This is a genomic window from Corynebacterium sp. ACRQJ, from assembly GCF_022346045.1.
GTDB lineage: Bacteria > Actinomycetota > Actinomycetes > Mycobacteriales > Mycobacteriaceae > Corynebacterium > Corynebacterium evansiae.
In genome coordinates this window covers 1-115,343 of record NZ_JAKRMT010000001.1, presented here as the reverse complement: position 1 = coordinate 115,343, position 115,343 = coordinate 1, and the positions used below count along the sequence as shown (strand labels likewise).

102 protein-coding genes and 7 tRNA genes (1 of these 109 running past the window's edge) are annotated in these 115,343 nt (G+C 63.3%); 32 read left to right on the top strand and 77 right to left on the bottom strand.

Translation table 11 applies throughout. The annotated features are described in order from the left end of the window. From mltG to aspS, 6 genes are all read right to left on the bottom strand, one after another. On the bottom strand, positions 1-688 hold the 5' portion of the coding sequence (gene mltG / locus MHX52_RS00545) for an endolytic transglycosylase MltG (protein WP_239315984.1). The gene continues 467 nt to the left of window position 1, outside the view; only the first 688 of its 1,155 coding nucleotides appear in the window; the start codon lies at positions 686-688; its stop codon lies off the left edge, out of view. A 129-nt stretch (positions 689-817) separates the two neighbouring features. Further along, the gene (ruvX, locus tag MHX52_RS00540) at positions 818-1,285 is read right to left on the bottom strand and encodes a Holliday junction resolvase RuvX (RefSeq protein ID WP_239315983.1); all 468 of its coding nucleotides are present in this window, start codon (positions 1,283-1,285) and stop codon (positions 818-820) included. A 21-nt stretch (positions 1,286-1,306) separates the two neighbouring features. After that, a complete protein-coding gene (gene alaS / locus MHX52_RS00535) occupies positions 1,307-3,970 on the bottom strand; it encodes an alanine--tRNA ligase (protein WP_239315982.1) in 2,664 nt (887 codons plus the stop codon). Positions 3,971-4,023: 53 nt separating this feature from the next. Further along, positions 4,024-5,400, bottom strand: coding sequence for a replication-associated recombination protein A (locus tag MHX52_RS00530; protein ID WP_239315981.1), 1,377 nt, complete (start codon positions 5,398-5,400; stop codon positions 4,024-4,026). A 19-nt stretch (positions 5,401-5,419) separates the two neighbouring features. Beyond that, complete coding sequence (locus tag MHX52_RS00525; RefSeq protein WP_049049934.1) at positions 5,420-6,682, bottom strand: phosphotransferase; 1,263 nt, start codon at positions 6,680-6,682, stop codon at positions 5,420-5,422. 10 nt (positions 6,683-6,692) lie between these two features. Further along, positions 6,693-8,495 carry an aspartate--tRNA ligase gene (gene aspS, locus MHX52_RS00520; RefSeq protein WP_239315980.1) on the bottom strand — a complete coding sequence of 601 codons (1,803 nt, stop codon included), beginning with the start codon at positions 8,493-8,495 and terminating at the stop codon, positions 6,693-6,695. Positions 8,496-8,595: 100 nt separating this feature from the next. Here aspS and MHX52_RS00515 point away from each other — a divergent pair, with 100 nt between their 5' ends. Further along, entirely contained in the window at positions 8,596-9,555 is a 960-nt protein-coding gene (locus MHX52_RS00515; RefSeq protein WP_049049932.1) for a neutral zinc metallopeptidase, read from the top strand. A 42-nt stretch (positions 9,556-9,597) separates the two neighbouring features. On the opposite strand, the gene MHX52_RS00510 is transcribed toward MHX52_RS00515, so the two are convergent. The 4 genes from MHX52_RS00510 to MHX52_RS00495 form a co-directional block, all read right to left on the bottom strand. Continuing rightward, complete coding sequence (locus tag MHX52_RS00510) at positions 9,598-12,393, bottom strand: ExeM/NucH family extracellular endonuclease (protein WP_239315979.1); 2,796 nt, start codon at positions 12,391-12,393, stop codon at positions 9,598-9,600. Positions 12,394-12,478: 85 nt separating this feature from the next. Next, positions 12,479-14,641: a bifunctional UDP-sugar hydrolase/5'-nucleotidase gene (locus tag MHX52_RS00505; RefSeq protein WP_239315978.1), complete on the bottom strand. Its 2,163-nt coding sequence runs from the start codon at positions 14,639-14,641 to the stop codon at positions 12,479-12,481. Positions 14,642-14,891: 250 nt separating this feature from the next. Then, the gene (hisS, locus tag MHX52_RS00500; RefSeq protein WP_239315977.1) at positions 14,892-16,223 is read right to left on the bottom strand and encodes a histidine--tRNA ligase; all 1,332 of its coding nucleotides are present in this window, start codon (positions 16,221-16,223) and stop codon (positions 14,892-14,894) included. A 22-nt stretch (positions 16,224-16,245) separates the two neighbouring features. Next, positions 16,246-16,920: an MBL fold metallo-hydrolase gene (locus MHX52_RS00495; protein ID WP_070487558.1), complete on the bottom strand. Its 675-nt coding sequence runs from the start codon at positions 16,918-16,920 to the stop codon at positions 16,246-16,248. Positions 16,921-17,033: 113 nt separating this feature from the next. Between MHX52_RS00495 and MHX52_RS00490 the strand changes: the two genes are divergently transcribed. Then, positions 17,034-17,900, top strand: coding sequence for a peptidylprolyl isomerase (locus MHX52_RS00490; protein ID WP_239315976.1), 867 nt, complete (start codon positions 17,034-17,036; stop codon positions 17,898-17,900). Positions 17,901-17,921: 21 nt separating this feature from the next. On the opposite strand, the gene MHX52_RS00485 is transcribed toward MHX52_RS00490, so the two are convergent. The 24 genes from MHX52_RS00485 to MHX52_RS00370 form a co-directional block, all read right to left on the bottom strand. Beyond that, positions 17,922-20,189: a bifunctional (p)ppGpp synthetase/guanosine-3',5'-bis(diphosphate) 3'-pyrophosphohydrolase gene (locus MHX52_RS00485; RefSeq protein ID WP_070487562.1), complete on the bottom strand. Its 2,268-nt coding sequence runs from the start codon at positions 20,187-20,189 to the stop codon at positions 17,922-17,924. A gap of 73 nt (positions 20,190-20,262) precedes the next feature. Then, positions 20,263-20,862 carry an adenine phosphoribosyltransferase gene (locus tag MHX52_RS00480; RefSeq protein ID WP_035003816.1) on the bottom strand — a complete coding sequence of 200 codons (600 nt, stop codon included), beginning with the start codon at positions 20,860-20,862 and terminating at the stop codon, positions 20,263-20,265. Positions 20,863-20,957: 95 nt separating this feature from the next. Then, on the bottom strand, positions 20,958-22,643 hold the full coding sequence (locus MHX52_RS00475; RefSeq protein ID WP_239315975.1) for an ABC transporter substrate-binding protein: 1,686 nt from the start codon (positions 22,641-22,643) through the stop codon (positions 20,958-20,960). A gap of 58 nt (positions 22,644-22,701) precedes the next feature. Further along, positions 22,702-24,036: a protein translocase subunit SecF gene (secF, locus tag MHX52_RS00470; RefSeq protein WP_239315974.1), complete on the bottom strand. Its 1,335-nt coding sequence runs from the start codon at positions 24,034-24,036 to the stop codon at positions 22,702-22,704. Continuing rightward, entirely contained in the window at positions 24,037-25,953 is a 1,917-nt protein-coding gene (gene secD / locus MHX52_RS00465; protein WP_239315973.1) for a protein translocase subunit SecD, read from the bottom strand. A gap of 113 nt (positions 25,954-26,066) precedes the next feature. Beyond that, on the bottom strand, positions 26,067-26,381 hold the full coding sequence (yajC, locus tag MHX52_RS00460) for a preprotein translocase subunit YajC (protein ID WP_035003811.1): 315 nt from the start codon (positions 26,379-26,381) through the stop codon (positions 26,067-26,069). 45 nt (positions 26,382-26,426) lie between these two features. Continuing rightward, the gene (gene ruvB, locus MHX52_RS00455; RefSeq protein ID WP_049049269.1) at positions 26,427-27,518 is read right to left on the bottom strand and encodes a Holliday junction branch migration DNA helicase RuvB; all 1,092 of its coding nucleotides are present in this window, start codon (positions 27,516-27,518) and stop codon (positions 26,427-26,429) included. Between the two features lie 50 nt (positions 27,519-27,568). Then, positions 27,569-28,204 carry a Holliday junction branch migration protein RuvA gene (gene ruvA, locus MHX52_RS00450; protein WP_239315972.1) on the bottom strand — a complete coding sequence of 212 codons (636 nt, stop codon included), beginning with the start codon at positions 28,202-28,204 and terminating at the stop codon, positions 27,569-27,571. Further along, positions 28,201-28,764, bottom strand: a complete 564-nt coding sequence (ruvC, locus tag MHX52_RS00445; protein ID WP_239315971.1) for a crossover junction endodeoxyribonuclease RuvC — start codon at positions 28,762-28,764, stop codon at positions 28,201-28,203. The genes ruvA and ruvC overlap by 4 nt, the downstream gene beginning before the upstream one ends. Positions 28,765-28,795: 31 nt before the next feature. Beyond that, positions 28,796-29,551, bottom strand: coding sequence for a YebC/PmpR family DNA-binding transcriptional regulator (locus tag MHX52_RS00440; protein ID WP_035003805.1), 756 nt, complete (start codon positions 29,549-29,551; stop codon positions 28,796-28,798). A 129-nt stretch (positions 29,552-29,680) separates the two neighbouring features. Beyond that, positions 29,681-30,268 carry a pyridoxal 5'-phosphate synthase glutaminase subunit PdxT gene (gene pdxT / locus MHX52_RS00435; protein WP_239315970.1) on the bottom strand — a complete coding sequence of 196 codons (588 nt, stop codon included), beginning with the start codon at positions 30,266-30,268 and terminating at the stop codon, positions 29,681-29,683. Between the two features lie 4 nt (positions 30,269-30,272). Continuing rightward, positions 30,273-31,136: an acyl-CoA thioesterase II gene (locus MHX52_RS00430; protein WP_034987869.1), complete on the bottom strand. Its 864-nt coding sequence runs from the start codon at positions 31,134-31,136 to the stop codon at positions 30,273-30,275. Beyond that, positions 31,136-32,038 carry a pyridoxal 5'-phosphate synthase lyase subunit PdxS gene (gene pdxS / locus MHX52_RS00425; RefSeq protein WP_141741116.1) on the bottom strand — a complete coding sequence of 301 codons (903 nt, stop codon included), beginning with the start codon at positions 32,036-32,038 and terminating at the stop codon, positions 31,136-31,138. The genes MHX52_RS00430 and pdxS overlap by 1 nt, the downstream gene beginning before the upstream one ends. 90 nt (positions 32,039-32,128) lie before the next feature. Continuing rightward, positions 32,129-32,647: a hypothetical protein gene (locus MHX52_RS00420; RefSeq protein WP_035003799.1), complete on the bottom strand. Its 519-nt coding sequence runs from the start codon at positions 32,645-32,647 to the stop codon at positions 32,129-32,131. After that, positions 32,644-33,825, bottom strand: coding sequence for a glycosyltransferase family 4 protein (locus MHX52_RS00415; protein ID WP_239315969.1), 1,182 nt, complete (start codon positions 33,823-33,825; stop codon positions 32,644-32,646). The genes MHX52_RS00420 and MHX52_RS00415 overlap by 4 nt, the downstream gene beginning before the upstream one ends. After that, positions 33,822-34,790, bottom strand: coding sequence for a phosphatidylinositol mannoside acyltransferase (locus MHX52_RS00410; RefSeq protein WP_239315967.1), 969 nt, complete (start codon positions 34,788-34,790; stop codon positions 33,822-33,824). Before MHX52_RS00410 ends, MHX52_RS00415 begins: the two co-directional genes overlap by 4 nt. Beyond that, positions 34,790-35,455 (bottom strand): phosphatidylinositol phosphate synthase, encoded by a 666-nt coding sequence (gene pgsA / locus MHX52_RS00405; RefSeq protein WP_070487582.1) that lies wholly within the window; start codon positions 35,453-35,455, stop codon positions 34,790-34,792. The genes MHX52_RS00410 and pgsA (MHX52_RS00405) overlap by 1 nt, the downstream gene beginning before the upstream one ends. A 33-nt stretch (positions 35,456-35,488) precedes the next feature. After that, positions 35,489-36,067, bottom strand: a complete 579-nt coding sequence (locus MHX52_RS00400; RefSeq protein WP_035003789.1) for an HIT domain-containing protein — start codon at positions 36,065-36,067, stop codon at positions 35,489-35,491. A 7-nt stretch (positions 36,068-36,074) separates the two neighbouring features. Continuing rightward, a complete protein-coding gene (thrS, locus tag MHX52_RS00395) occupies positions 36,075-38,078 on the bottom strand; it encodes a threonine--tRNA ligase (RefSeq protein WP_237746271.1) in 2,004 nt (667 codons plus the stop codon). Positions 38,079-38,223: 145 nt separating this feature from the next. Continuing rightward, a complete protein-coding gene (locus MHX52_RS00390; RefSeq protein ID WP_239315965.1) occupies positions 38,224-39,477 on the bottom strand; it encodes a Dyp-type peroxidase in 1,254 nt (417 codons plus the stop codon). Positions 39,478-39,482: 5 nt separating this feature from the next. Continuing rightward, the gene (locus MHX52_RS00385) at positions 39,483-40,133 is read right to left on the bottom strand and encodes a copper chaperone PCu(A)C (protein WP_239315963.1); all 651 of its coding nucleotides are present in this window, start codon (positions 40,131-40,133) and stop codon (positions 39,483-39,485) included. 105 nt (positions 40,134-40,238) lie between these two features. Then, positions 40,239-40,559, bottom strand: a complete 321-nt coding sequence (locus MHX52_RS00380; protein ID WP_239315961.1) for a hypothetical protein — start codon at positions 40,557-40,559, stop codon at positions 40,239-40,241. A gap of 66 nt (positions 40,560-40,625) precedes the next feature. Further along, entirely contained in the window at positions 40,626-41,210 is a 585-nt protein-coding gene (locus MHX52_RS00375; protein ID WP_192816639.1) for a copper resistance CopC family protein, read from the bottom strand. Between the two features lie 195 nt (positions 41,211-41,405). Beyond that, positions 41,406-41,477, bottom strand: a tRNA-Val gene (locus MHX52_RS00370). A gap of 245 nt (positions 41,478-41,722) precedes the next feature. Here MHX52_RS00370 and MHX52_RS00365 point away from each other — a divergent pair. The 8 genes from MHX52_RS00365 to msrB all read left to right on the top strand — a co-directional run bounded on the left by MHX52_RS00365 (position 41,723) and on the right by msrB (position 44,164). Beyond that, positions 41,723-41,798 (top strand) — tRNA-Gly (locus MHX52_RS00365). Positions 41,799-41,847: 49 nt separating this feature from the next. Next, positions 41,848-41,919 (top strand) — tRNA-Val (locus tag MHX52_RS00360). 46 nt (positions 41,920-41,965) lie between these two features. Continuing rightward, a tRNA-Gly gene (locus MHX52_RS00355) sits at positions 41,966-42,041 on the top strand. Positions 42,042-42,082: 41 nt separating this feature from the next. Beyond that, positions 42,083-42,157, top strand: a tRNA-Cys gene (locus tag MHX52_RS00350). 27 nt (positions 42,158-42,184) lie between these two features. Beyond that, positions 42,185-42,256 (top strand) — tRNA-Val (locus MHX52_RS00345). A 44-nt stretch (positions 42,257-42,300) separates the two neighbouring features. Beyond that, positions 42,301-42,376: transfer RNA gene (locus MHX52_RS00340), tRNA-Gly, on the top strand. A 95-nt stretch (positions 42,377-42,471) separates the two neighbouring features. Then, complete coding sequence (locus MHX52_RS00335; protein ID WP_239315959.1) at positions 42,472-43,737, top strand: glycosyltransferase family 87 protein; 1,266 nt, start codon at positions 42,472-42,474, stop codon at positions 43,735-43,737. After that, a complete protein-coding gene (gene msrB, locus MHX52_RS00330; protein WP_035003782.1) occupies positions 43,730-44,164 on the top strand; it encodes a peptide-methionine (R)-S-oxide reductase MsrB in 435 nt (144 codons plus the stop codon). Before MHX52_RS00335 ends, msrB begins: the two co-directional genes overlap by 8 nt. A gap of 23 nt (positions 44,165-44,187) precedes the next feature. Here msrB and hemQ read toward each other — a convergent pair whose 3' ends face one another. From hemQ to hemE, 3 genes are all read right to left on the bottom strand, one after another. After that, complete coding sequence (gene hemQ, locus MHX52_RS00325) at positions 44,188-44,904, bottom strand: hydrogen peroxide-dependent heme synthase (RefSeq protein ID WP_035003773.1); 717 nt, start codon at positions 44,902-44,904, stop codon at positions 44,188-44,190. 121 nt (positions 44,905-45,025) lie between these two features. Then, positions 45,026-46,471, bottom strand: a complete 1,446-nt coding sequence (gene hemG, locus MHX52_RS00320) for a protoporphyrinogen oxidase (RefSeq protein ID WP_239315958.1) — start codon at positions 46,469-46,471, stop codon at positions 45,026-45,028. Continuing rightward, positions 46,468-47,625 (bottom strand): uroporphyrinogen decarboxylase, encoded by a 1,158-nt coding sequence (hemE, locus tag MHX52_RS00315; RefSeq protein ID WP_049050520.1) that lies wholly within the window; start codon positions 47,623-47,625, stop codon positions 46,468-46,470. Before hemE ends, hemG begins: the two co-directional genes overlap by 4 nt. Before the next feature lie 63 nt (positions 47,626-47,688). Here hemE and MHX52_RS00310 point away from each other — a divergent pair, with 63 nt between their 5' ends. Both MHX52_RS00310 and MHX52_RS00305 read left to right on the top strand, forming a co-directional pair. Next, on the top strand, positions 47,689-48,312 hold the full coding sequence (locus MHX52_RS00310) for a DUF3000 domain-containing protein (protein WP_035003765.1): 624 nt from the start codon (positions 47,689-47,691) through the stop codon (positions 48,310-48,312). Between the two features lie 71 nt (positions 48,313-48,383). Then, the gene (locus tag MHX52_RS00305; RefSeq protein WP_035003763.1) at positions 48,384-49,655 is read left to right on the top strand and encodes a ribonuclease D; all 1,272 of its coding nucleotides are present in this window, start codon (positions 48,384-48,386) and stop codon (positions 49,653-49,655) included. On the opposite strand, the gene dxs is transcribed toward MHX52_RS00305, so the two are convergent. From dxs to dut, 5 genes are all read right to left on the bottom strand, one after another. Next, positions 49,652-51,544, bottom strand: coding sequence for a 1-deoxy-D-xylulose-5-phosphate synthase (gene dxs, locus MHX52_RS00300; RefSeq protein WP_049050503.1), 1,893 nt, complete (start codon positions 51,542-51,544; stop codon positions 49,652-49,654). The genes MHX52_RS00305 and dxs overlap by 4 nt on opposite strands. 98 nt (positions 51,545-51,642) lie before the next feature. Further along, positions 51,643-52,965, bottom strand: a complete 1,323-nt coding sequence (locus tag MHX52_RS00295; protein WP_070487594.1) for a class I SAM-dependent RNA methyltransferase — start codon at positions 52,963-52,965, stop codon at positions 51,643-51,645. Next, entirely contained in the window at positions 52,952-53,683 is a 732-nt protein-coding gene (locus tag MHX52_RS00290; protein WP_049050501.1) for a DUF3159 domain-containing protein, read from the bottom strand. The genes MHX52_RS00295 and MHX52_RS00290 overlap by 14 nt, the downstream gene beginning before the upstream one ends. Further along, a complete protein-coding gene (locus MHX52_RS00285; protein WP_049050500.1) occupies positions 53,683-54,375 on the bottom strand; it encodes a DUF3710 domain-containing protein in 693 nt (230 codons plus the stop codon). The genes MHX52_RS00290 and MHX52_RS00285 overlap by 1 nt, the downstream gene beginning before the upstream one ends. 62 nt (positions 54,376-54,437) lie before the next feature. Further along, positions 54,438-54,914: a dUTP diphosphatase gene (dut, locus tag MHX52_RS00280; protein WP_049050519.1), complete on the bottom strand. Its 477-nt coding sequence runs from the start codon at positions 54,912-54,914 to the stop codon at positions 54,438-54,440. 108 nt (positions 54,915-55,022) lie between these two features. Here dut and MHX52_RS00275 point away from each other — a divergent pair, with 108 nt between their 5' ends. Then, positions 55,023-55,508 carry a DUF3093 domain-containing protein gene (locus tag MHX52_RS00275; RefSeq protein ID WP_049050499.1) on the top strand — a complete coding sequence of 162 codons (486 nt, stop codon included), beginning with the start codon at positions 55,023-55,025 and terminating at the stop codon, positions 55,506-55,508. Between the two features lie 6 nt (positions 55,509-55,514). On the opposite strand, the gene MHX52_RS00270 is transcribed toward MHX52_RS00275, so the two are convergent. Beyond that, positions 55,515-55,814, bottom strand: coding sequence for a DUF4193 domain-containing protein (locus tag MHX52_RS00270; RefSeq protein ID WP_005295036.1), 300 nt, complete (start codon positions 55,812-55,814; stop codon positions 55,515-55,517). Positions 55,815-55,992: 178 nt separating this feature from the next. Then, positions 55,993-56,988 (bottom strand): inositol monophosphatase family protein, encoded by a 996-nt coding sequence (locus tag MHX52_RS00265; RefSeq protein ID WP_239315957.1) that lies wholly within the window; start codon positions 56,986-56,988, stop codon positions 55,993-55,995. A 128-nt stretch (positions 56,989-57,116) separates the two neighbouring features. On the opposite strand from MHX52_RS00265, the gene ppgK reads away from it, so the two are divergent. Continuing rightward, on the top strand, positions 57,117-57,896 hold the full coding sequence (ppgK, locus tag MHX52_RS00260) for a polyphosphate--glucose phosphotransferase (protein ID WP_304504273.1): 780 nt from the start codon (positions 57,117-57,119) through the stop codon (positions 57,894-57,896). A 224-nt stretch (positions 57,897-58,120) separates the two neighbouring features. Further along, on the top strand, positions 58,121-59,773 hold the full coding sequence (locus MHX52_RS00255; RefSeq protein WP_239315955.1) for an RNA polymerase sigma factor: 1,653 nt from the start codon (positions 58,121-58,123) through the stop codon (positions 59,771-59,773). A gap of 18 nt (positions 59,774-59,791) precedes the next feature. On the opposite strand, the gene MHX52_RS00250 is transcribed toward MHX52_RS00255, so the two are convergent. The 3 genes from MHX52_RS00250 to MHX52_RS00240 all read right to left on the bottom strand — a co-directional run bounded on the left by MHX52_RS00250 (position 59,792) and on the right by MHX52_RS00240 (position 62,237). Further along, a complete protein-coding gene (locus MHX52_RS00250; RefSeq protein WP_049050497.1) occupies positions 59,792-60,166 on the bottom strand; it encodes a DUF308 domain-containing protein in 375 nt (124 codons plus the stop codon). Between the two features lie 113 nt (positions 60,167-60,279). Beyond that, the gene (locus MHX52_RS00245; protein WP_035003754.1) at positions 60,280-61,998 is read right to left on the bottom strand and encodes a DEAD/DEAH box helicase; all 1,719 of its coding nucleotides are present in this window, start codon (positions 61,996-61,998) and stop codon (positions 60,280-60,282) included. Beyond that, entirely contained in the window at positions 61,995-62,237 is a 243-nt protein-coding gene (locus tag MHX52_RS00240; RefSeq protein WP_005295046.1) for a DUF3039 domain-containing protein, read from the bottom strand. Before MHX52_RS00240 ends, MHX52_RS00245 begins: the two co-directional genes overlap by 4 nt. Before the next feature lie 119 nt (positions 62,238-62,356). On the opposite strand from MHX52_RS00240, the gene MHX52_RS00235 reads away from it, so the two are divergent. The 6 genes from MHX52_RS00235 (at position 62,357) to galE (ending at position 68,101) form a co-directional block, all read left to right on the top strand. Then, positions 62,357-62,734, top strand: a complete 378-nt coding sequence (locus MHX52_RS00235; RefSeq protein WP_239315953.1) for a DUF3099 domain-containing protein — start codon at positions 62,357-62,359, stop codon at positions 62,732-62,734. Between the two features lie 45 nt (positions 62,735-62,779). Beyond that, complete coding sequence (locus MHX52_RS00230; RefSeq protein WP_239315951.1) at positions 62,780-64,429, top strand: methyltransferase; 1,650 nt, start codon at positions 62,780-62,782, stop codon at positions 64,427-64,429. Between the two features lie 67 nt (positions 64,430-64,496). Beyond that, complete coding sequence (gene dtd, locus MHX52_RS00225; protein ID WP_239315949.1) at positions 64,497-64,967, top strand: D-aminoacyl-tRNA deacylase; 471 nt, start codon at positions 64,497-64,499, stop codon at positions 64,965-64,967. A 232-nt stretch (positions 64,968-65,199) separates the two neighbouring features. Next, positions 65,200-66,231 carry an RNA polymerase sigma factor SigB gene (locus MHX52_RS00220; RefSeq protein WP_035003751.1) on the top strand — a complete coding sequence of 344 codons (1,032 nt, stop codon included), beginning with the start codon at positions 65,200-65,202 and terminating at the stop codon, positions 66,229-66,231. A gap of 99 nt (positions 66,232-66,330) precedes the next feature. After that, entirely contained in the window at positions 66,331-67,053 is a 723-nt protein-coding gene (locus MHX52_RS00215) for a metal-dependent transcriptional regulator (RefSeq protein ID WP_035003749.1), read from the top strand. A 13-nt stretch (positions 67,054-67,066) separates the two neighbouring features. Further along, positions 67,067-68,101 (top strand): UDP-glucose 4-epimerase GalE, encoded by a 1,035-nt coding sequence (gene galE, locus MHX52_RS00210; protein WP_192816638.1) that lies wholly within the window; start codon positions 67,067-67,069, stop codon positions 68,099-68,101. Here galE and MHX52_RS00205 read toward each other — a convergent pair. Beyond that, positions 68,058-69,557 carry a DUF4192 domain-containing protein gene (locus tag MHX52_RS00205; protein ID WP_080971967.1) on the bottom strand — a complete coding sequence of 500 codons (1,500 nt, stop codon included), beginning with the start codon at positions 69,555-69,557 and terminating at the stop codon, positions 68,058-68,060. The two genes, galE and MHX52_RS00205, sit on opposite strands and share 44 nt — an antisense overlap. A 217-nt stretch (positions 69,558-69,774) precedes the next feature. Between MHX52_RS00205 and MHX52_RS00200 the strand changes: the two genes are divergently transcribed. Both MHX52_RS00200 and MHX52_RS00195 read left to right on the top strand, forming a co-directional pair. After that, a complete protein-coding gene (locus tag MHX52_RS00200; protein ID WP_070487600.1) occupies positions 69,775-70,794 on the top strand; it encodes a PAC2 family protein in 1,020 nt (339 codons plus the stop codon). Positions 70,795-70,800: 6 nt separating this feature from the next. After that, positions 70,801-73,359, top strand: a complete 2,559-nt coding sequence (locus tag MHX52_RS00195; RefSeq protein WP_239315947.1) for a DEAD/DEAH box helicase — start codon at positions 70,801-70,803, stop codon at positions 73,357-73,359. 32 nt (positions 73,360-73,391) lie between these two features. On the opposite strand, the gene MHX52_RS00190 is transcribed toward MHX52_RS00195, so the two are convergent. Next, positions 73,392-74,354, bottom strand: a complete 963-nt coding sequence (locus tag MHX52_RS00190) for a hydrogen peroxide-inducible genes activator (protein ID WP_239315940.1) — start codon at positions 74,352-74,354, stop codon at positions 73,392-73,394. Positions 74,355-74,425: 71 nt separating this feature from the next. Then, positions 74,426-76,504, bottom strand: coding sequence for a neutral/alkaline non-lysosomal ceramidase N-terminal domain-containing protein (locus MHX52_RS00185; protein ID WP_239315939.1), 2,079 nt, complete (start codon positions 76,502-76,504; stop codon positions 74,426-74,428). Positions 76,505-76,753: 249 nt separating this feature from the next. Here MHX52_RS00185 and hrpA point away from each other — a divergent pair, with 249 nt between their 5' ends. Next, a complete protein-coding gene (gene hrpA, locus MHX52_RS00180; RefSeq protein ID WP_239315938.1) occupies positions 76,754-80,755 on the top strand; it encodes an ATP-dependent RNA helicase HrpA in 4,002 nt (1,333 codons plus the stop codon). 13 nt (positions 80,756-80,768) lie between these two features. Here hrpA and nrdR read toward each other — a convergent pair whose 3' ends face one another. Both nrdR and MHX52_RS00170 read right to left on the bottom strand, forming a co-directional pair. After that, positions 80,769-81,260 (bottom strand): transcriptional regulator NrdR, encoded by a 492-nt coding sequence (nrdR, locus tag MHX52_RS00175; protein WP_035003731.1) that lies wholly within the window; start codon positions 81,258-81,260, stop codon positions 80,769-80,771. Between the two features lie 99 nt (positions 81,261-81,359). Continuing rightward, positions 81,360-81,743: a hypothetical protein gene (locus tag MHX52_RS00170; RefSeq protein ID WP_035003728.1), complete on the bottom strand. Its 384-nt coding sequence runs from the start codon at positions 81,741-81,743 to the stop codon at positions 81,360-81,362. Positions 81,744-82,076: 333 nt separating this feature from the next. On the opposite strand from MHX52_RS00170, the gene lexA reads away from it, so the two are divergent. Then, on the top strand, positions 82,077-82,877 hold the full coding sequence (gene lexA, locus MHX52_RS00165; protein WP_049050489.1) for a transcriptional repressor LexA: 801 nt from the start codon (positions 82,077-82,079) through the stop codon (positions 82,875-82,877). Between the two features lie 60 nt (positions 82,878-82,937). Beyond that, positions 82,938-83,735, top strand: a complete 798-nt coding sequence (locus tag MHX52_RS00160) for a DeoR/GlpR family DNA-binding transcription regulator (protein WP_239315937.1) — start codon at positions 82,938-82,940, stop codon at positions 83,733-83,735. 27 nt (positions 83,736-83,762) lie between these two features. On the opposite strand, the gene hflX is transcribed toward MHX52_RS00160, so the two are convergent. After that, the gene (hflX, locus tag MHX52_RS00155; protein WP_035003718.1) at positions 83,763-85,217 is read right to left on the bottom strand and encodes a GTPase HflX; all 1,455 of its coding nucleotides are present in this window, start codon (positions 85,215-85,217) and stop codon (positions 83,763-83,765) included. A 68-nt stretch (positions 85,218-85,285) separates the two neighbouring features. Here hflX and MHX52_RS00150 point away from each other — a divergent pair, with 68 nt between their 5' ends. Next, on the top strand, positions 85,286-86,065 hold the full coding sequence (locus MHX52_RS00150; RefSeq protein ID WP_049050514.1) for a hypothetical protein: 780 nt from the start codon (positions 85,286-85,288) through the stop codon (positions 86,063-86,065). A gap of 7 nt (positions 86,066-86,072) precedes the next feature. On the opposite strand, the gene dapF is transcribed toward MHX52_RS00150, so the two are convergent. After that, positions 86,073-86,939 (bottom strand): diaminopimelate epimerase, encoded by an 867-nt coding sequence (gene dapF, locus MHX52_RS00145; RefSeq protein WP_239315936.1) that lies wholly within the window; start codon positions 86,937-86,939, stop codon positions 86,073-86,075. Between the two features lie 34 nt (positions 86,940-86,973). Beyond that, complete coding sequence (gene miaA, locus MHX52_RS00140) at positions 86,974-87,906, bottom strand: tRNA (adenosine(37)-N6)-dimethylallyltransferase MiaA (protein WP_035003715.1); 933 nt, start codon at positions 87,904-87,906, stop codon at positions 86,974-86,976. Positions 87,907-88,035: 129 nt separating this feature from the next. On the opposite strand from miaA, the gene MHX52_RS00135 reads away from it, so the two are divergent. Further along, positions 88,036-89,379 (top strand): DUF349 domain-containing protein, encoded by a 1,344-nt coding sequence (locus tag MHX52_RS00135; RefSeq protein ID WP_239315934.1) that lies wholly within the window; start codon positions 88,036-88,038, stop codon positions 89,377-89,379. Here MHX52_RS00135 and MHX52_RS00130 read toward each other — a convergent pair. The 5 genes from MHX52_RS00130 to MHX52_RS00110 all read right to left on the bottom strand — a co-directional run bounded on the left by MHX52_RS00130 (position 89,376) and on the right by MHX52_RS00110 (position 93,892). Then, positions 89,376-90,119: a hypothetical protein gene (locus MHX52_RS00130; RefSeq protein ID WP_239315932.1), complete on the bottom strand. Its 744-nt coding sequence runs from the start codon at positions 90,117-90,119 to the stop codon at positions 89,376-89,378. The genes MHX52_RS00135 and MHX52_RS00130 overlap by 4 nt on opposite strands. Next, positions 90,112-91,650, bottom strand: a complete 1,539-nt coding sequence (gene miaB / locus MHX52_RS00125) for a tRNA (N6-isopentenyl adenosine(37)-C2)-methylthiotransferase MiaB (RefSeq protein WP_239315930.1) — start codon at positions 91,648-91,650, stop codon at positions 90,112-90,114. The genes MHX52_RS00130 and miaB overlap by 8 nt, the downstream gene beginning before the upstream one ends. 64 nt (positions 91,651-91,714) lie before the next feature. Continuing rightward, positions 91,715-92,311 carry a recombination regulator RecX gene (gene recX / locus MHX52_RS00120; RefSeq protein WP_239315928.1) on the bottom strand — a complete coding sequence of 199 codons (597 nt, stop codon included), beginning with the start codon at positions 92,309-92,311 and terminating at the stop codon, positions 91,715-91,717. A 2-nt stretch (positions 92,312-92,313) separates the two neighbouring features. Then, on the bottom strand, positions 92,314-93,441 hold the full coding sequence (gene recA / locus MHX52_RS00115) for a recombinase RecA (protein WP_070487618.1): 1,128 nt from the start codon (positions 93,439-93,441) through the stop codon (positions 92,314-92,316). Positions 93,442-93,685: 244 nt separating this feature from the next. Continuing rightward, positions 93,686-93,892 carry a DUF3046 domain-containing protein gene (locus MHX52_RS00110; protein WP_035003702.1) on the bottom strand — a complete coding sequence of 69 codons (207 nt, stop codon included), beginning with the start codon at positions 93,890-93,892 and terminating at the stop codon, positions 93,686-93,688. A gap of 83 nt (positions 93,893-93,975) precedes the next feature. On the opposite strand from MHX52_RS00110, the gene MHX52_RS00105 reads away from it, so the two are divergent. From MHX52_RS00105 to MHX52_RS00095, 3 genes are read left to right on the top strand one after another with little or no spacing between them, the layout of a single operon-like run. Beyond that, positions 93,976-94,557, top strand: a complete 582-nt coding sequence (locus tag MHX52_RS00105) for a biotin transporter BioY (RefSeq protein ID WP_206540416.1) — start codon at positions 93,976-93,978, stop codon at positions 94,555-94,557. A 3-nt stretch (positions 94,558-94,560) separates the two neighbouring features. After that, positions 94,561-95,256 (top strand): energy-coupling factor ABC transporter ATP-binding protein, encoded by a 696-nt coding sequence (locus tag MHX52_RS00100; RefSeq protein WP_239315926.1) that lies wholly within the window; start codon positions 94,561-94,563, stop codon positions 95,254-95,256. A 7-nt stretch (positions 95,257-95,263) separates the two neighbouring features. After that, positions 95,264-95,890 carry an energy-coupling factor transporter transmembrane protein EcfT gene (locus MHX52_RS00095; protein WP_239315924.1) on the top strand — a complete coding sequence of 209 codons (627 nt, stop codon included), beginning with the start codon at positions 95,264-95,266 and terminating at the stop codon, positions 95,888-95,890. A gap of 7 nt (positions 95,891-95,897) precedes the next feature. Here the strand turns inward: MHX52_RS00095 and MHX52_RS00090 are convergent, their stop codons facing one another. From MHX52_RS00090 to MHX52_RS00025, 14 genes are all read right to left on the bottom strand, one after another. Then, positions 95,898-96,740, bottom strand: coding sequence for a PspA/IM30 family protein (locus MHX52_RS00090; protein WP_239315922.1), 843 nt, complete (start codon positions 96,738-96,740; stop codon positions 95,898-95,900). A 95-nt stretch (positions 96,741-96,835) separates the two neighbouring features. After that, positions 96,836-97,192 (bottom strand): helix-turn-helix domain-containing protein, encoded by a 357-nt coding sequence (locus tag MHX52_RS00085; RefSeq protein WP_370642184.1) that lies wholly within the window; start codon positions 97,190-97,192, stop codon positions 96,836-96,838. Positions 97,193-97,235: 43 nt separating this feature from the next. Continuing rightward, positions 97,236-97,751: a CinA family protein gene (locus MHX52_RS00080; protein ID WP_239315921.1), complete on the bottom strand. Its 516-nt coding sequence runs from the start codon at positions 97,749-97,751 to the stop codon at positions 97,236-97,238. Further along, positions 97,752-98,354, bottom strand: a complete 603-nt coding sequence (gene pgsA / locus MHX52_RS00075; RefSeq protein WP_034987717.1) for a CDP-diacylglycerol--glycerol-3-phosphate 3-phosphatidyltransferase — start codon at positions 98,352-98,354, stop codon at positions 97,752-97,754. Between the two features lie 6 nt (positions 98,355-98,360). Next, positions 98,361-99,380, bottom strand: coding sequence for a TerC/Alx family metal homeostasis membrane protein (locus MHX52_RS00070; protein ID WP_239315919.1), 1,020 nt, complete (start codon positions 99,378-99,380; stop codon positions 98,361-98,363). Positions 99,381-99,604: 224 nt separating this feature from the next. Then, entirely contained in the window at positions 99,605-102,709 is a 3,105-nt protein-coding gene (locus MHX52_RS00065) for a DNA translocase FtsK (RefSeq protein ID WP_239315912.1), read from the bottom strand. Positions 102,710-102,799: 90 nt separating this feature from the next. Then, positions 102,800-103,444, bottom strand: coding sequence for a TIGR03085 family metal-binding protein (locus MHX52_RS00060; RefSeq protein WP_035003695.1), 645 nt, complete (start codon positions 103,442-103,444; stop codon positions 102,800-102,802). A gap of 27 nt (positions 103,445-103,471) precedes the next feature. Beyond that, on the bottom strand, positions 103,472-105,589 hold the full coding sequence (locus tag MHX52_RS00055) for a ribonuclease J (protein WP_304504272.1): 2,118 nt from the start codon (positions 105,587-105,589) through the stop codon (positions 103,472-103,474). Between the two features lie 7 nt (positions 105,590-105,596). Then, the gene (dapA, locus tag MHX52_RS00050) at positions 105,597-106,499 is read right to left on the bottom strand and encodes a 4-hydroxy-tetrahydrodipicolinate synthase (RefSeq protein WP_049050476.1); all 903 of its coding nucleotides are present in this window, start codon (positions 106,497-106,499) and stop codon (positions 105,597-105,599) included. Positions 106,500-106,591: 92 nt separating this feature from the next. Further along, positions 106,592-107,344, bottom strand: coding sequence for an FAD-dependent thymidylate synthase (gene thyX / locus MHX52_RS00045; protein ID WP_239315911.1), 753 nt, complete (start codon positions 107,342-107,344; stop codon positions 106,592-106,594). 3 nt (positions 107,345-107,347) lie between these two features. Next, positions 107,348-108,121 (bottom strand): 4-hydroxy-tetrahydrodipicolinate reductase, encoded by a 774-nt coding sequence (gene dapB, locus MHX52_RS00040; RefSeq protein WP_239315909.1) that lies wholly within the window; start codon positions 108,119-108,121, stop codon positions 107,348-107,350. Positions 108,122-108,167: 46 nt separating this feature from the next. Then, positions 108,168-110,462 (bottom strand): polyribonucleotide nucleotidyltransferase, encoded by a 2,295-nt coding sequence (locus MHX52_RS00035; protein WP_239315907.1) that lies wholly within the window; start codon positions 110,460-110,462, stop codon positions 108,168-108,170. A gap of 216 nt (positions 110,463-110,678) precedes the next feature. Next, positions 110,679-110,948: a 30S ribosomal protein S15 gene (gene rpsO / locus MHX52_RS00030; RefSeq protein ID WP_005295163.1), complete on the bottom strand. Its 270-nt coding sequence runs from the start codon at positions 110,946-110,948 to the stop codon at positions 110,679-110,681. 119 nt (positions 110,949-111,067) lie between these two features. After that, the gene (locus MHX52_RS00025; RefSeq protein ID WP_192816674.1) at positions 111,068-112,048 is read right to left on the bottom strand and encodes a bifunctional riboflavin kinase/FAD synthetase; all 981 of its coding nucleotides are present in this window, start codon (positions 112,046-112,048) and stop codon (positions 111,068-111,070) included. A 30-nt stretch (positions 112,049-112,078) separates the two neighbouring features. Between MHX52_RS00025 and truB the strand changes: the two genes are divergently transcribed. Next, positions 112,079-113,005: a tRNA pseudouridine(55) synthase TruB gene (truB, locus tag MHX52_RS00020; protein WP_053088987.1), complete on the top strand. Its 927-nt coding sequence runs from the start codon at positions 112,079-112,081 to the stop codon at positions 113,003-113,005. Here the strand turns inward: truB and MHX52_RS00015 are convergent. The 3 genes from MHX52_RS00015 to MHX52_RS00005 all read right to left on the bottom strand — a co-directional run. Then, positions 113,002-113,733: a 4'-phosphopantetheinyl transferase gene (locus MHX52_RS00015; RefSeq protein WP_239315905.1), complete on the bottom strand. Its 732-nt coding sequence runs from the start codon at positions 113,731-113,733 to the stop codon at positions 113,002-113,004. The genes truB and MHX52_RS00015 overlap by 4 nt on opposite strands. Then, positions 113,730-114,551, bottom strand: a complete 822-nt coding sequence (locus MHX52_RS00010) for a metallophosphoesterase (protein WP_035006000.1) — start codon at positions 114,549-114,551, stop codon at positions 113,730-113,732. Before MHX52_RS00010 ends, MHX52_RS00015 begins: the two co-directional genes overlap by 4 nt. Before the next feature lie 51 nt (positions 114,552-114,602). Next, a partial coding sequence (locus MHX52_RS00005) for an MATE family efflux transporter (RefSeq protein WP_255721180.1) occupies positions 114,603-115,343 on the bottom strand: 741 nt, incomplete at its 5' end.

Genomic DNA, 115,343 nt, shown 5'->3' with positions numbered 1-115,343 from the left:
AGGTCTTCAGCAGAGACTTCAGGATCTCCTCCGGACTACTGGTCGGGTCGAATAGGTGCACGCCCGGGGAAATCAGGCCCTCGATGCGCTTCGGGTCATCGCCGCGCGCGTTCACCTTGTCCAAAGCCCAGTCCGCGATCTCCAGCTGTTCCGGCGGGGTCTGGGCCGCGGCCTTCTGCAGGTCTTCGGTAGACACACAGGTGTGCTCGTCCTGGCAGGTCTGCTCGGAAACCAGAGTGAAGATACCCTTGCGGTTATCGCCGTCGACTACCTTCACGTCTTGGAGGGTCAGGCCGTTGGGAATATCGACTACACCCCGGCGGCGGTCATCGCTGGACAGCCACTCCAGAGCCTTGTCGGCAGACATCTGCTCTTGCAGTGGGTAGTAGCCCGCCTGCAGTTCGGGATCCTTGCGCTCCGCGGCTGACATCAGGGCGCGGCGGGAGCCCACCACGTCCTTTTCCACCAGCTGTTCGGCCAGGCTATCCACGGAGTCGCCCGGGCTCACGCGCACCATGACGACGTTGCCGTTGCCCTCCCCCTCGTAATCACGCACGGCCACAACGTCGCGCTGGTACCAGACGTAGGCGCAAGTGCCAACCAACAGAACGACCAGAGCGATAGCCAGCGCGGCCGCCATCTGACGGCGCCGTCTAAACTTCGGCTGCATGTTACGGGTCGATCCCATAGATCCGTGTGGCCTTTCGTACAGGGTTTAGTCTTGAGTGTGCTCTTGGGTTTGCTCTATAACGTCAAATACGAGCTGAGCCCAACGATGTTAAGCGTCGCCGGTCATTTTCTCACGAATTGGTAAATTTTAGGAAAGCGCGCGCCGCCGCGTGTCTAACCACCCCTGCAGAATATGTACTGCTGCTGCTTGGTCGATCTTCTTTCTGCCTTTTTTACTATTGACGCCAGAGGCGTGAAACGCATGCGTAGCGGCCATCGTAGACATTCTTTCGTCCACCATGCGCAGCGGAATATCCGGCAATTCTTCTTTAACTAAGCGGGCAAATTCCTCGGCATTAAGGGTGCTTTGTGTATGGTTCCCGCGCAGTGCGACCGGCAGACCAACTACGATCTCCACCACGAAATTCTCGCGGCAGATCTCTGCCACGCGCTGCACATCCGCGTCGTCTGCGGTGGCCTGGACGGTCTCCACCGGAGTGGCCAGGATGCAGTCCGGGTCCGAGATCGCCACCCCAATGCGCACGGTGCCCACGTCGAGGCCGAGCCTCCGGCCGCGGCCCGGGTCGGTGGCTGGGTCTGGTTTTTCGGTCTGCATCAGCGAAAACTCCCCGGCCGACTATCCGCGCAGCGCGCTCTTGACGGCCTCGATACCGGCGGAGATGCCGGCGGCGTCCGAACCAGAGCCCTGTGCCATGGCCGGCTTACCGCCACCGCGACCGGCAACCTTCTCCCCGAAGGCCTTGACGAGCTCGCCGGCCTTGATGCCCTTGTTCACAGCGGCATCGTTCGCAGCGGCGACGAAAGGAACCTTCTCGCCGTCCACGGAGGCGAAGACCACGACGGCGGGCTCGGAGCCCAGACGGTTCTTCGCATCCATGGCGAGGGTGCGCAGGTCGCCTGCGGCCACGCCTTCCGGCAGCTGCTCGGCCAGTACCTTGACCTCGCCGATAGTTTCGGCCTTCTCCACCAGCTGGCCTACCTGCCCCTGCAGCTGCTGCGCACGCAGCTGCTGGATCTGCTTCTCGGCGGCCTTCAACTTGGCAGTAAGCGCGTCGATGCGCTCCGGCAGTTCCTCGCTCGGGGTCTTCAGGCTGGTCGCCAGGCCGGCCACCAGAGACTTCTCGGTGCTGAGGAAGCGGAAGGAATCCATGCCGGTGTAGGCCTCGATGCGGCGCACGCCGGAGCCGACGGAGGACTCACCGAGCACGGAGATCGGGCCGACCTGGGAGGAGTGCTCCACGTGGATACCGCCACACAGCTCCATGGAGAACGGTCCGCCGATCTCCACGACGCGCACCTCGGAGCCGTAGTTCTCGCCGAACAGAGCCATGGCGCCCATCGCCTTGGCCTCCTCCAGGGAGGTCTCGATGGTGTTCACCTGGTAGTCGCTATCCACGGCGCCGTTGGCGATCTCCTCAATCTGGTTCAGCTGGTGCTCGGTCAGCTGCTCGCCGTAGTTGAAGTCGAAGCGCAGGTAGCCCGGCTTGTTCATGGAGCCCGCCTGGACGGCTGTCGGCCCCAGCACCTCGCGCAGGGCGGCGTGGATCAGGTGCGTGCCGGAGTGCGCCTGGCGTGCCTGGTGGCGCCACACCTTGTCCACCGTGGCCTGCACCTTCTGCCCCACGGCCAGCTCGCCGCCACTGACGGTCACGTGGTGTACCCAGACCTTCTTGCCGACCTTCTGTACGTCCTCCACGCGGGCGGCGCCCGAGGTGGTGGTCATCTCGCCGCGATCGGCCATCTGGCCGCCGGCCTCGGCGTAGAACGGGGTGCGGTCCAGGATCACCTGAGCGGCAGCGCCCTCCGGGACAGTCTCCACCAGCGCGCCGTCGCGGATGATGCCCAGCACGGAGGCCTCGTCAGCCAGGTTCTCGTAGCCGGTGAACACGGTCGGGTGGTTATCCACGAACGGGCGGTAGATCGTCTGATCCACGTGGCCCAGCTTCTTGGCGTTGTTATCGGCCTTTGCACGAGCCTTCTGCTCCGCCATCAGGTCGTGGAAGCCGTCAATGTCCACCTTCAGGCCGGCCTCGGCGGCCATCTCCTGGGTCAGGTCGATCGGGAAGCCGTGGGTGTCGTGCAGGGAGAAAGCAACGTCGCCCGGGACGGTGCCCTCGCCGCGCTCCTTGGCGCCGTGGGCCCAGTTGTCGAACATCTGGGAGCCGGATTCCAGGGTCTTCAGGAAGGACTTCTCCTCGGCCAGAGCCACGGCGCGAATGCGCTCGTAGTTCTCGGCGATTTCTGGGTAGGAGGGCGTCATGGTCTCCCGCACGGTGTCCATGAACTTCTCCAGGGTCTCCCCCGTTGCGCCCAGCAGGCGGGCGGAGCGGATGATGCGGCGCAGCAGGCGGCGCAGAATGTAGCCGCGTCCCTCGTTGCCGGGGGTCACGCCGTCCAACATCAGCATCAGACCGGTGCGGGAGTGGTCGGCGATCACGCGGAAGCGCACATCGTTGGCCTGGTCTGCGCCGTACTTGGCGCCGGTGACCTCCTGGGCCACGTCAATGACGGGGCGCAGCAGGTCGGTCTCGTACACGTTGTCCACGTCCTGCAGGATGCAGGCGACACGCTCGATGCCCAGGCCGGTATCGATGTTCTTCTTCGGCAGCTTGCCGACGATCTCGAAGTTGCCCTTGCCCAGGCCCTCACCGCGCTCGTTCTCCATGAACACGAGGTTCCAGATCTCGATGTAGCGGGTGTCGTCGACGATCGGACCACCCTCCTGGCCGTGCTCCGGGCCGCGGTCGTAGTAGATCTCCGAGCAGGGTCCACACGGGCCGGGAATGCCCATGGACCAGTAGTTATCCTCCATGCCGAGGCGCTGGATCTTGTGCTCGGGTACGCCGATCTTCTTGTTCCAGATCTCCGCCGCCTCATCGTCGTCGGTAAAGACGGTGACCCACAGGCGCTCCGGATCCAGGCCCAGGCCGCCTTCTTCCACCGGGTCGGTCAGCAGCGTCCAAGCGTGCGTGATCGCGCCTTCCTTGAAGTACGCACCAAAGGAGAAGTTGCCCGCCATCTGGAAGAACGTGTTGTGGCGGGTGGTGATGCCGACCTCGTCGATGTCCAGGGTGCGCACGCACTTCTGGATGGAGGTCGCCGTGCCGTTTTCAAACGGTGGGTTCTGCTGGCCCAGGAAGTAGGGCTTGAACGGAACCATGCCGGCGTTCACGAACAGAAGGTTCGGGTCGTCCAGGATCAGCGATGCGCTGGGTACCTCGGTGTGCCCGGCCTTGGTGAAGTGCTCGATGAAGCGCTGGCGGATCTCATGCGTTTGCACGGTGGCTTTACCTCGTAGAGTTCTATGTCGACTGTAAATGGAATGCGTACATTCTACCCCCGGGTCAGGAAGGAGCGAACGATAGCCCTAAGGCTACTCAAACGCGCGGCAATGGTCTTTTCGTGGCCGTGGGTTGTCGGCCGGTAGTACACCGCGTCCTTCAGATCGTCCGGCAGGTACTGCTGCGGCACCACGCCCTTGGGGTCATCGTGCGGATAGACGTATCCCACCGCGTTACCCAGCGCCTTCGCCCCTTGGTAGTGGCCGTCGCGCAGGTGAGCCGGCACTGCCCCGCCCTTGCCTGCCTGCACGTCCCCAATGGCGGAGTTGATCGCCGCGATCACCCCGTTGGACTTCGGCGCGGTCGCCAGGTGGATCGTGGCCTGCGCCAGGTTGAGCCGAGCCTCCGGCATGCCGATGAAGCTCACCGCGTGATACGCCGCCACCGCCACTTGCAGCGCCTGCGGGTCGGCCATGCCGATGTCCTCGCTGGCGTGGATCACCAGCCTGCGGGCGATGAAGCGCGGATCTTCGCCGCCTTCCAGCATGCGGGCTAGGTAGTGCAGCGCGGCGTCCGGATCCGAGCCGCGGATGGATTTAATGAAGGCACTGGTGATGTCGTAGTGCTGGTCGCCGTCGCGGTCGTATCGCGCCACTGCCTTGTTAAGGGACTTTTTTACTTGTGACGCCACCAGCTCCGCCACGCCGTCCTCCCCTTCCGGCTCGACTCCCTCGGCCGCGGCCTCCAGGTACGTCAGGCTACGGCGGGCGTCCCCTGCCGCCATGGCGACGAGCTGGTCCATGGCCTCGGGGGTCACCCGCAGTCGGCCGGCGTATCCGCGCTCATCGTCGAGAGCGCGCTGCAGTACGGTGCGGATGTCGGCGTCACTAAGAGAAGAAAGTTGGACAAGCAACGACCGCGACAAGAGCGGCGAGACCACAGAGAACGAGGGGTTCTCGGTGGTGGCGGCGACCAGCAGCACGGTGCGGTTTTCGACGGCGGAGAGCAGCGCGTCCTGCTGGGTTTTGGAGAATCGGTGCACCTCGTCGATGAACAGCACGGTGTGCTCGCCCATGACCAGGCGCTTGCGGGCCTGCTCGATGATCGCGCGGACTTCCTTGACGCCGGAGTTCAGGGCGCTCAAGGCCTCGAAGCGGCGGCCGGAAGCCTGGGAGATGAGGCTGGCGATGGTGGTTTTTCCGGTGCCGGGCGGGCCATAGAGGATGACGGAGGTATCTCCGTGGCCTTCGATCAGGCGGCGCAGCGGCGAGCCCGGGCCGAGAACCTTGCCCTGCCCCACCACCTCATCGAGGCTGCGGGGGCGCATGCGAACTGCCAGTGGGGCGTGGGAGCCGGGGTGAAAATAGGCCTCAGCCGAGTGCGCGTCGGCGCCGCTGCCCTGCTGACCTTGAGAAAACAGATCGTCCATCGGCTTTAGGCTGTGGGCGCTACTCGTCGCGCTCGTTCGGGAAGGCTCCCAGCTGCGACAGCACCTTCAAAAGGACTCGGGCGAAGCCACCAATCGCCTCGAAGTCTTGGGAGTCGCGGCGGCGGGAGAAGCGCTCGATGGCCTCCACCGTCGTGGCCAGGTCCTCGAGCTGCTCCTCCGACATGTGGCGGATCGAGCGCGAAACCTCCTGGTTGTCGGATTCTTCACCGAAGACGAACGAGGAGTGCTTGGCCACGGAAAGCCGGCCGTAGTACATCATGATCAACGACAGGAATGCCCAGCCGATGAGGGCAGACATGACCCAGTCGTGGAAGACCTCGTCGTCGGAGATTGCAGGCCAGATCTGCTGGGCCTCCGCCCGCCAGGCGGCGAGGAACTCCGTGGTCTCCGGCTCGTCCAAAGCCGGGGTGGAATTGTCCTGGGGGAACCCCGCCACCACGCAGGCGACGTCGAAGGCCGCGTCCCGGAAACCGGCCCACTCGTAGTCCAGCAGCACGATGTTGTCCGTGAGCATGACGTTGTCGGGCGCCAGGTCGAAGGGGGTGAAGACCAGAAACTCGGACTTGTTCTGGCGCTCGACGGCCTTGGTGGCGTAGCGCTGTACCACCGGGTCGATGGTCAGGCCGTTGGAAATCATGAGGTCCACGCCCGACTGGATGAGCTCGCCGACGTTGATGTCGGACTCTTCGATCGCCTCGGGGCTGATGTGGTGGCGCTGGCACTGGCGGCGCATCAGGGTGGAGTAAGACTGCGCGCCACCGAACGTGGCGGCGTGCATTTTGCCCAGCGAACGGCCGAGCTTACGCAGGGCTCCGATGCGGGACTTGGAATCCTGGAGCGTAAGCACGTCGGTAAAGCTCGTGCCGTCGCCCGCGTCCGACAGAATCAGCAGGCGCTGGTCGATGTCATAAGCCAGCAGTACAGGGCCGGGGCGTACCGTCTCCGCCAGAGTATTGGTGTACTGGTAGGCCACGACCTCGCGGAGCATGCCGAGGGCATCCGGACCGAACTCCCCTGCATCGCCGGCACCGTCGCTGCCATCAGCGTTCGCGGCGGCCGCGTCCCCTTCGCTTTCCGGCGGCAGCTGCTTGATAACCACCGTGCGTTCCTGCAGGAAGGGGTCGGCGGAAATCCGGCAGCGCAGAACCATCGAGGAGCCACTGCCACCCAGATCCTGCGGATCGCTGAGTTCGGGTGAACCTCCGAAGCGGTTCGCCAAAACCTGGGTTGCCGCCTCGACAGTGGACTCGACTGATTGCACTACTACTCGCCTACTTTTCCTTCTGGCCCTTCTGGCCCTTCTTCGGCTTGAAATCGATACCGGATTCCTTACGCTGCTCCGCGGAGATCTCGCCCGGGGCGTCGGTCAGCGGATCCACGCCGCCGCCGGACTTCGGGAAGGCGATGACGTCGCGGATGGAATCGAAGCCGCCCAGCAGGGAGACGATGCGGTCCCAACCGAACGCGATACCACCGTGCGGCGGGGCACCGAAGGCAAACGCATCCAGCAGGAAGCCGAACTTCTCGCGGGCCTCCTCCTCGGTGATGCCCATGACCTTGAACACGCGCTCCTGCACATCCGGCTGGTGGATACGAATAGAACCGCCGCCGATCTCGTTGCCGTTACACACGATGTCGTAGGCGTAGGCCAGCGCCTCGCCCGGGTTCTCGTCGAAGTTATCCAGGTACTCCGGCTTCGGGGAGGTAAAGGCGTGGTGCACGGCAGTCCACGCGGAGTGGCCCAGGGCCACGTCGCCAGACGCGGCGGCATCCGCAGCCGGCTCGAACAGTGGGGCGTCAACAACCCAGGTGAAGGCCCAGTCTCCTTCCTTGATCAGGCCCAGCTTGTTAGCGATCTCGCCGCGGGCAGCACCCAGCAGGGCGCGGGACGGCTTGGTCTCGCCTGCGGCGAAGAAGATGCAGTCGCCCGGCTTGGCGCCGACGTGCTCGGCAATGCCCGCGCGCTCTTCGTCAGTAATGTTCTTGGCAACCGGGCCGGACAGCTCGCCGTCCTCGCCCACCAGAATGTAGGCCAGGCCCTTCGCACCGCGCTGCTTGGCCCACTCCTGCCAGGCATCCAGCTGGCGGCGGGGCTGGTCAGCGCCACCGTCCATGACCACGGCACCGACGTACTCGTTCTGGAATACGCGGAAGGTGGTGTTCTTGAAGAAGTCGGTGCACTCGGTGATCTGGATGTCGAAGCGCAGATCCGGCTTGTCGGAGCCGTAGTACTTCATGGCATCGGCGTAGGTCATGCGCGGGATCGGGGTGGAGATCTCGTAGCCGATCTCCTTCCAGATGGCCACCAGGATCTCCTCTGCCAAGGAGATCACGTCTTCCTGGTCCACGAAGGACATTTCGACGTCCAGCTGGGTGAACTCAGGCTGGCGGTCGGCGCGGAAGTCCTCGTCGCGGTAGCAGCGGGCGATCTGGTAGTAGCGCTCCATGCCAGCCACCATCAGCAGCTGCTTGAACAGCTGCGGGGACTGCGGCAGGGCGTAGAACGTGCCCGGGCGCAGGCGTGCGGGCACCAGGAAGTCGCGGGCGCCCTCCGGGGTGGAGCGGGTCAGCGTCGGGGTTTCGATCTCCGTGAAGTCGTGCTCGGCCAGAACCCCGCGGGCAGCCTGGTTAACACGGGAGCGGAGGCGCAGCGCATCGCCCTGGGTCTTGCGGCGCAGATCCAGGTAGCGGTACTTCAGGCGGGTTTCCTCGCCCACCTCGCCGGAGGAGGACGGATCGTCGATCTGGAACGGCAGCGCCGCCGCCTCGTTCAGAACCTCCAGGGCGGACACGTTGACCTCGATGCCGCCAGAGGCCAGGTTCGGGTTCTCGGATCCCTCCGGGCGAGCCTCGACCACGCCGGTTACCTTCAGGCAGTACTCGCTGCGCAGGTCGTGCGCACGCTCCGCCACCTCGGACTCGCGGAAGACGACTTGTGCCACGCCGCTGCGGTCGCGCAGGTCGATGAAAATGACGCCACCGTGGTCGCGTCGACGACCAACCCAGCCGGTCAGGGTCACTTCATCACCAATATTCTCTGGGCGCAGTTCGCCCGCCAGGTGTGTGCGCAGCACGTTCCTATAGTCCTTCCTCGATTTTTAGCCTTTTCGGCCTTACAGCTTACCTTGTCCGCAATGGGGTGTGTACGTCGCCCGGGTATGGCACGATTCACTTGTGACTTTTAACAACAATCTCAACAATTATTCCGACCGTGGACAGCGCGGAGGCACCGGCTCCGGCGGGGGCGGATTCGGCTTCGGCGGCGGGGGTGGCAATCAGGGTGGAGGCGGCGGCCTCTTTACGGGGCTGCTCTTTGGCGCTCTCGCCCGCCGCTTTGGCATTCCCGGAATCATCGTTGCCGCCATTCTCGTGTTCTTCTTCAACGGTGGAATGGGGATGTTGGGCGGAAACAACGGCGCCGATCAACGTGCGGGCGTCAATAGCAGTCAGGGCGGCGAGGGCTTCGAGCACTGCCAGACGGCCGAGGACGCCAACAACAACGACGATTGCCGTGTGCTGGCCACGGCGAAGTCGGTCGACCAGTTCTGGAACTCGGCACTGCCGGACGAGGCTGGGACCGATTACAGGGAGCCGGGGCTGGTGCTTGCCGAGGGGCAGACCAGCACCCGCTGTGGCTCCGCGAACCTAGCTAGCACCGGGCCGTTCTACTGCCCCGGCGACGAGACGGTCTACATGTCCGTCCCGTTCTTCGACGAGCTGAAGCAGATGGGCGGATCCAACGGACCGTTCGCCCAGATGTACGTCACCGCCCACGAGTTCGGCCACCACATCCAGAACCTGGAAGGCAACCTGGGGTTGAGCGACTACGACAACCCGGGTGAGGATTCCAACGCGGTGAAGATGGAGGTCCAGGCCGATTGCTACGCCGGCGTATGGGCCCAGAACGCCGACAAGGGTGAGGACGCTCTGTTGGAGCCCCTAACCCAGGAGCAGGTCGAGCAGGCTATTGCGACTGCTCGTTCTATTGGCGATGACGCCATCCAGTCCAGCTCCGGACAGGAAGTAGATCCCGACAAGTGGACCCACGGGTCTTCCGAAATGCGCGTGGACTGGTTCATGCGCGGCTACCAGGGCGGCACCATGAAGTCCTGCCACCAGGACTTCCAGCGCTAAGCCCCGCGCAGGTAGCCCCGCGGTGCCCCGACTGCGGCGCTGTTAGCGCTGCGGCGGCAGGTACGGCCGCAGCCAGTTCGGCACTGCGCTGGCCGGGATCAGGTGGTTCACCCAACCCCACAGACCCGCACCAGCGGCACCCAGTCCGATGATGCCCAGGATGATCGTGGTGATGATGCCTGCCTTAGCGGAGCCGCTGAGCTCCGTCTTGGAACCACCCAGAGATCCGGTGGAACCAGTGGAACCCGAGGAGCCGCCCGGCTTGTCCGGATTGGTCGAGTCGTCCGGATCCGGTCCCGGCTGCGGGTCCGCGCCCGGGGCGTTGAAGCCCACCTTGATCGGGTCGTGGTCCGAGGCACGGAACACGCTCGGCTCGTAGAAATCAACCACGTTGTAGTTACGACGGGAGTACTCGAACGCAACCGACTCGTCGGCGTTAATGTCCCACACGTCCGCGCCAGTGGCCATCTCAGTAGCCTTCTCGTTGGCCAGGACGTGATCCAGGGAGCCCACACGGCCGCCGAACTGGTAGGAGTGGCCGGCGTCGAACTTGGTCTCGAGGTTGCTATAGCCAGCCTCCTCGATGATGCGGATGGCATCTTCCTTCGCGTAGGCATTGAAGTCGCCGAGGATGAATTGGGGCTTGTCCTTGAAGTCGGCGTCCTCGCTCAGCCACTTGACTAGCTGGCGGGACATCTCCGCGCGCAGCTTGGCGTTGTTACCCTGGCCGTCGCCCGTATCGGCGTCGTCACGAGCCACGCTGCCCTTGGACTTATAGTGGTTCACGACGGCGACGAAGGCCTGCTCGTCCTTCGCACCCTTGTTCTTGAACTGCTGCGCCAGCGGCTGGCGAGCGATCTTGTCGAAGGCCTCCTCGTCCAGGATCTTGGACTCTCCGACCGGCTCGACCTTGTCCGGCTGGTAGATGAAAGCAGTACGGATGACATCCTCGTCTTTCGCCACCGTAGCCGGGCTCTTTACGTACTCCCAGTTCCCACCGGCCGCGTTGAGCTCGTCGACCAGGTGCTTCAGCGCTGCGTCACGATCCTTGCCGAACTTGGCGGAGTTCTGGATCTCCTCCAGACCCAGCACCGAAACATCCAGGGTGTTGATCGCCTTGACGATCTTGGCCTGCTGGTCCTTGAACGCCTGCTCGCTGTAGGCACCGCGAACGTCGCAATTGTTGGCGGTGATCGGGTTGCCCTCGCGATCCTTGTAGGAACCGCAATTGGTCTGATCCTTGCCCAGGTCAGTGAAGTAGTTCAGGACGTTGAAGCTGGCGATGGAGTGGCTGCCGCCGACCTCTTCGGGGCCGTTCTCCTCGGCGGGGCGGGAGTCCTCCCAGCTAATCGGTAGATCCGCCTGCGCGGTATCGCCCGTGATCTGGGAGGTTGGCTGCAGGGACCACTTGTTGAAGCCATAGGACAGCACCGTCGGCTGGGAGAAGCTCACCTGGTCGCCGGTGCGAAGGGACTTGATGCCCTCGGCGGTCTTCAGGTAGGGCTGCGGGGTGTTCTGCGCATCCTTGCCGCGGAAGAAGTTCAGAGTAGCGCCGTCGTCGAGGGTGACGACTTGCTTGGCGTTCTCGGCCTCATAGTCCTGGGCTTCCTTCCCCGGTGCCACCTTGGAGGTTGCCTGGTACAGCGGCTCGTCTCCCTTCACCAGATCTGCGGAACCGTACTGGTTCAGCTCGTAGTTGTTGGTGACGGTGTAGGTAGCGGAAGGCTGGAACATCATGTGCTCGTTGGCCTCGCGGGTCTCCTCGTCCAAAGGAACGGGATCCTTGATCGGCTCCGGCTTCTCGCCGCAGTCCTCGGTCGGGTTTTCGGACTCGGTGTACTTGGCAAAGCCGATCTGGGTGGACTCGTAGTGCTCCCCCACCGTGCCGGTGACCACGACGCACTTGCCGAGGTCCGCCGGGGTGCCGCCCTTGCCGGTGTAGACGAACACTGCCTGGGAGGCTTCGCCAGCCTTACGCAGCTGTGTCGCGCCGCCCTCCTGGATGACGAAGCCATCCAGCCCCCCAGAGGGATAGCTTGCGGTGACCCATCCGGCCGTCTTGACCTGCTTGTCCACCAGCGGGGACTTGTCCCCCGTTCCCTGAATATCAGAGATCTTGTGTTCCTCAGCGTCTCCCGGCTGATCCGGCTCGTTGGGGTCGTCCGGGTTCTCTGGCTGCTCTGGGTTTTCTGGGTTATCCGGGGCTTCCGCGTTCGGATCCAGCGCGTCGCCGCCGCTGTAGCGCGGCTTCGGATCGCCGACGGTGAAGTCGGCACTGTTGTCGTCGGTATCCTTCCCCTCATCATTACGGGCAGCAGCCGTGGTGTTAGAGAGAGCCGCGGTACCAGCGGTCTCCTTCACCTTCGCATTGCCATAGCCCACGATGTCGACCGCGGGGTTTCCAGCGGCCCACTTTTCGGAAGAGTCAGCCAGGACGACAGTGCCGTTCGTACCGCCCATGGCCAAATCGTCCCCGGTGGCGTCAGCAACAATATCCTGGGTACCGCCGTCACCCGCAGCGCCCTTGATCAGATAGAAGCCCTTCGGCTGGATGGTGCCCGACAGAGCGATCGGCTTAACGTTGTTTCCGCCATTGGCGGAGAGGTACTGAACGGTCCACCCATCGAGTTTGATCGGCTTATCGGTGGGGTTGAACAGCTCAACGTAATCGTTCTTCAGCGTGGCGCCCTTGTTTCCGCCGCCGCCATAGACAGCGCTGATGACGACGTTATCGCCAGCCGGGGTGCCCAGGGCAGTCGGGACGGTGAGGACATTAGCGCCCAGGGCCAGCGCGCTGAAAGTGGCCACGGAGGTGATGGTTTTGAAACGTGCCTTCATGGTTCCAAAGTCTGCTTTCTGGTGAAGATAGCTCCCGCTGGTGAAGGCGGGAGCTAGAGGTGATTGGGGTGCTGGTTAAGTTGGCCTAGATGTGGAGCATGTCGCGCGCCCACTGCGGCAGCATGTCGCGAGCCCACTGCGGAACGACGTTGGCGGGAATGCCACCGTTCTTCTGCACCCAGGAAATGGCGGTGGCGCCACCGATGATGACGGCCAGAACGCCGATCACTGCGGCGATGATGCCGCCCTTGGAGGAACCAGACAGGGAGCCTTCTGCACCCGGCTTTTCATCCGACGTTGCACCGCAGCCACGATCGACGTCGAGCTTGCCTTCGACGGAGATCGGGTAGTTCAGCTTGGAGCCAGCGTCGGTGGTGATCTGCAGGAACGCTGCCTCTTCTGGGACGGTCAGGTTGATGGTGGCCTTGCCGGTTTCGTCGTGGGAGTCGGTGACGGTGTTATCCATGTCCGCGGAAGCTTCGTCGACGGTGACGGCCTTCTTGCCCTCGCAGCGCAGGAACTTCGCGGTCGCCTTGGTGGGCTTCGCTTCCTTGCCGGTGTAGCTCAGGGAGCTGAGGTTGACGGTGACCTCCTTCTGCGGAGCCAGCACGTTGCCGCGCAGGGCTTCATCGGAGACTTGTGCCTCATCCACGGCCGCGCCGGACAGCTGCACGCCGACGGAGGTCTGGTTCGGGCGAACGGAGATGTCCTTATTGTCCTTCAGGTAGCGGTTGAACACATCGATGTCCATCTGACCCGCGTCCTGGAACTTGCCGCCCTTGAATGCATCAAAACTGTCACCACCGTTCAGCAGGAAGCTGGACCCGGCCACGCGGTACTTTTTGCTCGGGTCAAGAGGCTTGCCATTGACGGAAACGTAGGTGATGCGCTTGCCCTGCTCGGCATCCGGGTCGTATGCGTACTGCACGTTCTTGGACAAGCCCAACGCCAGCATTGCGCGCTCCCCGCCCGGCTTCCACTGCTGTTCGAGGGCCTGTTTCAGCTGCTCACCGGTGATCTCCACAACACCCAGGGAGTTGCCAAAAGGCTGAACTGCGAAAGCCTCTGCGTAGGTCACGTCACCGGAGGCCAGGTCAGCGCGGACGCCACCGGCGTTCATCACGCCCAGGTCGGCCTTCAAGTCGGTCAGCTTGTTAACGCCGTACAGGGTGGCGTCCGCAATCATGGAGTTCAGGGAGGACTCGGTACCGCGGTTACCGCCGGATTCGCCGTCGGAGTTTGCGCCGCGGTAAAAGTCGTTCTTCAGGGTGGTAACGACCTTTTCGCCCTCGGTTTTCGCCGATTCCTTTGCCGCGGAAACGATCTTCGCCACGTCCTCATCCGGAGTATCGCCACATACGTCCATCATGTCCTTGGCGCTGCGGTTTTCGGCGGTGACGGACACAACCTTCTTGGCTGCCTTGTCGTAAACGATATCGATGTCGGCCAGATCCATGCCGTAGTTGGCCGGCTGCACCAGCACCGGCTTACCGTCGAGCTTGCGTAGCACATGGGTGTGGCCGGCAATAACTGCGTCCACGTCCTCGGAGAGTTTAGTGTTGTCCATCCCCTCATGCACCAGGCCGATGACTACGTCCGCCTCACCAGATTCCTTCAGTCGCTTGGCTTCTGCGTTGGTCGCAGCCACCGGTTCGGAGAAGCTGAGGCCTTGGATGCCGTCCGGAGAAACCAGGTTCGGGGTGTCCGCAGTGATGGTGCCGACATATCCGATTTTCACTCCGCCTTTTTCGATTACCTTGGACGGCGCCATATCGCTTCCCTTGACGTTTGCACCCAGGTAGGGGAACTTCGCATCCTTGTCGCCGTTAACACCTACGCGATCCTTCAGGTCTGACCAGCCCTTATCGAACTCGTGGTTACCCACGGCGGAAGCCTCTAGTCCCATGGCGTTCAACGCATCCAGGGTCGGCTTGTCCTTCAGAATGGAGGACTCGAAGGGAGAACCACCGATGTTGTCACCTGCGGAAACGAAGCTGGTGTTCGGGTTAGCCTCGCGCTCCTTGTTCACGTAGCAGGCCATCACGGCCGCGCCGGGCTCGCTGATCTCTCCCTTCCGATCCTTAGCCTGGGATAGGTGGCCGTGGAAGTCGGTGATGCCGAGGATGTTCAGGCTCACCTGGTCGGCTTCGGCGGCATAGGCGGGGACGTTCAGGCCCGCGAGGGCCAGGGTCGGCGCCATGGCCAGGGTCATGACGGCACGGGAACTGCGGCGAGACAGCTTGAACACTTTGGGTTTCTCCTCGTTGAAACGAATCACTAAAGGTTGCGCAGCAAAGGCGTGCTGCAACGCAGGAGAGCTAACCACCGTTACTTGTTCTTGTCCGCGCAATCCTTTGCGCAAATCACGCTGCGACCAGGCACTTCATGCAAAGTAATGGAAGTATTAAACTTTAATTCACCAAAAATACCCCCGCGTGGTGTTACGCGAGGGTAAGGATGTGACCGGTGTTACTTCGGCTTTCCGCTAAGCTATTCCACTAGCCGCGGGCAGTTTTCTCCGCCGTCTTCTCCGCCAGCAGCTCTACGACGGCAGCCAGATCCACCTCGTGCTGCTCGTGAGCGCCGAGGTCCTTCACCGTCACCGTGCCCTCAGCCAGCTCCTTATCACCCAGCACCAGGGCATACAGTGCGCCGGCACGGTCGGCGCCCTTCATGGCTCCCTTCAACCCACGGTCGCCGTAGGACATATCGGCAGCGACCCCGCGCTCGCGCAGGTCGTCCACGATGCCCACCATGCGCCGCTTGGCCTCTTGCCCAAGTGCCACGCCGTAGACATCGACCCTTCTTCCTGTTGACGCCTTCTTCTCCTCCGCCTCAAGCGCCAGCAGCGCTCTATCGACACCCAGCCCGAAGCCAATTCCGGAAAGATCCTGCCCACCCAGCTGAGCCATCAGGCCGTCGTAGCGTCCACCACCACCGATGCCGGACTGTGCGCCCAGGCCGTCGTGGACGAACTCAAAGCAGGTTTTGGTGTAGTAATCCAGGCCGCGCACCATCCGCGGGTTGATGGTGTAGCCAACGCCCAGGTCGTCCAGCAGCCCGGTCACGGTCTCGAAGTGCTCGCGGGAGGAATCGCTGAGGTGGTCCAGCATCAAGGGAGCCTCGGCCAGCATCTCCTGCATCTCAGGGCGCTTATCGTCCAGGACGCGCAGCGGGTTCAGCTGCGCGCGGCGCTGCGTCTCCTCGTCCAGCGGCAGGGTGGCCAGGAAGTCCTGCAGCTTCTGCCGGTAGGCGGGGCGGTCGTCCCAGTCGCCCAGGCTGGTCAGCTCCAGGCGGAAACCGTTCAAGCCAATGGAGGTAAAGCAGCGGTGCGCCAATGCGATAACCTCGGCGTCCAGCGCCGGATCGTCCACGCCGATAGCCTCCACACCCACCTGCTGCAGCTGGCGGTAGCGGCCGGCCTGGGGGCGCTCGTAGCGGAAGAAGGGGCCGTTGTAGACCAGCTTGACGGGCAGCTGCCCACGGTCCAGGTTGTGCTCAATGACGGCACGCATGACACCCGCCGTGCCCTCCGGCCGCAGGGTTACCGAACGGCCGCCCCGGTCGGCGAAGGTGTACATCTCCTTCGACACAACGTCGGTGGATTCGCCAACGCCACGGGCGAACAGAGAGGTCTCCTCGAAGATCGGCAGCTCCACGTGTTCGTAGCCTGCGGCGTGCGCGGCGGAGGTGAACGCATCCTTGACCGCCTTGAATTCCGCCGATGTTGGCGGCACGTAGTCCGGCACGCCCTTCGGCGCGCTTAGCGCCTTAAACTTCTCAGCCTTAGTCTTCTGGGACTTCTGTTGCTTCTTCTCGCTCTCAGTCACAAAAGAACAGTCTACTAAACAGCTATTGGACTGCCGCCAGGAAGCTATTGGTGCGCTTTTCTTCCCCGATGGTCGTGTGCGGGCCGTGCCCCGGCAGCACAATGTCCTCATCGGCGAAATCGGTGGTGAGCTTCTTGAGGCTCAGCATCATGTCCTCAGGCGAGCAGCCCGGAAGGTCGGTGCGGCCCACTCCCCCGCGGAACAGCACATCGCCGCCGAAGATCAGCCCATTCACGCGGAACATAACATGCCCCGGCGAGTGGCCCGGCATGTGATGGATCTCGAACTCCGCGCCACCGATACTGATGGAATCCCCCAGGTGGCGGATGTCCTCGATCGCGGGCATGTTCGCCACGTCGAAAGGCTGCGCCAGCGGGCTGGCCGCCTGATCCATCTCCAGCATGAAGCGATCCAACTCGTGGACGTAGACCGGCACCCCGAACGCTCCCGCGTCGCGGATGTGGTCGATGTGCCCGTGAGTCAGCACGACCTTCTCGACGAAGAACTTGTGTTCCTCGGCGAGCCTTTGGATGTTCTCGAAAGCACCCAACCCCGGGTCTATAACGACTGCCGGGGAGTTTTCCCCGCTAGTGGCGTCAGAACCATCAATCACCACATAGCAATTGGTTTCGAAAGGACCGGCGGGAAAAGAAAGGATCTGCGTCGTATCCGGCAGGAGGGTTGCGTCTGTGCTCATGCCACTAAACCCTAGCGAAAACAGCAACGAGCCCGTGCCCCTTCACCCGAATCGGCCAGTATATAGGGCATAATGGATCACCGTATCTAGCACAAGAAAGGTCCTAGAAAAACGTGTCTGACAACAACTACCCGAACGCGGCTCAGCGCGACCAGGCGCTGTCGGAGCTAGAGAAAGCTCTGAAGTCCCGCGAGCGCAAGGCCAAGATCGCACCGCTGGGCGTGGTCGCAGCAACCCTCGCCGTGCTGGTGGTCATCGTCGGCGGCATCTGGTTCGCCGCCACCTACACCTCCGACGAGGAAGAAGATCAGGTCGCCGAGAGCGAGCAGCAGCAGTCCGAAGAGCCGGATGTGAAGCCCGTGGCGCTGCCGGCAGGCCCCAAGGAGCCCTACGGTGACACGGTGAAGTGCGAGTACCAGAAGGATCCGGAAGGCGAGCTCAGCGACGCAGGACTGCCCAACGGCAAGGACGTGACCGCCAAGGGAACCGAGAAGGTCACCCTGACCATGAACGGCCAGAAGGTCGGCCTGGAGCTGGCCAACGACAAGTCCCCGTGCTCCACCAACTCCTTCAAGCACCTGGTGGAGAAGAAGTTCTACGACTCCACCAAGTGCCACCGTTCCGTGAAGTCCGATTCCATGACGATCCTGCAGTGCGGCGACCCCGAGGGCACCGGCGCAGGCGGCCCGGGCTACAGCTTCGCGGATGAGTTCCCGAGCAACGGCGTGGACGAAGGCCAGGCCGACGCCCCGGTCAACTACAAGCGCGGCACCCTGGCGATGGCCAACAGTGGCCCGGATACCAACGGCAGCCAGTTCTTCCTGGTCACCGGCGACACCACCCTGCCGCCGAGCTACAACGTCTTCGGCACCATCGACGAGGCCGGCCTGAAGGCACTGGACAAGCTGATGGAAAAGGCACCGGAGGGCGATGCCTCCCCGTCCGAGGACATCAACATCGAGTCCGCGGTGCTGGACTAGTCTTCTGGGCTAGCCACGCAGCTAGCCGCCCGTCGTGACGCGGTAGACGTCGTAGACACCTTCGACGTTGCGCAGCTGGTTCATCATGTAGCCCAGCTGCTTCGTGTCCGACACCTCGAAGGTGAAGCGGATAGTCGCCACCCTATCGCCCGCGGTGTGTGAGTTCGTGGCGATGATCGGCACCTTCTGGTCCGAGACCACGCGCGTGACCTCAGAGAGCAAACCGTTGCGATCCAGGCCCTCGATCTGGATCGTGACCATAAACACCGCATTGTGGAAGCTGCTGGCCCACGAGACCTCGATGATCCGCTGCGGCTCCTGGTGCAGCTTCTCAGAATTGGTGCAGTCCGTGCGGTGCACGCTTACTCCCCCGCCCTTGGTGATGAAGCCGAAGATCTTATCGCCCGGCACCGGGGTGCAGCACTTCGCCAGCTTCGCGGAGAAGTCGGCCTCCCCCTGCACCAGAATGCCGGAGCCATCGCCGCGGCCTTCCTGCGGGGTGTTCGCAATCTTCGAGGTCGCCGAACCCGACTGCAGGACGTCATCTGCCTCGGATTCCGGCTCCATCCCCTCAACCAGGCGGTGGCAGACGTGCCCGGCGGTGACCTCTCCCCGCCCAATGGCCGTATAGAGCGCCTCGACATCCTGGTAGTTCATGTCGCTGGCCAGCAGCCGCAGGGATTCATGCGTGAACAGGCGGTGCACCGCCAGGCCACCCCGCTGCGCTTCGGCAGCCAGCAGGTCGCGCCCCTTCTCCGCAGCTTCCTCGCGGCGCTCCTTGGCAAACCACTGCCGAATCTTCGCCTTCGCGCGCGGCGAAACGACGATATTCATCCAGTCCTTCGACGGCCCGGAGTTCTGGTCCTTGGAGGTAAAGACCTCCACCTTGTCGCCAGTATTCAGCTTGGATTCCAGCGCCACCAGCTTGCCGTTGACCTTCGCACCAATGCAACGGTGTCCGATCTCAGTGTGCACCGCATAGGCAAAGTCGATCGGCGTGGAGCCGTTCGGCAGGGTGATGGCATCGCCCTTCGGCGTGAACACGAAGATCTGGTTGGTGGACAGGTCGTAGCGCAGCGAGTCCAGGAACTCGTTCGGATCCGCGGCCTCCTTCTGCCAATCCAGCAGCTGGCGCATCCACGCCATCTGATCCACCTCTGCGGACTCGCTGTTATTGTTGCCGCGGGTTTCCTTGTACCGCCAGTGCGCCGCAATGCCATACTCGGCGTTGTGGTGCATCTCGTGGGTGCGGATCTGCACTTCCAGCGGCTTAGTGTCCGGGCCGATCACGGTGGTGTGCAGCGACTGGTACACGCCGAAACGCGGGGAGGAAATATAGTCCTTGAACCGCCCCGGCATCGGCTGATACAGGGTGTGGATGGCACCCACGGCCGCGTAGCAATCCTGCACGCTATCCACCAGAATGCGCACGCCCACCAGGTCAAAGATCTCGTCGAAGTCACGGCCGCGGACGATCATCTTCTGGTAGATCGACCAGTAGTGCTTCGGGCGGCCCTCCACGGTGGCGTGCAGCGAACTGCGCGACATGGCCAGCTCGATCTCCTGCTTCACCTTCGCCAGGTACTGGTCGCGCTTCGGGGCGCGGTCGGCAACCAGGCGCACGATCTCGTCGTACTTCTTCGGGTAGAGGATGGCGAAGGCAAGGTCCTCCAGCTCCCACTTCACGGTTGCCATGCCCAGGCGGTGGGCCAGCGGAGCAATAACCTCGAGCGTCTCGCGCGCCTTCTTCGCCTGCTTCTCCGGCGGCAGAAAGCGCATGGTGCGCATGTTGTGCAGGCGGTCGGAGACCTTGATCACCAGCACGCGCGGATCCTCCGCCATGGCGACGATCATCTTGCGGATGGTCTCCGCCTCCGCCGCGGATCCCAGCACCACCTTGTCCAGCTTCGTCACGCCGTCCACCAAGCGGGCGACCTCGCTGCCGAAGTCGCGGGAAAGTTCATCCAGGGAGTAATCAGTATCCTCCACCGTGTCGTGCAGCAGCGCCGCGACCACGGTGGTTGTGTCCATGCCGATCTCCGCGGCGATCGTCGCCACCGCCAGCGGGTGCGTGATGTAGGGCTCGCCGGACTTGCGCTTCACGCCCTCGTGCAGCTTCTCGGCGGTGGCATAGGCGCGGTTCAGCAGGGCGAGGTCGGCGCGCGGGTGAAAGCGCCTGTGCACGGAAATGAGCGGCCCCAGTACGGGGTTGATCTTTGGCTTACCGGTGCCGGTGAGGCTTCGCGCAATGCGAGCCGCCATCCACAGCGAACCCTTTTCGTTGCTCATAGCCGCTTCAAGTCCTGCCTGTTTCTTCTCTTCTTTTTATTGACGCCACCTGCGCCAATGACCCCTGGGGGTATCAGACGGCCTGGTCGACCACGTAGAGCGGTAGATCCTTCAGACGATCGCGACCGTCCAACGCGGATACTTCTAGCACCACGCCGAGTCCGCAGACCCTTGCCCCGGCGTTTTCCAACAGCTCGCGCGAGGCAGCGAGCGTACCGCCGGTGGCTAGCACGTCGTCGATGAGGAAGACGTTCTTGCCCTGCAACGGGATCGCGTTGTCAGCCGGGATCTCTAGTGAGGCCGTGCCGTACTCCAAAGCGTAGTCCACATGGTGGACAGGAGGCGGCAGTTTGCCGCCTTTTCGAACTGCCAGGATACCCACGCCCAGCTCGTAGGCGACGGCGCTTCCCAGCAGGAAGCCACGGGCATCCAACCCGCCGATCAAGTCGATGTCGAAATTGCGGCAGTGCTCCGCTAGATCCTGCACCAAAAGCTTGAAGGAGTGCGGGTCTGCCAGCACGGGGGTGAGGTCTTCGAAAACGATGCCTCGTGAGGGAAAGTCCGGGACTACCCGGATGCTTCGGCGCAGCGCGCTTGCCGCGGTCTCTGCGCGCTGGGGATTGCTGTCTTTGCCGGAATAGTCAGCGTGGTCGGCGTTGTCGGCGGAAGTCAAGCTCTTAGGTCTCTTTCTCTCTTAGGACTGCGAGGGATCTGCGGCAGCACGGGCATTTCCTACCTTAACGCCCCGGCCAGCCTTACAGGTGGGGCTTACTTGCTGGGCTCTTCATCTTCGGGAGCTACGGGGGACTCGCTAGCGGAAGTTCCCTCCGCCCCGTCGTTGCCTTCGTCGGAGGCACGGCCGGTCGCCACTGGCTCGTCGGACTCCACCCAGCGATCCATGTTCCAGCTCACCCCCGTATCCGAGGAGCTATCCAGCACGTTAGCCGCATGAACCTCGGCAAGGATGGTGCGCGGCTCGGTCACCAGCGGCAAAGTCATGGCGTCGTCGGCCAACGCCGTCTCCGCACCCCTGATCTCCTTGAGCCCGGCGCCCGGCGTGGCGTTCACCGCCGAGTTTCGGCCGTTGGCCGAACGGGTGTCGAGGGCTACGTCGTAATCCACGCCCAGCAGGCCGTAGTCATCGGCCGAGCGGGGCACAGGTTCAATGTTTACCCCCGCCTCCGCGCACTGAGACTTAAGGGCGTCAACAATCTTCTTATACCGCGGCACAGAATCCAGGAAGCCTACGCGGATAGTCATCCCGTTCAGCTGCGATCGGGCCTCATCGACATTGACCTTGGTATTCCGATCGTTGATGTCGTCCAGGTAGCCGCGCAGCGGGTGCTCGGAGCCGACCACTCGCAGGCCGGTCGGCTGGACGGCTGCTCCGGTCTCCTCTTCCACGGCCTTGGCGATCGCCTCCCGGTCGATGCAAGCATTTAGAGCCTTGCGGGAGTCGGGATTCTGCAGCGGGCCAAGGTCGGAGACACGCAAGGTATCCACGCGCTCAGAGTTGCTCTCAACCACGCGGAACTCATCACCGTTGAGGCCCAGCTCCTCAGCCACCTTGCCAGGAGTCTCCCCGGCGCCGCGATTGGTATCCACCACGGAAAGCTGGTTGTGCTCCCCCAGCTTCTTAACGTCCGCCCCCTGCGGCCAGAGGTACACCGGGGATTGGGCGGGCTCCACCCCGCTCCATTCAGGATTCTTCTCCAGCTTCAGCGAGCCATCTTCCTTTCGGGCGGCAATCTTGTACGGCCCGGAGGTCGGCACCTGGGAAGGATCAGTCTTGGCGAAGGTGAACACGTCCTGCCAGGCCTTACCCAGATCCGTCAGCGCTTGTTCGTCCATGACGTCGATGGCGGACACGACATCTTTCACTCCGGCCTTCTCCGCCACAGTGTGGGAGGGCAGCACCGTGCCAGGTCCGAATAGCTCGCGGTAGCGTTCACCGCGCTTGTCGGCGAAGTGCACACTGAACTGCTTGGCGCCCGCTGCACAATCGATGTTCTCCACCTGGCCAAACAGCGGCATGTCGGCACCGAAGAGGTCCGGGCGTGAACTGGCTTGGAAGCTCAGCAAGAAGTCATCGCACACCACGGGCTTTGAATCCGAGTAGGTGGCGTTCTCGTTAATGGTGTAGTCCACCTGTCGAGGATTCCCGGGCGCTGGCTTGGCCGTCACCAAGTCGCCGTTGGGCAGGTTCTGTCCGCGTGGCCCGGCAATGAAGGCTCCCGGGTAAAGGCGGGCAGAAATCTTCGCGGCATCCGTCGCCACGCCCACCGCTGTGCCCGCGTTGGAGGTCACCAGGTCGCTGGTCAGCACGTATCCAAACTGCTCCGGCGGGCTGCTCAACGGAGAATCCTCCGAACAGCCGGCCAGACCGGCTGCAGCCAGGGCTGCGGATAGCGCCAAGGCTGCGGTGGACCGTACTGCATCCTGCTTGCGGATCACTGGTCGCCTTCCTTCCTCCAACACATCTAAACGAAAAGAGCCTGCGAGCCTCTCCGGGCTACATGCCCGGGCGCCAGGACCTTCCGGCGTCTTCGTTGTGGGTCTCGCGCTTGAAGTCCTCCGTGGAATCGTCTGCCAGGCGGGCATTCGGGCTGGATACGCTGCGCTTTCCGGCCTTCTTCGCCTCATCTGCATCCGCGCCTGCACCCGCGTCTGCGGCGGAAACTCCTACCTTTTCGTTGGCATCTTCGGCGGTCTCCACTGCGGCGTCCTCATCAGAAGAACTCTCCTGCGACGTAGCGAGGGAACGGGCGCGCTCCACTCGGGCCTCGTGCTGCTTGTACTTCTGCTGGCGCATCTTGAACGTCACCAGCAGCGGCGCGGCAAAGAAGATGGAGCTAAACGTACCGGCGATCACACCGATGAACTGCACAAGCGCCAGGTCCTTCAGCGTGCCCACACCCATGATGCCGACGGCAACGATCAGCAGCGAGGCGATCGGTACCAGGGAGAAGATGGAGGTGTTGATCGAGCGCATGATCGTCTGGTTAATGGCCAGGTTCGTTTCCTCGGCATAGGTGGCGCGCGTGGAACCAAACAGGCCGGACGTGTTTTCCTGCACCTTGTCGAACACCACTACCGTGTCGTAGAGCGAGTACGCCAGAATCGTCAGCAGGCCGATCACGGTCGCCGGCGAAACCTCGAAGCCGACCAGTGCGTAAATGCCGGAGACAACTGTGAGGTCGATCAACAGACAGATGATGGCCGCGGCGGCCATGTCGCGCTCCATGCGGATCGCGATGTAGAGGAACACCGTCAGCAGGAACACGCCCAGGGCGATGAGCATCTTCTTGGTGATGCTGCTACCCCACGACTCAGAGACGGTGGAATCGCTAATCGCGTCCTGGGTAACCTCGCCGACGTTGTTCTTCGGGTGATACTCGTTGAACAGTGCCGAACGGGCCTCGCGGATCTGCTCCTCGCTCAGGCGCTCGGAGGTGATTTCGATGGACTCGGCATCGCCGCTACCGACGGTCTGAGTGGACTGCGGAGCGATGCCGGTGGCCTCCTCGAAGACCTCGGAAACGCTCGATTCGGTGGCTCCGCCTGCCGGCGGCATGGTCATACGGGTGCCGCCCTCAAAGTCGATGCCCAGCGAGAAGCCGCGCACCAGAATGGACAGCAGACAAGCCACTACCACCGAGACGAGGAGGCCATAAAGGCGACGGCGGTTCTGCACAATGCGGAAGCCGCCGTTGCCGTTGTAGAGCTTCTCTAAGAAGCCCGCCGCCTCGGTATCGGGTGCGTCGACCGGGGTGGCTTCGGCCGCCGAAAGCTCCGCGGACTCCACGGCCTCGGACTCTTTCACGCTTAGGGTTTCGGGGTTACTCATTTACTTCCCCTCCTTGTCGTCGGTGGCCGGGGTGTCTGCCTTTGTGGACGCCTTATCTTCCGCCTCATCCGGATCTTCGGCCTTCTCGGCCACGTCTGCCTTGTCGGCCTTCTCGGCCTTATCAGCCTTCTTGGCCGACTTAGCACGCACCGCGTGCTCGTGGGGCTTCCGCCCGTACTTGCGCTCCGCAACGCGGTAGGCCGCGCCCAGTCCGTTGAGCTTCGGCGAGGCGAATTGCGGTCGGCGGGACATCAGGATCAACAGCGGGGCGGTCAGCAGGAACGCCACGACCAGGTCGAACACGGTCGTCAGACCCAGGGTGAATGCGAAGCCCTTGACGTCGCCGACAGCCAGGAAGTACAGGATCACGGCGGCGATCAGGGAGACGATGTTACCGGTGACGATCGTGCTGCGAGCTCGCTGCCAGGCGCGTGGCACTGCAGAGCGGAACGTAGCACCATTCTTGATCTCATCCTTGATCCTCTCGAAGTAAATCACGAAGGAGTCGGCCGTGGTGCCCAGGCCGATGATCAGGCCGGCGATGCCCGCCAGATCCAGACTGTAGCCAATCCAACGCCCCAGCAGAACGATGAATCCGTACACCAGGGCGAACGCCGCAACGAGGGACACGATGGCCACGACACCCAGGCCGCGGTAGTAGGCCAGCGCGTACAGGCCGACCAGAACCAGGCCCACCAGACCGGCAATGATGCCGGCCTTCAGGGAAGCGGCACCCAGCGATGGGGAGATCGTGGTGGTAGTGCCACCCGGCTCGCCGTTCTCACCGACGAAGCTCAACGGCAGCGCGCCATAGCGCAGGTTATTAGCCAGGTCCTGGGCTTCCTTTTCGGAGAAACTACCCGTGATCTGGGAGACCTCGCCCGGGGGCGTCGGCGACTGGATCTCAGGCGCGGAGATCACCTTGGAGTCCAGGGTGATGGCCACTCGCTTGCCCATCATCTCTTGGCCGAGTGCGTACCAGGTCTCGCCACCCGGGGTCTGCTCACCGGTCTTGAACTTAAAGGTGATGGCCATCTGCGCCGAGTTCGGCTGCAGGCCGCCGGTGATCTGCGAGTTCGTGTCGATCATCTCGCCGGTCAGGCGCTCGCCGTTCTTCTCGTCGGTCTCGCCCTTCAGCAGCGGCGCCGGGCCCAGAACCAAGGGTCCCTGGTCGCTACAGGTGACCAGCGGCTTATCCGCATCATCGGAGCCTGCCATGGGATCGTTAGCTTCACAGTCCAGCAGCGCACCGGCTGCCTGCTGCTTGTTTCCGTCCATGCTCTGGCGGTCTGCCTTTAGTACCTCGACCTGCTTGTCGCGGCGCTCCTGCTCCTCGACAGAATCCTTTGGCTCCGCCGGTGGCTTGGCGGAGACCTTCAGTTCCTTCGGCGCATCCTCCAGGCCGAGCTGCGGGAATGCCTTAACCATTTGCCCAAGGCGCTCGTTGGCGAAATCTGGGGTGATAATTCCGTTCTCCACCCAACGGTTCGCCATCTTCTTCAGGGCCTGTGGGAAGTCCTTGGTGGGCTGCCCCGGCTGCGATTCGGGGCGGAACAGCAGCTGCGAGGTCTTGCCCAACGAGCGCGCCTCGCCCGCGTCCGATCCGGGAACGGTAATGACCAGGTTGTTGCCATCCGTCACCACGGAGGCACCGGAAACACCCATGCCGTTCACGCGGTTTTCCAGAATCGTGCGCGCCTGGCTCAGCTGATCCGGCGTGGGCGTATCCCCCTGCGGAACCAACGTCACTCGGGTACCGCCCTGCAGGTCGATACCCAGCTTGGGCTCGAAGGATTTGTTTCCCGTAAACATGATCAAGCCCAGCACGATGAGGACGACCACCACGAATGCGGCGAGCGCCCGCTTCGGCCACGCGAAGCCGCCCTGTGCAGCAGTTCTCTTTTTGTTCTTTGCCACCGCTTTAAGTCTCCTGCAATCCAGCCGCAAACACACGCGGCCGGTGTACTAAAAAATCTAACCCCGTGATACTAACGCCTGGGTTCGGACAAACGGAATACCGAACCAGCTAGTTAGTCTTCTTTTTCTTCGGTCAGCTGCGTCTCTTGCTGCGAGCCCGGCTCCACAGAGTCGACGGTCTCCAGGATGGAAACCCTCTCCCAGGTGGTCACCACGCCTGTCGCGATCTCCAGGTCGACGGTCGTATCCCCCACGTGGACCACACGGCCGTGGAGGCCGGAGGTCGTCTTGACAACCATGCCCGGACCCAGCTGATCCTGAAACTGGCGGATCTGCTGAATCCGCTTGTTCTGCTTGCGGATCTGGACCAGCGGCAAGCCGACGAACACAAGTAGGACAAGGACAATGAGAATAATTTCAAATGGCATAGTGACAATTTTGCCATATGCCCGTTCCACATCCTCTTTACCCCGCTATAGCCCGATTGTGCCCTCAGGCGGTTCCAAACCGATGTGCCGCCACGCCGCCGCCGTCGCTACGCGCCCACGCGGGGTGCGGCTGACCATTCCGGCGCGCACGAGGTAGGGCTCGCACACTTCCTCGACCGTTGACGGTTCCTCGCCTACCGCCAGCGCAAGGGTATTGACGCCCACAGGGCCACCACCGTGGCCTTTCACCAGGGCTTCGATGACCGCCCGGTCGAGCCTATCCAGACCAGATTCGTCCACGTCGAAGACCAGCAGCGCGGCACGCGCCACCTCGACGGTGATCTTTCCGTCGGCATTCACGTCCGCGAAGTCGCGCACCCGGCGCAGCAGTCGGTTGGCGATGCGCGGGGTTCCGCGGGAACGGGATGCGATCTCCGCTGCGGCGTCACCAGTAATTTCAACTCCCAAGATTCCCGCAGCGCGCGTGACGACCCGGGTTAGATCGGCGGTGTCGTAGAACTCCATCTGGGCGGTGAAGCCGAAGCGGTCGCGCAGCGGCCCGGTGAGCATGCCCGCACGGGTGGTGGCGCCCACCAGGGTGAACGGGGCGATCTCAATGGGGATGGAGGTGGCGCCGGGGCCCTTGCCGACGATGACGTCGATACGGAAGTCCTCCATCGCCATGTAGAGCATCTCCTCGGCGGGGCGGGCCATGCGGTGGATCTCGTCGATAAACAGCACGTCGCCCTCCATCAGGTTGGAGAGCATGGCGGCCAGATCGCCCGCCCGCTCGAGGGCGGGGCCGGAGGTCATGCGCAGCGAGCTGCCGAGCTCCTGGGCGATGATCATCGCCATGGTGGTCTTGCCCAACCCGGGCGGGCCGGCCAACAGCACGTGGTCGGGGGCTACCCCGCGGGAGCGCGCGCCGCCCAACACCAGGTCCAGCTGCGTGCGCACCTTCGGCTGGCCGATGAACTCATCCAGTGACTTGGGGCGCAGCGAAGTATCGATGTCCGATTCCCCGGCGGATTGCTGCGGGTCCAGGTCCGCGTTCTGGGAGAAGCCTTGGCCGCCGGGTGCGGCGCCTGGCCCCACGCCCGGTGGAAGTTCAAACTCTGTGCGCTCGGTGTCGCTCATGGTCTCCAGTCTCCCCTATTCTTCAGCAGCGTACTTGGGCTTGCCTGTGCCTATTTAATAGCCGCCAGCGAGGCGCGCAGCAGCCCGGAAGCGTCCGGGGCTTGCGGGGCGGACCATTGGGACAGTACAGCGTCGATGGTGGTACCTGCCTTGGACTCAGTGAACCCGAGACCCACGAGCGCCTCGAGGACCTGTTCCCGCACGTCCGTCGCCACGGCCTGGCCGTCACCTGCAACGCCGGCCGCGCCAACCGCGCCCGCAGCACCGGTATCCGCGATCTCTCCCAGATCCGCCACCTTGCCCTTCAGATCCACAGCCATGCGTTCGGCCAGGCGCTTGCCCACTCCGGGGGCCTTCTGCAGGGTCTTGTGGTCGCCGTTGGATACCGCTCGGGCGAGCTCCTGCGGGCTGATAACCGACAGGATCGCCAAAGCCAGCCGGGCGCCCACGCCGGAGACGGACTGCAGGGTGACGAAGGCGCGCTTTTCGTCTGCATCCTTGAACACGTACAGCGTCTGCGAGTCCTCGCGCACCACCATCGTGGTCGTCACGAAGACTTCCTCGCCCCTCGGCAGCTCCGAAATGGTGGTGGCGGTACCGGTGCACTGGTAGCCCACGCCTGCGCACTCGATGATGACGTAGTCCAGGCCCTTATCAATCACGGTTCCGCGCAGCGATGCGATCATGGTTTCCCCTTTACTAGATGGTTCAGTGGCGCCCGCCAGCAATGGCACACGGCCAGCGCCAGCGCATCGGCCGCATCCGGCGGCTTGGGTGCTTCGCTTAGCCCCAGGATGCGGGTGATCATGCGCGTCATCTGCGCTTTGTCCGCCCGCCCGTTGCCGCTGATGGACTTTTTCACCTCGCTGGGTGTGTACATGTGCACATCTACCCCGCGCTTGGCGGCGGCCAGCATCAACACGCCGGAGGCGTGGGCGGTGTTCATCACCGTGGAAACATTCGAGCGTTCGAACACGCGCTCCAGCGCCACCACGTGTGGCTGATAGTCGTCGAACCACTCCTCCACCGCGTTGAAGAGTTTGTCGAGGCGCTGCTCCACCGGCATGTCCGACGGAGTGCGCACCACTCCTACGGCCACGGGGTACACGGCCCTCCCCTTCCCCGCCTGCACCACGGATAGTCCGCAGCGCGTCAGCCCGGGGTCTATCCCCATGACGCGCAGCCCGGCCAGCGAGGTCGAGCCGCCGACGGGGCTGCCCCAGGCGGAATTATGTGGAGTGTTCATCGTGTAGCCAAGAATAGCACACGTGTTTTAATTATTCGCTGTCGAGCTCCGCCAGCACGTCATCCGGCACATTCATGTTGGTGAACACGTTCTGCACGTCGTCGGAATCCTCCAGCGCGTCGATCAGGTTGAACACCTTCTTCGCTGTGGTGGCATCCGCCGGAACCTCCATAGACGCGCGGAAGTCCAGCTCGATGGAGTCGTAGTCGATCTCGGCTTCCTTGAGCGCGTCACGCACCGCGTTGATGTCGGAAGACTCGCACACGACCTCGAACTTCTCGCCGATGTCATTGACCTCTTCCGCGCCGGCGTCCAGCACGGCGAGCAGGATGTCGTCCTCGGTGTTCTCGCCCTTGTCCAGCACTGCCACGCCCTTGCGGGTGAACAGGTAGGAAACGGAGCCCGCGTCCGCCATATTGCCGCCATTCTTGTTCATGGCGGTGCGCACGTCGGTGGTGGCTCGGTTTCGGTTATCGGTCAGGCACTCGATGAGCATAGCCACACCGTTGGGGCCGTAGCCTTCGTACATCACGGTTTCCCAGTTAGCACCGCCGGCCTCTTCGCCGGAGCCACGCTTGCGGGCACGCTCGATGTTGTCGTTGGGCACCGAGGACTTCTTGGCCTTGGTGATCGCGTCCTGCAGCGTCGGGTTTGCGCTGGGGTCGCCACCACCGGTGCGGGCTGCCACTTCGATGTTCTTAATCAGCTTGGCGAATTCCTTGCCGCGCTTTGCGTCGTTGGCAGCCTTCTTGTGCTTGGTAGTTGCCCATTTGGAGTGGCCGGCCATGATCCTCTTTCGGTAGTCGGGTACGTTTGTATCGCTTCCATACTAGACCCCCACGGTGTAGCCGCCGTCACGTACGTCGCTTTTTCTTTATGACGCCCCTACGCCCCAACCGCCGAAGCTATGCGGCAGCTATTCCACGCCGTATTGCTCGACCATTCGCAGGAAGTACTCGTGCACGCGGTCATCCTCGGAAAGCTCCGGGTGGAAGCTGCATCCCAGCGCGTTGCCTTGCCGCACGCCGACGACCGTGCCGTCCGGCAAAGTGGACACAACCTCTACCCCGTCGCCCACTTCCTCCACCTTGGGGGCGCGAATAAACACGGCCTCGACGGGCGTGTCGATATCCCCGAACGGCAGCTGGGTCTCGAAGGAGTCCACCTGGCGGCCGAAGGCGTTGCGCCGCACTGTGATGTCCATGGCGTGCAAGCTGTGGGCGTCACTACGAGTGTCCAAGACCCGATCGGCCAACAGAATCAGCCCGGCGCACGTTCCGAACACGGGAAGGCCGTCGGCAACCAGCGTCCGCAGAGGCTCCAGCATTCCGCCGAGCTCCAGCAGCTTAGACATCGTGGTGGACTCGCCGCCGGGCATGATCAGCCCGTCGAGGCCTTCGAGGTGTTCGGGGCGGCGAACGGCGCGGGCCTCGTGGCCCAGGCATTCGATGCTGCGCATGTGCTCGACGAACCCGCCTTGCACGCTCAACACGCCAATGATCATCGGCCTACTGCTCCTTCAGTGGCACCGATTGGGCGCCGTCGCGCAGGGTGCGGGTGAGCCCCTCCTGGGTGACCACGGCCACCAGGTCGCCCTGCTGGTTGAAAATCCGCCCGTGCGTCAGCGCACGGCCGCCGTGGGCGGACGGGGAAACCTGGTCATACAACAGCCACTCGTCGGCGCGGAAGGGGCGCAGGAACCACATGGCGTGGTCCAGCGAGGCCTCCTGGAACTCCGCCGGGCGGTGCGGCACCAGCGCGGACGACAGCAGGGTCATGTCCGACATGTATGCCAGGGTGCAGACGTGCAGGGTGTCGATGTCCGGCAGCTTGGACTTCGTGCGGAACCACACCACCTGCTGGGAGGCCGTGTACTTGTTGTGCTCGTAGTCCTCCGGCGGGACGATGCGCACGTCCCAGTCGGCCCACTCGTCGCGGAACAGGCGCTGGACGCGGGTCAGCGACTCGGTATCCACCGCGATGGACTCCGGGTCCGGCACCGCACGCATCTCGTCGGAGTGCTGCGGGCCGTGGTCGTCACGAATGTGGAAGCTGGCCTGCATGCTGAAGATCGCCTTGCCGTCCTGCACCACTTTCACCGAACGGGAGACGAAGGATCGACCGTCGCGCACGCGGTCGACCAAGAACACCGTCGACGCATCGGGGTTGCCCGGGCCAACGAAGTAGCCGTGCAGGGAGTGCACGGCGAAGTCCTCGCTGACGGTGCGGGTGGCCGCGACCAAGGCCTGCGCGGCAACCTGGCCGCCGTACGTGCGCGCCAGCTTCGACGGCAGCGGGCTGCCGCGGAAGATGTCGCGGTCGATGCGCTCTAGATCCAGGACATCCAGGATCTTCGGACGGTGCGGAGACATTACCAGCCGCGCTCCGCGAGACGGTGCGGCTGCGGGATCTCGTCGACGTTGATGCCAACCATGGCCTCGCCCAGGCCGCGGGAGACCTTAGCGATGGTCGCCGGGTCGTCGTAGTTCTGGGTGGCCTGCACGATGGCGCGGGCGCGCTGCTCCGGGTTGCCGGACTTGAAGATGCCGGAGCCGACGAAGACACCCTCGGCGCCCAGCTGCATCATCATCGCAGCGTCGGCCGGGGTAGCGATGCCGCCGGCGGTGAACAGCACGACAGGCAGCTTGCCGTTGGCAGCAACCTCGCGCACCAGCTCGTAGGGAGCCTGCAGCTCCTTGGCGGCCACGTACAGCTCATCCTCTGCCATGGAGGTCAGGCGGTTGATCTCCGCCCGGATGGTGCGCATGTGGGTGACGGCGTTCGAGACGTCACCAGTGCCGGCCTCGCCCTTGGAGCGGATCATGGCCGCACCCTCGTTAACGCGGCGCAGGGCCTCGCCCAGGTTGGTAGCACCGCAGACGAAGGGCACCTCGAAGTCGAACTTGTCGATGTGGTTCTTGTAGTCGGCCGGGGTGAGCACCTCGGACTCGTCGATGAAGTCCACACCCAGGGACTGCAGAACCTGTGCCTCGACGAAGTGGCCGATGCGGGCCTTGGCCATAACAGGGATCGAGACGGCATTGATGATGCCCTCAATCATGTCCGGGTCGGACATGCGGGAAACGCCACCTTCGGCGCGAATATCGGCGGGCACGCGCTCCAGCGCCATCACGGCGGTAGCGCCGGCATCCTCGGCGATCTTTGCCTGCTCCGGGGTAACGACGTCCATGATCACGCCGCCCTTGAGCATGTCGGCCAGGCCGCGCTTCACGCGAGCGGTACCGGTGTTCGCAGCTGAAGAATTATTGGTCACGATGCTTAACTTCCCATCTATGAAGAGTTTTAGATCGGCTCTAGTCTAACCTGTCTACTTTCCAATCCCACTATCGGGATTGGATTAAAACTAGCCCTCCGCGGAGCCCCCGTTGTCGGCGGAATCTTCGCTGGGTGCGGGACTGGACAGAAGGGCTTCGTAATACTCCGGCAGCGGCGCCCGGCCGGCCAATCGCAGGACGCGCACCAGCGGGCGGGAACGCACGCTCAAGGTATCAGAGACCGCGTCGTTGTAGAAGCGGGCCGCCAGGTCTACCTTCGCCGAGGCCTCCAGGAAGTTCGGGTTGGTCCACACCTGCGAATCCAACTCGCTCAGCAACTCGTTCTCCGCCTCGCTGCGCGCACCCATGTCGGTGGCCCGCAGTGCTACGCGGTTCACGTGCGCCACGTCCTGCCCTAGCTCCGGCTGCAGCGTTGCGACCACGCTCGAGCGGGAGTGCAGCGCCCCCTCCAGACTTACGCGCGCGGAGTCCGTGCGGATGTGCAACCGGTTCAGCCGGCTGGCCATCCCTGAAGCCCACACGCCCGCAACGATCGCGAGGATCAAAACCACCGCGACAATGAAGACCCACACGGGAATCGTGATCATGCCAGTGTCACCTTTCGCCCCTTGACCGTCACCGTGTCATACACCTGCTCCACCTGGTCGGTCACCGTCTGCCAATCGAAATCGACGGCGCGCTGCGCCCCGGCCGCGATGAGCCTGCCGCGCCCCTCATCGTCGCGCAGCAGGCCGATAGCCTTCTCGGCCAGGTCCTCGGCCGAACCATTGCGGAACAGGCGCGCAGACCTTCCGTGCTGGCCGACGGCCTCAAAGGCGGGAATGTCGCTGGCCAGCACCGCCGCCCCAGCCGCCATGCCCTCCACCAGGACGATGCCGAAGCTCTCGCCGCCCGTATTCGGGGCCACGTAGACATCGCTTGCGCTCAGCGCGCTGGCCTTGTCCGCGTCGCTGACGCGCCCGAGAACGCGCACGTGGGCGTCACTAGGCTTCGCGCTGGGCCCCAACCCCACACAGACGGACAGTCCGAGCTTCCGCACGCGCTCAACCAGGGCGTCGATGTCGCCGCCACCGGCGATCAGCAGCTCCACGTCCGGCACTTCCGCGACGATCCGCGGCATGGCCTCCAACAGGACCTGCAGGCCCTTGCGGGGTTCCTCGAAACGGCCCAGGAACATCAGGCGCGGACGCGGCCGGGGCTGCTCGAGCGTACCCAGCCCGGCCAGAGGCTCAGCGTTCCGGTAGACGGAGGTCTCCACGCCGTTGGGGATCAGCACCGGGTCGCCCGCCAGGTTCTCCACCTGCCAGCGGCGGGCCTCCTCGGAAACCGCGATGCCACCGTGGATGCGCTCCAGGTACGGGCGCAGGAAAGGCAGCGCCACTTTAAGGATCTTCGACTCGCTGGCCGAGGCGTGATACGTCGCCACGATCGGCCCTTCCGCCACGGCCATGGCCATCATCGAATAGGACGGGGAGTTCGGCTCGTGGATGTGCAAAAGGTCGAACTGGTTATCGCGGATCCACTGCTTTAGGTGCTTCTTCGTCCGCGGGCCGAAGCTCAAGCGTGCGACCGATCCGTTGTAGCGAATCGGAATGCTGGAGCCACCCAGCTCCACAAAATCCGGCAGCCCCTCGGTGGATTTGCCGGGGCCGATCAGGCTGACTTCGTGTCCGCGCTTGCGCAGCTCCGTGCACAGGTCGATGGCGTGGATCTGCACGCCGCCCGGTTCGTCGAAGGAGTACGGGCAAACCATTCCTACCCTCATTGGCCCTGCCCTTCCGGCTGGTCTTCTTCACCCAACCCCAGGCGCTTGCGGCGCGCCTCCGATAGGTCCGAGAACCACAGCGGCTGCAGCATGTGCCAATCCTGCGGATCCATGGCGATGCCGCGGGCGAAGTTGTCCGCCATCTGCTGGACGATCTGCTGCAGGCTCCGCCCCTCCACATCTACGGGCGTGACCTCGTGCTCCCAGGTCTCCGGCGTGCCTCGACGCTCGGGACGCGGGTCCGTCGAGCCGCCGCGGAACGCCACTCGCGCAGTAAACAGGTTCGCCCCGGTGCGCTGTGCCAGCAGCGCCGCCCCGGCGGGCATGGAAGTCTTCTCCCCGAAGAACTCCACCTCTACCCCGTGGCCAGTCAGGTCGCGCTCCCCCATCAGGCACACGGTCCCGCCGCCGCGCAACACTTCCTCCATCCGTTCCAGGGGAGGCACGTCCGCGCCCGTCAGCGCGATGATCTCAAAGCCCAGCGACTCGCGGTACTCCACGAAAGCCTCGAACAGGATCTCCGGCTTCAGGCGCTCCGCGACGGTGGTGAAGGTCCCGTAGTGGTGCACCAGCCACACCCCGGCCATGTCCCAGTTGCCCGCGTGTGGCAAGGCAATGACGGTGCCTCGGCCGGACTCGGCGCTCGCGTGCAGCAGCTCCAGCGAGCCGGGTACGAAGTTGCGGTTGAGCTCCTCCGCCAGCTCGCGCCCGGCCATCGTCGGCAGCTGGAAGGCCTCGCGCCAGTAGCGCATGTAGCTGCGCATGGAGCGGCGCACCAGGTCGCGCGTGACGTTCTCCGGCCCGACGATGCGGGCGAGGTTGCGGCGCAGCTGTTCTGGCCCTTTGCCCTTTTTGGACGCCACGTCCGCGCCCCATTCAAACAATGCCTTCGCCACCGGCTTCGGCAGCTTGGAGGTAATCTTCCAGCCCGCGATATATGCCGCGGCGGATAGCCGCTCACCCATTAACCCTCACTCCCCTCGGCGGGGAACTCGCGGGCCCCTTCGGGGGCGGCGATGGTCTGGGACGCGGCGTCCGAACGAGCAACAATCACCAGCCGCTCGACAACTGTGTACAGCGAACCAGCGGCGAGGATCCACAGCCCCCACGCCAGAACGTGCGGCACGCCGAGGCCGCCGATACCGACGGCGACCAGGGAGATGATGAGGCGTTCCGGGCGCTCGATGAGCCCGCCCACGACCTTGATTCCCGAGGCCTCCGCGCGAGCTTTGACGTAGCTGGTGACCTGGCTGGCGACGAGGATGACCAAGCAGACGCTCATCATCACCACGTTCGCGGGCTCCTGCAGGCCAAACCAGAGAACCAGGGCGCCGAAGATGGCGCCGTCGCTGAGGCGGTCGCAGGTGGCATCTAGCGTGGCACCGAAGCGGGTGCCACCGCCGCGCATGCGGGCCATCGTGCCGTCCACCATGTCGGTGGCGACCGTAAGGCCGATCAGTACGGCGGCGGCGAAGTGATGGCCAGAGGGAATCAGCCAGAGCGCGAAACCGATCGCCAGCAGGGTGCCGAAAACGGTCACTGCGTTGGGGGTAATCCCCATCTTGTGCAGCACCCGGGCAATCGGTTCAATGATGACCGCGGCGGGGCCACGGCCGTGCACGCTAAGCATCGCTGAAGTTATTCTCCCTAATGGTTTGAACCGCTAGTCGGTGGAACGGGTAACGCTTTCCCAGGCCTCCGCCAGCAGCGCACGGGTCTCCCGCAGCGTCTGTGGCAACACCTTGGTGCCCGTCATGACTGTCATGAAGTTAGCATCACCGGCCCACCTGGGCACTATATGTTGGTGCAGGTGTGTCGGAATGGAGCCTCCGGAGGCCTTGCCCAAATTGAGGCCAACGTTGACCGCATCGGGCTTGGAAACCGCCCGCAGTGCCTTCAGCGCAATCTTCGTAAACTCCGCCAGTTCTGCGGTTTCTGCGTCGCTGAGCTCCGTGTAATCGGCCACTTGGCGATAAGGAACCACCAGCATATGGCCGGGGTTATACGGGTACAGGTTCAGCACGCAATAGACGGACTTGCCGCGGGCGACAATCAGCGCCTCCTCGTCCGAAAGCTCCGGCAGCGTGGCGAAGGGGTCGGCAGATCGCTTGGATTTGGCGATGTACTGGGAGCGGTAGGGTGCCCACAGTCGCTCCAGCCCGCCTTGCAGGTCGGGTTGGGAGCCCACGCCTAAGTCCACATACGCTTCGGACTGCTGTTCCGGTTCCTGTTGCTGCTCCACTGCGGTGTTAAGCCTCCACCAGCGGCTGAACCAGCTCCGAGCTCGGCTGGTCGTTGCGGCGCTCAGCGATCCAGGTGGAGATGATGCGCAGCGCATCCGCGCGCGGCACGCCATTGACCTGGGTGCCGTCCAGGAAGCGGAAGCTCACCGCGTTCGCCTCCACATCGCGCCCACCGACCAGCAGCATGAAAGGCACCTTGCCGGTGGTGTGGTTGCGGATCTTCTTCTGCATGCGGTCGTCGGAGGTATCGACCTCCGCGCGGATGCCCTGGGCGCGCAGGTCCGCAGCGAAGTTTTCCAGGTACTCGTTGAACTCGTCAGCGACCGGGATGCCCACGACCTGATGCGGGGCCAGCCATGCAGGGAACGCACCGGCGTAGTGCTCCAGCAGCACGCCGAAGAAGCGCTCGATGGAGCCGAAGAGCGCACGGTGAATCATGATCGGGCGCTGCTTGGAGCCATCCGGCGCGGTGTACTCCAGGTTGAACCGCTCCGGCAGGTTGAAGTCCAACTGCACGGTGGACATCTGCCAGGTACGCCCAATGGCGTCGCGAGCCTGGACAGAGATCTTCGGGCCGTAGAAGGCCGCGCCCGCCGGATCCGGAACCAGCTCCAGGCCGGACTTGGTGGCCACACGCTCCAGGATCTGCGTGGAACGCTCCCAGATCTCGTCGGTGCCCACGAACTTGTTCGGATCCTTGGTGGATAGCTCCAGGTAGAAGTCATCCAATCCGTAGTCGCGCAGCAGGGAGATGATGAACTCCAGCACGGTGGTCAGCTCCTGCTCCAGCTGATCCTCGGTGCAGTAGATGTGCGCGTCGTCCTGGGTGAAGCCACGCGCACGGGTCAGGCCGTGAATCACGCCGGACTTCTCGTAGCGGTACACGGTGCCGAACTCGAACAGGCGCAGGGGAAGCTCACGGTAGGAGCGTCCGCGCGAGGCGAAGATCAGGTTGTGCATCGGGCAGTTCATGGGCTTGGCGTAGTAGTCCTGCGCTGGCTTGGTAACGTTGCCCTCGTCATCGGTCTCCCCGTCCAGCTGCATGGGCGGGAACATGCCGTCGGCGTAAAAGTCCAGGTGACCGGACTTCTGGAACAGGTCGCCCTTCGTAATGTGCGGGGTGTTGACGAAGCTGTAACCGGAGGCAATGTGGCGCTTGCGGGAGTGTTCCTCCATCTCCAGGCGCACAATGCCGCCGTCCGGGTGGAATACCGGGAAGCCGGAGCCGATCTCGTCGGGGAAGCTGAACAGGTCCAGCTCCTGGCCCAGGCGTCGGTGGTCGCGCTTCTCGGCCTCCGCCATCATCGTCTGGTATTCCGCCAGGGCTTCCTTCGACTCCCAAGCCGTGCCGTAGATGCGCTGCAGTCCGGCCTTGGACTGGTCACCGCGCCAGTAGGCGGCGGAGGAACGGGTTAGGGCGAAAGCTGGGATGTAGCGGGTGGTCGGCACGTGCGGGCCGCGGCAGAGGTCGTACCACTCGACCTCCCCGGTGCGCGGGTTCACGTTGCTGTAGGCGGTCAGTTCGCCGGTTCCGACCTCGGTGGCTTCGTCGGAGTCCGGATCCACATTGCCCTTGTCGGCAATCAGTTCGGTCTTAAAGGGCTCGTCTGCGTACTCCGCGCGAGCCTGCTCTGCGTCGGCATAAGCCTTGCGCTCGAACTTCTGGCCGGACTTGATGATCTTCTTCATCGTCTTTTCCAGCTTGTTCAGATCCTCCGGGGTGAAGGGCTCTGCAACCTGGAAGTCGTAGTAGAAGCCATTGTCGATGGCCGGGCCGATTCCCAGCTTGGTGCCGGGGAATTCCTTCTGCACTGCCTGTGCGAGCACGTGGGCGCAGGAGTGGCGGATTACGCCGCGCCCCTCATCGGTGTTAGCCGGAACGGCGACGACGTCCACGTCCTGCTCAGGCGCCCAGGAAAGGTCACGCAGCTGGCCGGCGTCCTCCCCCTCGGTCTCCTTCACACAAACGATGGCTTCCGGACCCTTGTTGGGAAGACCCAGCTCGCGCATGGCGGCTCCGGCCGGGGTGCCAGCCGGAACGCGGAAAGTAACGGCGACTGGGGTGATTTCGGGGGTACTCACTTGTGGATCGTGCTCCTTCTCGGGCTTTAGTGACGGTCACATACCTGGTGACGGTCCTCAACGCCCGTAGATTCTACCCCTCCAGGATCTCTTGCCCCCAGTACGCCCCGTTTTGCGTGCCGGGCAGTACCCAGAACACCGCTGAACCGACGTGGGTGATCCACGTATTCAGCCGGTCCTTCTCCGCGAGGCGCTTCTGCAGAGGCGTGAATGCCTCGTCCGGGTCGGCCTGGAAGCAGATGAAAATCAGCCCGCTGTTGCCCAGTGGGGTGACCTCGTTGTCCCAGTTGTAGGCGCGGCGCCGCATATGGGTGCCCTCGCCCGCGGAGATGCCCACGTGGCTGCGCTCGTCGATCATCGGCAAACCATCATCGCCGGTCTTGTTCAGATCCACCGGGTCGAACTCGTCCTTCGCGCCCAGTGGCGCGCCGGTGTCTGCGTGTCGGCCGAACACGACCTCGCGGGACTTGCGATCCAGCTGCTCCCACCCCGGCATGTCGAACACGACCCGGCGAACCACCATGGCACTGCCGCCCTGGTCGTCCCAGATAGATTCGTCGTATTCTTCGTCGGTGCGGGGAATGGCGGTGCCGTCCTTGAAGCCCAACAGGTTGCGCGGGGTTTCGCCTGTCGGCGAGTCCACGAATCCGCGCTGGGTCCACTTCGGCGTCGCATAGTCACGACCGCCACGGGTCAGCACGCGCGCGGCATGACTCACGGCAGTGAGGTCGTCGCCACAGATCTGCAGGACCACGTCGGCGCCACCAAAGTCCGGGTCGAGTTTGTCTCCCTTGAACTTCGGCAGCCCATTGAGGTTCTTCTTCACCCAGGAAGGAGCCGCGCCAATCAAGTCCGCATCCTTGATTAGCTTAGGCCCCCACCCTGCAGTCACCGTTAGATTCTGCGGAGCGATCGATAGCTCGTGCTCCAGATCCGCCAGGGCGACCTGCCCCTGGGTCAGGGAGCGCGCATCACCGGCCCAGATGCGCATCAGGCGCTCCAGGTTCTTCTTCAGCCCACCGCGCGGTAGCCCGTCCCTCTTCAGGTTGAAGGCCACCAGCAGCGCGTGGTTCTGCGAGTCTTCCCGGATGCCCGCCTGGTGCGGGCCGTCGAAATCAATCTTTCTTATTGACGCCCCATCGCCAGCACCACTATTGCCAGCTGTACCAGCAGAGTCTTCTGTCGTGCTGCAAGCTGCCAGGACGGATGCGGCGCCGGTCATTCCTAGTCCCGCGAAGAATCCACGGCGGGTGAACTTCACACCTTCGGGGGGCTCGGGGGTGGGGGCGTCAGAAATGGAAGAACGAAAACGTGCGGGGTCAGGCATGGGGCTTAGTGCTCGTGTCCGTGCTCTTCGCCGTGCTGCATGCCGTCCATACCGTCCATGCCCTCCATGTTGCCGCCATCTTCGTCACCGTAGTGCTCGTGGGTGGACTGCTGAACACGCACCGGAACGTTCTCCAGCTTGTACTCCTTGCCATCCTCGTCGACCAGGGTGAAGGACAGGGAATCGCCGGCAGCGATCTCGTCGGAAACTTCCATGATCATGATGTGGTTTCCGCCCGGCTCCAGCACGCTATCCTCGCCCGCGGGGATAGTCAGGCTGGAGATCTGCTGCATCTCGCCGTCGTCGTTGACCTCGTGCAGCTCGTACTTCGCACCGTCAATGTCACCCTTCACCTCGGTGATAGTGATGTCCTTGTCGGTGGTGTTGTGCAGGGTGCCGAACACAGACGTCATATTCTTGTCGGCAGGCTTGGCGGTGACATAGGAGTCGTTGAACTCCAAAGCCTGCTCGTCCGCAGCCTTGTCGTCAGCGGACTCTGCGGACTCAGCGGACTGCGTAGTCTCCGCCGAGGTGGAAGCGTCGTTCTTGCCTTCCCCATCGTCCGAGCATGCGGAAAGGAACAGCGCACTGCTCAACGCGACGGTAGCCACGGCTGCGGCGCGCTTCTTGGTGTTATTCAGGGAGGTCAGGGACATAACGAACCTTTCAATTAAAAGGCGTGCGGGCTTCCCAACCTTTTTCCCGTGTCCGGGGGCTTATTCCCCCGAACACGCTGTACGCGATTCCTAGTAGTTCGCGTGCTAGTTGGTGGCACCCGACGCGGATGCTGCGCCGGTGGCGGTTGCCTCGGCGTTATCGGTGGCCACTTCAGCGCCGTCCATCTCAGTCTCTACGGAAGCGTCGGTCTCGTCCGCATCGGTAGCGTCGGTCTCTTCAGCCTCGGACTCGGACGAGTCGGTAGCTGCTTCCTCGGTGGACTGGATGCTCGGGCTAGCCGGGCCGGTGGTTGCGGTGTCCTCGCGCTGGTCGCCGTCATTCTCGTTAGGAGGGGTGCATGCGGACAGTGCGAGGGCAGTGGTCAGAGCCAGAGCGGCAGCAGTTGCAGAGCGGAACTTCTTCACGGGAAATCTCCTGATCAGGTAATCGTCAACTAATCGGACATGAGGAACGCTCTACCCTACTGTCGGCTAGTCGTCCTTCAAGTCGCGAAAGCGTGCGATGGCGATTGCCAAAGCACCCACAACTACGACGATACCGCCCAAAGGCAATAACCAAGAAGGAACACTCAGGGACTGCTCCCCCTGTGCCCCCTCCTCGGAGCCCCCTTCGGACTGGCTTCCGCCGCTGCCGTTACCTTCGCCGCCATCCGCGGAAGCCAGATTGAACTTCAGGCTGCCACGGGTGGAGTGACCGTCGGAGCTAGTGATCTGGTAGCCGACGGTGTACTCGCCACCGTCCTTCTTCTCCTGCACATCAGCCGGAACATCCACGGAAAGCTCTCGGCCATCGGCCGTCGGCTCATCGCGGAAAAGCACCTCACCATCGTGCGACAGCGCGATGGTGTTGAAGCCCTCCTGCGGCTCGCCCGAGAAGTTCAGGACGATCTTTTCAGGCAGGTGGTCGACCGTGGAATTGGCCTCCGGGGTGGACTTCACCACGACGTCATGGGCAGAGGCTGGAGCACCGAAACCCACGGAGACGGCAGCAACCATTCCAGATGCCGCGAGGATGCGGGCGAAGGGGCGTCCAAAAGAAGAAAAACGGCGAGGCATGTAAACGGTGAACCTTTCTGTCACGACACTGCTAACACCATAGCGCCGAAAAGACTGAGCTCAATCCTGCGAGTTTTCCCAGCGCTATCCAAGTAGTCGGGCGCCGCAGGCAAAGAGTTCCCAAGCCATATCCCCTCGGGGGCACCTGGGGGAGAAAAAGAAAACCGCCCAGCGAGAATGCCAGGCGGTGAATTGTGGTTCCAACTGGGTTCGAACCAGCGACCTTTCCGGTGTGAGCGGAACGCTCTTCCACTGAGCTATGGAACCTTCAAGAGGGAAAGGTACCACTAGGCGCTAAGCAAGACCAAAACCCGTAGGCAGGTGCCACTTTCTAGCCGCCTTCGTGCCATATTGCTGAATTGCAAGATTGTAGTTCAACGGTGTTTAATCGGCGCGAGGGCAGCCTTCCGAAGCCCTTATCTACCTGGGGATTTGTGAACTAGGTGACTAACAGGCTAGTGTTTGTTGTCGCAGCGACGAAGAATCGCTTTTAAGCGTTCAAGGTTGCTTATGCGGATGTAGCGCAGTTGGTAGCGCATCACCTTGCCAAGGTGAGGGTCGCGAGTTCGAGTCTCGTCATCCGCTCCACGCTCAAGCAATATCCCGAGCTAGTTTCGGGGCTTGGGTTGTTGTTTTAGCGCGTTTAGCTCAGCGGGAGAGCGCTTCCCTGACACGGAAGAGGTCACTGGTTCGATCCCAGTATCGCGCACAGGATCCGCTTCGGATCCACCTGCGAAGGATCAAACCTTTCGCACGCGGATGTAGCGCAGTTGGTAGCGCATCACCTTGCCAAGGTGAGGGTCGCGAGTTCGAGTCTCGTCATCCGCTCCACGGTTCACTAAAGTGGGCCACGAGCAAGAATCTCTTGCCGCGGTGGAATGGCTGAGTGGCTTAGGCAACGGTCTGCAAAACCGTGTACACGGGTTCGATTCCCGTTTCCACCTCCACATTCTTTTACACATAGTGAACTATAGGCGCGTTTAGCTCAGCGGGAGAGCGCTTCCCTGACACGGAAGAGGTCACTGGTTCGATCCCAGTATCGCGCACAGGATCTTCGGATCCACCTGCGAAGGATTAAACCCTTTCGCACGCGGATGTAGCGCAGTTGGTAGCGCATCACCTTGCCAAGGTGAGGGTCGCGAGTTCGAGTCTCGTCATCCGCTCCAAAGTTTTTTTGGGGGCGCCATGCCCCCTTTTTTCATGCCTTACCAGCGGCGTGGCAGCGCTCCCGGGGAGATTCGGGGGCTAAAATTAGTCGGCGATGAACGCCGAGAATTCTTCCTCTACACGTGCAGAAAGCCGCGTGGACACCTCCCAGATCCTCTGCTGGGTGTTCTGGCCGCTGGCTGTAATGACCTTTATCCATCGCGTATTCGTTCACCCTTGGAACTCGCGACTCACCGACGACTTCGGCACGGTTATCTCAGCGCTGTACAAGTTCCGCGCCCAGGAGGCGATCTACGACCAGGACTACTCCTCCACGGATCCGCACTACCTCTACTCCCCCGGCGCCACGCTGCTGCTGAGCCCCCTGTCGTTGCTGACGAACATCGACCTCGCGCGGGCCGTGTACGTGGTCGGCAACGGCGTTGCGGCGGTGCTGGCGGTCGTGGTGCTCACGAAGCTCTTTGATTACTCCCTGCGCTCCTGGGTTCTGCCCGTCGGCATCTTCTTCCTCTTCAGCTCCGAATCGATCGCCAACACCCTCGGGTTCGGCAACATCAACGGCGTGCTGTTGCTGGCCGAGGCGCTGTTCCTGTGGCTGCTCATCAACAACCGAGGGGTGTTGGCGGGTATCGTCATCGGCCTGGCCATCACGATCAAGCCGCAGTTCCTGCCGCTGCTCTTCATTCCCCTGATGCGCCGCCAGCTGTCCACCATCGCCACTGGACTGGCGATCCCGGTCGCCATGAACGTCATCGCCTGGCCGCTCACCACAAACGCGGGCGATTACTTCGACAAGCTGCTGCCCTACCTCGGCGGGGTGCGGGATTTCGCCAACTCGTCGATCCCCGGCGTGGGCGTGTACTTCGGCTTCCCGGATTGGACGATCTGGCTGTGGCGCATTTTGGCCGCCATCTGCGTGCTCGTGGCGTTGGCGATGCTGCTGCGCTTCCGCGACCGCGATCCGGTGATGTGGGCCGCCACCACCGCCGGCGTGCTTCTGACGGGCGTGTTCCTGATTAGCAGCCTAGGCCAGATGTACTACTCGATGCTGCTGCTGCCGATCCTCTTCACGGTTCTTTCCTCCCGCTCCGTGATGCACAGCCCCGTGGCGTGGCTGGGAGTGTACTTCTTCTTCAGCCACGATTCGTGGTTCTCGGACCGGTGGGTCAACTACGGCCGGGTGGCGGAATATACGCGCGGCACTATTGGTTGGTCACTGTTGCTGGTCGCCGCTGCGGTGGTCTCTACGATGTGGTTCTTTAGGGATCGACGCCACAACGTCCACCCCCTAGGCGATGTACACACGAATGGTCTTTTCTACCGGGAGAAGACTAGGACAGGAGAAGCAACTGATGACTGAGTTGAACCCCACCGCTGATTTCCGCGAGCTCACTGACGAACAATGGCGCGAGCGCCTGACCCCTGAGGAGTTCGCCGTGCTCCGCCGGGCCGGAACCGAGGCCCCCTTTAAGGGCGAGTACACGGACACCGAGACCGAGGGTGTGTACGCCTGCAAGGGCTGCGGCGCGGAACTGTTCCGCTCGACCGAGAAGTTCCACTCGCACTGCGGCTGGCCGAGCTTTTTCGACCCGAAGGATTCGGACGCGGTGATTACCCGCGTCGACGATTCCCTCGGCATGCGCCGCATCGAGGTTCTGTGTGCGCAGTGCGAAGGCCACCTGGGCCATGTTTTCGAGGGCGAGGGTTATCCCACGCCCACTGATTTGCGCTATTGCATCAACAGCATTGCTTTGACGCTGCAGCCGGCCGAGGATCCGGCCAGCTAGAGCCCAGTTAGGGCCGGATGCTGCTAGGCCAGCGACTCCACGAAGCTAGCCAGCTCCTCCTTGTCGCCGTTAACGCGACGACCCGTGAAGAACGGGATTTCCTCGCGCACGTGGTGGCGAGCCTCCGTGTAGCGCATCTTGTACATCAGCTCGACGATGCGCTCCAGCGTCGGGGACTCGAAGGCCAGGATCCACTCGTAGTCACCCAGTGCGAAGGCGGGAACGGTGTTAGCACGAACCTCGTCGAAGCCCAGGGCGGCCTTGCCGTGCTCGCGCAGCAGGCGGGAGCGCTCCGCGCGATCCATGGTGTACCACTCGTAGCTGCGAACGAACGGGTAGACGCAGATCCAATCGCCCGGCTCCTCGCCCATGATGAAGGACGGCAGGTGAGCCTTGTTGAACTCGCTCGGGCGGTGCAGGCAGGTGTTGGACCATACCGGCTCGCAGGCCTGTCCCAGCTTGGTTTCCTTGAGGAAGCGGCGGTAGGCCACCTGCAGATCCTGCATCTTCTCCGCGTGCCACCAGATCATGACGTCGGCCTCAGCGCGCAGTGCGGACAGGTCGTAGACACCGCGGATAACCAGATCCTCATCCTCGAAGGAATCAATGAATGCCTGAAAATCAGCAGCAACCTCCGCGCGATCCCCCAGCACACCCGGCTCGATCTTGAAGACCGAGTAGGTAGCGAAGCGAACGACGGCGTTGAGACGCTTGATTTCCTGCGCGTTCAGTTCAGTCATGGTGTTTAGCCTCTTTAGCCTTTCTGAGTTCCATTCATAGGTTCTATGACAGCCGTTAACGGCTTATACGAAGTCCAATCTACGCGAGATCACCCTCCTGAGGAGCTAGGCGTGGGGTGGATCACGCCATCTCGCGGATGATCTCCCGCGCGGCCTCCACGCCCGAGGCGGCGGTTGCGGGCACGCCCACACCGTTGAGCATCGAACCGGCAAGCGCCAGCCCGCGGATACCCAGTACCTCGTCGTAGGCCTGGGACATTGCATCCATGTAGCCCACGCCATAGCGCGGCAAGCCACCCCACCAGCGCTGCACGAAATACTCCTCCGGGGTCTTCCGCTCGCCGGTGATGCGCTCCAGATCCTCGACCGCGAAGCTCAGCAGGGCACGGTTATCTACCTCCAGGTGCCACGGGTTGCCAAAGCTGCCGAAGCTAGCCCGCACAATGGCTCCCCCGCGTTCGGCCAGGTGCGGCCACTTACGAGACGAGAACGTGAAAGCCTTCGCCTCCGTGGGGGCGTCACTTCCCAAAAGAACGCCCGAACGCTCCGGGATGCCGTGTGCAGAAGCCATGCGCATGCCGACGACTACGCTGCTGGCGAGGTCGATCTCACCCAGCACGTCCGCGGCGGTGGGAGCCATGTACTGCAGGATGGCCGACGCAGTGGGCGCCGGGGTGGCGACGATGACGGCATCGAACTCGCCGATGGGATCGATGTAGTAGCCGCCTCGAGTGCGGCCGATGGATTCCACTGCGGTGTTGCGCAGGAGCTCCGGATTTGCGTGGCGCACCAGCGCGTCTACCAGGCTGGCGTAACCCCCGCGCAAGCTGCGAAAGACGGGCTTCGGATTCTCCCCCTCCTTGGGCTCGGGGCGCTGGGAAAGAAGGTGCTCGATGGCATCCACCAGGAAGAACGGTTGGCCCTCCGCGCCACGGCGATCCAGCTCCGCCGCCAGCTGCGGAAGCGTGGCACGCACTCCCAGGTCAAAAGCGTTGCAGGAATACACGCCGCCCAGCAGCGGGGAGACCAAGCGGTCGACCACAATGCGGCCCAGGCGGGCTTCTACCAACTGTCCGACTGACGTGTCCTGTCCCGGCGTCCAGGTCATGGGCTGCCCGTTACGCTCGGCGTCGATGCGCGCAGCACCGTCTTGCCCCACCACCTCGGCAACGTCCGCGCCGCGGGAAGGGATGCCCATCAACGTGCGCCGCGGAATATCCACCAGCGCACCGTCCACATAGAAACCGCTTGGCAGGCCAGAGGGCACACACAGCTGGTCCCCCAGCCCAACGGACTCAACCAGTTCAGTGAAATCCTGGCGGAAGCCCATGTAGGCCTCCGCTCCCATATCCACCGGACCGTTGGCATAGTTCACCGTCTTTAGCTTTCCGCCCAGGCGGTCGTAGGCCTCAGTCAGCAAAATGCGGGCGCCCGGCCCCAACTGGCGACGCAGCTCCCAGGCCGCGGCCAGACCCGCGATGCCGCCGCCGATCACGGCGACGCGCAGCTCCTCCAGACCGGACGTGTCAAGCTTCTCGAAGTGGCAGGAAAACTGGTTGGCCTTCATCGCTTGTGAACCTCCTCGAAGGCGCGGGTGATGGCATCGGGATCGGTGTTCGGCAAAACCCCGTGCCCCAGGTTGAAGATGTGTCCGCGGGCCTGGCCGCGCTCGATGGCGCGGTCGGCCTCGGCACAGATGCGGGCGATCTGCGCCTCTACAACGTCCGAACCAGCGAACAGCACAGCCGGATCCAGGTTGCCCTGCAGCGCCTTGGCGCGGGTGGTCGGCTCCGCCGTCGGGTTAGCCTCTTGCAACGCGGCGGATACGCGGGTGGCGGCGGAATCCAGCGGCACGCGCCAATCCACGCCCACCACGTCGGGGCCGGCCAGAGCCATGTCGCCCAACAGCTCCCCGGTGCCCACGCCAAAGTGGATCATCGGCACGCCGTAGGCGCGCATCGCATTGAAAATCTCGGTGGAGTACGGGCGGACGAACTCGCGGTAATCCCGCGCCGTCAGATAGCCGGCCCAGGAGTCAAACAACTGCAGGGCATCCACACCAGCCTCTACCTGAACCTGCAGGAAGCGGATAATAGTGGGCGTCAATTGGCGCATCAGGGCATGCCACACATCCGGCTGCGAGTACATCAGGGCCTTCGTGACCTCGTGGTTCTTCGAGGGGCCACCCTCAACGAGATAGGAGGCGAGGGTAAAGGGCGCGCCTGCGAAACCGATGAGGACCTGGTCGTCGCGCAGCCCCTCCAGCACACCGCCGATGCCTTCGACGATGCTATCGAGCTGACTGCTCTCCACGATCGGCAGCGCAGCTACCTCCTCTGCCGTGCGCACGGGGTGCTGTACGACGGGACCGCGGCCGGCCACAATATCCAGATCCACTCCTGCGGCCTTGAGCGGCACCACGATGTCGGAGAACAGAATCGCCGCGTCCGCGTCGTGCCGGCGAACCGGCTGCAGGGTGATCTCCGCGAGCAGCTCCGGGTTAAAGCAGGATTCCAGCATTCCGTAGTCTTTACGGATCTCGCGGTACTCCGGTAGCGAGCGTCCGGCTTGGCGCATCATCCACACCGGGCGGCGACTAGGGGTTTCTCCGCGCGCTGCGGCGAGGAACGGCGCATCCTTGTGGGCGCGACGCCGCGCTTCGGCGGCAGCGGTATCAGCTTGGATGGGGCAATCAATAGGCTCACTCGTCATAGATGCCATTATGCCAGCGCCCTCGGCGCGCCTCACAAACACGACAAACCTTAAAGGCTAGGTTTAGGCCTTGTGAGCCAAGAGACTGAGATCCCAGAGTACTTCCACGAAGCGGTGCGCTCCATGTCGGAAGCACAAGTGCGTCGCGGCATCAGCGTCGGAGACATCCGGCCGCCCCGCAACCTCGCACCCCTCAGCCACGCCATCGGCCTCGAGGTGCTGCCCGCCGACGAGGACAGCGACGACAGCACCGGAACCCCCGCCGGCGATGCCTTCGGCCGCCTGATCCTGCTCCACGACCCGCAGGGCGAAGAGCAATGGAAGGGCAAGCGTATGCGCATGGTCGCCTACATCCAAGCGGACATGGATGCCGCCGTGGCCTCCGACCCGCTGCTGCCGGACGTGGCATGGGACTGGCTCAAGGAGCAGCTGGATTCCCCGAGTTGTGAATACACCGACCTCGGCGGCACGGTGACTTCTACTGCTTCCGTCCGCTACGGAGAGATCGGCGGCCCACCGCGCGCCTTCCAACTGGAGATGCGCGCCTCCTGGACCGCCACCGGTTCCGACCTCACGGGCCACGTCCAAGCCTTCGCGGAGGTGCTGGCTAACGTCGCCGGCCTGCCGCCCGAGGGTGTGACCAGCCTGGCTTTCGGTGCCCGCCCCGCGGGCACCGCGGCCGCCAACGACTCCTAGTAAAACAACTTCTAGTACAGGTGGGAGGCTCCGGGGCGAGGTAACCGGCGGGCTGACGTATCGTTAGAGCCGTGAGTTTTGTCTCTGTCCCCGCCGCCGGCACCCCGGTACTGCGGGATACCCCGCAGCACATCGACGCAGCCGCCCGCGCACTCGCCGCAGGCCACGGCCCCATCGCCATCGACACGGAGCGCGCCTCTGCCTACCGCTACGACGATCGCGCGTTCCTGATCCAGCTGCGTCGCCACGGCTCCGGCACCTTTCTGATTGATCCGGAGGCCGAACCCCAAGCCACCCGTCGCATGGCCAAGGTCGTGAACGAAGCCGAATGGGTGCTCCACGCCGCGCACACCGACCTTCCATGTCTGCTGGCCTTGGATTGGCACCCACAGGTACTGCACGACACGCAGATTGCCGGGCAGATCCTCGGGGCCGAGCGCATCGGCCTTTCCGGCATGCTGGAGGCCTACTTCGACATTGAGGTGCCCAAGGATAAAGGCAACGCGGACTGGTCGCGCAGGCCGCTGACCGACGCGATGCTGAACTACGCCGCCCTGGACGTCGAATGGCTGCTGGAGCTACTGGAACACTGCCTCGATGACCTCACCGAGGCGGGTCGCACCGAGTGGTATGTCCAGGAGTGCGCACACGTGCTGGCATCCGCCTCTCCCCTGTCCGCGAACGACTGGACGAGTCTGAAAGGCTTGAGTTCTCTGCGCGGCGCCCTGCCCCGCCGGATCGCCCACGACCTCTGGGAATCCCGCGACACCATGGCCCGCCGCGGCGACATCTCCCCGGAGGCCATCCTGCGCAGCCGTGACCTCGTGGACATCGCCGGCCGTGCCGATCGCGACCGCGCCGGTGCGCTGCGGCAGTTGAACTCCTGCCTGCATCACTCGCGGGCGCGCATGAAACCTCGGGCTCGCAGGCACATGGCCGAGCTTCTTTCGGACGCCCTCACGTCCGAGACCCAAGACCTCGAAACCCAACAGTTCCTGCCGCCGCGAAACCCCACGCGCGGCATCCCGGATCATAAGGTCTGGCCGGAGGAATACCCCCGTGCGGCTGCCTACTCCGAAGCGATTCTCTCCGCGGCCGATGACGTAGCGGATCGCCTGCAGATCCGCCTCGACACGGTTGTTACCAGGAAAAATCTGCGCCAAGCTGCCTGGTCCTGCTGGCAGGCCGAAGACTCAAGCGCGCTAGATGGGGCCGATGACCCGATCGCGGAGTGGGAGGAACTGCTCGGCGAAAAGTGGTCCGCCCTGGGGCTGCGACCGTGGCAGGTGGAGTTATTGCTCGACGCTGTCACCCCTGCCGTCGCGGCAGTCTACGCAGGCTAGAGCTTCTCCGCGTAACCCACGACGGTCCGGGCGACGGTCTCCACGTCCAGGCCCAGCTCCTCGAGCACCTCGCCGCGCGAGGCATGAGCCAGGAACTCTTGCGGTACGCCCAGGTTGCGGACGGGCACGTCGATGCCTGCCTGGGACAGGTCGTAGTGCAGACGGCTACCCGCTCCGCCGTGCACGCCGTTGTCCTCGATCGTCACGATGAGGTCGAAGTCGCGGGCGAGCTCCAGCAAGCTATCCGCAGTGGGAACTACCCAGTGGGGATCCACGACGGTGGCGGAGAAGTTGGCGTCACAAAGAGCTTGCGCAGCCCCCAGAGCCTGGTCCGTAAGAGCTCCGAAAGAGACAATGAGTACGCGACCGTCGGCCTGCTCTCCGCCCTGCTCGAACAGGACGTCGTAATCGGCCTCCTCGCGCACGGCGGGGATGTCGGCGGGGGCGTTGCCCTTCGGGAAGCGCACGACAGTCGGAGCGTCGTCGATGGCCACTGCGCGGTCGAGGGCCAGCTCCAGTGTGCGCGCGTCGCGCGGGGCGGCGACGTGGATGCCGGGGACGATGCCGGTGATCGACAGGTCCCACATGCCGTTGTGGCTGGCGCCGTCGGAGCCCGTGATGCCGGCGCGGTCGAGGACGATGGTGACGCCCAGCTTCAGCAGGGCGACGTCCATCAACAGCTGGTCGAATGCGCGGTTGAGGAACGTCGAGTAGACGGCCACTACCGGGTGCAGGCCACCGAGAGCCAGGCCGGCGGCGGAGGTCACAGCATGTTGCTCGGCGATGCCGACGTCGTAGGTGCGGCTGGGGTGCACCTTCGCAAAGTCTGCCAGGCCGGTCGGGCCAGCCATGGCGGCGGTAATGGCGACGATGTCCTCACGTTCATTGGCAATGTCGATCAGGTGGTTAGAGAACACCTTGGTCCAGCTGATCGCGCCCTCGGTCTTCTTCGCCATCGACTCACCGGTGATCGGGTCGATCACGCCGGTGGAGTGCATCTGGTCGGCCTCGTCCTGCTCTGCGGGGTCGAAGCCCTTGCCCTTCTGTGTGACGGTGTGGACGATCACGGGGCCGCCGTAGTCCTTGGCGTAGCGCAGAGCGTTCTCGACCTGCTTGAGGTCGTGGCCATCGACGGGACCGATGTACTTCAGCCCCAGTTCCGGGAACATCTCGTGCGGGATGACGGTGTGCTTCACGCCCTCCTTGAGGCCGTGAATCACCTGGAAGGCGCGGTCACCCACCCACCCCATTCGACCCAGGGCGTACTTGCCGGTATCCATCACCCGGTCGTACATCGGCTGCAGGCGCAGCGCTGCCAGGTTCTCGGCCAGGCCGCCGATCGTGGGCGAATAGGAACGGCCGTTGTCGTTGACGACGATGACCAGGCTGCGCTTCTTCGCGGCGGCGATGTTGTTCAGCGCCTCCCACGTCATGCCACCGGTCAACGCGCCATCGCCGACCAGGGCGACGACATGGCGGTGGACCTGGCCGGTCAGCTCGAAAGCCTTGGCCAGACCGTCAGCATAGGACAGCGAAGCCGAGGCGTGGGAGGACTCGGTCCAGTCGTGGGGGGACTCCGCCCGATCCGGGTAACCGGAGAGCCCGTCCTTTTGACGCAGCGTGTCGAAAAGGTCCCGGCGACCCGTCAAGATCTTGTGCACATAAGACTGGTGGCCGGTGTCGAAAATCAGCGGGTCCGAAGGCGAGTCGAATACCCGGTGCATGGCGATCGTCAGCTCTACAACGCCCAGGTTCGGTCCCAGGTGGCCGCCGGTTGCGGAGACCTTCTGGATAAGAAACTCGCGGATCTCCGCGGCCAGCTGCTCTAGCTGGTCTGCGTCCAGCCCCTTGAGGTCAGCGGGCGAAGACACCCTATCGAGAATTCCCATGTGAAACTACTCTTCTCCGTCCTCATGTCTCGCGCCGAATGTTTTGTCTGTCCATTCTAACTGCGCTCAAGTGTTTTGAAAGAATCCCCTACCGGGGTTTAAGAGCCTGCGCGACCGCGGCGGTCCGGAACCAAATATGCCAGCAGTTCTACGTGGTGGTTAAGGCCGAAGGCATCCACCACGCACAGCTCCTTAATTGCGTATCCGTTGTCGATCCAAGCTGAAAGGTCGCGGGCGGCGGTGGCCGGGTCGCATCCCACGTGAACGACGTGCCGCGGGCGGGCCTTGGCAATATCGGCAACCGTCTGCGTGCCCGCGCCCGTGCGCGGCGGGTCCAGAACCACCGCGTGCACGGATCCTCCGCTTGGCAGTTGGGGAACCAGACCCGCCACATCGCCACCGACAAACTCGACATTGTCGATGCCAGCCGCCGCCAGGGCCTGTGCCCCTGCCTCGCTGGCGCTACCGGCCACGTCTACGCAGACCACTCGGTCGGCCTTGCGGGATAGCGGCGCGCTGAATACTCCAGCGCCGCCGTACAGATCCCACGCAATCGACTGCTTAGGCTTTGCCCCCTCAGCCTTCTGCCCCTGCGCCACCGGCGGGATGTGGCGGGCAATCCAGGCGGAGTAGAACTCCGGCGCTACACGGTGCGCCTGCCAGAAGTCCTGCACCTGGCTTTCCCACTGCACGTTGAACTCCTGGTCGAGGCCGACCCCAAAGTGCACGGTGCGGGAAACGGTGGGGATCTCGCCCGCACCATCCGTGGCTTTACCCCGCAGCTGCACCATCTTGCGAGTGCCGTCATCTGCCACGGCAACGGCGATCTCGGTGTTGGGTACCAAGTTCCCGGCCGCTCGCAGCTGCTCGATTTCTTCGGCCAGCCCTTCTCGCAGCGCCTCGCTCCACTGCGCACAGGGGTGCTCTACGGGCACCACCTGGTGCGAGCCGCGTGCCCGCTGGCCGACGTTGCCCTCCCCGTCCACTGCCAGACGCACGCGCGTGCGCGAGCCCGCGAAGGGCTGCAGGCTCTCGGTATCGATGGTGACATTCTGTAGGGATTCGGCATCGATCTTGCCCACGCGAGCCAGCTGATCCAGCACCACTTGCTTCTTATAGTCCAGCGACCCGGCTGCGTCCACGAAATCCAGGTCGCAACACCCAGCCCCAGCCTGCGCTGCCGGGCATGCCGGGGACACACGGTGGGGGCTCGGCTGTCCGATGGCTACAGCCTCGCCGTTGCGGAAACCTTTCTTAGACTTCGAGTTCCGCGCCGGATCCAGCGCCACCGTCACATCCTTCTCGCCCGGCAGTCCACCGCGCACGAACACGATTTGCCCGTCCAGTCGGCCGATCACGGTGCCGCCGTTCGCCGGACCCGCCAGGTCGATCACTACTTCTTCCTTCTTAGTGACGCCCATCAGCCTCCACCTCTTCGATACCTTCTTCTACGCTTTCCGCTTCGATCTGCGCTGGGTCTTGCGCGTCTTCGCCCGGCTTCTCCGAGTGCCGCCCCTCCGCTCGGTTCGCTGCCTTTACTGCCCATACGGTGACCGCCACCGCTACCAGCGTCAGGGGCCATCCCATTGCGATGCGGGTGTACCCGAGGGCGTCAGTCTTATCGCCAGCATAGAGCCACTGCTGAACGGCAAAGCGGGCGAAGAACACCACGGCCCACGCAAGGGTGGCGATGTTGAAGGCCCGCACTGCTCGGCGGTTCGTGCGCCAGCGGTGATCATCACCATTGATGCCGCGCCATACCGCGCCGACCAGCGGCCAGCGAACAAAGATCGAAATAATGGATGCGATGCCCGCCACCAGCGAGTACCAGATGCCGTAGGCGAAATAGCCCTTTGCATCCCCCATGATCCAGGCGATCGCTGCGCACAGCGCGACCGCGAGGAAGCCGGAGATCGCCGGCTGCAGGTTCTCCTTGCGCGCTACGCGCCACACCAGAATCAACACTGCAACCGCCAGCGCAGAAATCAGCGCGGGTCCCAGACCCCACTGGCTGTTTACCGGCACCAGAACCAGCACGGGCAACGTGGAGGAGACCAGTCCGGACAGGCCTCCCATTTGCTCCAGCAGGGTGGCCTGGGCTGCATCGCCGCCCTGTTGCGGCTCTGTCTTTCCTGCCATTACTGCAGATCCTCGCCCAGATTCCGGGTAGCTCCCTGAGATTCGGCATTCTGGCGGTGGGCCAGCTCCTGCAGCTGCTCCTGCAGAGCATCCGCCATGGCCTGTGGCATCAACACCGGCAAAGGCTGGCCGGCCGGAATTGGGTCGCTGCCGCGGCGGATAAAGGTACGTGCGATGATCTCCCGGCCCACCTTGGCCAACTCGTCCGCCTTGGACTTCTCTCCGGCCAGCGTCGCCCGGAACATCCAACGTGGACCGTTCACGCCGATCAGGCGCATCTGCCCCTCACCGGCTACCGCGCAGATCTCCTGGCCCCACGGGCCGTCCTCGACGTGAACGTCCAGGCCGTCCTTCGTCATGCCCGCGACCGTCTCCTCGACAGATTCGGCCCACAGGTCACCGTTTCGCGGTGCAGCGAAGGCAATCGGGGTAATGCGCCCACCGTCGATCTCCAGGTGAATCATCTGCGGCCCCTCCGGCCCCATATCCACCTTGACCTCACCGCCGTGCGGCACCGGAATGAGCATGGAGCCCAGATCCAAAGCTCCCGCGGCAAAATCCGAGAAGTCGAAGTCCTGGAAGTTCACCGTGTCGCCGTCAAACGGGCCAAAGTCGTTTTCTGACTGATCCTGCTGCGGCTGAACAGCTTCCTCTACTTGATTCTTGTCGTCGTTACTCTTGCGACCAAACATCTCAAAACTCCGTCTTCTGTTGGCTTCTTAAGTTACTTCGAGTGCAGCTAAGCGTTGCGAGTCTAAACCCCAGTGGAGCCATAGCCGGACTCGCCCCGCACGGTCTCCCCCAGTTGCTCTACGCTCTCGACCTCTTCGACGTCGCACAGGCTGACTTCCTGCACCAGCAGCTGTGCAATCCGCTCCCCGCGCGCCAATTCAATGGGCTGCTCAGGATCCAGGTTGATCAGGCATACCTTGATCTCCCCGCGATAGTCCGCATCAATCGTCCCCGGGGCATTGACGATGGAAAGCCCCTTCTTCAGCGCGAGCCCACTGCGCGGGTGCACCAGCCCCACTGTGCCTACAGGCAATGCGATGGCGATGCCTGTGCCGACCAGCTCCCGGTGCCCAGGGGCAATGGTCACATCCTGGGCCGTGTAGAGGTCTATGCCGGCATCCGTCGGGTGGGCGCGGCGCGGCAAGGGCAGCTCCTTGTCCAGGCGAACGATACGCAGCGGGGCGTCATTTCCGGTTTGTCCATTTTGCTTAAGGGTCACGGTCTCCAAGACTACAAGTACCCAACCGAAGTTACGATGTCCGAACCCCCACGGGCTAGAATTACTAGGCAGCACGCAAAGCGATCAGATCTATCAGGAGATATTCAATTGGCATCGGACACTCAGCAGGAAAAGCTGCTGTATTCGGAGCACCAGCGCGTACCCCTAGTGTGGTGGCTGTTCGCCGCGGGCGTAGTCGCAATCATTGCGTGGCAGGCGCAAATGGGCCGTCCGATGTGGGCCTTCTACGTCGCCCTCGTGGTTTCCGGCGCGCTGGCAGTGTGGGCGCTTATTTACTTCTCCCGCACGAAGGTGGAGGTCACGGAAGATAGCTCCGGCGAGCGTTGGTTGCATGTCGGCCCGGCAAGACTCCCCGCAAGTGTGGTCAGCCGCAGCCTAGTTATTCCCCCTACCGCCAAGCGCGCCGCTATGGGCCGCCAGCTGGATCCGGCCGCCTATGTTGTGCACAAGAACTGGATCCCGACGATGGCGATGCTCGTCCTGGACGATCCGGACGACCCAACCCCCTACTGGCTAATCTCCACTAAGGAACCTCAGGAGGTTCTGGAGCAGCTTGGTCGCCCGATCTACTAATGCAGCTTAAGCGCAGTCCTTGCAGATGTACTCGCCGTCGGCAACGGTTTCTGCAATGCAGCTGCGGTGCTGCACCAGGAAACACACGCTGCAGGTGAACTCGTCGCTCTGGCGCGGGATTACAGAACCGGACAGCTCCTCGCCAGAAAGGTCCGCCATGGGTACGTCGAAGGGCTCAACGATCTCTCCATCATCCGTATCGGAAACGGACGGCTCGGCCTTCTCGGCGGCCTTCAGGCCCTCCAGAGAGTCGGTCTCGATGTCGTCTTCGGAACGTCGGCGCGGCGCGTCGTAGTCAGTGGCCATTAGGGGTCCTTACTTACGTCGGTTGTGTCGATCAGATGGAGTGCAAAACAGCCAGCGGGACTGGCTGAAAATTGCCTTAACTCGTCTCACTGTTCGCGGATCCTAGAGCACATGCACACCCCTTGTCACTTTCACGCGCGCTCTGGCGCCCGATTGGGGTAAAAGGATCCCCCCGTGGCTATTCCACCAGCAGTTCAGCCAGTTCCGCAGCCACCCCCGGCTTCACCGCCAATACAAGCGCCTTCGCCTCCTTCGTCACGTCGTAATCCGGGGCCACGCTGATCGCTCCGGCACGCGCGGCAATCAGACATCCCGCCGCGTGATCCCACGGACCCAACCCGTGTTCAAAGTAAGCATCTACTTCCCCGCTTGCCACACGGCACAGGTCCAGTGCGGCCGAGCCGATCCGTCGAATGTCGCGGACTTGCGGCAGCAGGCGGGTCAGCCGCTCCGCCTGGCGGCGGCGATCCTCGGCCACGTACGAAAAGCCGGTTGCAACCAGCGCCTTCCCCAGTGCTCCACCAGGCGCTGCCTCCTGCTCCGCCGGTTCCACGCGCAGGGTATCGGCCGCGGCCTTATCGGAACTGTCGGCACTGCCAGCACTGTCCTGCAAGCGCTGCGCCGGCCCGCCCGCATGAGCCACATAGGCAACCTGACCTGTCACGTCCACCACCACTCCGGCTACTGGCTGACCGTTCACCACTGCGGCGATGCTCACGGCATAGGCCGGAACCCCGTAGAGGAAGTTCACTGTTCCATCGATCGGATCGACGATCCATAGAACCTCCCCCGGGGCACTGTCCTCGCTACTCAAGCCGCTTTCCTCACCGAGCACGCGGGATCCGGGCACCCGCTGCAGCAGCTGCTCTGTAATGAGTTTCTCGCTGGCCTGGTCTACCTCCGTCACCGGATCCACCTCGGAGGTCTTCGTCCCCACCACGCCGACGTGACCGTGCTCGTCGGCGAGTTCGCCACGACGGCGTCGAATAAGGACAGCCGCCTCGCGCGCCACCTCGAGGGCTACTGCCTCCAGGTCGGCAGGGCTAAGGGTTTTTTCTCTTGTGGACGCCCCAGCCTCCCCCGCCGTCGACACCTCGTCGAACACTCGCAGGGGCGCCTGGTTGGATTCTGCCCGCTGGAGAATCGTCGCTACCTCACGCGCCTTAGCGCTCATACTTGCTGAACCCGTGTTTTCCATGTTCTCCACCTTGCCATTCCTGATCACTCTTCACAGCCACCTTCCACGGGGCAGACTGCTAGACCCCGATGCCGAGCGCAGCCCAATATCTTCAAGGTAGTGTTATGGGCATGACTGAGGACAAGGCAGAGCAGAACCTGAGTTTCGGCGTAGACATCGGTGGATCCGGTGTGAAAGGCGCCGTAGTAGACCTCAACACCGGCGAGCTGGTCACCGAGCGTTTTAAGATCCTCACCCCGAAGCCCTCCACCCCGGATGCAGTGGCGGAGGTCGTGCGCAAGCTGATGGACATGGCCGATTGGGATGGCCCGGTGGGTGTAACGGTGCCCGCCGTGGTCAAGGATCAGAAGGCTCGCTCCGCGGCGAACATCGATAAGTCGTGGATCGATACCGATATGCAGGAGCTGTTCAAGCGCCACCTCGGCGAGCGGGAGATCGCTGTTCTTAATGACGCCGACGCAGCCGGACTGGCCGAGGTCAAGTACGGCGAGGAAAGCGCAAAGGAAGGCGCGGTGCTGATGCTCACTTTCGGAACCGGCATCGGCTCGGCCATGCTGTGTGATGGAAACCTGTTCCCCAACTCCGAGCTCGGCCACCTGCCCCACGACGAGAACGGTGACGTCGAGTGGTATGCCAGCTCCGCGGCGAAGGATCGCGAGGAGTTGTCCTATAAGAAGTGGGCCGCGCGCGTGGACGAGGTTCTGCACACCTACAGCGCTCTGTTCAGCCCGAAGACGTTTATCGTCGGCGGCGGTATTTCTCGCAAGGCCGACAAGTGGGTTCCGCTGCTGACTGTCGAAGAGGAAGTTATCCCGGCGAAGCTGCGCAATCAGGCGGGCATTATCGGCGCTGCAATGGCCGTACAAGATGGCATCAAGCCCTAGTACCCGCTAGAAAGCAACCGCTTCGTACCAGGGATGGTTGCAACGCCATGCTGCAATTTGAGTTATAATGGGCGGTCGATTAGCACAGCAGGGGTTTCAACGACCCTCCTAGACCATCCGGTTGCGGGTATGCCGCAACCCGGTGCACCCTAATTCCTTTTAGGAATGTGGCCTTTTAGGGAGGCCATTTCAGTGCACCATGCAATACGAGTGAAAGGGCTTCCGTGGCAGCGAACGACTCGACCACCACCGGCGAAGACAGCACCGAGGGTGTTGTGCGCAAGGTTGCAAAGAAGACGGCAGCGAAGAAAACTGCCCGAAAGGTGGCGAAGAAGTCGACGGTTGCCAAGAAGGCCACCGCGCGGAAGGCTACGGCAAAGGCTGCTGAATCTGTTGCCGAGCAGGAGGAGCAGGCGTCCACTCCCGTAAAGAAGGCGGCGAAGAAAACCGCAAAGAAGGCTGCCAAGAAGACTGCGCGCAAGGCCGCGAAGAAGACGGCCAAGAAGGCAACCAAGAAAACCGCGAAGAAGACCACGCGCAAGGTTGCCAAGAAGACGGCGAAGAAGACTACCGCGAAGCGCGGCACCAAGGCGGCAAAGGCGGCTGAGGAGGTCCTCGAGGAGGACGTAGCTGCAGCCGGCACCGCCGCTACTTCGGCCAAGCAGCAGGATGCGCCGGATAGCGTAGAAGAACGGGACGACTTCGACGATGACGAGGACGCAGATGCTCCGGATGACCTCGATGCGCTCGAGGACATGGATGAGGACGAAGACCTCGACGACCTGGAGGATCTCGACGATCTCGAGGACGATGACGACGACCTCGACGATGATGACGAGGACGACGAAGACTCCGAGGATTCCGACGAGGAAGACGACAAGAAGGACGGCAGCTTCGTCTGGGATGAAGACGAATCCGCAGCGCTGCGTCAGGCTCGAAAGGATGCCGAGCTCACGGCTTCCGCGGACTCGGTGCGTGCGTACCTGAAGCAGATCGGCAAGGTCGCGCTGCTGAACGCGGAGCAAGAGGTCTCCCTGGCCAAGCGCATCGAGGCCGGCCTGTACGCCGCTTATCGTCTGCAGGAGATCAAGGAGTCGGGCGAGAAGCTCTCCCCGATGCACCGTCGCGACCTGCGCGAAATCGACCGCGACGGGCGCCGCGCTAAGAACCACTTGCTGGAGGCCAACCTGCGCCTCGTGGTGTCCCTGGCCAAGCGTTACACCGGCCGCGGTATGGCGTTCCTGGATCTGATCCAGGAGGGCAACTTGGGTCTTATCCGCGCAGTCGAGAAGTTCGACTACGTGAAGGGCTACAAGTTCTCCACGTACGCCACCTGGTGGATTCGCCAGGCGATCACCCGCGCCATGGCCGACCAGGCCCGCACCATCCGTATCCCGGTGCACATGGTCGAGGTCATCAACAAGCTGGGCCGCATTCAGCGCGAGCTGCTGCAGGACCTGGGCCGCGAGCCTACTCCGGAAGAGCTGGCGCGCGAGATGGACATCACCGTGGACAAGGTGCTGGAGATCCAGCAGTACGCCCGCGAGCCGATTTCCCTGGACCAGACCATCGGCGACGAGGGCGATTCCCAGCTGGGCGACTTCATCGAGGACTCGGAGGCCGTCGTGGCCGTCGACGCGGTCTCGTTCACCCTGCTGCAGGATCAGCTGCAGGATGTGCTGCACACACTGTCCGAGCGCGAGGCCGGCGTGGTGAAGCTGCGCTTCGGCCTGACCGACGGCATGCCGCGCACTTTAGACGAAATCGGCCAGGTTTACGGGGTTACCCGCGAGCGCATCCGCCAGATCGAGTCGAAGACGATGTCCAAGCTGCGCCACCCGTCGCGGTCCCAGGTGCTGCGCGACTACCTGGACTAGTTCTGGACTAGTTCTGCACTAGTTCTGGTTGTTCTTCACGCAGTCGGAGAACTCCGTGCCACGCAGATCCTCGCAACCCTCCATGCTCTTCATGGCCACCTGGGTGAAGAAGATCGCGATAGCCATGGCCAATACCCCCAGCACCAGTCCGATAATCGCGTAACTGCGCTGCGTGCCCCGGCGGTTCGCGATGACCACCGATGCGATTCCCACCAGGATCGCCACCGCTGCCACCACGATGCCGATCAGGGGGAACATCGCCGCCGGGATAGACAGGATGCCCACGATCAGGGCGGCCAGGCTCAGCCCGCTGACCTTGCGCGGCGCGATCTTCTGGAGTTCGACCTCCTGCGCGTTGGACTTATCCAGATCGATGTAGTCTTCTCGAGCCATCGTGCCGTTTCCTTCCCTCCGGGATCGCTTGCCTCTAGGCATCCGGCGATACACCGCCGTTGCTTGCCGCGGTGTATCTTACCCCACTTTCCCGGTGTCCCCCTTATCCATCCTCACCAGTCTCTTAGGTAAGCGATGCGGTCGCGTAGCTGCTGTGCCGTGCACAGCGCCGTGGACGGCCCGCCGCAGTTTCTCCGCGCATCGTTGTGAATCTGCCCATGCGGTTTGCCGGTGCGGGCGGACTTCATAGACACCAGGGCGTTCAACTCCTTGCGCAGGGCCGGGAGTTCCTCGCTGGCCACGCGCTTATTGCGCAAGTCCGCGCCACTGCCCTCTTCGGCCGGCCTCTGCTTCTCCTGCTTGCGGCGCTCTTCCTCTTCCTTCGCCCGCGCGTCCAACTGCTCGGCTTGGCGCTGACGCAGCAACGTACGCATCTGTTCGGCGTCCAGAAGACCGGGTAGGCCAAGGTATGCCTGCTCCTCCTCCGACCCGCTCAAGGTGGCCGTGCCGTAGGTCGAACCGTCGTAGATGAGACTGTCGAGCTCGGCCTCGGCGCCGACGGACTCGTAGCCTTTGTCCTCTTCCGGCTCGTTTTGCTCCTGGTTGGCTTGTTGTAGGAGTTGGTCGTCCCAGCCTTCGTTCTGTCGGTGGGGCTTGCCGAGCACGTGGTTGCGCTGCTGCTCCATCTTGGAGGCTAACTCGAGGAGTACGGACACACTGGGGAGGAAGATTGACGCCGACTCCCCCGGCCGCCTGGAGCGCACGAAACGGCCGATGGCCTGAGCGAAGAACAGTGGTGTGGAAGAGGATGTGGCGTACACGCCCACGGCCAAGCGCGGCACGTCCACACCCTCGGAGACCATTCGCACGGCCACCATCCACTCGTCGGTGCTGGCGGAGAACTCCTTGATGCGTTCGGAAGCCCCCGCCTCGTCGGAGAGCACCACCGTCACCGGGGTGTTGCTGATCCGCTCCAGAATCCGCGCGTAGGCGCGCGCCGTGGTCTTGTCGGTGGCGATCACCAGGCCACCCGCGTCGGGAATGGTCTCGCGCAGCTGCTGCAGGCGCGTCTGCGCGGCATTGAGTACGGCGGGGATCCAGTCGCCCTTGGGGTCCAGCGCGGTGCGCCACGCCCGCGCGGTCTGCTCTGCGTTCAGCGGCTCGCCCAGGCGTGCCTCAAACTCCTCGCCGGCGGAGTTGCGCCAGCGTGCCTGGCCGGAATAGGCCAGGAACACCACCGGGCGGACGACTCCGTCCTTCAGCGCATCCGCGTAGCCGTAGGTGTAGTCGGCGGAGGACACGAGTGCGCCGTCGGCGCCCTCCACGGCTTCGTAGCGCACAAAGGGGATCTGGGAATCGTCGGAGCGGAAGGGCGTACCCGTCAGCGCGAGGCGGCGTTCCACGTGCTCGTAGGCCATGCGCACGCCGTCTCCCCAGCTCTTTGCGTCGCCGGCGTGGTGGATCTCGTCCAGGATCACCAGCGCCTTCTTGGCGGTGGCTACCTGGTAGTGCTTCGTAGGCTTCATGCCCACCTGGGCATAGGTCACGCACACGCCGTCGTAGGCGTTGTTGAACGGCGAGGAGTTGGTGAACTCGGAGTCAAGCGCGATTCCCCGCTCCGCGGCGGACTGCGCCCACTGCACCTTCAGGTGTTCGGTGGGCACCACGATAACCAGCCGGTCCACTGCACGGGTATCCAGTAGCAACCGTGCAATCGTCAGGGCGAAAGTCGTCTTACCCGCACCCGGGGTCGCCACGGCCAGGAAGTCCTTCGGGCTGGCCTCGACGTACTTGTTCAGTGCCTCCTGCTGCCATAGGCGGAGGTGCTTCACTTCTTGCGCAGCCCCTTGTAGATCTGCTCGCAATCCGGGCAGACAGGCGATCCCGGCTTGGCCTGCTTGCGCACAGGGAAGGTCTCGCCGCACAGAGCCACGACCAGCTTGCCCATCACGGCGGATTCGACGATCTGGTCCTTCTTCACGTAGTGGAAGAACTTCGGTACATCGTCATCCGTCGTCGTATCCGTGTTGACTTCGGGGCGCTCAATCGTTGTCGTACTTGGGTTACTCACAGTTCACCATCATGCCCCTGAATCTGCTTGTTTTCCAGCTGCGTACTAGCGTTAGGTCTATGGCTGATGCACGAAAAAGGAAAACGGGAGGTGAATCCCGGACCAAGCGAGCTTCACAGGTGGAAATTATCACCGATGCCAAGAGTTCGCGTTTGCAGGGATGGCACCACCGTCGCAGGCTTTACGCCGTGCTGCAGCTTCTGCGCATTCCCATCCTCGCCCTCGCCGCGTTGGTGATGTTGCTCACCCATAACGCCGCCCTCGCGGTGTGCGTGGCGGCGGTAAGCCTGCCTCTGCCCTGGATCGCCGTGCTGCTAGCCAACGAATCCGGCCAGGTGGACGAGACCACGAACAAGGTCTACAAGCCTGCCCTCGTCCGTGAGCAGCGTCGTGCCCAGCGCGCTGCTCTTGCCGGGGAGACTTCCCGCCCCATGCTGGAATCCAACTCCTCGCACCCGGAGATCATCGAGTACAACCCCGATCAGTCCTCTTCCTAACGCCGATCTAGCGCCCAACTAGCACTGACTCATCAAGGAACTTCAATGCCCGACTTTCCCCTGTGCACGCCCGGTAAAGCCACTGAACAGCTGGTTCGCACCCTAGTCGAGCGAGGATACGGCTCTGTGTTGATCTTGGAGGCGCTCGGCGTGGAGGGAGTGGCCGCCGCCCAATCGGGTTCGCCCGCGGCCGCCACATGGCACCTGTCGCGGCGCGGGTCCGCGGCCGCCCAGCTCGTCGCTGCTGTCTATTTACGACGCCCCCAGCCTGCCGCCTTCTTCCGGGATCTCATCGGGGCCGAGGTGACCTCCGGCTTGGTGGCGGAGAATGCGCTGATCCCCGTGGAGCAGCAATCCGCGCAAGACGCAGATGACAGTGCAGAATTGCTACGCCTGAACCTGGACATCCGGCCTGTCCACCACCCGGCTCACGGTGACACGGAGGTGCTGGTGCTGTCGGATCCGGACGCTTCCTTGGAAGAGCGCGTTCCCGGCCCGGGCCACGTTCCCGGAGTCGGCAACGCTCCCCTGTCACTGCTCAACTCCATCCCCCAGCTGCCTGCAGATGCAAGGGTGCTGGATCTCGGCACGGGCTCCGGCGTACTCGCATTGGTGCTGGCCGCCAACGCCGGAGCCGAGCCGCCAAAAATTTTTGGCAGCGACATCCACGCCCGCGCCCTGGATTACGCCCGCGTGGCCGCCGCTGCACAAGGCCTGGAATCACCGCTGGTCAGCTGGGTGCAGGGCTCCTGGTTCGAGCCCTTTAGCGCTCAGTCCTTCGACGTCATCGTCGCCAACCCTCCCTTCGTCATCGGCCCTTCCGTGGATCTGGATGCGGAAGAAGGGCACGTGTACCGCGACTCCGGCCTGCCACTCGACGCAGCCAGCAAGCTAGTGGTCGAACAATCAGTTCAGCACCTGGCGCCGGGAGGCCACGCGCACCTGCTGATCGGCTGGGCGCTCGGCGAGGAAGGCAGCAATGCTGCCAGCTCCGCCGCCGAACGGATCCTCGGCTGGCTGCCCGACGAGGGCGCCCGCGCCTGGGTTTTGCAGCGCGACGAGGTGGACGTTGCCACTTACGTGACCACCTGGCTGCGCGATGAAAGCATCGATCCCCGGAGCACCGCGGGCCAACTACGAACCACGGAATGGCTGGACTTCTTCGCCCGCCACCAGATCACCCGCATCGGCCTGGGCTGGATCCACATTGAAAAGTTCGAGGGTGCCACCGAGCTGACCGTCGAGTCGCTCGACCATGCGCTACCGGCCGGGGCGTACCTCGGCCTGGAGGCCGCCCAGTGGTTCGCTCGCTGCCGGTGGATCGACCAGCTGGAGGTTCCCGGCCGCTCCGCTGCCACAGCGGTGGCGGAGAGCCGCTACCGGCTGGGACGGGGCGTCATACTAGAAAAAACAGCGAGCGCCACCGACCAGGGGTTCGGCGACGAGAGCGCGCGACTAACCCGCATCGACGGCCCGGGCTGGTCGCACGAGGTCGACGGTGTGCTGGCAACGATTCTGGCAGGGCTCAGCTGGGAGGGGCTAAACCTGCGCGACGTGGCCGAGTTCTATCACGCGGTGCACGGCGACGAGCTGGGGATCAGCGCCGAGGAGCTGGTGGATCAACTGGTGCCGATCGCGGTGGACCTAGTGCGGCACGGAATGATCGTGCCGGAAGATTTGCGTGATCTGTACTAGAGGCAACCTCTAGAACCTGGATGCTCTAGAACCCGGAAAAATTTTTTGGAAGGAAGGCAGAACAACGGTGAAAGCAGTAGTGAGCACAGTCAGCAGTGCAGAGGTGACCGTGGACGGCGAGGTCGTCGGATCGGTACAAGGCCCAGCTCTGCTGGCGCTCGTCGGCATCGGCGTGGCCGACATTGCAGACGAGAGCGTGGCAGAGGCGGCTGTGGAAAAGATGGCGCGGAAGATCGCCGAACTGCGCTTACTGCCCGCTGCTGGCGAGCCATGGGATAGCCCGCGCAATCACTCGGTTGAGGAGGTAGGCGGACAGGTGCTGCTGGTCAGCCAGTTCACGCTCATGGGCGAGACGAAGAAGGGGCGGCGACCTTCCTGGGCGAACGCGGCACCGGGCGAGGCCGCGCAACCGGTGTTCGACCGCATCGCCGAACTACTGCGCCAGCGGGGAATAGTTGTAGAAACAGGCCGATTCGGAGCCATGATGAAGGTCTCTAGCGTAAACGAGGGGCCGTTCACCGTGCTGGTAGAAACGTAGACCGGCCCGCACCGACCCGCATTTCGCCAGTTAGAAGGGCATATTAGCGACCGCATCTGCGGCGAAACGCGACGCTAAACCCTATTGCGGGGGTAAGCACGGTTCCCTCCTAGGGGGTGGGTGGGGAACAATTCATCGAAGATGTCCGTTAACCCCTTAGAGCTTCGGCACAAAACGAGAAAAATCTTGAAGAGCTTGAGCGCTATCGAGCCACGGGAGGCACACCAGCACTATGAAAAACTCCATGATTGATGACGAGTACAACGGCATCAACAGCGGTAAGGGCAACGGCGGTTCGGCCGACGATAGCGATAAAAAGGAAGACAAGGGTCGGCGGCGCGGAAACAACGAGAACCCGTCGGCGGACTTGGTTCGCGTTTACCTCAACGGCATCGGCAAGACCGCGCTGCTGACCGCCGAGGACGAAGTCGAACTGTCGAAGCGGATCGAAGTAGGCCTGTACTCCGAGTACCTGCTGGCCAACGCCGAGAAGCTAACCCGCGCAAAGAAGCGCGACCTGAAGGTTCTCGCCCGCGAGGGCAAGGCAGCCCGCAGCCACCTGCTGGAGGCAAACCTGCGCCTGGTCGTCTCCCTAGCGAAGCGCTACACCGGCCGCGGAATGCCGCTGCTGGATCTCATCCAGGAGGGCAACCTGGGCCTGATCCGCGCGATGGAAAAGTTCGACTACACCAAGGGCTTTAAGTTCTCCACCTACGCGACCTGGTGGATTCGCCAGGCCATCACCCGTGGCATGGCCGACCAGTCCCGCACCATCCGCCTTCCCGTCCACCTCGTCGAGCAGGTCAACAAGCTGTCCCGCATCAAGCGGGAGATGTACCAGCAGCTGGGCCGCGAAGCCACGAACGAAGAGCTGTCGGAGGAGTCCGGCATCGAGGAGTCCAAGATCGAGATGCTGCTGAAGCAGTCCCGAGATCCGGTGAGCCTGGACATGCCAGTCGGCAGCGACGAGGAAGCCCCGCTGGGCGACTTCATCGAAGATTCCGAGGCGACTGACGCGGAAACCGCCGTGGTTGCTTCCCTGCGCCACTCCGATGTGCGCGCAGTCCTGGGCACCTTGGAGGAGCGCGAGCAGGACGTGATCAAGCTACGCTACGGCCTGGATGACGGGATGCCCCGCACGCTGGACCAGATCGGCCGTCGCTTCGGGCTGTCCCGCGAGCGCGTCCGCCAGATCGAACGCGAGGTCATGGCGAAGCTGCGCGAAGGCGACCGGGCGGACAAGCTGCGCGAGTACGCGGTTTAACCCCGCTGTAGAACCAGTACCTACACTTCTGCCCCGCTCCCAATGTGGACGGGGCTATAATCGTGAGAAGTCAACAAGCACAGAAAGGGCGTAGCGCACGTGAGGGATCTCGTCGATACCACTGAGATGTATCTCCGAACGATTTACGAGTTGGAAGAAGAGGGCATCCCACCGCTGCGCGCCCGTATCGCCGAGAGGCTCGACCAGTCCGGTCCGACCGTGAGCCAGACCGTCGCCCGCATGGAGCGCGACGAACTTCTGACCGTCGAGAAGGATCGCTCCCTAAAGCTCAGCGCGCAGGGGCGCGCACTGGCCACCGCCGTGATGCGAAAGCACCGCTTGGCAGAGCGCCTGCTTACCGACGTGATCGGCCTGCCGTGGGAAAAGGTGCACGACGAGGCTTGCCGTTGGGAACACGTCATGGGCGACGAGGTCGAGGTCCAACTGGTAAAGGTGCTCAGCGAATACGCCACCTCTCCTTTCGGCAACCCGATCCCGGGGCTGGACGAGCTGGTGGAGGGCATCCCGGAGGCCGAGCGCGCGGAGATGCTGGAGAAGGTTAACGCCCTGCAGGAGGGAACCTCGCAGCGCGCCTCCGACATTGAGCCGTCGGAGCCGATCCAGGTGAAGATCCTCAGCATCAACGAAATCATCCAGGTCGAGTACAAGCTGATGGCTAAGTTCCATGCGCTTGACATGCGCCCGGGCAGCGTTGTGAGCCTGGTTGCCACCGAGGACGGCCTGGAGTTCAGCAACGACAACGGCGCCATGGTAATTCCGGAAGAACTCGGCCACGCCGTGCGAGTGGAGAAGGTTAGCTAATCAGTGCGGTAGCGTGGGGCATGTGAGTAGCATCGATCTTTCCTCTTCTGCCCTATCCCCTTCCTCCCACATTGTCGTCACCGGCGGTGCCGGATATGTCGGCAGCGTGTGTGCCAGCGTGCTGCTGGAACACGGCTTCCGCGTGACGGTCGTCGACGACCTGTCCACCGGCAACGACTACGCCGTGCCAGAGGGCGCTACCTTTGTTCAGGGTGACATCCGCGACGTCATTTCCGACGTCTTCGCAGCCGGTGACGTTGCCGCCGTGATGCACTTCGCCGCCCGCTCTTTGGTCGGCGAGTCGGTGGAAAAGCCGGACATCTACTGGCACCACAACGTGGGAACCAGCTTGTACCTGCTGGATCAGATGCGCGAGCACGGAGTGCAGAACCTCGTGTTCTCCTCCACCGCCGCTACCTACGGGGAACCCGAGCAGGTTCCGATTACAGAGGATATGCCCACCGCCCCCACCAACCCCTATGGCGCATCCAAGCTGGCGATCGACCACATGATCACCTCCTATGCCAACGCTTACGGGCTGGCCGCGACTTCCCTGCGCTACTTCAACGTCGCCGGCGCGTACGGCGACATTGGGGAAAACCACAAGGTAGAGACGCACCTGATTCCGCTGGTGCTGCAGGTAGCCCTCGGCCACCGGGAGCACATCTCCATCTTCGGCACCGACTACCCCACCGCTGACGGGACTGCGGTGCGCGATTACATTCACATTCGGGATTTGGCGGACGCACACCTGCTAGCCGCGGCCTCTAACGCTGCCGGCCAGCACCGCATCTTCAATCTCGGCTCCGGTGATGGTTTTAGCGTACGCCAGGTGATCGACACCTGCCGCGAGGTAACTGGCCACCCGATTCCGGCCGTGGAATCCCCGCGCCGTGCAGGCGACCCCGCCACCCTCATCGCCTCCTCCGCCAAGGCGAAGGCCGAGCTCGGTTGGAACCCGACCCGCTCCGACCTGCATACGATCATTTCGGATGCCTGGGCGTTTAGCGGACAACTGGGTGATAGGTTGCATTCCGCACAGCGTTAACCGCATCCCAGTCCACGGTCTGCAGTAGGCGCTCGTACTCCCAGGCGAGATCAAGTCCGGCATACTCCCGGACTGTGATGTAGCTGCGCTCCGGAACCCAACCGGGTCCCTCTGACGCTCCCGGGTCTCCCGGCTCACCCTGCTTTCGCGGATCATCTGGATCCTCCGCCGCGTCCAGATCCATCTGCACATTCGCCATGACCGTACATGCCGCGCGCACGGCCTTGGACAGCAGCAGCTTGATCTTGCCCCTCTGGTGCGCGTCCAGCGCCGCGATCGCGATGTCCGCGGTGAACTCATCCAAGGCACTGAGCTGTGGCTGCATATCGGACTCATCGGCATCCTCCACGCCACGCAAAATGTCTTCCAGCGCTGCTTCGGGGTCGGCAGCCAGCGCAGCCGGATCGTCGGCGTGCTCCAACAGATCCAGCTTCGCGCACGCATCCTCGGTGTAGAGGTCCGCCTCGAGCTCCTCCAGCAGGCGCGTAAGCGTGTGGTAGGCCAGCACTCCTTCGTCGTTAGCCGACGCCACCAGTGCCAGAATCAACATCACCCGTCGTCGCACCGATCCCGTCGTCCGCCGCGCGGTACTTGCCAACATCTCCCGCAGGATGGCGCTGTTTACACCGAGCGACCATGCGATAACTACCGTGTGCAGAAATTCGTCGCAGCAGATCGCGGCGAGGCTATCGATCAGGTACTCGTCTTCGCACTCCTCCTCCAGCACTCGCTGGCCTTCCGCCACGGCAGCCACCCCGACTAGTACCTGGATCAGGTCGACCGTCGTGGCTTCCCCGCGATCCTGCAACATCCAATCCGGTGCTGCGATGTTCGCGGGATCTAGCCAGCGTTCCATTTCCTCTCTGTCGCCCATGCGGCGCGCACCACTGAGTGCGCTGATGTCCGCCAGCTCGTTGGTTTCCACGCTGGCGACAGTGCCCGTCTCGCCGTCCAACACGTCAGTCCATGCCTCCCCCGTCGCAATTCGCGACACCTCCAATGCCGACTGAACTTCCACACATCCGTCCTGAAGCTGCTTGATGGCGGAGGCTACACAGGCACGCAGGCGATCATCCATGTCGCCGATGGTGAGGATGATGGCCTCTGCCGCTGGGGCGTCACAAAGAATATTGATGAGACCGCGAGCCGCTTCGGTCACAGCGGCGGGGATAAGGTCGCAGCGTAGGACGGGGCCGATGCGGAAACGGCGGTGGTTCTCTGGCAGCGGGGCGGGGCCGGTAGTGCCGGTGTTGATCGGTTCGGTGGGTTCGGTGGAGGCGACGAGGCCGATGATGACCATCGAATCGACGGGCGGGAAGCCCAACAGCGACGGAATGGCCGCAATGAGCTTTCCTTTGTCGGCCCCGAGGTGAACCGAGGGAGCTGGCGTAGCGGAGGTGGCGGGCGCGGGAATAGATTGTGCGTTCTGATCGTTGTGTTCTGGTGAGTTGCTCATACCGCAGATACTCGCCGAGAAAAATTTTCGACGCGGCCGCGGAGGCCGCTGGACTAGGCGTTGCCCCAGGGACCTGTGGATAACTCAAAACTGTGAATACAGCTTTCTAGCTGTTCGAAATACGCGCCGTCTCGGGCTAGGTTGTCCGAACTGCCTGATAGGCTTGGCAGACAGTGCTTGGTTGGACAAGGGTTCCGCCGGAAGGGAGAGCGAAACTATGAATGGTCGCCACGAGCGCAAGGCCGCGGGTCGGATGTACGAGATGGAATACCCGGCTCCGATCCAGTTCGACCGCCCCTCCATTGCGGACGCTACCGCGGGGCTTGGCGGCGCTGAGGACGGCGCCGAAGAGCTACCGATGCTGGTCGCGCTGCAGGGCTATGCCGACGCGGGACAGGCCGTTTCCAGCGCCAGCTCCCACCTGCTAGCCGCCCTGGAACACAGCCCAGTGGCCTCGTTCAAGGTAGACGAGCTGATCGATTACCGCTCCCGCCGGCCCGGTGTGACCATCGATAACTCCAAGGTTGTGGATAGCGACGATGTGCGCCTGGACCTGCACCTTGTGAAGGACACGCAGGGTCGCCCATTCCTGCTGCTCAGTGGACTCGAGCCGGATCTGAAGTGGGGCGCGTTTAGCGATGCCGTGGTGGACCTGGCCCGGCGTGGCCAAGTAGGCATGGTTGCCTCCCTATACTCAGCGCCGATGACGGTGCCGCACACCAGGCCGCTGGTGATCTCCGCGCACGCTTCGGATTCCTCGCTGATCCAGGACTTCCACACCTGGGACTCCCGGATGATCGTCCCGGGCGCGGCCGCGCTGGAGACGGAGAAGAAGCTGAACCGCCACGGGTTCGAGACGATCGGGCTGACCGCCCACGTACCGCACTACATTGCGGCCTCGGACTACCCGGAGGCGACGCTGCGCCTACTGCAGGCCTTCGGGGAAGTCGCGGACCGCGACCTGCCGCTGAAGGCGCTGGAGAAGGAACTGGAGCGGGTGCAGCACCAGCTGCAGGACCAGGTGGAGGACTCCCAGGAGATCGCCACGGTCGTCAGCGCCCTCGAGCACCAATACGACGCAGAGATGGAACGCATGCGTCGCAAGCGAGAGAACAACCTGCTGAAGCCGGGCCAGGACATCCCAACCGGCGAAGAGCTGGGCGCGGAGTTCGAGGCGTTCCTGCAGAACATGTCCGACGAGAACCGCGCTGACTCCGACGAGCAAGAGGATAACTAGAAAACAGTGGGTATTGCCGCCGAACTAGCAGAACTACTTCCGGACCTGGACGAGGTTCCAGAGTCGCTAATCGACGACGCAATTCTGGAATCCTTCCTCGGCTGGACGCGCGACCGCGGCATTAGCCTCTACCCCGCCCAAGAGGAGTCGGCCACCGCGCTGGTCGCCCAAGACAACGTCATTCTGGCCACCCCCACCGGCTCGGGCAAGTCCATGGTCGCCATCGCCGCGCACTTTATCGCCATGGCACGCAAGCAGCGCAGCTTCTACACCGCGCCGATCAAGGCCCTGGTGAGCGAGAAGTTCTTCGACCTTTGCCAAACCTTCGGCCCGGAGAATGTCGGGATGATGACTGGTGACGCCACAGTGAATGGTGGGGCACCGATCATCTGCGCCACCGCCGAAATCGTTGCCAACATTGCCCTGCGCGATGGTGCGAAGGCGAAGATCGACCAGGTAGTGATGGACGAGTTTCACTACTACTCCGAGCCGGATCGCGGCTGGGCCTGGCAGGTTCCGCTGCTGGAACTCCCCAATGCGCAGTTTCTTTTGATGAGCGCCACCCTGGGCGATACGAAGTGGCTGGAGGATGACCTCACTGAGCGCACGGGCCGGCAGACCACCCTGGTGACGGGCACCACCCGGCCCGTGCCGCTGGACTTTCACTACGTCTACACCCCCGTCCACGAGACGGTGGAAGAGCTGATCAGCGACGGCAAGTCGCCGATCTACATAGTCCACTTCACCCAGCGCGAAGCCATCGAGCGTGCCCAGGCCTTGACCAGCATGAAGCTGGTGAACGACGAGGCAAAGGCCGCCATCGCCGAGGAGATCGGCGACTTCCGCTTCACCTCCGCCTTCGGCAAGACCCTTTCCCGCCTGCTGCGTAAGGGCATCGGCGTGCACCACGCGGGTCTGTTGCCGAAGTATCGTCGCTTGGTCGAGCGGCTATCCCAGAAGGGCTTGCTGAAGATCATCTGCGGCACCGACACCCTGGGCGTGGGCATCAACGTGCCGATCCGCACCGTACTGATGACGGGGCTTACGAAGTACGACGGGGTGAAGCACCGCGTGCTGAAGTCCCGGGAGTTCCACCAGATCGCTGGACGTGCGGGCCGAGCGGGCTACGACACGGAAGGCACCGTCGTGGTCCAAGCCCCGGAACACGAGATCGAAAACTTCCGCCTCCGTCAGCGCGCGGGAAGCGACCCGAAGAAAATCAAGAAGCTGCGCAAGCGTTCGGCGCCGGAAGGCCAGGCGACCTGGAGCGAGTCGACCTACGAGCGGCTCACCCACGCGGAGCCGGAGGAGCTGACCAGCCAATTCCGCATGAGCAACTCGATGCTGCTGAACGTGGTCGCCCGCGACCAGTGGACCTTTGAGTCGCTCAAGCACCTGTTGCGCACCAACCACGACACGCGATCGAAGCAGAACAAGGCCATCCTGCGAACGATCGAGCTGTATCGCGGGCTTATCAACGCCGACGTTGTCGAGGAGTATGCGGCCGATACGCCCAGCGGCAAGGATGCACGCCTGACCGCGGACTTAAGCCGCGACTTCGCGCTGAACCAGCCGCTCTCCCCCTTCGCTTTGGCCGCCCTGGAGCTGCTGGATCCGGAGTCCGAAACCTTCGCCCTGGACGTCATCTCGACGTTTGAGGCCGTGCTAGAGGATCCCCGACAAGTGCTTATAGCCCAGCAGAAAGCGGAGCGGGGTGAGGAGATCGCGGCGCTAAAGGCAGAGGGCGTCGATTACACCGAACGCATGGCCATCGTCGAAGACATCACCTGGCCCATGCCGCTGGCCGACGAGCTAGACCAGGCATACGACACCTTCTGCGAGGGAAACCCGTGGGCCCGGGACTTCCAGATCAGCCCGAAATCCATCGTGCGTGACATGGTGGAAAAGGCCATGACCTTCTCCGACTTCGTGTCCACCTACGGGCTCGGCCGCTCCGAGGGCGTGGTGCTGCGCTACCTGACGGACGCTTACCGCACGCTGGAGCACTCGGTGCCGGAGAGCTACCGCTCCGAGGAGTTTGACGACATCCTCGTGTGGCTGGGCGAACTGATCCGCCAGGTCGATTCCTCCCTCATCGACGAGTGGGTGCAGATGGCCGACCCGGATGCCCCGCTGACCGAGGATCAGGTCGCCGAGCACGCCTATGGGGTGGAGGATACGAACCTGCTGTCCGCCAACCCGCAGGCTCTGACCCGCATGGTACGCAACTACTTCTTCCGCCACGTGGAGCTCTTCGCCTTCGAAAAAGAGCGCGAGCTTGCGGAGATGGACGAATACCTGGACTCGCCGCCGGACTGGCCCGCCGCGATGGACGACTACTTCGACGAGTATGCGGATGTTGGTGTGGACGCCGCCGCGCGGTCAAATAAGAACATCCTCATCAAGCGAGGCACCGGCTCCGAGGCCGGAAGCTGGTTCGTCCGTCAGATCATCGACGATCCGGAAGGCGACCACGGCTGGGCGCTGGAAGGTGTGGTGGACCTCGCCGCGACGGACGAGGCCGGTGAGATCCGCCTGTCGGAGCTCACGATCGTGCAGGGATAGCCCGCAGGTTTAACCCCGGGCTAACCACTGGCTTAGAGGTAGGTCTCCAGCACGCGGCGGCTATCCTTCGCCACGTGGTTGAAGGACTGCGCCACGATCTCCCCCAGCGCCGCATAGTCGTCGATGCGCGTGGAGCTGGAGCGGTAGGCCATGCCGATCGTACGGCCGGCGCGCACGGCACCGCCGGCGAACGTCGCCAGGGAAATTCCCGGGCGCTGGCACTCCACGGCCACCGCGGACAGCGGCACCAGGATCGCACCCAAACCGGCAGCTACCAGCTGGATTACCGTGGACAGGCTTGCGGCGCGGGTCACGGAATGGCGCGGGTCGTTGGCCATGTCCACGGTGCGACACAGCTCCAGGATCTGGTCGCGCAGGCAGTGCCCGTCGTCCAGCAGCAACAGCTCGATGTTCTTCAACTCGTCGACCGCCAGGTCCTTACGACCGGCCAGAGGGTGGCCCTCAGGCAGAACCAGCACGAACTCTTCGGTGTACAGGTCAACGGTGTTCAGTCCGCCGCCTTCGCCCGGCATGCCGAGAATGGCAACGTCGATCTTGCCCTGGCGTAGTGCGTCGACCAGCAGCGGGGACTTTTCCTCCACGATGCGCGGCTCCAGCTTCGGGGCAACGTCGTTAACCGTGTGCAGCACGTCGGGCAGGATGTACGGCGCGACGGTGGGGATCATGCCGATGGCCAGCGAGCCGACCAGGCCGCCGTGGGCGCCGCGGGCGTGGGTGACGAAGGTCTCCAAGCTCTCCAGCGTCGCCTGCGCGAATGGCAGCAGTCCCCGCCCCACCGGGGTGACGATGACCTTGCGAGTGGATCGTTCGATCAGCTGCACGCCAAGCCCCGCCTCCAGCGCTGCCAGCGCTTGAGACAGCGACGGCTGGGAGATCCCCAGGTGCGAGGCGGCGGTGCCGAAGTGACCGTGTTCGGCGATGGTCACGAAGGTACGTAGTTGGGCAACTGTTGGTCGATACTCTCTTTGAACCACGTCCTCAACTCTACAGCAATTATTAGAAAAGTATAATTACAACCGGAAAAATAAGTACCTTTGCCCTATATCTAGCTCACCTGTAGTTCAGCGGTCCCCTCGAAGGGCGAAAGCTTGCCCAGGAAGGCCTTCCAATCGCCCTTGAGACGCACGGTGTACTTGCCGGGCTGCACATCGCGTGTGCCCCACTCGACGGTGGTGCGTGTCTGCCCGAAAGAATTCTCGAAGGTGATTAGAGTGTTCTCGCTAGAGTCGTCCGCGACCACCTTCCCGCTGGCGTCCTCGATCGTCACGTAGCCCTCGCCGTGGCGCATGTCGTTGTTCGGGTTCGCGCCTACAAATACCACCCGCGCCTGCGAGCCGGCCTTCACCTCCCTGGGCGCTTCCAGCACCTCGCCGAACTTCTTGCCCGGCGGCGGCGCATCCATCCAGTTGTCGCTGCCCGGCACATTCGGGATCAGCCCCGTCAGATCACCCGCGGGCTGCCCGACCTCCACGGGCTTGCCCTCCTTGAGGGCGCGGGCCATCTCGTCGAGCACGTCCTGGAACGCGGGCAGCTGATACTGGCCGAAAATCGTCGCACCGCCCTCGTAGTTCTGCGCCTCGTACTCTTCGGGCGTGGTGATGTAGTGGCCGTAGGCGTTGGTGTACCCCTGTACCACGATGGTGTTCTCAGGCACGCCCAGCGCCGCTGCCACGGTGCGCTTCATGCGCAAGCCGCTGGTGACCGTTGGCTCGAAGCCGAGGCTCACCAGCACAAACGAGCCCAGGCGGTGGATCGTGAACGGGTGAACCTGCTGGATCATGCCGTCGATGTAGCCCATCGGCAGCAGGCCCTCCTTCGGGCCGTGGATATCCTTGATCTCCTGGGGCGAAAGGAAGTTGTTGAGGTCGCGCACCCACGGATTACCACCGCGCTCGCCCTCATTGAAGCCCAGGATGGGCACACCGCCGCCGTCTTCCTGCGAGGACGCAGCAAAAGCCGCCCCCAGAATCGCCGGCCCCAGCTTGTGCTCCTTCTTGTCCGGGGTAAAGCGCGGGCTGGCTACCAGCTGCGGGCAGTTCACCCATCGCATGCGCCCGTCGATACCACCTGCTGACCAGTCCTTGCCTAGGTCATTGGTCGCCGCCATCATCCGCTCACCGAGGATCTGCGCAGATTCGCGCTCGTCTGCTCCCGGCCCGGAGTTGGGCGTCAATCCCATATTCGGCGTGATGTCACCGGGCGTCATGTTGGCGAAAGCAGCGACAAACGGCGCATCTTCGGGGTGGCGGTGCACCACTCCGTGAGCTTCCTCGGTCGCCCAGGCGGCGTACCCCTTGTTGTCGCCTGCGATGTGCTTGTACTCCGCGCCGAAGCTCGTCGGGTGCAGCGAGTACCAGTTGATCAAGCCGACCTGCTTGCCACCGCGCGAAACATGGAGGGTCACACTGCGGGTGTCCACCCCGTTGGGTAGCGCCTTCTTGTCCTCTTCGGGGTTGCGGTCCCACGAGGTCTTTGACCTATTGACGCCCGCATCAGCGACCGTCGTCTCAGCAACCGTGACGTCTGAAGGCTGGATGTCCGCGTGCGCGCGTTCAATGGCGGTAACAATTCCCGCCACCGTAGCCTCGAAGGTCTTCGGGCGGAAGCCACCGTGGGTGATGTCGACCATCAAATGCTGGGACGTGCCGCCTGGAGCCACGTGAGTGTGGGTGGCCGTAAGCACGACGTTGGTCTGGTCGTACAGGTCCCCGAACTTCTCCTTGAGGCGGCGGAGCACCTCCAGGTGGATGGACTGGAACATCAGCCCAACGTCGCAGGTGACGTGGACGAAACGGGAGTTGTCGCGGTTGGCGTCAACAAAAATAAACGCGCGGGCGTACTGGCGGCGCTGAATACCGACGGTCTTCTGCTCGTCCACGGCGTAGCCGAACATGCCGGCGCCCCAGGGCTCGCCGGTCATGTCCGCCAGACCGCGGCCGACGTGGAAGCCTCCTCCACTGCCGCCACTAGCTTCCTGCGCGCTTGCTCCGGGCGCACCGGCGGAGGCCCAGAGTACGGTGCCGGATACCGCAGCCATTCCACGGAAGAAGTTGCGACGGCTGAGCTGGGACTTCAGCGGGTTCTGCAGATTGTTCGGGGTGGTGTTCTGGCCGTGTTCACACATGGGGTCTCTCGTTTCTCAAAACTACTTAAAAAGTTAGATTGTTTTGACTAGCGAAAGACTAGACCGAATCCATGGGGTTGCGGGATAGTTTGTGTATATTAAGCAAACATTTATGGTCCTCTAATCTTGTTTGGGGGTAAAAACTGTTCAGGGGTGCAGGTTCCTCCTCTGGAGGCTCATTGCTAGAATCGGCCTGTTCAGCCCCGTAAACACGGGGAAATTCTGGCAAGCGAGACGGGTGATTCACACATGACGGAAGCGCACGGGTCGGCCTCCCCCACCAACGAAGGCCGCACCCAGGGCAAGTCGCAGGGGCGCAGGCGCTCCCGGCGACGCTCAAACAAGCGCCGCCGCCCGCAATTCATCCGCACCATTCCGCCGATTACCTACCCCGACCTGCCGGTCTCCGAGCGGCGAGAAGACATCAAAAAGGCCATCGAGGACAACCAGGTGGTCATCATCGCCGGTGAAACCGGCTCGGGTAAGACCACCCAGATTCCCAAGATGTGCCTGGAACTCGGCCGCGGACGCACCAAGGTCATTGGTCACACCCAGCCGCGCCGCATCGCGGCCCGCAGCGTGGCCGAGCGCATCGCGGAGGAACTTGACCAACAGATCAGCGACGATACTTCCCTGGTCGGCTACAAGATCCGCTTTGACGATACGATCTCCAAGCACACCGCCGTAAAGCTCATGACCGACGGTGTGCTGCTCAACGAGATCCAGCGCGACCGCCTCTTGCGGGACTACGACACGATCATCGTCGACGAGGCCCACGAGCGCAGCCTCAACATCGACTTCCTCCTGGGCTACCTGAAGCAGCTGCTGCCGAAGCGGCCGGACTTGAAGGTCATCATCACCTCCGCGACGATCGACCCCGAGAGCTTCGCGGAGCACTTTGCGGACGCTTCCGGTTCCCCCGCCCCCATCATCGAGGTCTCGGGGCGTACCTACCCGGTGGAGATTCGCTATCGCCCGCTCGTGACGGAACGGGAGAACCCGAAAACCGGCGAGGTCATCGAGGTGGAGACCGACCCCCTGGACGGACTCGTCGCTGCGTGTAAGGAACTGATGCGCGCCGGCGAGGGCGACATCCTGTGCTTCTTCTCCGGCGAACGCGAGATCCGCGATGCCGCCGAGGCACTGGAAGGTGAGTTCGCCGGCGCCGGCGGCGCACGCAAGGTAGACGTGTTACCGCTGTTCGGCCGCCTTTCGAACGCCGAGCAGCACCGTGTGTTCCGCACCGGGCCACGCCGCCGCATCGTGCTGGCCACCAACATCGCGGAAACCTCGCTGACGGTTCCTGGCATCCACTACGTCGTGGACACTGGCTATGCCCGCATCTCCCGCTACTCCAACCGCACCAAAGTCCAACGCCTGCCGGTGGAGCCCATCAGCCAGGCCAGCGCCAAGCAGCGCTCCGGCCGCTCGGGCCGCATCGCCGACGGCATCGCCATCCGCCTGTACTCCGAAGAGGACTTCGAGGCGCGCCCCGAGTTCACCGACCCGGAGATCCTGCGCACCCACCTGTCCAGCGTGATCCTGTCCATGGCCGCCCTTGGCCTAGGCGATATTGAACGCTTCCCGTTCCTGCAGGCACCCGACAGCAAGTCGATCCGTGACGGTGTAGCTCTACTGCAGGAGCTCGGCGCGTTGGCGTCAACAAAGGACGCAGCGCTTACCCCCATCGGCCGCGACATGGCGCGCATCCCCACCGATCCGCGGCTCGCGCGCATGCTGGCGGCCGGGCATGCAAACAACATCATCGAACCCATCGCGGTCATCGTGTCCGCCCTGTCCATCCAGGACGTGCGCGAACGTCCGCTGGAAAAGCAGCAACAGGCTGACGAAATGCACGCTCGTTTCAAGGCGAACTCAGACTTTGTGAGCCTACTGAAGCTCTGGAACTACCTGCAGGAACAGCGCCAGGAGCTGTCCGCGAACAAGTTCCGCAAGCTGTGCCAGCGGGAGTTTATCCACTATGTGCGCGTCCGCGAATGGATGGATCTGGTGCGCCAAATGCTTTCCGTCGTGCAGGACCTTAGCTGGAAGATACCGAATATCCGCCACGTGAGGGAGCTCGTTTTCGAGCCGGAGACGATCGACGAGGATCTGGTTCACAAGTCCATTCTTACTGGCCTTTTAACCCACGTGGGGATGCGCGAAGGCAACTCCAAGCAGTTCACCGGCACCCGTGGCTCGCACTTTGTGGTGCATCCTTCCTCGCACGTGTCCAAGAAGCCCCCACAGTGGCTTATGGCCGCTGAGCTGGTGGAAACCTCGCAGGTCTTCGCCCGCACGGTAGGGCCCATCGACCCGAGCTGGATCGAAGCGATCGCCCCGCACATGGTGAAATACAACTATTCGGAGCCGGTGTGGTCGTCTTCCCGTGGGGCGGCAATGGTGCACGAAAAGGTGCTGCTTCTGGGGTTGCCGATCGTCGCCGACCGGATGGTCAATGCATCGAAGGTGGATCGGGCCTTGGCACGCGAATTGTTCATCCGGCACGCGCTCGTGGAGGGCGATTGGAGAACCCGCCACCACTTCTTCGCCCACAACCAAAAGCTTCTCTCCGAGGCTACCGAGTTGGAGGATAAGGCTCGCCGCCGCGATATCGTTGTCGACGATCAAACGCTCTTTGATTTTTATGACGCCCGCTTGCCAGAGAAAATCGTTTCCTCCCGGCACTTTGATTCCTGGTGGAAGAAGGCTCGCCATAAAGACCCGCATCAGCTGGATTTCACACTCGACGCACTGATCGACTCGGAGGAGGCCGCGAAGGCTGCCGACGAGTTCCCCGACGTGTGGAGGCAGGGCAGCCTGGAATTCGAACTTAGCTACGTCTTCTTGCCAGGCGACCCGGACGACGGCATGACGATGCGCGTGCCGATCCCACTGCTGGCGAACGTCTCCGAGCCGGAGACGCGCTGGTTGGTGGCCGGTATGCGGGAGGAGCTGGCGATCGCCCTTATCCGTTCCCTGCCCAAGCCTTTGCGCACGAGTGTGGTGCCCGCCAGCAACTTCGCCGCTGCTGCTCTGCGTCGGATGGTTCCCTTTGACGGGGAGTTTGGGTTTGCGCTGGCCGAGGCGCTGCGCGAGCTCGGCGGCCAGGGGATCTCCGCACAGGACTTCGACTGGTCTCGGGTTCCCGGGCACTTACGCATGCAGTTTGCCGCCATCGACCGCCGAGGAAACGTGATCGAGAAGTCCCGCGACCTGCAGTACTTGCAGAACAAGCTGGCCGGGCAGGTCACGTCCGCGATTGCGCAGGCCGCCGCGCGTTCCAAGACCGCTGCCCCGAGCGATGCGGCGCAGCATACGCCGTCGCGCCGGAAGGGGTCGAAGAAGCAGGCCGGAACGTCCACCGGCGTGCTGGCCACTGCAGATGAGTGGACCGTGGATGGCATCGGCGTGCTGCCGGAGACGGTGGAAACGGTGGTGGATGGCCAGACCCTCAACACCTACCCTGCGATCGTCATCTCTAAGCGCGGCGCAGAGGGAGCAGCCAAGGACCGGGTGACCTTGAAGGCCTTCCCCACCAAGCAGGCGGCGGACGGCCAGCAATTTACGACGGTGCTGAACATGATGGTTGCGGCCTGCACTGTGTCGCCGAAGCAGATGATCAAGGGGCTGCCGCTGCGCCAGCGGGTGGCCATGGAGAATACTCCCGGGGGCGTGGACGGCCTTGTGAACGACGTTGTGGCGCTGGCATGCCGCGACATGCTGATGAAGCTGGGGCCGGTGATCCGCGATCCGGAGAAGTGCGAGGAGGTAGTTGGGACCGCACGATCCCAGGGGCCGGGCCGGGTGCGGCAGTATGTCGTTGCCCTGGCTCCTGCGGTGCTGGCGGTAGCCGATATGTCAGCGGAGCTTAAGGGCTGGTCGGGCGAGGCTATCGACGATATGCGCGCACAACTCGACTTCTTCTTGGGCAAGCACGCTATCGCTCGTAATGGCATTGAGCACATGCGCCATGTTCCGCGTTATGTGGAGGCGATGCGTGCACGCCTGGAGCTGATGAAGACGGATCCGGACAAGGAGGAGGATCTGGACGATCAGGTCCAGGAGGCCTTCGAGTTATTAGAAAAGACCAAGAAGCGCCTACCTACTGCGCGGGCTGCCTCGCCGCAGATTAAGGAGGTGCGCTGGATGATCGAGGAGCTCCGGGTCAGCCTCTTCGCCCAGAACCTCGGCACGGCTCATTCGGTTTCCCTGCAGCGAATCCGGAAGAAGCTGGAGAAGATTCGCTAGGTTATCCTCGCCGCTAGTTTTCTTCGTCGGTGGGTTCCAGTTGAGGCTCAGCTAGGGCGTGGCGGTGCGCCCGCAGGGATTCGATCTCCTGCTCGAAGTCTTCGGCGCAGTTGAAGGACTTATACACCGAGGCAAAGCGCAGATATGCAACCTCGTCTAGGGTGCGCAACGGGTCGAGGATCGCCAAGCCGATCTGGTTAGCGGGGACTTGTGACCCATGTGCCACGCGCACTGCCTGCTCCACCTCGTGTGCAAGGCGCTTCAAAGCGTCATCAGAGACGTCGCGCCCTTGGCATGCCCGCCGAACGCCCTTGATGACCTTTTCCCTGCTGAACTCCTCGGTCACCCCGTTTCGCTTGACCACCAACAGGACGGATCTTTCGATGGTCGTGAAACGCGTCTGACACTCGCTGCACTCACGGCGGCGGCGAATGGATACGCCCATTTCGATAGAGCGCGAGTCGACTACGCGGGAGGATTCAGAACTGCAAGAGGGGCACAACACGCCACCCAGCTTAGTCCTTCACCTCAACGGGACAGAAGCTACAGAAACTACAAAAGCTACAGAAGCTACAGACTTGGTCGCCACCTAGATGGGTCCTCCTTAAGGGATCAGCATGGGCGCGAGGCCAACTAGTGCGGACATTGCCCCCAAGGACACCATGGTCGCACCCGGAGAGTGAACCACGCGATCCACACGCGCCCGAATCGCCTCGATACGGTTCGGCTGTACTTCGAACACCCTTTCGTTAGCGCCCGAAATCCGCGCAGCCCTCTCCCTGGATATCGAACGGGCTACCGGCGCCGTAGAGTAGCCGTAGGTGTTCGATTTGCGCCCCTCACTCACCTGATCCCAATCCGGCTTAAGCACCCGCGGCTGGCGCAGCGGGGCTACCCGATCGTGGCGCGTCACCCGGGCGCGCGTGGCAGAAGAACGGAAGGTCGCAGACTGGCGAGACGTTGCAGGGCGTACGATCGAGGTGGTCATCTACTTACTCCTTGGTGTATTGGCGGCATATCAGCAGCGCATCGGCGCCACCTTCGAGGCGGTGCACAAGACTTGCTTCGCTGCGATTCACAGTGAACCATCTGCGCCAGACATGTTGTGGATAATTAATAGAACACTAGATCACGTGTTCTAATTTCGGTTACACTCAGAAATTTAGCACGCCCGTTCGAACGTGTCTAGCGGAATCTAAACTTTTTCGAACACACACACTAGAAATTCTCCTTTTATCGGGTAAAGTCGATTGAGACAGCTGAAGCGAACAGCTACTGCCGAGTACCGAATCCACACCGAATACCGAGCGAGGTAGATCCCGTGAGCACCGACGATTCCACCGATAGCCCCACACCGCGCCCGCGGCTTGGCCGCCCGCCGAAGTCGGAAGCCGACAAGCGTGCGGAGAAGCAGGCCCAGAAGGATGGCCAGAAGCCTGCCTTGAGCACCCGCCAGCGCCGCATTCTGGAGGTCATTAAGGATTCGACGGTCATCCGTGGCTATCCACCGAGCATCCGCGAGATTGCGGACGCAGTGGGGCTGCACTCCACATCTTCGGTCTCCTACCACCTCACCCAACTCGAGAAGCGCGGCTACCTTCGCCGTGATGGCAAGCGCCCCCGCGCCGTCGACGTGCGGGCATTCGACGGTGGCCAGCTGGGCAACGAGGGCACGAAGAACAACACCAGCAAGCCCAAGGCCAACGCCCCGGCTCCGGAGCCGGCCGCCGACGGCGAGATCATGCCGGAGGCAACTTACGTTCCGGTCGTCGGCCAGATCGCTGCCGGCGCCCCTATCCTCGCGGAGCAGAACGTCGAAGCCCACTTCCCCCTCCCCCAGGAGCTCGTGGGGAATGGCGAGCTATTCCTGCTTCAGGTCGTGGGCGAATCGATGCACGACGCGGGCATTTTCAACGGTGACTGGGTTGTCGTCCGCTCGCAGTCTGTCGCCGAGTTCGGCGACTTCGTGGCGGCAATGATCGACGGGGAGGCAACGGTCAAGGAGTTCCAAAAGGATTCCGACGGCCTGTGGCTGATCCCCCACAATCCGCTGTTCGAACCCATTCCCGCCGAGGAAGCGACGATCCTGGGCAAGGTCGCCGCGGTCCTGCGCAAGATCTAGGTTCCCCCCATTGGTTCTGACGCCGCCGTTTCCCACCCGCAAGCAACTAAAATGACGCTTATGGAATCAGCAGAACGGCGCCGTCAGATACTCTCCCTCACCGCCATTCACGGCAGGGTAACTGTGAATGAATTGGCGGAGAAGTTCGGCGTCACCGCAGAAACAATTCGCCGCGACCTAGCGGTCCTCGACGACGGCGGCGAGCTCTTCCGCGTCCACGGCGGCGCCGTACCCGTACAGAACTTCCGTACGGACTTCACCACGCTCGCCACCAGGTCGAAGGCCGCCCTCGGGGCCAAGCGCGCAATCGCCCGGGCAGCGGTGCAGCTGCTGCCACCCTCTGGAACCGTGTTCATCGACGCAGGCACCACCACGGGCGTATTCGCCGAAGCAATCGCGGAAGCCAACGCAACGAACGACCCGAAGCTCATGGCGCCGAAGCTGAACATCGTCACGAACTCGCTGTTCATCGCCACTACCCTGGCGGAATCCTCGCGCTGCGATGTGCAGCTGATCGGCGGGCACGTCCGGGCGGCCTCCCAGGCCGTCGTCGGCGACCTAGCCACCCGCGCCCTCGGTGTACTACATGCGGACGTGTCCTTTATCGGCACCAACGCGCTCACCATCGACCACGGCCTATCCATCCCAGATGCTCAAGAGGGGGCAATCAAGCGCGCCATGGTCGCCAACTCCGATTCGGTAGTCGCCCTGTGCGATTCCACCAAGTTCGGCCTCGATTACCTCGTCAGTTTCGCCAGCATCGATGACATCGCCGCCATCGTCACCGACCGCGGCGCCCCCGAGCCGTACGTCAACGAACTAAGAAACTTAGGCATCGACGTCACCTTTGCCGACTAGCTCCGCCCGACTAGCTCCGCCGACTAGCTACTCAGTGACGACAAATTCCTCCAGCTCGGCGGCGACCACCTTCGGCAGCCGGACGTCCAGCTTGGTTCCGGCCGCGTCGTAATCCTCCGCAATCACCGTTCCCAGCTCGTGGACCTTGGCCACCACATCGCCACGGTCAAATGGAACGTGCAGGGTCACGTGAGAATCCAGCGAGTTGAGGAACAACTCCAGCTGGGCCTCCAATTCCGGAATGCCCTCCCCTGTCTTCGCGGACACATACACGGCATCCGGAATGCGGTGCCGCAGCTCCGCCAGCACCAGCGGGTCGGCTGCGTCGATCTTGTTGATGACCAAGATCTCCGGCGGCGCCTCCTGCCCGGATTCCTCCACGATCCCACCGATCACGGTGTTCACTGCCTTGATCTGCTCCAGCGGGAACGGGTCGGAGCCATCCACAACGTGCAGCACCACGTCGGCGGCCAGGACTTCCTCCAGAGTGGAACGGAACGCCTCCACCAGCTGCGTGGGCAGGTGGCGGACGAAGCCCACCGTGTCGCTGAACACCACTGTGCGACCGTCCGCCAGGCTCGCGCGGCGCGTCGTCGGATCCAGGGTGGCGAACAGGGCATCCTCAACCAACACACCCGCACCCGTCAGTGCGTTAATCAGGGAGGACTTGCCCGCGTTCGTGTATCCCGCAATCGCGATCTGAGGGATGGCCGAGGCGTCACGCCGCTCTCGCTTGACCTCGCGGGAGGTCTTCATCGCCGCAATCTCCTTGCGTAGCTTCGCCATGTCGGAACGCAGGCGGCGGCGATCCGCCTCGATCTTCGTCTCACCCGGACCGCGCAGGCCCACGCCGCCGTTGGATCCCGCACGACCGCCGGCCTGCCGGGACAGCGCGCCACCCCAGCCGCGCACGCGTGTGATGAGGTACTCCATCTGCGCCAGCGAGACTTGCGCCTTGCCTTCCTTGGACTTCGCATGCTGGGCGAAGATATCCAGAATTAGCATGGTCCGGTCGATCACCTTGACGTCCAGTGCCTTCTCAAGCGCGATCATCTGGCCCGGGCTCAGCTCACCGTCGCAGACCACGGTATCTGCACCGGTTTCTTGCACCACGGACTTCAGCTCCTCGACCTTGCCGCGGCCGATATAGGTGCCGGAATCCGGCTTGTCGCGCCGCTGGTAGAGCATCTCGGCCACCTCGGAGCCTGCGGTTTCGGCCAGGGCTCGCAGTTCCTCCAGGCTCGCCTCCACCTGCGCGATCGTCCCGGTGGTCCACACGCCGACCAGCACGACCTTCTCCAGCCTCAGCTTGCGGTACTCAACGTCGTAGCCGTCGGACTGTTCGTCTGTGTAGGTATTTACTCCGCGGGATAGCCGTCGGAGGCTCGAGCGCTCCTCCAGATCGAGCTCGCCGACCGTGGGCGCCGCGTGCGAATCATAAAGGTGTGTAGTGTGTTCGGTTTTATCCGTCTTTTCCGTCATTACGCTCTATTTTTACCTGTCAGGGGCGGTAAATAGGAAATTTGGTGCGGCGGACTAGAGTGGTGGGCATGATTCCTGAACTCCGCAGCATTGGTATGGATTTCCCCAAGTGGCAGCAGGCCCTCGAGGCCGCATATGGCTCCGGCAGCTTGGGAGTGTCGGGTGAGGTTCGCGGCGGCCAGGTTCTGCAGTTCGACGACCCCTCGGGCGCCCGCATGGTCGTGCTCGCCGTCGAGCCCTTCGGCTCCTTCGCCAGCTACACCGGCGGAGTGCCCGCCACGGCGCATCTGTCGATGCTGAACGACATCATCGGCGTGCTGGACGTCGTGGACGACAGCCCCATGCTGCAGATCTCCGGCCAGCAGGCACCGACGATCGCTTCCCTCACCGCCACCATCGCTCAAGGCCCCTTGCTTGTGGACGCCCCCTCGTTGGAGTACCACCAGTTCCACATTGGGGCTCTGGCCAACTCCGTACGCGTGTATGGGGGCTCCACTGAGTTCGCCAAGGACGGCGGCTTGAAGATCGGCGAGGTCAATTCGAGCGGTTTGCAAGATATCAACTCCCCGGCCACTGCCCCGCATGCCACGGCGGAGATCGCGGTGGAGGCCTCCGGTTGGTCCCTCAAGATCAACTCTCTGACGGGACAGAAGTTCTGGACCGCGACAGTGACCTCCCCCTTCGAGTTCACGGTGGTTCTTCCCGAGGACGCGGTCGACGAGGAGCTCGCACAGTCAGATGCCCCGCTGATCGTGGCCGGTACCGTGCAATTCACAGCCAGCACCGTGGACTCCGCTGGCTGCGGCGGCGCCTGCGGCTCCGGCAGCTGCGGCTGCGGTGGCCACTAGAAAGCCGTTAAAGCACAGTCTTTCCCCAGACCACGATCGCCGAGGGCCCGCGGAGGATCGAACCGTCCTCGGAGATCGCCACCTGCACGGCTCCCCCTGGAACGTGCACGGTGACGGTGCCTGTGGCCAGTTCGGCGTCAGCAAGGGCAGAAACAGCGGCGGCGACGGTACCGGTGCCGCAAGAGCGAGTTTCCCCCACACCGCGCTCGTGGACGCGCATGTGCACCGCGTCCGCATCGTCCAGAGGCGTGAGAACCTCCAGGTTCACCCCTGCCGGGAAGAACTCAGGATCGAACTGCACCTGCTGGTCGATCGGCAGCTTCTGCAGCTCCAGCGCCGTGAGGTTGGGCACCACCGCGGCTAGGTGCGGGTTGCCCATATCCACGCCTAGCCCCGCGACCTTCATGTCGCCCACCTGTGCGGTAGAAACACCCAGCACTTCCGGGGCGCCCATCTCCACGCTCACGATCGCGTGCTCTTGATTTTCTCCACTGATGTCGTGGACCTCCACCAGCTTGCGGCCCGCCCGGGTTCCAATGCCGAATTGTTCGCCAGCGCTGACCTTCCCTTGTCGGTAGAGCACATGGGCGAAGACACGCACTCCGTTGCCGCACATCTCGGCCAGGGAGCCGTCGGCGTTGCGGTAGTCCATGAACCATTCCTGACCGTGCACGCCCGCGGGAAGCTCGGCCAGAACGCCCGCGTTCAACAGTGCATCACCGGTGGCGATGCGAATCACGCCGTCGCCGCCGATCCCGGCCCGCCGGTCTGCAAGGTGTCGCACGCGATCCTCGGTGAGGTTCACCTGGGTCGCCTCGTCCATCAGGATAACGAAGTCATTCTCCGTGCCATGAGCCTTGATGAATTCGATCATGCGGAACACTTCCCTTGCTTAATAATGGCCTTGCTTACTGCTGGCCGCCAATCCCTAGCGCTTCCGTGGCCGCGCGGACCGGGTCGGACGAGTTGGCGTCAATCCAAATAATGCGCTTATCCCTGCGGAACCAGGAACGCTGCCGTCGAGCATAGCGACGGGTGCCGGTTATCGTGCGGTCCACGGCTTCCTCAAAAGTGAGCTCGCCCGCGAAATAGTCCAGCACCTGCGCGTATCCGATGGCCTGACCGGCGGTGGACTCGCGGACCAACCCATCGGCAACCAGGGCACGTACTTCCTCCACCAGGCCTTGGTCGAACATCTGGCGCACGCGCAACTCGATACGGGGGTTCAGCCACTCGGCGGGCGCGTTCAGCCCCAACAGGCGCATGTTCCAGCGGGGCGTGGAATTCTTCGGCGGCTGTGAGGCCGCGAAAGGCTTGCCGGTTAGCTCGATGACTTCGAGGGCGCGGACGGTGCGGCGCGGGTCGTTGTCCTCGATAATGCGCGCGGCCTCGGGGTCGATCGTCGCCAGGTGCTGGTGCATGGCGGCCACCCCACGGACGTCGAGCTCACGCTGCCACTTCTCGCGCACCATCGGATCCGTGGGCGGAAAGTCCCACTCGTCCACCAGCGCCTGGATGTACATCATGGAGCCGCCGACGATTATGGGCGTCTTGCCCCTGGAAAAAATTTTCTCCACCGTCTCGATCGCCCCCGCGCGATACTCCGCGACGCTTGCGGGCTTGGTCACCGGCCAAATATCCAGCTGGTGGTGCGGGATCCCCTGTCGCTCTGACGGCGGAACCTTGGCCGTTCCGATATCCATGCCGCGGTACAGCTGCATGGAATCGATGTTCACCACCTCCCCGTCCAGCCGCTTGGCCAGTTCCAGGGAGATCGCCGTCTTGCCAGAGGCGGTAGGGCCAACGACTGCGATCGGGCGGATCTCAGTGGAAGAACTCATAGAAACCCAGTCTAGCGGTGCGGCTGGTGTAATAATTACTTCATTGCCCTATACGAAGCTGAGAGGCTAAGAGGCTACAAGGCGTATAAGGCGATTGGCATGTTTTGGTTTTAGGTAGGAGTACCCGCAATGACTGATCCCACGAATCCTCGTCCGGTCCCGAAGCCCGGCCCAAAGCCGGGGCCCAAGCCAGGCGCCAAGCCTGGGCTGAAGGGAGTGCAGACCGGGGGTGTCAGCATCCCCAAGAACGACCCCGCGAAGTTCGGCCGCGTGGATGCGGACGGCGTGGCATGGCTGAAGACCGCCGACGGCGAGCGCCAGATCGGCGAGTTCAAGGCCGGTACTCCCGAAGAAGGGCTGAAGCACTTCGGCGCCCGCTACGACGACCTCAGCACCGAGGTGCAGATGCTCGAGGCGCGTCTGCAAAGCCACCCGGAACAAGCCCAGACTATTCGCCACGACGCGAAGATTCTGCAGGATTCCCTTCCCACCGCAGCCGTCATCGGCGACATTGCCGCGCTGGATGCCCGCCTAGACAAAATTTCCCAGCGCACCCAGACCGCCGAGAAGCAGGTCGCGGAGGCGAAGCAGGAGCGCCGCGATTCCGCATTGGCGCAGAAGGAAGAGCTGCTGGGAGAGGTCGAGGACATCGCCGCAGCCGACCCGTCCACCGTGAACTGGAAGCGCTCCGGCGAGCGCATCCGCGCGATCGTAGAGCAGTGGCGCAGCATCAAGGGCGTGGAGCGCTCCACCGACGACGAGCTGTGGAAGCGTTTCTCTAAGGCTCGCTCCGAGTTCAACCGCAAGCGTCAGGCGCACTTCGACGAGCTGGACCGCAACCGCGAGCGGGCGCGGCTAAAGAAGGAAGATCTGATCGAACAGGCCGAGGCGCTGCAGGATTCCACCGACTGGGGGCCAACCAGCGCCAAGTACCGCGACCTGATGAGCCAGTGGAAGGCCGCAGGCCGCGCCCCGCGCAACGTGGACGACCAACTGTGGGAGCGATTCCGCAAGGCACAAGACGTGTTCTTCGCCGCCCGCAAGGCGGATTCCGCCGAGCGCGACAAGGAGTTCGAATCCAACGCGGAGGCCAAGCAGGCTCTCATCGACGAGTACTCCCCGAAGGTAGATCCGCAGGCGCACGGAGTGGACAAGGCCCGCAAGGTTCTGCACGAGCTGCAGGAAAAGTGGGAACAGATCGGCTTCGTACCGCGCGGCCGCGTGCGTGAATTCGAGGACAAGATCAAGGCCATTGAGGCCCGCGTGGAGGAGGCTGCGGATGCCGAGTGGCGCCGCACCGACCCGGAGGCTCAGGCGCGCGTGGCCCAGTTCCAGGCAAAGGTGGACCAGTTCAACCGCGAGGCCGAGGCCGCGGAGAAAGCCGGTAAGTCCGCGAAGGCGGAGAAGCTACGCGGCCAGGCCGCGCAGTGGCAGGAGTGGGCGGACGCCGCCGCTGCCGCCGTGGAGGGCTAGTCCTCCTCGCTCTCCTGCTGGGGCTCGCTCTCCTTCTTTTCGATCTCGGCCTTGCGCTCACGGCGGGCCTTCGCGCGGGCGCGGCGGTCATCCACGATCACCGCATCCTCGCGATCCTCAATGCCGGTGCGCAGGCGCTGCTGCGCCAGGCGGGATTCTTCGTCGCGGTGTGCTTCTTCGCGCCGCGCCGCAGCCAGCGCCCGCTGCAGCGGATTCTTCTGAAACACCACCGCGGACAGGGCATAGAAGAGCACCGTTAGCCCCACCAGGCTGATCAGCAGCGGGATGGCCGGACCGTCACCCGACTCCGTCGGCGGCTGGGTCTGGCGCACCCAGATCGCAAACACGTTGTACCACCAGGCCACACCTGCAAAGACCCAGTTAACCCAGGCCACAATCCATGACTTCGAGACCAGTGTTCCGATGGTCAAAAGGATCGCCACGAGGCGCAGCCAAGAGAAAATCATCTCCGGCTTAGCCGTCGCGCCGTCCTGCGCCACCTGGGTGTTAAACAGCACGTCGTAGCCACGCACGTCGCCCGCATGCGTTAAGAAAATCATCACGAGGGGTACCAGGAAGCCGAATACAATCAGCGGCACGTAGCGGCCCAGCACCACGCGCCCGGCTATCTTGCGCTCGGCACCGCTGAGGTCGCCTCGGTACTGCGCCAGCGCGTCGTCTCCGACTTCCTGTTCGGAGCTCTTGGCGCTGCTATTGGCGCTCTTGCTCTCACTACTCACAGCCGCATCCTCCCGTGCTGCATCCGCCCGCCGACGTCGGCTCGGGCTTCTTTATGCTCGGCATTCCTAGTCCGACGCCCACAGGCGCCGTAGTCGGAGTCTCTCCCAACTCTGTCATGTCCCCCGCCCGGGTGCGCGTGTGGCTCGCGACTCCGCCATCGGCGATGAGGAAGTGCGGCGCGGCGTCAGTAATAACAACCTCCACGACGTCGCCTGCCCGGATGTCGCCTTCGGGCGTGAAGTGCACGAGGCGACCGTCTCGGGAGCGGCCCGAACGGCGGTGGGTGCGGTCGTTCTTACGCCCGTCGGCCTGCACCAGCAGTTCCTGCGTGGTGCCGATGAGCTTGCGGTTTTCCTCTTCGCTGATGCGCTCCTGCAGTGCGAGGAGGCGCTCGTAGCGGTCCTGCACGACGGCCTTCGGCACCTGGTTTTCCATCTCCGCGGCCGGAGTGCCGGGTCGCGGAGAATATTGGAACGTGAAGGCACTGGCGAAGCGGGCCTTCTCCACTACGTCCATGGTCGCCTGGAAGTCCTCCTCAGTTTCACCGGGGAAACCGACGATGATGTCGGTGGTGATCGCCGCGTGCGGGATGCGCTCGCGCACCTTGTCGAGGATCGCCAGGAACTTCTTGGAGCGGTAGGAGCGCTTCATGTCCTTCAGCACCTTGTCCGACCCGGACTGCAGCGGCATGTGCAGCTGCGGGCACACGGCGGGGGTTTCGGCCATCGCGTCGATCACGTCATCGGTGAACTCGGCCGGGTGGGGGCTGGTGAAGCGGAGGCGTTCTAGGCCTTCGATTTCCCCGCAGGCGCGCAGCAGCTTGGAGAATGCGGTGCGGTCGCGCTCGAGGGTTTCGTCGGCGAAGTTCACGCCGTAGGCGTTCACATTCTGCCCGAGCAGCGTCACTTCGCTCACGCCCTGCTCCACCAGCGCTTTGACCTCGGCCAGGATCTCGCCAGGGCGGCGGTCCTGCTCCTTGCCGCGTAGCGAGGGCACGATGCAGAAGGTGCAGGTGTTGTTGCAGCCGACGGATACGGAAACCCAGCCGGCGTAGGCGGATTCACGCTTGGCGGGGAGCACGGAGGGAAACTCCTCGAGCGCGTCGAAGATCTCCACCTCTGCCTTGTGGTTGTGCGCCGAGCGCTCCAGCAGGGTGGGCAGCGAGCCTAGGTTGTGGGTGCCGAAGACCACGTCGACCCAGGGGGCTTTGTCCACCACGGTCTGCTTGTCCTTCTGCGCCATGCATCCGCCCACGGCGATCTGCATGCCGGGGTGCTCGTCCTTGATGGCCTTCATCTGGCCCAGGGTTCCGTAGAGGCGCTTGTCCGCGTTCTCGCGGACGGCGCAGGTGTTAAACACCACGACGTCCGGCGTGGCGCCCTCGTTTGCGGGCACGTACCCGGAATCTTCCAGCAGGCCGGACAGTCGCTCGGAATCGTGGACGTTCATCTGGCAGCCGAAGGTGCGCACTTCGTAGGTGCGAGCGGCGCCAGAGTTCTCGCTCGTTTGCGTCTGAATCGTCTGTGTCACGTGGATTACCCTACCCCTTTGCCCACCGCGTTTAGAAAAGTGAGGTCTTAGCTAGTGACGCCCGCTACAACTCCTCTATTCGCGCGTCCAGCGCGCGGCGAGCATATGCCAGGGCTACGCCTTGCGGAAATCCGCGGCGGGCGGCCACGCCCACTACTCGGCGCAGTGCTTTGTCGTATTCCTTGCGGTCGGCGGGGCGGGTTTTTACGCTGGCTGCCTTCTTGGCTACGAGCTCCTCCAGGATCTGCTCCTGGGATTCCTCGTCCACTTGTGCCAGCGCGTCCTCGATCAGTACTGCGGCGATGCCCTTGCGTTGTAGTTCCCGGCGCAGCACGGCGACGGACTTCTTTTGATTCTTCTCCCGCTGTCGCACCCACTCTTTGGCGAACTCGGCGTCGTCCAGCATCCCGTTTGCCGTGCAGCGGTCGATGACCTCCTCCACGCCCTCGGGCTCGAACTCCGCATCGAGCAGCCTTTGGCGCAGCTCCTCCGTGGAGCGTGCTCGGTGATTGATCAAGCGCACCGCCTTGGCCTTGATCGGCGCGAGTCTTTCCTCCTCCGCCGCATCCAGGAACAGCTCGCCCTCGCCGGGCGAGTAGTTGGCGATCGCCTGCCGCAGCGCTTCTACCTTTTGGTCGCGCTCGCTTTGCCTAATCGGCATCGTCAGTTGGCATCGTCATCGTCGAAGTTCGGGCTCAGCTCTATGGGCTTGTCCTCGTCCGCCTGATCCTCAGCGGCTTCCCCAGCCGGCTCGTCCTTCATCTTGGCGTAGGGGCCGATCTTCAGTTCGCGGGCGATACGGTCCTCCAGCTCCGCGGACAGGTCCGGGTTGTTCTTGAGGAACTCGCGGGCCTTCTCCTTACCCTGGCCCAGCTGGTCGCCGTCGTAGGTGAACCAGGAACCGGATTTCTTAATCAGGCCGGTCTCCACACCCAGGTCAATGATGGAGCCCTCCCGCGAAATGCCCTCGCCGTAGAGGATGTCGAACTCCGCGATCTTGAACGGCGGCGAGACCTTGTTCTTCACGATCTTCAGGCGGGTTCGGTTACCCACCACATCCTGGCCATCCTTCAGCGCCTGGATACGGCGAATGTCGCAGCGCACGGAAGCGTAGAACTTCAGCGCCTTACCACCGGTGGTGGTCTCCGGAGAACCGAACATCACGCCGATCTTCTCACGCAGCTGGTTAATGAAGATCGCGGTCGTACCCGTCTGGTACAGCGCGCCGGTCATCTTGCGCAACGCCTGGCTCATCAGACGGGCCTGCAGGCCAACGTGCGAGTCGCCCATTTCGCCGTCGATCTCCGCCTTGGGCGTCAGCGCCGCCACGGAGTCCACCACGATGATGTCGATGGCGCCCGAGCGGATCAGCATGTCCGCGATCTCCAGCGCCTGCTCGCCCGTGTCCGGCTGGGAGACCAGCAGCGCGTCGGTATCCACACCCAGCGCGCGGGCGTACTCCGGGTCCAGCGCGTGCTCCGCATCCACGAAAGCCGCGATGCCACCGGCACGCTGCGCCTCCGCGATTGCGTGCAGCGCCACGGTGGTCTTACCGGAGGACTCCGGCCCGTAGATCTCCACCACACGACCGCGCGGGAAACCGCCGATGCCCAGTGCCGCGTTAATTGCGATGTTGCCAGAAGAAATCGCCTGGATCGGCGGGCGAGTGTCGTCGCCCAGGCGCATGATCGCACCCTTGCCGAAATCCTTCTCGATCTGCGCCATCGCAAGCTCCAGCGCCTTCGACCGATCCTTCCCCGCCGCGGCGGTCTGCTTCTTCTTCGGTGGCATAGAGTTGCTGCTCCTTACATCTGCTGTGACGTCCGGTGTGTTCAATTCCGGTGTATTCAATATCGTCATCTTCTTCGCACCCCCGATCTCCTTAGACCGGGAGTACTCCGAAAAGGTTCATTGATAGTTGTACTCGACCGCGCGGACAACCATCGTTTCCGACACACACCCTACACGAACCTTTGTTCGATTGTTTAACTGACCATCCCACCAGTCCAGACTGTGGGCGTCAATAAAGAAAAGGCTAGATATCCTCACCCAGGCGACGCTCTTCGGGCACGTCGAAATCATCACACAGCGCCAACCACACATCGCGCGGATCATACCCCTGTTCGATTAGAGCAGCAGGCGTATCCCCTAGCGAACTCAGCACGTGAGTATCCGCAATAAAAGCCCGAAAGCTATCGCCGAACTCGCCCAAAGTCAGCCGATCAAACTCTGTTCTGCGCATGGTCTACAAATGTACACCCCCACCCAAGAGCCTCGCCTTGAACGGTGTTCAAGTTCTGGCTCATCTGGGTTATCATCATACTTATGTCATCCTCAGAAACTACAAAATTTAAGGCGGTAGATCTCGCGTACATCGCTGTCTTCGCAGCACTCATTATCGTCCTCGGCGGCGTGCAGTTGCCTGTCGGCGTGGCCGGCGTGCCTATCGTCCTGCAAAACATGGGCATCGTCCTGGCCTCCCTCATCCTCGGCTTCTGGCGCGGCGGCCTGGCCACTACCCTCTTCATCGCCGTGGGCTTCGTCGGCGTCCCCAACATGGCCGGCTGGAAACCCGCAGCCGCAGCCGTCGCGGGTCCCACCGTCGGTTACATCGTCGGCTACATCATCGCCGCCTTCGTCATCGGCCTGATCGCCCAGTACGCTCCACGCAACGCGAGGGCACGTACCGCCGTGTTCTTCCTCGCGGGCATCGTTGGCGTGATCATCCAATACCTCTGTGGTTCGATCGGCCTGATGGTGCGCCTCGGCTACGACTTCAGCACCGCCCTGGCGGCCAACACCCCATTCATCCCCGGAGACCTCATCAAGGTCACAATCGCCGTCGCCATCGCGCTGACCGTCACCAAGGCAGTGCCAGACCTGCTGCCAACGAAGCGCAAGGCCTAGAACATGCCCCAAATCGAGTTCGAAAACGTGGGCGTCACCTTCGATACCTCAACAGGCCAGCGGACCGTCCTCCGAGACATCAACCTTTCCCTCAACGAACGCCGAATCGGCATCATCGGCGCTAACGGCTCCGGCAAGTCCACCCTGGTGCGTCTCATCAACGGACTCGCCGAACCCACCAGTGGGCAGGTGCGCGTCGCTGGGCTCAATGTAGCCAAACGCGGACGCGAGGTGCGGCGCAAGGTGGGGTTCGTCTTTAGTGACGCCGACAACCAGATCATCATGCCCACGGTCGCCGAGGACGTCGCGTTCTCCTTGCACGCAACCACCAAAAGCGGCCGCGAAAGAGAAGAAAGGGCAACCGCCATGCTGCGCGCCATGGGGCTGGAGCACCTCGCGGACGCCTCCCCCCATTTTCTTTCCGGTGGCGAAAAACAACTGCTGGCTCTGGCCTCGGTGCTGGTCGTGGAGCCAGAGCTGGTGATCGCAGATGAGCCCACCACCCTGCTGGACCTCGGCAACCGAAAAATGATCGCCCGCAGGCTGGCGGAGCTACCGCAGCAGCTGATCGTGGTGACTCATGACCTGGAGCTTGTAGAAGGCATGGACCGCGTTCTGTGGATCTCCGATGGCGAGGTACGCGGCGACGGCCCGCCCGACCGCGTGATTGCCGACTACGTGGCGAGCTTCGGCGGGTAGGTAAGCTATGGCAAAGTCCCTGCACATCAACGTTCCGCTGTCGGTGTACCACCCGGGCCATTCCATCTTGCACCGCGCCCGGCCGGGGATAAAAATTTTCTTGCTCTTCTTGTTCCTGGTCGGCAGCGCCATCTGGGCAACTGTGCCATGGCAGGCAGGGTTGGTGGCCGCTTTCACCATCGCGTGCTACGCGGTGGCTCGAATCCCCGTCGCCTTGGCACTGCGCCAGCTGCTGGCGCCCACCGTACTGCTGCTGGCCTTCGCCGCGCTGCTGTGGTGGCAACGGGACTTCCCCACAGCGCTGACCTACTTTGTGGTGATCCTCTGCGCGGTGGCCATGGCAACCCTGCTGACCCTAACGACCACCATCGGGCAGCTCATGGATGCAGTCGAGGCCGGGCTGCGCCCCCTGGGCAAGATCGGCCTGCCGGTGGAAACTATCAGCCTGCTGGTGGCGCTGACCATCCGCCTGATCCCGCTGACGGCACTGACGGTCAACGAGGTATTGGACGCAAGAAAAGCACGGGGCGCGTCGCGCTCCGTGCTTGCCTTCGGCGTGCCGGTGATTGTTCGCAGCCTATTGCGGGCCCGCCGCCTCGGGGAGGCGCTGAAGTCCCGCGGGGTCGGCAACTAGCTGAAAACTAGCTTTCGCCTCGCAGCTGGCGCATGCGTTCGGCCACTGCGTCCTGGCTAACGTTGCCCGCCTGCGGCTGGGCCTGCTCGATGGCCTCCTGCTGCTGCGTCCCACCCAGCTGGTTGTTCGCGCCGCCCTGCATTTCTGCACGGATCTGCTCCAGGCGGGAGTGTCCGGCCATCTGGATGCCAGCCTGCTGCACCTCCGCCATGCGGCCCTGTACGGAGTTCTGCGCCAGTTCGGCCTGCCCCAGGGCGTTGGCGTAGCGGCGCTCGATCTTCTCGCGCACCTGATCCAGGTTCGGGGAACCATTCGAGGTAACGGCGTTCATGGACTGCAGGGAATCGGCGACCTTCTCCTGCATCTTCGCCTGCTCCAGCTGGCTCAGCAGCTTGGTGCGCTCCGCGGCCTTCTGCTGCAGCTGCATGGAGTTGCGCTCCACGGCCTGCTTGGCCTGCGCGGCCTGCTGCAGGGCCTGGTCGTGCAGGCTCTTCATGTCCTCCACCGACTGCTCCGCCGTCACCAGCTGTGCGGCGAAGGCTTCGGCAGCGTTTTCGTACTCCATGGCCTTCTGCTGGTCGCCCTGAGCGCGGGCCTTGTCGGCAAGGTTCAGCGCCTGCTTGGTGTTGGCCTGCAGCTTCTCTACCTCTTCGAGCTGACGGTTCAGCTTCATCTCCAGCTGACGCTGGTTGCCGATAACCGCCGCTGCCTGCTGGGATAGTGCCTGGTGCTGCTTCTGCGCTTCTGCGATGGCCTGTTCGATCTGAATCTTCGGATCGGCGTTCTCTTCGATCTTGTTATCGAAGAGCGCCATCAGGTACTTCCACGCCTTCACGAACGGATTGGCCATGAGCTATTGCTCCTTCATTGAGAGGTTAAAAACGGGCTAAAAATATTTCTTTTGCGCGGATAATACTACCAAGAATCCGTCGCACACCCCTGCACTTAGGCTCGCTCGACGGCCCCCGCCGCCATGTTCGCAGCCAGCTCGGCAGCCGCCGCATCCAGAGCCATCATCGACGCAGCTTCCAGGATTACCGAAGCCACCGAAACGGCCATTGCATGGCACACGCTGGCCAGCAGCTCAGAGGAAACTTCCTTGCGGCCGCGCTCCAGCTCCGAAAGATAGCCCGGGCTGACATTCGCCAGCGAGGCCAACTGGCGCAACGTGAACCCGTTGTTGGTGCGGTATTCCTTCAGGGTCGCACCCAGTGCCTCCCGCAGCAGCGGTTCGTCCGCGGGCATCCGCTCGGACGGACGCTCCACCGCAACCGTATCCATGACCATAGTATTGTGACTCATCAATCATCCCAACGTCTCGGGCGGCGCATTTGTTCCCGCCAGTTTACGCGCTAGCTATTTCCAGCGCGCGGTTTACGCTGAACTGGCGAATTTCTGCCCGCAGCTGCGCCGCATCCAGCCCTGCGAACTCGCCTTCGTTAACCAGCCGCACATACTCTGCGTACAGGTTTTCCACTCGCGCTCCCCGCGCACTGTCGTAGACGGCAATGAAGACCTCTCCCGCCGGGTGCCCATCTTGTGGGTCGGGGCCGGCCACGCCCGTCAGCGCCACGCCTACGTCTGCTCCGCAACGTCGCGCCGCCCCCTTTGCCAACTCCGCCGCGGTCTCCGCCGCCACCGGTCCATGCGCGCGCAGGGTTTCCTCGCTCACTCCCGCCAGGTCGTGCTTGAGCTCTGTTGCATAGACAATGACGCCACCGCGTAGGACCGCCGAAGCCCCAGGCACCTCTGCAATCGTGGCCGCGCACAGACCTGCGGTCAGGGATTCCGCCGTCGCGATTGTCAGCCCTCGCCGGGTGAACTCCCGGACCAGGTGTTCGGCGGCAGGGTTCACCGTCATTTAAGCGTTTTCCTTGCGCGAGTCAAGGATGTACTGCACGCCGGTGACAACGGTCTGCACCACGGCCACACCCATCACGATCACAGCGATGGTCTGCACGACCCCGCCGAACGGCAGGATGTAGAGGAACACCGCCAGGGTCTGCAGAACCGTCTTCAGTTTTCCGCCCTTGGAGGCCGGAACGACATTGCCCTTGCGCGCCAACACCATGCGCCAAACGGTAATGCCCAGCTCGCGTACCACGACGATCGCGGTGACCCACCACGGCAGCTCGCCCAAAATGTTCAGACTGACGAAAGCGGAGATCATCAGTGCCTTATCCGCGATCGGGTCGGCCAGCTTGCCGAAGTCGGTGATGACCTCGTAGCGCCGAGCCAGGTAACCGTCCAGCTGGTCGGTGAACATCAGCAGGCTAAAGGCAAGCAACGCCCACCAGCGGTGAGCCAAATCTGGTTCGGCCCCCGGCACTTCCCAGTCCCCGGAGGTCAGAATCAGCCAGAGGAACACCGGGATCAGAGCAATGCGAATGCACGTGAGTACATTCGGCAAGCTCACGCTGTGGACGAAGGTGCCGAACGAAGATCGCGGTGCTGAAGTGTTCACAAGTACCTATCCTACCGTGGAGCTCTTTTCGTTTTCGGCCTGCTTCTTCTTGCCCACCGTCATGCTCAACACCGTGGTTACGACCAGCACGCTGACGATAACGATAAGCGACAGTTCCACGGAAACCTCGGGAACAGCAACCCCCTCGCCTCCGTTGATAAACGGAAGATTGTTCTCGTGCAGAGCGTGGAGAATCAGCTTCGTGCCGATGAAAGCCAGGATAATAAAGAGTCCATAACCCAGGTACACCAAACGTTCCAGCAGGCCGTTCAAGAGGAAGTACAGCTGTCGCAGCCCCATCAGAGCCAAGGCGTTGGTCGTAAACACGATGTACGGCTCGCTGGTAATGCCGTAGATGGCAGGGATGGAGTCGAGGGCGAACAACACGTCCACGAAGCCGATGGCCACCAGGGCGATGAAAAGTGGCGTCAAAACCCTCTTGCCGTTTTCCTTAAACCACAGACGGTCCGACTCGTAGTGATCCGAGACATGGATAAACTTCCGGGTCATCTTGATGACCATCATGTCCTGCGGGTCCTTCTCTTCCTCGCCAGAGACCTCGTCCCACAGCAGCTTCGCCGCGGTCCACAGCAGGAACAGGCCGAACAGGTAGAAGACGTCAGACCACGCCTCGATGATCGCCGCACCCAGGGCGATGAAGATACCGCGCAGGATCAGTGCCAGCGCAATGCCGATGAGCAGGACCTTCTGCTGGTACTTGCGGGGGATCTTAAAGGAGCTCAGGATAAGCGCGAAGATAAAGAGGTTATCCATGCTCAAGGCCTTCTCGGTGATGTAACCGGCGAAGAACTCCAGGCCGTGCTGGTGCGGGTTGCCGGGCTCCCCCCAAGTCAGCCAGAGGAAACCACCGAAAAGGCAGGCGAGTGCCACGTAGAACAAGCTCCACAGTGCCGACTCCTTGATACTCGGCTCGTGGGGTGTTTTGACGTGGCTATAGAAATCAAAAACAAAGAACCCGACGACCACCACAATGGTGATGATCCACGTCAAGGCATTTACTTCCATGGAAAACCTCCGGTCGATAAAAACTCATCACTAAATAGACCGGAGGTCTCCCCCGCCCGTTCCATGAAAGTTGCGGGCCGACATGACCGGGAGGTTCGCGGCTTCACCGCAACCTGCCGTGCTGACGATCAATGTCGAGGGCACCAAGCAAGCTTGGCGTTAGGGTACTCCCCTCCAACTGCCGACTACTCTACACCCGCCAGAGGCCGGCTGCGCCATAGGGGCTACACGGCTCCGCTCGGCGGGTTGGCCGCGACCACGCGCGTCCCGTCATCGCCGGAATCATCGCCGTCGTGAACGCCTTCGGCCCCCTCGGCATCTGCCTCTATGACTTCCTTGGGTGCGTCCTCGGGGTTCGCGCCCTTGATCATCCAAAGCATCGTGTCGAGCTCCTCGGGCTTCACCAGCACCTCACGTGCCTTCGACCCCTCGGACGGCCCGACCACTCCGCGGGTCTCCATCAGATCCATCAGGCGCCCGGCCTTGGCGAAGCCGATGCGCAGCTTGCGCTGCAGCATGGAGGTAGAGCCGAACTGGCTGGTGACCACCAACTCCACTGCCTGCAGTAGATCCTCCAGGTCGTTGCCGATGTCCGGGTCGATGTCCTTCTTCGCCTCGGCGGCCTTGTCCTCGGTGACACCCTCGGTGTAGTCGGGCTCGGCCTGGTCCTTGGCGGCTTCCACGACGGCGTTGATCTCCTCGTCCGTCACGAAGGCGCCCTGAATGCGCTGCGGCTTGCCCGCACCCTGCGGGATGAACAGACCATCGCCCATGCCGATCAGCTTCTCCGCGCCGCCCTGGTCCAGGATCACGCGGGAGTCGGTCGAGGAGCTGGTGGCGAAGGCAAGACGGGAAGGAACGTTCGTCTTGATCAGGCCGGTGACCACGTCCACCGACGGGCGCTGCGTTGCCAGCACCAGGTGGATACCGGCGGCGCGCGCCTTCTGGGTGATGCGCACAATCGAGTCCTCGATCTCGCGCGGGGCGGTCATCATCAGGTCGGCCAGCTCGTCGACCACGCACACGATGTACGGGTACGGGCGGTACTCGCGCTCCGAGCCCAGTGGGGTTGTGATCTCGCCGGACTTAACCTTGCGGTTGAAGTCCTTGATGTGGCGTACGCGGCTGGCCTTCATGTCCATGTAGCGCTGCTCCATCTCCTCCACTAGCCAGGTCAGGGCGGCGGCCGCCTTCTTCGGCTGGGTGATGATGGGCGTAATCAGGTGCGGGATGCCCTCGTAGGGGGTCAGCTCCACCATCTTCGGATCCACCAGGATCAGGCGTACCTCGTCCGGCGTGGCGCGGGTCAGCAGCGATACCAGCATGGAGTTCACGAAGGCAGACTTACCGGAGCCAGTGGAACCCGCCACCAGCAGGTGCGGCATCTTCTGAATCGAGTGGGCCACGAAGTCGCCCTCGATGTCCTTGCCCAGGCCGATGACCATCGGGTCGGCATCACCGCGCACCTTCGGCGCCTCCAACACGTCGCCGAGGCGCACCATTTCGCGGTCGGTGTTGGGCACCTCAATGCCCACTGCGGACTTGCCCGGGATCGGGGTCAGCAGGCGCACGTTATCGGTGGCCACCGCGTAAGCCAGGTTGGACTGCAGGTTCGTGATCTTGGAGACCTTCACGCCTGGTCCGAGCTCGACCTCGTAGCGGGTCACTGTCGGTCCGCGGCTAAAGCCCGTCACCTGCGCGTCGACGTTGAACTCCTCGAACACCTCGGTGATCGCCTCGATCATCCGGTCGTTCGTTTCGCTGCGGGTCTTCGGCGCATCGCCGTTGAGCAGCAGGTCCGTCGACGGCAGCGCGTAGTCGCTTTCTGCCTTCTTTTCTATGACGCCCTCAGCCACGTCCTCTTCCAGCTCCGACTTCGGCGTGGAGGCTGGAACCGCGGCAGCGTCAATCCCCGAGCGGGCGATGATGGCCTGTCGCACCGAGTCACGGGAGTCGGCTACGGGATCCCGCTTGGGCTCAGGCTTGGATTCTGCCTTGGGCTCCGGCTCGTCATCGTCCAGCAACTCTGCGACGTCCTCTACCTGTGGTGCAGGCTTCGGCTGGGTGCGCTTAGACTCCGGGCGCTTTGGCTGGGTGTGCTTCGGCTGAGTGCGCTTGCGACGCTGCGATGTGCGGGAGGGCGCAGTGTCGAGCACCAGGGTCTCGTTGGAGTCAGCCGCGTCGTCTACGTCGCTCCCCTGTTCCTCCACCGGGTAGTTGTCCATCGGCGTCCGGCGGGCGGCGCGGGTGATCTGACGATCGACGTGGCCGTACTGATCGTCCTCGTCAACGTCGTTGGGTTGGTCTTCGTAGTCGGCGTAATCATCGTTACCGCGACCATCGCGCCAACTGCCCACCCCCAGGAAGTCCGCTGCGAGGGTGTAAATCTGCTTCACCGTCAGCCCTGTGAGCTGCAGTGCGCCGTACACAATGGCCAGCAGTAGCAGAGGAACGGCCAGGTAGACACTAAAGCCAACGGCCATCGGCGTACCGATAGCCTGGCCGACCAGGCCACCCGCGCTCGCCTTTCCGGCACTGTCAGTGGGCTGGCCAGCGAAGATATGAATGAGCCCCAGCATCGGCAGGACCACCAGCGCGGAACCGATCCACAGGCGGACGGTGGAACGCTGAGTGCGCTCGATGCCGACCATCAACACCCAGGCGGCGAAGGCCATGGCGATCGGGACTACGTATCCGCCCGCGCCGATGATCCAGGTGAGAATTCCCGCAATGCCGTTGCCCACGGCACCGCCCACCCCAAACCACAGGGTTCCAGCCAGGATTAGGGCTACGGCGAACACGCCGATGGCGGCGCCGTCGTAGGAGCCGCCGATGCGCATCGGTCCTGCACTTTCGCTGGGGTCTTGAGCGCTGAAGTCGGCGTCAAAACCATCGTCCTCAGTGTCCGGCGTCCAACCGTCACCAGCGCGCGAACCACGACCCGAATCAAGCTTCTTTGCTTGACTATTGCGCGAATTCCGCTGCTTACTCCGCTTGGAGATCACCTGGGTTTCCGCCTCCTCAAGAAAATCTGCATCGTCATAAGAGTCAAAGTCACCCGCATCGCCGCGGGTCGCCAGGCGGCGAGTCAAGCCACCGATGCCCCGCGCCGCTCCGCTAAACGCAGACCCCAGCGAGTGGCCGACCACGCCGAAGGCGCTACCGGTCCTCTCGAAGTCCTCGCCCCCGGCATAGCCAGAATAACCGGCACCGACCGGGGCGGCGGACCGAGTATCTTCGAACACACCACGACGGCCGGAGCTCGGTCGGTTGGAGTGTGCGCCCCTACCTCGGGGTGCAGAGCTGCGAGAGCGACTAGTGACAGACATGGCCAACACTTTAGTCGCACTGATCACAGTAGTCACATGAGCAACACGCGCTTTGTTCTAAAAAGATGCTCAGATTCGGCGGGAGAAATTCTAGAACACGTGCCGCTTGATGCGCGCGGTCGTGCCCTCATCGGCCGGTGTCAAAACAACGTCCACCGCGCCGTCACGGCCATACAGCCACAGCAACAGTTCTCCGGCCTCACCACTTACCCGCACCTCGTCGGTGCTATCGGCGCCCGCACGAACCACCGTCGGCGTGGCGGCGTCGGTACGCTCCAGCACCACGTGAATGCTCGAGGAACGCAGGAAGAACTTCGCCATCTTCCCCACCGCCTTCCACAGGTCATCCCGGGCGGACTGCGGAAGGTCGCGGGGAGCGTACTCCCCTCCCCCACGGCGCAGATCCTCGTGGTGAACGAAGTTCTCAGCGAGGTTGGCGTACTTGTCCGCCAGTCGCAATGGGTTCCACGTCGGCGGGCCGTTGCGGTACATCTCCACCAGCTCTGCGTACGGCTTGGACTCGTAGTCGTGGCTGACGGAATCCAGACGATTGGCCAAGCCCTTGAAGAACATGCCCGCGGCGGCATCCGGACGGTACTCGCGGATGACGAGGTGGACCGCCAAATCGCGAGCAGTCCAGCCCGCGCACAACGTAGGTGCGTCTGGACTGGACTGCTGTAGAAGGTTCGCCAGGGCTTCGCGTTCCGCTTGGGAGGTGTTCATGTTGTGTTCCATGCCACCCCAGCGTAGCGAAACCTTAGGCTAGACGGATTCGCGCGACTCTTCTTCCTCGAGTTCCTCGACAATCTCGGAGCTCATCGGCACGACGGTCGGCACGATCATCGGCTTGCGGTTCCACTTGTCGGAGATCAGCTTGCCCACCTTGCGGCGGATGGCCTGTGCCATGCGGTAGGGATCGTTCTCGCCCTCGCCGGCCAGGTCGATCATGACGTTGTCGACCTTCTCCTGGATCTCCTTGAGCATGTCGCGGGCATCGTCGGAGAAGCCCTTGGCCTGCACGCTCGGAACCTCCAGCGGACGACCGGTGCGGTTGTCGATGACGGTGGTGATGGAAATCAGGCCGCCCTCGGACATCGCGGTGCGGTCCTCCAGAACTCCGCTGTCGATGTCGCCCATGCGGGTGCCGTCGACGTACAGGTTACCGACGGTGATCTGGCCGACCACCTTCGCGTGACCGTTGTGCAGGTCGACAACCACGCCGTTCTGCGCCAGCGGGATGTTGTTCGGGTTCACGCCAGTGCTGATCGCCAGCTCCTTGTTGGCGCGCAGGTGGCGCCACTCGCCGTGCACCGGCATTGCGTTACGCGGGCGGGCCGCGTTGTACAGGAACAACAGCTCGCCGGAGTAGCCGTGGCCGGAGGTGTGCACCTTCGCGTCACGACCCGTGATTACGGTCGCGCCAATCTGGGACAGCATGTTAATCACGCCGAACACCGCTTCCTCGTTACCCGGAACCAGGGAGGAGGACAGGATGATCAAGTCGCCGTCGCGGACGGTGATCTGACGGTGCTCACGGCGAGCCATGCGCGACAGCGCGGCCATCGGCTCGCCCTGCGTACCCGTCGTAATCAGCACGACCTTGTGCGGAGCCATCTTGGAGGCTTCGTCCATAGAGACGATGGTGCCGCGCGGGACGTTCAGGTAGCCCATGCGCTCTGCGATCTCCATGTTGCGGATCATGGAGCGGCCGTTGAAGGCAACCTTGCGGTTGGCCGCCACGGCGGCGTCCACGGCCGACTGCACGCGGGAGACGTTCGATGCAAAGGAGGCGATGATGACGCGTTGCTTAGCGTCGCCCACCAGGCGCTTCAGCGTCGGCGCGATGTCAGCCTCAGAACCGGAGACACCCGGGGTGGTCGCGTTGGTGGAGTCACACAGGAACAGGTCCACGCCCTCGTCGCCGAAGCGAGACAGCGCCGGCAGGTCCGTCGGGCGGCCGTCCAGCGGGGTCTGATCCAGCTTGATGTCGCCGGTGTGCACCAGCAGGCCAGCCCCGGTCTTCAGGGCGATGCCCAGGCAGTCCGGGATGGAGTGGTTCACGGCGAAGAAGCGCAGATCGAAAGGTCCGCGGCTCTCGTGGGAGTTCTCGTCGACCTCGATCAGCTTCGGGCGCTGACGGTGCTCCTGAGTCTTTGCAGAGATCAGAGCACAGGTAAAGCGGGAGGCGATGATGGGAATGTCCGCGCGCTGCTTCAGCAGCCACGGGATAGCACCGATGTGGTCCTCGTGGCCGTGGGTGATGACCAGAGCGTCCACGCGGTCCCACTTGCCCTCCAGGTAGCTGAAGTCCGGCAGGATCAGGTCCACGCCCGGCTCACCGGAGCTCGGGAACAGCACACCACAGTCGATGATCAGCAGGCGGCCTTCGTACTCAAAGACCGTCATGTTGCGGCCGATCTCGGAGATACCGCCCAGCGCGACGATACGCAGGCTGCCCTTCGGCTGCTTCGGCGGCTTCGGCAGGCGCTGCGTCAGGTCCGCGCCCTGCATGGCCTTCAGTGCGCCCTTGCGACGGTCACCACCGCGACCCCGGCCGCGACCCTTGCCGCCGCCGTTGTTGTTGCGATTACCGCCGTTGTTGCCGCCGTTGTTGCCGTTGCCGCGGCCACGGGAACGACGGTTACGGTTGCGGTTACCGCCACCGTTGTTGTTCTTGTTGCCGCCGTTGTCGGCAGAGCTGTTGTTGTCGTTGCCGTCGGAGTTGTTGTTGGCGTTGTTCTTAGCGACGCCACCGTCGTTGAAAACCGTCGCAGCCTCAGCGTTGGAGACAGCGGTGTTATCCGATTGTGCTTCCGCCTCAGCGCTCGGCGGAGCGGCCTTCCGAGTAACCTTGCGGCCTCGGGAACGTTGTTCAGTCATATTTTCCCTATACCCCTGCTGCTTGCAGGTCTTGAGCCAGCTGATCCAACTCAGCGGCTTTTGGTTCGATAATGGGAAGACGCGGTGCACCCACGTCCTTCCCCTTTAGCTTTAGCGCTGCCTTCGCGAATGTCACGCCTCCGAGGCGGGCCTGGGCCTTTTGTAGCGGCTGCAGTTGCACTGCGATGCTACGGGCGGTGGCGATGTCGCCTGCGTCGAACGCATCCCTCATCTGCTTGAGCTGTCGCGTTGCTACGTGGCCAATCACAGAGATGAAGCCGGTGGCACCTGCGGCCAACCAAGGCAGGTTCAACGGGTCATCGCCCGAGTACCAAGCCAGGTCGGTGTTCTCAATCAGTTCCATGCCGGCGGCCAGGTCGCCCTTTGCATCCTTGACGGCTGCGATCTGTGGATGATCGGCCAGTCGGTGCAGGGTCTCCGGTTCCACCGGGACGACGGATCGAGAGGGAATGTCGTAGACGCACACTGGAATATCCACCGCGTCCGCAACGGTCGTGAAGTGCTGGTAGATGCCCTCTTGGCTGGGACGAGAGTAGTAAGGAGTCACAACCAGCAGAGAGTCAGCCCCCGCCTCTTGCGATGCGCGAGACATTTCTACGGTGACAGCTGTGTCATAAGATCCGCTTCCGGCGATCAGTTTTACACGGTCGCCGAGCTCGGATCGTACTGCTCTGAGCAGGTCAAGCTTCTCGGTCGCACCCGTGGTGGGTGATTCTCCGGTAGTTCCGGCCAAGACCAAAGAATCGCAGCCCTCATCCACGAAGTGGCCAGCAAGGGCCACGCCCGCGTCCAAGTCGATGGAGCCGTCCTTCTTAAAGGGGGTCACCATCGCAAGAGAGATAGTTCCGAAGTGCGCGGATCCCCTTGTTGCTGCGTTACCTGTACTCATGACTCCCCAGACTACCTTCCTTCACGAGAAACTCACGTATTTGGGTGTTGATTTCGGCGGGTTGTACTCAATGGCCCTAAGACCCGTCATCCTTAAGATTCACCGACGTACGGGCTCGTCGCCATTTCCCCGCCATCGTGCAACTGCGTGATCGAGAAGTCCTCGAACACGTTCGGCGCTACTTCCTGCAGTTTACGCAAGCACGCGACAGCGATCCGGCGGATCTCCGGATCCGCATGCTCAGCGGCACGCATGGCGATGAAGTGTCGCCAGCTGCGGAAGTTGCCGGTCATGACAAAGCGAGTTTCGATGCAGTTCGGCAACACCGCTCGAGCCGCCTGCCGTGCCTGCTTCGTGCGCAACACGGCGTTTGGCTCCTCAGCGAAGTCCTCGCCCAAGCCATCCAAGATCTCCCGGTAGGCATCGTAGGCCACGTCCGCGGCCTGCAGGAACAGCTTCTTCAAGTCCTCATTGCCGGCTACCGCTTCGGGCACTACGACCCGCGCCTCATCGGCAGGTACGTAGCGCTGCGAAAGCTGGCTGAAGCTGAAATGCCGGTGGCGCATGATCTCGTGGCTGCACGAGCGAGATACTCCGCGTAGGTACATCGAGGCACTGGCGTGCTCCAGCAGCGTGGTGTGGCCGACGTCCATGATGTGGCGGACGTACGCCGCATTCGTCGCGGTGTGCGGGTTGGGCTTGTCCCACGTTTCGTAGCAAGCCCTGCCTGCGAACTCGACCAAAGCGGCACTATCATCCACGTCGCTTTGCCAGTCCAGGTCTGGCGCTGAGTCAAAGGCGGTGTGACCCACCAGGTCGATCTGTAGGGGTGCAACAGTAGCCATGAACTAGGCCTTAGCACCGCCGTTGACATCGCCGTCCAGTCCCAGGAACTTCTCCAAACCGACGGTCAGGCCCGGGTTTTCACCAATCCTCTCCACGCCGATCATGATTCCCGGCACGAAGGACTCGCGGTCGTAGGAATCCTGCTTCAGGGTCAGGGTCTGCCCCTTGGTGCCGAAGATGACCTGCTCGTGGGCGACCATGCCGGTCATGCGTACGGCGTGTACAGGCACTCCCTGCACGTCAGCGCCACGCGCCCCGTCCAGGGACTGCGTGGTGGCGTCGGGCTGCTCGGCCAGACCGGCTGCCTTACGAGCGCGCGCGATGCCTTCCGCGGTGTGCACCGCAGTACCCGAAGGCGCGTCCACCTTGTTCGGGTGGTGCAGCTCCACGACCTCGGCGGACTCGAAGAAGGGCGCAGCAATCTCCGCAAACTTCATGGTCAGCACGGCGGAGATGGCGAAGTTCGGGGCGACGAGCACCCCAGTCTCCGGGGATTCCTGCAGCCAATCGCGGACGGTCTCGAAGCGCTCCTCCGTCCAGCCGGTGGTACCGACGACGGCGTGGATGCCGTTGTTGATGCAAAATTCCAGGTTGCCCATCACGGCATCCGGAACGGTGAAGTCCACCACGACCTCAGCGTTGTTATCCACCAGCGCCTGCAGGTCATCACCGTGGTCGATTGCGGCCACCAGCTCGTGGTTTGCGTCAGCCTCAACGGCGGCTACAACGGCGCTGCCCACACGCCCGCGGGCACCCAAAACACCAATGCGAGTCATAGATCAATCGCTCCTTAATAGCTCTCAATTAGCCCGTGGCAAGTGGTTAGTTGTCTTCGACCAGGACCAGGGAGATCTTGCCGCGGTTATCGATGTCCGCGATCTCCACCTCGAGCTTGTCGCCCACCGAGACCTCGTCCTCCACGCGCTCGATGCGGCGGTCACCACCCAGGTTGGAGATGTGGATCAGGCCATCCCTACCCGGCAGCAGGGAAACGAATGCACCGAACGCGGTGGTCTTTACGACCGTGCCCAGGAAGCGGTCGCCCACCTTCGGCTGCTGCGGGTTCGCGATGGCGTTGATCTTCTCCTCCGCCTCGCGCGCAGCCTCGCCGCCGACGGCGGAAATGAACACCGTGCCGTCGTCCTCGATGGTGATGTTGGCGCCAGTCTCCTCCGTGATCTGGTTGATGGTCTTGCCCTTCGGGCCGATGACCTCACCGATCTTGTTCTGTGGGATGTTAATGCTGGTGATCTGCGGAGCCAGGTCGCTCATGTCATCCGGAGAGTCAATGGCCTCGTCCATCAGCTGCAGGATCTCCAGGCGTGCGGTGCGCGCCTGCTGCAGCGCCTCGGCCAGCACGTCCGACGGAATGCCGTCGAGCTTGGTATCCAGCTGCAGCGCGGTCACGAAGTCGGGAGTACCCGCGACCTTGAAGTCCATGTCGCCGAAGGCATCCTCGGCGCCCAGAATGTCGGTCAGGGTGACGTACTTGTCCTTGCCGGCCTTGCCAACCTTGCCGGTCACCAGCCCCATAGCGATGCCCGCCACCGGTGCCTTCAGCGGCACACCGGCGTTGTACAGGCTCAGGGTCGAGGCGCACACAGAACCCATGGAGGTCGACCCGTTGGAGCCCAGAGCCTCAGAGACCTGGCGAATGGTGTACGGGAAGTCATCGCGGCTGGGGATCACGGGCGTCAATGCGCGCTCCGCCAGTGCACCGTGGCCGATCTCGCGGCGCTTCGGGGAGCCCACGCGACCGGTCTCGCCGGTGGAGTACGGCGGGAAGTTGTAGTGGTGGATGTAACGCTTCGTGGTCTCCGGCCCCAGAGAGTCGATCTGCTGTTCCATCTTCAGCATGTCCAGCGTGGTCACGCCCAGGATCTGGGTCTCGCCGCGCTCGAACAGGGCCGAGCCGTGTGCACGCGGCAGCAGCTGGACGACGATGCCCAGGTCGCGGATCGTGGTGCTGTCGCGGCCATCGATGCGGAAGCCATCCTCCAGGATGCGGCGACGCACCACGGTCTTGGTGACCTCGTTGTGGGCCGCGCGGATCTCCGCCTCGCGCTCTGGGAACTCCGGCAGCAGGTCGTCAACGCTGGCCTGCATGTTCGCGGCCAGTGCCTCGTCGCGCTCCTGCTTGTCGGCGATGGCCATGATGTCTTCCAGCGCATCCTGTGCTTCCGCCTGGACAGAGGCGAAAACGTCCTCGCCGTAGGGCGGGAACAGCTCGAATTCGCGCGTCTCGGCGTCCACAGCCTTGGCCAGAGCGTCCTGCGCCTCACAGAGCGTGGCGATAAACGGCTTAGCGGCCTCGATCCCCTGCGCCACAACCTCTTCGGTCGGCGCCGGTGCACCCTCGGCAATGCGCTCGACGACGGTGTCGGTAGCGCCGGCCTCGACCATCATGACGGCAACGTTCGGCTCGCCGCTGCCCGCGCCCTTGCCACGACCGCGACCGCGGCCGCGAGCGGGCTTCACCGGCTCGGTCACGCGACCGGCCACGACCAGCTCGAAGATTGCCTTTTCTTCCTGCTCGCGCGTCGGAAAAGCAACCCACTGGCCCTCCGGGTGGTCGGAATCCACGACGAGCGCCATGCGCACGCCACCCACCGGACCGGAAACCGGCAGGCCAGACAGCTGGGTGGAGGCGGAAGCGCCGTTGATGGCCAGCACGTCGTAGCGGTCCTTCGGATCCATCGACAGCACGGTCACGATGACCTGCACCTCGTTACGCAGACCGCGCACGAAGGTGGGGCGCAGCGGGCGATCGATCAGGCGGGCGGCCAGAATCGCATCCGTGCCCGGACGGCCTTCGCGGCGGAAGAAGCTCCCCGGGATGCGACCGACGGAGTACATGCGCTCTTCGACGTCCACGGTCAGCGGGAAGAAGTCGATGCCCTCGCGCGGCTGGCGGGAGGCAGCGGTGGTGGACAGCAGCATCGTGTCCTCGTCCAGGTAGGCCGTCACTGCCCCATCGGCCTGGCGGGCCAGCAGCCCGGTTTCAAAGCGGATGCTGCGGGTGCCGAAGTCGCCGTTATCAATGGTGGCCTCTACTTCCCACACACCGGCGTCCGGGTCAACGAGCTCTGCTTGGATGTTCTGCTTCTTCGTACTCATAATGGAGTTTTGCAATCGCCTTTCTGCGTTACCTTGCGTTGCACTCCACGGCGGTTGCCTGTTCGTCTGGTCTTCGGTGCCGACGCCACCGACGTGGAATTTTCTTGAACTATTCGATTGGCTTTTAGGATTTAACCGGCATCAAGACTAGCACGAAATAGCACAAACGCCCGCCACCTCGTCGTTTGAGAGGTGGCGAGCGTTTGCTTTAAAGCTTTAGCGACGCAGACCCAGGCGCTCGATCAGGGAGCGGTAGCGGTCGACGTTGTTCTCGGCCAGGTACTTCAGCAGGCCCTTGCGGCGACCAACCAGCAGCAGCAGGCCGCGGCGGGAGTGGTGGTCGTGCTTGTGGTACTTCAGGTGCTCGGTCAGCTGACGGATGCGAACGGTCAGCAGTGCGATCTGAGCTTCCGGGGAGCCCGTGTCGGTCTCGTGCAGGCCGAACTCCTTGAGAGTCTCGGTCTTCTGTTCCTTGGACAGTGCCATGGATGAATCTCCTTGATAGTTATTTCAGTCCGCGCGAAAGGTTTAACCAGCGACTACCGCAGACCACAGTCGCTAGACCTGGGGAGTTTAGCACGCCCACGCCCCTGTTCCCAAAACGCTTAGCCCAGCGCCTTGCGAGTTTCGGTGACATCCCGGCCGATGGCCTCGATCAGCTCGTCTAGCGAGTTGTACGTTTCCATTCCCCGCAGGTGGTGTACGAACTCCACGGCGATATCCAGGCCGTATAGGTCGGCGTCGTGATCCAGGATGAAGCTCTCCACGCTGCGCGGCTCGTGGCCGAAGGTGGGGTTGGTGCCAACGGAGATCGCGGCCGGCAGCCGCTCGCCCACCGGCATGGTGCCGATGGTCGCCCCGGTGGAGATCCCATGCCCCGGCAGGATCGTCACGTAGCCCGCGTAAACGCCGTCAGCGGGCAGCGCGAACTTCTCGGCGAAGTACAGGTTGGCCGTGGGGAATCCCAGCGCCCTGCCGCCGCGGCCAGCACCGTGGGTTACTTCCCCGGCTACTCGGAAGTGCCGACCCAGCGCCTCGTTCGCGCCGTCCACGTTGCCCTCGGCCAGGGCCCGGCGGATCCACGTAGAGCAGACCACGTGGTCGCCGTCTTCCAGCAGCTTCAGCACGTCCACCCGCATGCCACGCGCCTCGCCCAACTCGCGCAGCGTCTCGGGCGTGCCCGCCGCCTTGTGGCCGAAGGTGAAGTTATCCCCCACCACCACGGCCTTGGCATTCAGCATCTTGACCAGCACCTGGTCCACGTATTCCTCCGGCGACCAGCTGGCGATCTCCTTGGTAAAGGAAACGACCACCACGTGGTCAATGCCGTACTCGTGCGCCAGCTCCGCGCGACGGCGCACGCTCGACAGCAGCGGCGGCACCGCCTCCGGCTTAAAGACGACGGTCGGGTGCGGGTCGAAGGTGAACATCACACTCGGCACGCCCCGTTCGCGCGCCAGCTCCACCGCCCGCTGCAGCAATTCTTGGTGCCCGCGATGCACGCCGTCGAACACGCCGATGGTGACGACGGTGCCGCCGGCTGCCAGGTGCTCGGGAATTCTGTCCAGTCCGTACCAGATACTCACACGTTGCATGCTAGTCGATAGTCTGTGGGTATGAACCAACGCAGTGCCCGTTCCGTCCTGAGCCGCTCCGGGGTCGTCCTCGTGGACAAGCCCTCCGGCCCCACCTCGCACGACATGGTGGCCAAGCTCCGCCGGATCATGGGTACGCGCCGGGTCGGCCATTCGGGCACCCTCGATCCGATGGCCACCGGGCTGCTGGTTGTGGGCGTCGAAAGAGGAACAAAGTTCCTGGCCCACGTCGTCGCGCACGACAAGCGCTACGAGGCCACCGTTCGTTTGGGCTCCGCCACCCACACCGACGATGCACAGGGCGATGTGCTTTCCACCGCCTCTCCCCAAGACCTGCAGGCGCTTACCGAACAGCAGGTCCGCGAGGCTTTCGCTACTCAGCGGGGCGACATCATGCAGCGCCCGACCTCGGTTTCCTCCATCAAGATCGACGGCAAGCGCGCCCACGAGCTCGTCCGCGAAGGCCACGACGTTGTGCTGCCCGAGCGCCCCGTCACGATCTTTTCTCTGGAGGTTCTCGATGTTGTTGTGGATGACGCCACCTCGTGCATCGACGCCCGCATTTCCGTGCACTGTTCCAGCGGTACCTACATCCGGGCGATTGCCCGGGACGTCGGCGAGGCTCTGGGTGTGGGCGGACACCTGACACAGCTCCGCCGCACTTCGGTGGGGCCCTTCGACGTCTCCGAAGCACGCACTCTGGAGCAGCTCGAGGAGGATCCGAGGCTTACGCTCACCTTGGACGAGGCGATGGTGCGCTGCTTTGAGACCCGCGAGATCAGCGAGTCGGAGGGCGTAGACCTCTCCCTCGGCAAATGGCTGGACCCCGTTGGCAACCAGGGTGTGCGCGCCGCGGTCACTCCCTCCGGGCAGGCCATCGCGCTGATCGAGGAGAAGGGAAAACGCGCTTCCAGCGTGTTCGTCGCCCGCCCGGCGGGAATGGACTAGCGAGCCGGAACGGCTGCGGCGGTGATCACATAGCCGTTGCGGATGGTCCAGCGCCCCTGAATGAACGGCACCGGCACCGGGCGCGCCAGCAGGTATGAGGTAAACGTGCCGTCGGGGCGCAGGTCAATGTCGGCCTGATCGAAGTCCAGGAAGCGGTGCGTGAGAGGGAACCACGTCTTGTAGGTGGCTTCCTTCGCGCTGAACAGCACGGTATCCAGCAGCTGCATGTCCTCGGAGCGCATCGTCTTGTGGATGCGGCGCTGCTCGCCCAGGTTGGCGATCGTGTTGAATACGCCCTCCGGCAGCGGGCGAGCCACCTCCACGTCGATGCCCACGGAAGCCCAGCGCTCGGATGGCGCCAGCAGGGCCGCGCGGAAGCCGTCGGTGTGGGTCAGCGATCCGGAGATTCCCTGCGGGAACAGCGGCATCCCGCGCGGCCCGCGCAGGATGGGCGGGTGCGCGTCCATGAAGTTCTTCAGCGCCTGGTGTGCGCACCAGCGCGAATCGCCGAAGTCGGCCTTGCGCCGATCCACAGCCCCATCCACCAGAGCCTGCTCCTCTGCCGGGAGTGCGTTGAACTGGCTCAGATCCCCCCGCACGCTGTGCAGCTCTGCGCAGGCCGTACCCTGGGGCAGCAATCCGCGCGGAATGGTCGGCTGCTGCGCGCCGAAAGTCTCCACGATCGCCAGATCCCCTGGCGCCGTTGCGAGTGTTCCGTTGTGCCTCATGCTGTCACCTCCTCGACGAGTACTGGGTAGGGCCACAAATTTTTTTCCAAGCGGGGCGGAAGGCTGATCTTCCGTTCCCTCGGATAACCGAGGGAGACCTCCGCATGCGTTACATTTCCGAGCGAAAATTCTACCGGAATATGTAAATGGCCATAAATCACCGCGCGCGCTCGGTAGCGCTCCGGCCACTCCTGCGTGTGCCGCGTTCCCGACCACAGGCCGATCTCCTGATGCCGGACGTTAGCCATCGCCTCCCGCGCCAGCGGCCAGTGGTTGACCAGAATGGTCGGTCCCTCCACATTCGCCAGCCGGCGCACCGAGTAGCGCAGCCGCTCTCGGCACCACAGAATCACGTCCTCATACGGCGCAATCGCCAGGTCGTCCATCAACACGATGCCTTTGCCGCGGGCTGCCGCCAGCGCTGCAGTGGGCGTCATGGAAGGGTCGCGCCACGAGTGATCGTAAAGAGTAAACAGCGGCACCACGGTGTGGCCCGCGAACATCGGGAAGGGGTCCTCCGGGGTGAGCACCCCGAGGCGCTGGGCGACCGCAATGACGGCGTCGTACTTCGCCCGACCTTGGGTGGTATCGCTGGTGCGGCTGTAGAGCTCATGGTTGCCGGGCGCGTAGATAACCTGGGCGAAGCGGCTCTGCAGCAGCCCCAGGGTGCGCTCGATGGTGGGCAGATCCTCTGCGATATCCCCGGCGACGATGAGCCAATCGCCCGCGTTAGCAGGCCGGACGTGTTCGCGGACCAGATCCAGGTTGCCGGGGGCGCGCACGTGCAGGTCGCTGACGGCCCATAGGGTTCGGGACATCGGGGCGCTCCCCCTCTCTGAATCAGATCACAACGATTAACAAGCTTAACACTAGCTAACCCACTTATCACCGGCGAAGCGCCAAGTAACGAAGGCCAGGCGGATCAAAATGAAACTAAACAGACCCCACCAGATACCAACCAAACCCCAGCCGAAGATCCAGGAAAGCCACACCAGCGGGATGAACCCGGCCAGTACAGAGACGATGGTGGCGGTGCGCAGGAAGGCCGCGTCCGCCGCCCCGAGCAGCACTCCATCCAAGGCGAAAACAACACCCCCGGCCAGCACCAACAGCACCAATAGCCACCACGGGCCGCCGATCGTGGCCAGCACATCGGCATCCGTCGTGAAGATGCGCGGGATGAAGTGGGCTCCCGCAGCCAGCCCTGCCGCGAGCACCAGGCTGGCGCCGACGGAGAAGCGCAGCACGGACACGCCGACCTTGCGGGCCGTCGCAGCCGACCCAGCGCCCAAGGCCGCGCCCACCAGCGCCTGGGCTGCAATGGCCACGGAATCCAGCACCAACGTCAGGAAATTCCACAGCTGCAGCAGCACCTGGTGGGCAGCCAGCGGAGCCGGCCCCATGCGACCGGCCACCACCGCAGCGGAAATGAAAGCCACCTGGAAGCTCAGGCTGCGCAGGATCAAGTCCCGCCCCATCACCAGCTGCGACTTAATCACCGGCCAGTTGGGAGCCAGCGACTTTCCGTCCCCCTCCGCGCGCCAGTACACGACCAGCGCCCCGAGGAAGCAGGCGGCGATGATGACCTCCCCCAGCACGTTGGCGTACGC

Coding starts and splice junctions, on each gene's coding strand:
- ruvX (WP_239315983.1), bottom strand. CDS start 1,285: ATGCAGACCGAAAAACCAGACCCAGCCACCGACCCGGGCCGCGGCCGG.
- MHX52_RS00530 (WP_239315981.1), bottom strand. CDS start 5,400: ATGGACGATCTGTTTTCTCAAGGTCAGCAGGGCAGCGGCGCCGACGCG.
- MHX52_RS00510 (WP_239315979.1), bottom strand. CDS start 12,393: ATGAAGGCACGTTTCAAAACCATCACCTCCGTGGCCACTTTCAGCGCG.
- MHX52_RS00495 (WP_070487558.1), bottom strand. CDS start 16,920: ATGAGCACAGACGCAACCCTCCTGCCGGATACGACGCAGATCCTTTCT.
- MHX52_RS00485 (WP_070487562.1), bottom strand. CDS start 20,189: ATGAGCAACGAAAAGGGTTCGCTGTGGATGGCGGCTCGCATTGCGCGA.
- secF (WP_239315974.1), bottom strand. CDS start 24,036: ATGAGTAACCCCGAAACCCTAAGCGTGAAAGAGTCCGAGGCCGTGGAG.
- yajC (WP_035003811.1), bottom strand. CDS start 26,381: ATGCCATTTGAAATTATTCTCATTGTCCTTGTCCTACTTGTGTTCGTC.
- ruvB (WP_049049269.1), bottom strand. CDS start 27,518: ATGAGCGACACCGAGCGCACAGAGTTTGAACTTCCACCGGGCGTGGGG.
- ruvA (WP_239315972.1), bottom strand. CDS start 28,204: ATGATCGCATCGCTGCGCGGAACCGTGATTGATAAGGGCCTGGACTAC.
- ruvC (WP_239315971.1), bottom strand. CDS start 28,764: ATGAACACTCCACATAATTCCGCCTGGGGCAGCCCCGTCGGCGGCTCG.
- MHX52_RS00440 (WP_035003805.1), bottom strand. CDS start 29,551: ATGGCCGGCCACTCCAAATGGGCAACTACCAAGCACAAGAAGGCTGCC.
- pdxT (WP_239315970.1), bottom strand. CDS start 30,268: ATGATCATTGGCGTGTTGAGCGTGCAAGGCGGGTTCGTCGAGCACATG.
- MHX52_RS00430 (WP_034987869.1), bottom strand. CDS start 31,136: ATGTCTCCGCACCGTCCGAAGATCCTGGATGTCCTGGATCTAGAGCGC.
- MHX52_RS00420 (WP_035003799.1), bottom strand. CDS start 32,647: ATGATCACGATTCCCGTGTGGGTCTTCATTGTCGCGGTGGTTTTGATC.
- MHX52_RS00415 (WP_239315969.1), bottom strand. CDS start 33,825: ATGAGGGTAGGAATGGTTTGCCCGTACTCCTTCGACGAACCGGGCGGC.
- MHX52_RS00410 (WP_239315967.1), bottom strand. CDS start 34,790: ATGGGTGAGCGGCTATCCGCCGCGGCATATATCGCGGGCTGGAAGATT.
- pgsA (WP_070487582.1), bottom strand. CDS start 35,455: ATGCTTAGCGTGCACGGCCGTGGCCCCGCCGCGGTCATCATTGAACCG.
- thrS (WP_237746271.1), bottom strand. CDS start 38,078: ATGCGCGAGCTGGGTCTTCCCAACAAGGGTCCGGAAGCCATCGTTTGT.
- MHX52_RS00390 (WP_239315965.1), bottom strand. CDS start 39,477: ATGCCTGACCCCGCACGTTTTCGTTCTTCCATTTCTGACGCCCCCACC.
- MHX52_RS00385 (WP_239315963.1), bottom strand. CDS start 40,133: ATGTCCCTGACCTCCCTGAATAACACCAAGAAGCGCGCCGCAGCCGTG.
- MHX52_RS00375 (WP_192816639.1), bottom strand. CDS start 41,210: ATGCCTCGCCGTTTTTCTTCTTTTGGACGCCCCTTCGCCCGCATCCTC.
- MHX52_RS00335 (WP_239315959.1), top strand. CDS start 42,472: ATGAACGCCGAGAATTCTTCCTCTACACGTGCAGAAAGCCGCGTGGAC.
- msrB (WP_035003782.1), top strand. CDS start 43,730: ATGACTGAGTTGAACCCCACCGCTGATTTCCGCGAGCTCACTGACGAA.
- hemQ (WP_035003773.1), bottom strand. CDS start 44,904: ATGACTGAACTGAACGCGCAGGAAATCAAGCGTCTCAACGCCGTCGTT.
- hemG (WP_239315958.1), bottom strand. CDS start 46,471: ATGAAGGCCAACCAGTTTTCCTGCCACTTCGAGAAGCTTGACACGTCC.
- hemE (WP_049050520.1), bottom strand. CDS start 47,625: ATGGCATCTATGACGAGTGAGCCTATTGATTGCCCCATCCAAGCTGAT.
- dxs (WP_049050503.1), bottom strand. CDS start 51,544: ATGGGAATTCTCGATAGGGTGTCTTCGCCCGCTGACCTCAAGGGGCTG.
- MHX52_RS00295 (WP_070487594.1), bottom strand. CDS start 52,965: ATGGGCGTCACTAAGAAGGAAGAAGTAGTGATCGACCTGGCGGGTCCG.
- MHX52_RS00290 (WP_049050501.1), bottom strand. CDS start 53,683: ATGGCAGGAAAGACAGAGCCGCAACAGGGCGGCGATGCAGCCCAGGCC.
- MHX52_RS00285 (WP_049050500.1), bottom strand. CDS start 54,375: ATGTTTGGTCGCAAGAGTAACGACGACAAGAATCAAGTAGAGGAAGCT.
- MHX52_RS00270 (WP_005295036.1), bottom strand. CDS start 55,814: ATGGCCACTGACTACGACGCGCCGCGCCGACGTTCCGAAGACGACATC.
- MHX52_RS00265 (WP_239315957.1), bottom strand. CDS start 56,988: ATGAGCGCTAAGGCGCGTGAGGTAGCGACGATTCTCCAGCGGGCAGAA.
- ppgK (WP_304504273.1), top strand. CDS start 57,117: ATGGGCATGACTGAGGACAAGGCAGAGCAGAACCTGAGTTTCGGCGTA.
- MHX52_RS00250 (WP_049050497.1), bottom strand. CDS start 60,166: ATGGCTCGAGAAGACTACATCGATCTGGATAAGTCCAACGCGCAGGAG.
- MHX52_RS00230 (WP_239315951.1), top strand. CDS start 62,780: ATGCCCGACTTTCCCCTGTGCACGCCCGGTAAAGCCACTGAACAGCTG.
- MHX52_RS00220 (WP_035003751.1), top strand. CDS start 65,200: ATGAAAAACTCCATGATTGATGACGAGTACAACGGCATCAACAGCGGT.
- MHX52_RS00205 (WP_080971967.1), bottom strand. CDS start 69,557: ATGAGCAACTCACCAGAACACAACGATCAGAACGCACAATCTATTCCC.
- MHX52_RS00200 (WP_070487600.1), top strand. CDS start 69,775: ATGAATGGTCGCCACGAGCGCAAGGCCGCGGGTCGGATGTACGAGATG.
- MHX52_RS00185 (WP_239315939.1), bottom strand. CDS start 76,504: ATGTGTGAACACGGCCAGAACACCACCCCGAACAATCTGCAGAACCCG.
- hrpA (WP_239315938.1), top strand. CDS start 76,754: ATGACGGAAGCGCACGGGTCGGCCTCCCCCACCAACGAAGGCCGCACC.
- MHX52_RS00170 (WP_035003728.1), bottom strand. CDS start 81,743: ATGACCACCTCGATCGTACGCCCTGCAACGTCTCGCCAGTCTGCGACC.
- MHX52_RS00160 (WP_239315937.1), top strand. CDS start 82,938: ATGGAATCAGCAGAACGGCGCCGTCAGATACTCTCCCTCACCGCCATT.
- hflX (WP_035003718.1), bottom strand. CDS start 85,217: ATGACGGAAAAGACGGATAAAACCGAACACACTACACACCTTTATGAT.
- MHX52_RS00150 (WP_049050514.1), top strand. CDS start 85,286: ATGATTCCTGAACTCCGCAGCATTGGTATGGATTTCCCCAAGTGGCAG.
- dapF (WP_239315936.1), bottom strand. CDS start 86,939: ATGATCGAATTCATCAAGGCTCATGGCACGGAGAATGACTTCGTTATC.
- miaA (WP_035003715.1), bottom strand. CDS start 87,906: ATGAGTTCTTCCACTGAGATCCGCCCGATCGCAGTCGTTGGCCCTACC.
- MHX52_RS00135 (WP_239315934.1), top strand. CDS start 88,036: ATGACTGATCCCACGAATCCTCGTCCGGTCCCGAAGCCCGGCCCAAAG.
- recX (WP_239315928.1), bottom strand. CDS start 92,311: ATGCCGATTAGGCAAAGCGAGCGCGACCAAAAGGTAGAAGCGCTGCGG.
- recA (WP_070487618.1), bottom strand. CDS start 93,441: ATGCCACCGAAGAAGAAGCAGACCGCCGCGGCGGGGAAGGATCGGTCG.
- MHX52_RS00110 (WP_035003702.1), bottom strand. CDS start 93,892: ATGCGCAGAACAGAGTTTGATCGGCTGACTTTGGGCGAGTTCGGCGAT.
- MHX52_RS00105 (WP_206540416.1), top strand. CDS start 93,976: ATGTCATCCTCAGAAACTACAAAATTTAAGGCGGTAGATCTCGCGTAC.
- MHX52_RS00100 (WP_239315926.1), top strand. CDS start 94,561: ATGCCCCAAATCGAGTTCGAAAACGTGGGCGTCACCTTCGATACCTCA.
- MHX52_RS00095 (WP_239315924.1), top strand. CDS start 95,264: ATGGCAAAGTCCCTGCACATCAACGTTCCGCTGTCGGTGTACCACCCG.
- MHX52_RS00090 (WP_239315922.1), bottom strand. CDS start 96,740: ATGGCCAATCCGTTCGTGAAGGCGTGGAAGTACCTGATGGCGCTCTTC.
- MHX52_RS00085 (WP_370642184.1), bottom strand. CDS start 97,192: ATGAGTCACAATACTATGGTCATGGATACGGTTGCGGTGGAGCGTCCG.
- MHX52_RS00080 (WP_239315921.1), bottom strand. CDS start 97,751: ATGACGGTGAACCCTGCCGCCGAACACCTGGTCCGGGAGTTCACCCGG.
- MHX52_RS00070 (WP_239315919.1), bottom strand. CDS start 99,380: ATGGAAGTAAATGCCTTGACGTGGATCATCACCATTGTGGTGGTCGTC.
- MHX52_RS00065 (WP_239315912.1), bottom strand. CDS start 102,709: ATGTCTGTCACTAGTCGCTCTCGCAGCTCTGCACCCCGAGGTAGGGGC.
- MHX52_RS00060 (WP_035003695.1), bottom strand. CDS start 103,444: ATGGAACACAACATGAACACCTCCCAAGCGGAACGCGAAGCCCTGGCG.
- MHX52_RS00055 (WP_304504272.1), bottom strand. CDS start 105,589: ATGACTGAACAACGTTCCCGAGGCCGCAAGGTTACTCGGAAGGCCGCT.
- dapA (WP_049050476.1), bottom strand. CDS start 106,499: ATGAGTACAGGTAACGCAGCAACAAGGGGATCCGCGCACTTCGGAACT.
- thyX (WP_239315911.1), bottom strand. CDS start 107,344: ATGGCTACTGTTGCACCCCTACAGATCGACCTGGTGGGTCACACCGCC.
- dapB (WP_239315909.1), bottom strand. CDS start 108,121: ATGACTCGCATTGGTGTTTTGGGTGCCCGCGGGCGTGTGGGCAGCGCC.
- MHX52_RS00035 (WP_239315907.1), bottom strand. CDS start 110,462: ATGAGTACGAAGAAGCAGAACATCCAAGCAGAGCTCGTTGACCCGGAC.
- rpsO (WP_005295163.1), bottom strand. CDS start 110,948: ATGGCACTGTCCAAGGAACAGAAGACCGAGACTCTCAAGGAGTTCGGC.
- truB (WP_053088987.1), top strand. CDS start 112,079: ATGAACCAACGCAGTGCCCGTTCCGTCCTGAGCCGCTCCGGGGTCGTC.
- MHX52_RS00015 (WP_239315905.1), bottom strand. CDS start 113,733: ATGAGGCACAACGGAACACTCGCAACGGCGCCAGGGGATCTGGCGATC.
- MHX52_RS00010 (WP_035006000.1), bottom strand. CDS start 114,551: ATGTCCCGAACCCTATGGGCCGTCAGCGACCTGCACGTGCGCGCCCCC.